Source organism: Peribacillus sp. TH27 (assembly GCF_016650915.1).
Classification (GTDB): Bacteria; Bacillota; Bacilli; order Bacillales; family DSM-1321; genus Peribacillus; species Peribacillus butanolivorans.
Genome location: NZ_JAEKEV010000002.1, coordinates 4,107,917 through 4,223,259, shown reverse-complemented (window position 1 = coordinate 4,223,259; position 115,343 = coordinate 4,107,917). Strand labels below are relative to the sequence as shown.

Here is a 115,343-nt window from a genome sequence, read left to right as displayed (position 1 = left end):
ACAGCTCATCAAACCAATCATGTTACTGACGGAATCCCCACTTCGGATATGCTTGCCTATCATGAAGCTCGCGCTAAAGGGGGTGTCGGATTAATTATCCTTGAAGCAGCATCCGTACATCCATCCGGCATGCTTACGTCCAAAACGATTGCAGGATATGACCAAAAGATTGTCAATGCCTACACAGAGATTTCCGAAACACTCCATAAATATGGAACGAGGGTTTTCTCCCAACTATTTCATGGCGGAAGGGAAGTTGTTTCGAGTGATTATCGAAATGCCGCTTGGGCGCCATCTGCTGTACCTAGCTTGCGTTTCGGCGTTATGCCAAAACCAATGAGTTTAGAAGATATAGAAGGAGTGATTGAAGGGTTCGCCCATTCAGCACAGTTGGCAAAGGATGGCGGACTTGATGGAGTGGAAATTTGCTGTTCACATGGATACCTTCCTGCTCAGTTTTGGTCACTACATACAAATAAGCGTACAGATGAATATGGCGGCACATTTGAAAATCGGATGCGATTCATTGTAGAGATTTTGGAAAGAGTATGGGAAAGAGTTGGGGAAGACTTTACAGTTGGCATTCGCATGAGTTCAGATGAATTGACAATGGATGGGACTACGATGAAGGATTCCGTGCAAATAGTCGAATATCTCGCGGAAAAAGTCCGATTGGATTTCATTAATGTCACAGCCGGAGATTCAAGTACCTTCGAGGGATCAACACATATCGTGCCGCCATCACCCATAAAGCACGCTTACCTATCACCCCATGGATTCAAAATCAGGATGGCAGGAGCCGTACCGGTCTTTGTCGGTAATAGAATCGTTGACCCTGTTGAAGCCGAACAGATCGTTTCAACAGGTAAAGCCGATGTAGTAGGAATGACCAGGGCCTTAATCGTCGACCCTGACATGCCCAACAAAGCAAAGAACGGTGACCTGCAAGCAATCGATGCATGCATCGGCTGTTTACAAGCCTGTATAGGTCACTATCATAAAGGACTGCCAATTGGCTGTGTCCAAAACCCAACAACAGGTAAAGAAGCATGGATTTTACCAGAATTAAAGAAAACGAGAAACAAACAGAATGTCCTAGTGATCGGCGCCGGCCCTGGCGGATTACAGGCGGCCATAACAGCGGACTCACTCGGTCATTCCGTTACACTGATCGATCAAAGCAAATCAATCGGCGGCCTGCTCCGCACCATGCGCAAAGCACCCATGCGACATGAACTGGCAGAATCGATGCTCGATAACTATTCCCGGAAATTAATGAGAAGCAAGGTCAACCTGCAATTAGGCAAAACGGCCACCGTCCAGGAAGTCTCCGAATGGAAACCGGACGCCATTATCTGTGCAACAGGCTCACGACCTTATACACCAGCCATCGAAGGAATGGATGACCCACGGATCATCATGAGTGATGACCTCTTCAGCTCAACTAAAAAGGTTGGGGACAACGTCTTAGTATTCGACTTTGGCGGTGACTGGCCTGGCATGGAAGCAGCCATATACCTAGCCGAAAAAGGCCACAAAGTAACACTCATATCATCCAGACTGCACATTGGTGAAACCGTTCACCAATATCTCAGGAATGAATACCTAAAAAAACTATACAACCTAAACGTCACACTCCTTCCCCATTACGATATCGGGGCAATCAAAGAGAATCACGTCATTATCCGGAATCTATTCACCCAACAAAAAGAAGAACTAACCAATTGGGACTCCATCGTCCTCTCCCTTGGCCGCATTCCCAATACAGAGCTATTCGAAGAAATGAAAGGTCATGCTCCCATCGTGAAGCAGATAGGAGACTGCCTTGGTCCGCGTACCATAGAAGAAGCGACACATGAAGGGATGATGAGTGCTATAAGTTTGTGAAGAGAAGAGACATTCCTTTTGTGGGATGTCTCTTTTTTTGAGAATGGGTTCCTTTACTTAGCCTTCCGCTCAAAGTGATAATGAAGTCGATACTCACAAATATCCTTGGTCATATTAAACAAAGCCGTTACTACCGTATGAGCAACATACTTATGGTGCATTTCTTATCGCTAAATTTCATACCTTCCAATTTAATTTTTAAAATATTCTAAAATCCAGTATATCCATTATTTCTACAATTTCTAAAACTTCAATAAAAATCTTTGATATATAGAAAACATTGAGGTCAAACAATTTTAGACAAGGCGTTTGGTTATCTAAGGCAAAGCCAAGCCTCTAGATTAACTTACGAAAACTTCTTCTTATTATATGCCTCCGATAAAATCTTTTAGTTCATTCAAAGATAAAAATTAAAAACAGCTGTCAAAAATAAAAATAGCTGTGGTAAGATCGAAACATCGAAATGATACATAATTAATTTTAAAGGTGAGTGTTTTTCATGGAAAATAAGCTTCTTTCTGTAGCTGAAGCAGCAAAGCTGTTAACGTTATCCCAAGTATCCGTATTGAAGTTAGCAAAAAAAAAAAAATTTCAATTATAAAAGTCGGTAACACCTCAATGATTGAAAAAAGTGATGTGGTGAGAATAGGAAATTTAGAAGTCACAGCAGATAATATGCCTAAATCAAAAGAATCCAAAGTTATTGATTATTGGATGATTCCACGATCCGTCAGGAAATGGACAGGGCTTTCTCAGATGATTAGATCTGATTTTAAAAATAAAATTATCGGTTCCAAATGGAAAGGTGATCGCTCAAATCACTTAAAACGCGATGAGCACCTGCAAAATGACGGTTTAAGAGGGAAATCAATCGGTGGTTTTGTTGATTCAAGCCCCGGCGGTGCTCGAACAGATGTGGCTTTAATCGCGGCCTTAGGACTTTATTATTTTGATGAAAATGGGTGTATTCAGTTAACGTATCAAGGAGAAAAAATGCTTACGGCTACTGATCCTGCAAGCGTTTTAACTGAGCAGTTATTTCAATTCCGTTATCCGTCACCTTACTCGGCTTCTATTAAAATGGATGAAGAAATTGAAATCTTTCCGTATCGCTTTCTGTTCAACCTATTAATGAGAGAAGAACTGGTCGATGATGGATCTATATTGGAGGATGACGGTGTAATTAGGCTAACTCAGAAAGAACTTGCGGAGTTTGTGATCCCGATGGCCAAAAATGACAGTGATTTGGATAAGGTTGTTCAACTTATAGTCGATCATCGAAAAAGCGGCAATGCTTTGAGTCCAAGCGAATTGTACAACAATATCGCTAATACTTTTATTAACAATATTGAAATCAGCGGTTTTATTGAGCGTTCTAAAGGGTCCTTCTGGTTAAAATCCGACCTAGATGTTATTGAAGAAGTGGAAGAAAGACTTAATAAAAAACCAAGAACTTTTAAATACGAACTGGGAAGTGAGATTGAGTTTCAACAGCGGCTGGGAATGGATCCATCCAAATCGAAATTTACCCATTCTCAATCTTCCAATCGTAAAAGCGGTGAAATTGCTTTGAAAATTAAACTGGCAGAAGAACTTCAAAATAACCCTATGACTGCAGAAATGATCGATAAGAAGTTTATTGCTCTTCTTGCTAAAAGCACCGGAACCACAGAAGAAACAGCAAATAAAGTGGTTAACGAGGTCTTAAAAAAAGAACCCTCCGATTACTTTTCGGAACAGTATCTAATTTATTCAAAGAGCGGCAGAACGTTTGCAAGAGACTTCGAAAAAACGACAACGAAAATCTTTATGGAGCTGCTCGGCCAGGACAAAGCAAGATGGACAGGAAAAGAAGGAAAATCTCCTGATGTGGTGATTGAAATATTAAATTTAAATGGATTAATCGATTGTAAAGCAGAGAGCGGATATAGTATTCCTAATGACCATTTTAACAGGATTTCTGTGGAAGAAAGCGGCTATATTCCATCCTACAAAGCTAAATTCTTCATTTACGTTGCAGAAAGTTTCGGTAAAAGCTTCGAAAAAAATTCACGAAGAATTGAAACTAAAACCGGGGCAAAAGGGTGTGGTATAACTGCTGAAGATTTACTTTACTTGCTGGAATTTCATCGAAAAAATCATTTTAGTCAAGAGTCGCTTTATAACTTGTTTACATCCAGTATGGTAATAACTAAAGCAAATATTAATGAGCTTAATTCCGGCGATTCTTAATTTTCTTTACGCTTAAACAAATAGATAAATTATTGCCAAAAAGAAGACAGTTAAATATTAACTGTCTTCTTTAATATTGTAGTAAGTGCGATAGTAAGAGCCGTTTGGCCCTTCTGTAGAATTTTCAATTTTTCTTCCTGGATGTTTTTTCTTTGTCCAGCTGTGAGCATTTCGTTTAATTCCTTCTCCCAATTTGCAGGTTCTGTATGATTAAGAACATTGGCAAATGATTTAATTTCAATATACCTTCAGATTTTTTAAAAAAACACACAAGATTGGTGCAGGTATTTTGTAATTAAGACTATTTATTCCAGCGGTTTTCCGTTTATTATTTAGAAAATTTATAATCTCCTGGAACAAAGTCAAAAACAAAAGGAGAGATATTTTCCCAGTCAGATCCGTTATAGCTAAGAGTTATTGTTTTCTTTGCCCGCGTTAGTGCAACATACAGTACTCGTTTCTCCCTATCGTAAATCTGCTTCATATCCTCTTCATAATGACTTGTATTATATGAGTCTTTATTATATTTTTTTAATGAAGATAATTCTGTTTGAAGCGGGTAATTATTTTGATCGAAATTAATTATATAAACATGATCAAACTCCAACCCTTTTACTGAATGAGCATCAGTTACATAAACATGTCGCTCTGAGCCTGCTTCATTTTTTTCATCTACTCTTTTAGTTAAAAAGTGCCTTCCTAAAGTTGTGCTTAATTCATTTTCAAGCCTTATATTGTGAAAACGATGAATAACTGCTACAGTTTCTTCCGGGTTATGTTTTTTTACTTTTTGAATATCTTTGATGATAAATTGGATTTGAGAATGATAAGACGGAAAATACAATAACTTTGGGATGGAGCCTTCGCTGTTATACTTTTCATTTTCTAGGATCTCTTCTTCTCCCCTGTTAAATTGCAGAGAGTTTGCCAAGGTCATAATCTGTTGAGTAGAGCGAAAAATCCCTTCAAGTACATAGCTGTTGCTCCGATCAATTTCAATCCCCAGTTTACTGTAAGAATAAGGACTATTTTTATAAATTTTTTGTTTGTCGTCCCCGCAGATAGTCAATGTTCCTTTGGTTAAAAGTGCTAAAGCATAGAGTTGCATTGGTTGAAAATCTTGAGCTTCATCAATAAAAATATGATCATATTTTAAGGAGTCTGGTATACTTCGTATATTTTGAATCAGCTGTAATGCGTAATCCTCTGCATCTAACCTTCCGTGAAAAACAGAAACCTGTTCATCCCTGTATTTTTCGAATAATTTAAAAATTGTCCGTCTTTGTTCACGAGAAATCCCGGGCAAATTACCGCGGCCTACACGCTCAAATTTAATATAATCCGTTTCAGTAAGATAGTTATTTGCTTTCATCCATAAAAATTCATCTCGCAGGAAGTCCACATTTTTCTCTTTTCTGATTTTGTGAATAGCAGGCATATCTGCGAACTCTTCTGTATCAAGAACCTGTAGTACACGGTGAAGCTGACGAATCATCATATCATTACTTCTTTGCAGTTGTTGAGGTGATGTACTGAATTCAGGAATGAAAATATTCACTTCATCAAGTAATTTTTTTACTGCATAGTGAAATGTGTGAAACTGGACATTTCTTTTAGCAATATGACGCTCCTTTATGGCTGCATAATACGGCGATTGTTTAAGCCGGCGATACATATCGTAAATTAGTTTTTCGTTATATGTTACATAAAGGTACCGTCCTGAGTCCTCCTCAAGCATTCTACCCATCATTCTTGAGATAAGGGACAGGCTCTTTCCGCTACCTGCTCCACCTTTAATCATCAGGAACTTACTATCCTTTAATACAATATCTACCTGCTTCTTGGTTAAAGTAATATTGTGCAGGAGCTTTTCTGTCTGATATTCAATAGAAGAATGGTGAATTGATTTAGAAGAAGATACCCATTTCAAAAAAGAATTCCAAGTAAGTTTATTAGAACTAGAATCTTCAGCAACTTCTCTGTTCATGTTCTTTCCTCCCTACCCTTCATATCTTTCATCATCAACCGCGTATCTCGCTGATGGACAAAACTTTTCATGAGGACAGTACTTACAGCTGGAACTTGGGCTTGCTTTAAATAGCTCAATAGAAGATTGAGTTAAATTATACCCTTCATTCTTCCACGCTCTCCTCCAGCCATCTTCCTTATTGCTTAGGTTAATTAAATATTTTATCCCACTTAAGGCTTGATGTTTTTCGTCGGCATACTCAAAAGATTGAATTCTCTCATTACTGTAACTTTCTGCGGTAGCTGCTTTCGCCTTTTGCTTAAATTTAGTCCAATAAGGAAAGACATCTTCTATTAAAGAAGCGGGTTTAGGGTCGAACTTGGAAAGTAACTTGTACAAATTTCCGTATATAAAGCTGTAATGAAAGTCAGAAGTATATACACTAAACGGTTGTGTCAGATAACTGTAAAAAAATCTCCGCTGACAAATATTTAGTTCTGATAAAGCATAATCAGAATAATGACTCAGTTCAGAACTGTAGACTGCAGTCTCATTCTTTAATTCCTCAGAAGGAGTAGTTGGATCCTTAATCTCCTCAATATAACTTTCTGATTTTTGATCTACCTCTTCCAAGATCTTAAGATAGAAAGAAGAACCAAGGGAATTTTTATCGCCGCGCTCTCTTAACCAAGAAAGCGTAAGCTCCTGATCTCCTGATAAAAGAATATAGAAAAGGAAACGAGGAATTATATCCTTATGTTTTTCTCTTATTACCATCACCTTTAGAGAATCAACTTTGTCACACAGGTTTTTCACTGTCTCAATGGTAAGAGGCCAAGGGATAGATGACTCAGAATGAGGAAAAGAAAATTCATCCATGCCGGATACATGAATATTTCGCTTTTCATCAAAAATAATTCCATCTATTTCAGCGAATGATCGAATACGTAGAGCCTTTTTTTCCTGCTTCACTTCCGGGCTGGGCTCCTCTTCAAATTGAGCTGAGAGGAGAAGGTGCACGGCTTCCGCAATATCCTCAATATGATACTGCTTTCCGCTTGGGCTTGATTCATAGTAGTAAGATATTTTTTTTATTCTCTTCAGCATTTCCTTTTCATGCTTTAATAACTTTTCTTCCGGCAACTGCTTTGTAATAATTTGACCGAGAAGACCAAAATATTCCTTGAAGGAGAAAAGATGATCCATGTCATTAAACAGAATATTGATGTGAGAATCCATAATACTAAGAAATTCTAATATTAGCTTCCAATCCTCAGCTGGGATGGAATAAGGCGCTACTTTTTTTATAGGATTTTTTATTTCATCTAAAAATCTATGATGTTCTGGTTTTCCTGGAATATCTCTTATTAAAAAAGGGCTGTTTTCTGTATCCTTAATTAACTTTTTTATACTCACTTTCCATTCCTGCATAGTCATTTTAGGCGGAAAGAAGTTGTCAAGAAACTGCATTTGGTATACATAATCCGATGCAAATCTTTTCTCTCCTGTAACTCTGTCCACAGTGTGAAGCCACGGCGAGACGAAACATTCCTGAAGGGTTATAAGATCTACCTCTTGTTTTTTCTTTTCTTGATCCCAAATTTTATGCAAATGAAGCAAGTATTGACCAACTGGATAAGAAAGGAAATTTCGTTCCGACAGAGAATGCTCTGGAAAAAATTCTTCTATCTTGGTATTGAGCTCTTGATTTACAACCGTTAAATGGTGAGGCCCTTCTTCCAAATTTTCAAAATCTTTTTTGAAGTCTTTCATCCACTGATATAAGTTTTTATAGCAAACTTGAGTAACTCTTTTCTTATCATGTTCTTTTAGATGCATACTGGGACGATCTTCAAAGAAACCAGCAACCTTCGGGGCTAATGTATGTTCCTGGTTTTCATCTTCTTTCTTTACTATCCAATTAGATTTAGGAATCCACCCGTTTTCTTCCCCTAAAACATTTTCAATAAAAGAAAATGTTTCAGGGTATTCAGGATTATAAAGTTGAAGAAAAGTAATATTAACCCCTGCTTTTTTCAAAGTCTGAAAGACGCTTTGCTGAATAGGCGTAAGAAAGTAGAATCCATGTAAAACAACGGAACCTTCTAAATTCAGCTTGTCTTTGCATACTTTAAGTCTATCTCTAATTTCTATATCTTTATTGTACTTCTCTTTCAGCCGTTCATTTATCATCATTTTTAAAGCAAATGGACGTTTTATTGCAAAATTGAATGATCCTAATTTTTTAAAGTGGCCGCTTTCTTCATCTTTTTCAACCATTTTCTCCCACAGTTTTGAGAGTTCTTTTTCATATTCCGTTCTTCCGAACTCATATAAGTCCTGCGGTTTAATCCCAACCTCTGTCAGCATTCTAATTGTTAATAATGCATCTGATTTATGGCGGCGAACAGCCCGTGTGATCGGCTCATCTTTTAAATTTTCCTTTGAACCTTTTCGAACTAGTTCTGATAAACTCATCATTTGCTCTAATTTCGTAGACATGTCCATCCATTCATCAAGGAGGGCATCGATAAACCACTTAGCAGAAATAACATTCTTTCGCTTATTAAATTTCCCTATCATCGCTTCAGTAAGACTTGCAGTTGCACAAATATGAAGTACATCTTCACGGTCACAGATTTCAGATATTATAGAATCTTGTGGACTAGAATATGTAACTATCTTTATATTATTCATAGAAACTTCTCACTTTCTGGTGAATTATAAACAGGAAGATATTTTGCCCAGCATTCTTTAGTTTTAGCTGTATATTTGATAATCCACAACTGTTGTTCTGCCCGAGTCATTGCTACATATAGCAACCTTAATTCTTCAGCCGTAATTGCCTTCCGTTCAATATCATCCAAGTTTCCGTATTCATTGTTATAATAATTTAGTTTTTCTGAGTTTGCTTGTTTGCTTCTATTTACAACAAATTTCCAACCTGCTTTTGTTTTTTTAGTATTAAAAACAACTCCACTTTTAAAAAGGGTCGTATGAAAATATCTGTCTGTAAACGGTATAATAACTGTATGGTATTCCAATCCTTTAGCACGATGGACAGTTAAAATATTCACTGCATTTTTGGTTAATTCCTCATCTTTGGCTTCATCTTCATTTCTATTCGTCTTTAATTGAATGTTTAGCCATGATAAAAGTGATGGAAGGGACATATAATCATTACTGTGCTGCTGGACCATCAAATCAAATAAACGGCCAAGATTTAATTCATATGAGAGCGCTTTTCGTTTCGCATCCTCGGGGCTGAGCCCTTGCTTTTTCTGCCGCTCGAAATATCTGTTAACAACTTCAGTTTCCTCTGTGATTATTCTTAATAAAGATAAAACTGGAATTCTTCGAACTTCTCTTTGGTATTCTTTTAGCTGACCTGTGTAATCATCTAACAACTTTAATAACTCTTCTTTTTTTCCATCTGCAGAAAAAAGAAAAGATGGCTCCAAATAAAATCGACTGTAAGGGGTAGTCAAATAATCCGAAATATAGCGTGTATCATTTGGATATAAAAGAGCGTGAAGAAGACGGTTTAGGTCGCGGGTAGCTTCACTTTCAAATAAAGTGCCGCCGATATCTAAATGATAAGGTATTTGTTCATCCGCACACCATTCTGCCACTAATCGAGCTTCTCTTCTAGTACGAGTCAATACTGCGATCTTAGATTTTTCCTTCCCTTGAGTTTGCTTCGCTGCAGTTTTTAGCCAGTTGATTACCGTTGAACCGCATTCATCCTTTTCTTCATAATTTAGAGGTTTAATGTATAACGGTATTGCTCCTTCTTCTATAACTTTAAAAGATATTAACCGGTCATTTTCTCCATACTTAAATTCGCTTCCCCAATTAGAGAAATAATTTTTGTCCAAGAGTGATAAAAGATCTTTGTTGGAACGATAATTTTGATTTAAAGAAAACTTAGAGAAAACTTTCTCCTCCACAGCAGATCCAGGAGGGTTAATTTTGTTAAAAGCATTGTCGTCGGCACCTCTAAACCGATAGATAGACTGTTTTATATCGCCTACGACAAAAAGACTGACATTCAATTGTTGCTTCATCATTTGAGCCAGTTTAATTTGAAAGTCACTGCTGTCCTGAAACTCATCTATAAATAAGTACTTATGGGGCAAGCTGATGTTTCTGAATAAATTAGAATTACTCTTTAGAAGCTGATCAATAATTCTAGACATATAACTTAAAGTTACTGCATTATCGTCCTCCTGTATTTTGCTGAAAGATTTTTCACACTCATCCAGCACTTGGACAATTAAATCTTGCAATGGTTTGTGTACTTCATCTACTTGGCCGAATAACGAATCAAGTACTTCTTTAGACTGTATTTGCACTCCTTTTTTTTCAAACTCTGACCAAAAGTCATCAATTAATTTAATTAACTCATAGTCACGAATGTTGGAAAGAAGCCGATCAAAATAAGAGCTTTCCCCAACTTTATCTGTATATTCACTTATGAATGCATCGACGGCTTGTTCAATCAGTTCCTTTCGCTCCTGCTTATAATTACGAATTCTCACATTAGGACTCAGCCCATGCCCGCCGCCAAGCTGCCGAAACATCTTATACAGAAATGAATCAATAGTGCTAATTTGGATACCATTTAATTTTTCGATATCTCTTAAATATTCTGCTCTTTGGGTAATTTTAAATCGGAGGAAAAGAGCCTCACTCAGTTTTTCAAACATATTCTTTGCTGCCTCACGTGTAAAGGTAATCATTGCGATCTTCTCGGGAGATACGCTCTCATGTTTCATTAAAAACAAGACTCTTTGAACCATAACCGTCGTCTTTCCTGAACCAGCCCCCGCAGCAACCAAAACAGACTCCTCTTTAGTATTGTGCTCAATCATATATTGCTCGGCGTTAAAAGTTGGAAAATAATTTTTAAGTTCTTCATAAATATTGTCAAAACCCTTGCCATTTTGATAAGACAAATAATTTTGTTCAAATAAAAAATCGACATCACAATGTACTTGGTACATCATACTCTTTTTCAAAAGTTTCTCGTTTTCTTTATCCGGCCAATTAACTTCTTGATTTGTTAAAATAATAATTTTTGTCCCGGACATCACTTTTCTATAAATGTCCTGTATATCAATTAGTCGGCTTTTAGCTATTATTAATTCTGAATAAACCTGCTCCATGTTTTTCCCTCTCCTAAAGCGAAACCAAGGTTTGATTTTTTAGCTTTTCCTGAAATGATTCCCAGCAGCCCGCTTTTTTACAATATTGCGTTACGTTAGCTCCTTCTTGAGGCGGATTCGTAATGTGTTTCCATGAGAATGAAATTATAAACTCTATCTCTTTTCTTAACTCGTCATCAATTTTTTGACGATTCCATATCTTATCAAAGTCTAGATTTTCTTTTTTCAAAAAAGAAATTGCCGCAATTGAGTAGGTTACAAGATTTGCTTTATAGCCTTTATAACCGAGTGACTTTACTAAATTATCTGTCTCTCTAAACAATATGCCTTTAGCAATCAAATGACGGAAATACTTCTCATCTGCTTTTATCTTCTCTTCTCTGACTTTGTTGCAAAATTCAAGAAAGTTAGCTTCTGCCCCTTTACTTACAATATGCGGGAACTGTTCCCAGCTCATCATGTATTTAGCAGCTTCCGTTTTAGTAATAACTTGATTCTTAGGGAACTCCTTTTGATAGTCTCTTTTTTTGGCAGGAGTAACACCATGCCGGTTGAGTTCTACATTGTACTGCCCGCGCGTTCTTTCATAGAACCACTTTGTTGCAGGATCTGCAGTATGTGGAACCGGTGTTTTATAGGACAAGCGTTCCAGATCAGCTTGATAAGCATCATTGGAGCGCAAATCAGAAATAGAAATTTTATTTTGGCTGTTCGCATACTCAGATATTTTTGAGATCAATTCATCTTTCTGGCTCATATCCTTAATCACATTTAATTTTATCTGTACAAAGATTTCTGACAAATCTTCTTTTGATGTGTATGCCCTGTATAATGAAGCCGTAGTTTGACCACCGTTCACTATCTGCCAGCCTATAAGTTCACTGATTTCTACAAAACCGCTTTTTTCTTCTTGGGAAAATCTCACTTCTTCTGCAATTGTTGTTAATCCGTTATTGTAAGCCATAAACATAGAGGGATCATTTTTGGCTGTAGAAATAATTCCGCGGTTTATTTTGCCCCTTGCTTGTAAGTAAGAGCGGACATTTCTTTCCATTAAACGGTTCCCGTAATATTCATAGGCCTTTGCAAGCAAAGATCCTGAAACATAGCCTATGTAGCATTCGTATGTATTATTGACAACCGGTGTCTTTATAAGGCGCAATGATTCGTTAAACTGTTCGTTCAACTTAATGTGCAACTCATCCATTTGTTTGCCTTCAACATTAAAACTATATAGCTTTCTTAAATCCCAAATGTGATAAGTTGTCTGGGTGGTCTCGATATCTTCTTCCGGTAAAATGTCTTCTAATTCACAGATGCGGTTTGTAAGAACATGTATAGAAGCATGCCGAATTGACTGGCTATTCTCACTGATTGTCATGGCTAAATCATAAATTTCCGGGTCTTCATTTGAATTGATTGACATATTATGTAGCTGTCCTGTTATTGCAGTATAAACAAACATTTCAGCTTGATGTATTAAATTCATCGTTTGTTCTTTGCTTATGACTTTGTTATAAGGATCGCTGTCCAAATCTGAAATAAAGACATGTAAAGTATTCATTTCTTCACTAAGTTCATAGCCATCAATAGATATTCCGTCTCTTAGACTTTTAAATGCGCAAATACTCGGTGAAGCAAAGACTTCACCCTCAATCAAGTAATCACTGATAATTTCACAAAAAGCTTGTTTCCTGTCGATACTGTTTATCTCTGCTCTGCTTTGCACTTCGTCTAATATATTTAAATAGTACTGGTCGATTGTATCCAAAGTATTACACCTTTTTCTTTTTGAATTACTAGATTTTACGAAAATGTCCTAATATCAGTATAAATCAATTAATTAAAATGTTTTATAAACTTAGTTCGTTATTTTTAGGAAATGAAAGCAGCATCTTTTTTTAGAAAAGATTGTTTATGAGTTTATAATTTTGCGACAATTAAGACAGATTAATAAGGAAAAGTAACTGCTTTAAGACGGTAAATCAGACGGAAGATAATTTCCCCCAGAAAATAGAATGAAAAATATGAAGGCTGTACGTACAATACAAACTTGAAAAATAAGCAGCAAAGGAATTATACAGACGCGGATTCTGTCGCAAAAAATTGTAAAGAGGTTTTTTTGGCAACCGGATATTGCTATAAAAATATAATATAGCTTGTTAAAGAACAAAAAAGCCCTATCACTAGTACCTGCTCTTTTGTTCTTTAACATCCTGTTGATCAAAGCTTAAGCAGCTGTCTGCTTTCAGCTTTAAAAACAACTATTATTTTTTTAGATAGGGAAAAGAGCAACAAATTCATCCCAGTCAGTTCTCAGCCATTTTATTGGTAAACCGTAATTAATATTTGCATCAAGCTGAATGTTTATTCTCGTATTTCCCCCACGTTCTTCAGTACTGGGTAATGATTTAGCTAAATAGTTCTCTAATCCCCTTCTATTAAAAGGAAACGTTTTTGGAAGCACCCTTTGATTCCATGGCAGGCTGCCTTTAGTCCATTCAAACCAAAACTGGCCCCTGTCCCCAGTTTCATAAAAATCTTCGAAAGCGGCCCATCCTTTTACCTGTGCTTCATACTCTTGATCTATAATGATCTGAGGATTTTCTCTCAAAGCACGGTTGCCGGGGAATGACTCCCCAAAACAAACCATTACAAATGCATCTGATTTTCGTTGTTTCGTCCGAGGATCAATGAATTTATAGTCTTCTACTAAAAGCCACTGAGCAAAATTAGAGGAACCTTTTATATCCACTCTGGTTTCTATCAGCCTGTCTTGTAAAGCGATCATGAAGTCTCCATTATCAGTATTATGCTCACCCTCATAATGTTGAAAATCAAGATTTATATTCATGCCTTTCTGTGCTAAAAATTTCAGTAATACGAGCTCTGCCATTTTTCCCTCAATTTGATCGGCAATAAATTGTTTTTTAGTCCTTAGGGTACCGCCAAAATGTTTTTGACTTTGGTCGCCCCAGGCTTTGTCAGCAAATTCATAGCAAATTTTAATATCATTTTTTCCTAACAAAATTTTAATAATATTCCACTCCATCCAAATTATTAAAATAAACTGAACAAAAATCACACGGCGGCCAAGAATTTTATTTGAAAGTCTGCTCTTTTAACAATAACTCTTGCGGTAAAATATTCCCCGCATTTCGAACAAAAGATCTGCCTTATCTCTAGTTTTAGATTCCTCATGTTTAACTCAGATAATTTCAGTAATCCGCAGTCCCAGGCAGACTTACTTTGACAATCTAGACAGCTGCTAAAATAATAACAGGTAAGATGAACCTGCTGGTTAGGTCGAAGCATATCGGGGCTCCCAGTGCTTTATATTATGTGCACACTCTTATAAATAGATCATAGGTCTATTATACTGCTAAAAATGGCTGAATTTTATAAAAATTTTAAAATGCTGTTCGGTCCTTGTTAAATGTTTTCCCAAATAATTATATTACCCTTCACTTTCTTAAAGACACGCTAAAAAAATACAGTCGGAAAAGCCAGAGCTTTAAAAACTTGATCAGATTCCTTCATTTTTTGCACGTTCAATAAAATCCACTACATTATTAACCACTTCATCCGGGTTTTCTTTTATCTCGTGCTCCCAAACTCTCTTAAACTTCCAGTTATTCTTCCTATAAAAATCCTCTACCTCGATGTCCCGACTTTTATTTCGTGCCAGTTTTTTATCCCAGTACTCTTGATTACTTTTAGGCCTATTCCCATGTAGTTCACAAGCATGCCAAAAACAAGAGTCAAGAAATATAGCAACTTTATATTTCTTGATGGAGATGTCAGGTTTGCCAAATAATGATTTATCATTCTTTCTAAATCGTATCCCTCTTAACCAGAGCTCCCGGGAAACCCAGTTTTCTAATTTTGACTGGGAACGAATGGCCTTCATATTTCTTCTGCGCTCCTCTTTAGATATTGTATCTCCCACAGAAATCCCTCACTTCTTCTCTTTTGACTTATTCCCTTTAATAGGAAATTCACACAAAATTGAAATGCATTTTTTCACTTATATAATATTTCGATATTAAATTAATTATTCTTGAGCTTATAGGGCTGCATTTTTTCACTAAAAGGTGTAGAATGAATAGCATAGCAGTATGCAAGAACATATTTTCTATTTTTACTACCAAGGAGCGATGTTCCATATGATTTTCAAAAAAGGAGAACTTTTTAACGGTCCAGGTGGTCTGAGCTTAGCCGCAAAAAAAGCACGAGTTATTCATCCGGAAACCGGTGAAGAAATGCGGATTGAGCACTTGTGGTCGAATGATTACGATTCGACAGCTTGTGAAACTTATCGACTAAATATTTGTGGAGATATAAAAGATTCATCCGTACATTGCGGTCCTGTAGAAGACTTGCCCATCGGTGACAAATCAGTGCTGGGAGATATCGATTGTTTTGCCTTCGGATTTCCTTGCAACGATTACAGCCAGGTTGGTGAGAAGCACGGATTAGACGGAACTTACGGCCCGTTATATTCTTACGGGGTGAAAGTGTTAAAGGAATATCAGCCAAAGTTCTTTGTCGCAGAAAATGTTGGCGGTCTTCAAAGCGCGAATGAAGGACAAGCCTTTATCCAGATTCTTACTGAACTTGAAGAATGTGGATATAAACTGACTCCACACCTATATAAATTCCAAGAATACGGAGTCCCGCAGTCGCGGCATCGTATTATTATTGTCGGAATCAGAAACGACCTCTCTGAAAAGGGAATAGAGTTTAAAGTGCCTGCTCCAACAACATTAGCTTCTACTGATTATAAAACTTCCTATGAAGCCATTACAAATCCGCCGATTCCTGAAAACGCGCCAAACAACGAGATGCCGAGGCACACTGCGAAAGTGAAAGAAATGCTTAGCTATATTCCCCCTGGTAGCAACGCTTGGTATCCTGGAATTCCAGAACATTTGCAGTTAAAAGTAAAAGGAGCGAGATTAAGCTCGATTTACAAGCGATTGGATCCAACTCGGCCAGCTTATACTGTAACCGGAAGCGGCGGAGGCGGCACCCATATGTATCATTGGGATGAACTGCGTGCTCTAACTAATCGTGAACGAGCACGCCTTCAAACTTTCCCAGATGATTTTGAATTTGTAGGTAATAAAGAAGCAGTACGCAGACAAATAGGAATGGCCGTACCACCACATGGAGCGCAAATCGTATTTGAAGCTATTCTTAAAACATTTGCCGGTATAGATTACGAGCATGTTCAACCAGCACCAAAACTTCAGCTGGAAAACCTTAGAGGTAAACAAAAAATCACTTATGAAGACATATCAGCAACAGAGAAACAAGCTGTCTTTAACTTATAGAATAGTAAAAAAAGAGTTAACGAAGGGCATTGATTCCTTCGTTAACTTAAAAAATTAACCTTTAAACAGTTTCAAACAATACTTGAATATTTTTTCATTATTCAACATTTTTCATTTTCACTTTTAGTTACATTAAAGCTGTGCTTCATCATATCTCGTTCCCCTTGGATCATAATAAATAACTGATATTGCTTAGCTACTTTTTATAACAGTTTTCCCTATGCCATTTAAGATAGTTTTCTGCATTCCGATTGTGAGAGATAGATATATTTTCTTTTGAAAGCATTTTATTTTTAGTTTCTTCCATTAATTTCGGTGAAATAATAATATTTCCATCTATTGAAAATGTTATATATCCAGCATCAAACAGCTTATCATGATTTGGACATAGCAAAAGACCATTATTAATATCCAGACGTTCATTATGAGAACTATCTTTCCACGGCTTAATATGACTCGCTATCAGAAATTGTGTATCTTTTAAACCACACAATTCACACTCTTGGGATCTCAACAGAAGTCTCCTTTTAAAATCTCCATGCCCTTTTCTTAAGACCACTTCACGTACTACATCCGTATCTATATTTTCATTAGCCAGGATTTTTTCTAATAACAGAACCTTATCTTCTTTATCAGATTGAAATTCATATGGTACAACTGTGAAAACTCCGTCTTTTCCTTCTGCAACTATCAAACCCAAACCCAATATTTTATTTTGACTCTTTTTGATCTTATGCATGATTCCTATTGGTATTTTATGTTCCAGATTATATCTTGCTGCTTTAATATCACTGATCTTTCTATTATCCTTCTCACCTCTCGGAGGATGCATATTTATCCTGGTAAAACTTTCACCTTTTTCTTTCCACACAATCTGCTCCCCATAGTTATCCTCTGATTCAGTAGCCTGATAAGATAAAAGGTATGGTTTTCCAGCAGGTTTATAAAAGCCTCTAATAAGATCGTGAAGAATATGAGTGCCAGAAACAAACTCATCGATTGGCAATCTTTCAGCAGAATTTCTCCCCTTTATCTGTTCTTTTCCAATAAAAATCCTTCCTTTATACGCTTGGAATTTTCTTAAAACTCCCTCTTGTATTTCTTCCATTCATGTTTCTCCTTATTAATAAAGTTAGTTTTCAACGTGGAAATAGTAATATATACCCGTTATTATATTAGCATTAAAAAACATAACCTTCCAAACCTCTTAATCTTCAATATTCAAGATCTGAAAATCGTCTAAACCCTGAATTTATTTATAATAAATACTTTTTACAAACAAAAAAAAGCTAGCGGCCCCCGGTGGCTTTTCCCTTATGCATGTGTCATATAATTCGAGATATCTTCTTCGAGTGGGATGTTGGTTGCTATATGAAGAAAGCACTCTTATAATGGCTACAAATAAGGCTATGACAATGATTCCGTAGACACACCTTTAAGAGCATGATTTCTGTGGAAATCATGCTCTTTTTTATTTGTTAATAGGGGATAATCATATACTCTAATTTTTTCTCTTTATCTCCAATTTAATTCCTTTTTTCTTTAAATGTATTATTTTCAATCCATTTTGTATATAATACTATACATAAGAGGTGAAAAATTTGAAAAGAGGAAAAGTAAAAAACAACGTGCGGTATTTTCGAAGATTACATGATTTTACTCAAGAAGAACTTTCAGATCGAATAGGTGTACACAGACAAACAATTGTTGCTTTGGAAAAACAAAAATACGAACCCTCAATAGGAATTGTTTTGATGCTCTCTGCTGTATTAAATGAACCAATCGATAAATTATTCTTTTTAGAAGAAAAAACAGATTAAATTCAGGAGGGATCTTTATGCGTTTGAAAAAGTGGATGCTTTTAGTTGGTTATATGTGCTTATTCTTAGGCTTTGGATATTCATGTTATTCAATTTTTGTAGATGAAACAGGGAGTAATTTCTGGGTTATGTGGGGGATAGCTTCTCTTGTTATGGGCTATCAAGTAATTAATTTCTTAGTCGAGAAAAAAAATGATAAGTGGAACAATAGTTACGTTGTTGCAGATCAACGTGTTTTTCGTAAAATTCTAGTTTCTCTCTCTATATCATATGTTTTTATTCTGATTTTTTTATTGATTGGAACAATTGGATTCTATAATGATTTCATTTCAGGCTATAATATTTTGGTCGGAGCTATTATTTCAAGTTTGTTGGTTTTTATGATTTCTCAAATTGCGCAACGTTTTGTACACTAATCCAAATAAAACTTCATATAGGTTGTAAAAAAGTTAGTAAATCCTCCCTTATAGATTGAAAGGTAAAAAATTATAAGGAGGATTTTAAATGACAATCATTAAATCGTTATCTTTAAATGCGCTAGAAAAACAATCGTTTAAAGAGAAAATCCAGGAAAAAGTAACAGCCCAATTTAATCTTGCAGCTGACTTTGGTAAGTTGCAGGCAAACGAAATTGATTATTCTGTGTTAAATGAAGGCAAAGTTGCAAAAATGGAAAGTACGATTGGTAAGCAATTTACTATTCCTGTGAAAACACACGAAGGATTAGATGGTGAAGTACATTACACCGAAGTAAATGGGGCCTACCTTTATAACGTTGCAACTAAAACGACAGATAGAAAGCTATTAGCAGGTCTACGTAAACTTGCTAATTCAAATGAGGAATTTAACAAACTATCAAAGCACCTTATTAAAGATGGTTATACTCTAAACAATGATGAAGAGTATGTAATTCAGAACACCAAGTATTTAGAAGATAAAGAAGGTAAAGTACTTTCAGAGTCCCTAAATATGTTTTCTCTTCCTTTATACCAAAAGGAAAATTTAGTTGGTATGCTATCTATTGATGAAAGTAATATGAAGCCAGTTATTTTAATTGGTAATGAAAGAACATTTGTTCATGAAAATGGAGAAATCGTTACAATCCAGGCAGATTCTTGTTCTTTATCATGGGCAGCATGTATGAACAAACAATTAGGATGTTCTACTTGGAGTGGTTGTTTAATTATATATGGAAGTTGTCTTGGTGCGTGCTGTACTTGTCTAAATCCACTTTCTTGTATTGTATGTGCAGTATGTGCAGTTGCAGTTGTAGGTGCTGCATGGACCTGTAGAATGTGTGTTCCAGGTGCTGCAAGACCAAAAGAATGTCCAAAATAATTTTCAGAGACTGTCTAGTTTAGGCAGTCTCTTTTTCTATTTTAAAATACTAAACAAATAAATTTAGAAAATCACGAAAATGGTTGTTTTATTTGAGACTTTCGGACTTTAAGAAGAGAAGGGGGAAAATTCTAATATTCCGGTTGTGCTGCAGGAAACAATGGCGATGGTGATAATTATAGTTATCAGTTTTTATATCCGGGTTACTACCCTGATGTTTTTCAAGTCGAGGCTTTTAACAAGACTAATCTTCAATTACTAATGAAACGAAGAAATTGATATATATACAGCAGGAATAGATATTAAACACATCTTTTATAAACAATTCTATTGTTTATATGTCAGGGACCTCTATGAGTACCCCACATATTCCTGGAGCAATTTCTTTGCAACAAGAATTCCGATATAAAAACCAAATGAAATAAATTATTTATTAGTCTATGTAGTAAAACTCAAAAGATAGTAGTTGATAATTTAGTAAGGGCTATGGGCTACTACCCTAGGTTAAAAAAGTAACGTTAACAAACATATGCTCCAATTATATCATTCTATAAAATAGGAACAAATAACTAATTATAGTATTATTTAACTAAATAACAAACAATGTTATAGATGTTAAGGAGGATATAAAATGAATAAAGATTTATATGAATTGGTGAGTGAAGCTAAGTCTAAACCTCATAAGTTAGAGCCGGTTATCTTTTTATTTCAACCTAAGATTCTAAAATCATTATTTCAAACAAAACAACAAGAAAGAGAAGATTTAACTCAAGAATTAGTTATTTTGATTATTAAAATCGTAAATAGATACGACGTTGATAAAACTCCAGGATTTTTTGAGTTTCAAACTAAATATCACAAAAAGAAATAAAATGGAGGGGATCTTATATGGAAACTTACACGACCCTTGTTAATATAATTGGTAATTTCGGATTTCCAATCTTTGTTGCCTTATATCTTTTTATTAGGTTCGAAAAGAAATTGGAAAAGCTTGAAAAAGCTATTGTGGAATTAGGAAATAATATTCGAGGAGAGAGAAAATGAATCCAAATATTTTCAAGTGTTTTTGCGAAGTAAGAAATACACAAACATTTATCACACAATGTTTAGATGACAACTCACTCTCCCCTGAAGACAGAGATTTTCTGATTGATTTAGTTCAACGGACATCAGAAATCTCTAATAAAATTGAAAAGTATTATCCACAAAAAAGAGGTGATGATAATGACGAAATCTGATCGTTGCAGCAATCAACTTTTCGCGTTTGAAGATAACAATAAAAAGTTTATAAATAGTAAGATTATAAAATCCTTTTTAAAAGAAGAAAAGAATTATGCACTGTATAAACAAGCCATATGTACTCCATCAAGCAAAAACAAGAATAAATTAGATGAAGAATTCAAAAAACATTTATTTTATATTCGTTTTGTATCGCTCATATCCAAAACCATACATTTTACAGCAATTAAATATGATATAAGTATTAACGATCAAAATAAAAATTCCCCTATCATTCTAAATGCTGAAAATGATGAGTCTATCCCCTTATTAGACACATTTGAAGTTAAAGAAGAAGGATATGAGAATATTTATAATGGTGATGCCGAGACCATCGAAGATATTACCTCAAATAAGGAAATTGCCAACGCTCTATCCCTCTTAACCAATACTCAAAAGAAAACACTAAAGTTAAAATATGTTGATAATTTGGCATTTAAAGAAATAGCGGTAATAATGAACGTTTCGCAGCAGGCAGTTTCTAAAAACCACAAACTAGCAATTAATAAATTAAGGAACCTCCTTCAAGAAAAATAGTTACTTGTCCCCTCCTTTTGACTGCAACCACACTCCCCTTGGGAACCACAAAAAGAGCTCCCATACTAATGCGAAATCGTACTAACATAATAGGCTATGAATACAAATACAAACGTTCTTATAACATTTTATGCTAAAAAGCACTTGGTTGCCTAAAAGGAACCAAGTGCTTTTATCGTGTTCTTGATAGAATAACTTATAAAGTCATTGTAACCTATTTTATTGTACTATCCCTATAGCAAATACTATTAAATAAAAAGTCTCTTTTCTTTTCTATTCTTTTTCATCGATAAATAATTTATTACTTTAATGATTTGATTTAATGTCACACATTTAACTGGGTAAAAAGAAAGGATAGATGAACAGTGAGGAATACCTGTTTACATCTATCCTTTTGTACGACATATGACCTCATTTACAACAACAACCACTTTTTCGTTAACTGGATATACTTTTATCTCAAAACAAAGAAGAAAGCATGGAGCAGAAAAAAAGCTCCTGCTATATGTTTATCTTTTACTATTCCTTGTTCCATTAAAGCGTCCTTTCGTGGAACATTTTGTGAAACAAGATATTCCAAGGATTCACCATGACGTTATTTCGACGATACCACCAAAAACTGGACAGTTTGATCCGAGAAGTTAAACCAGTAATGGGCTTTTCTAGCATCGAACATGAATGACTGCTGTTCATGGAGTTCTATTCTTTCTCCCTCTATTTCCACTGTTAACTTCCCTTCGATAATGAATAAAAATTCATGTCCGGTATGAGAAAAAGCGCTTCCTTTATTTTCCCCTGGCTTTAAAGTGACTAGAATAGGTGAAAAAACAGCATCACGAATGCCGCTGGATAAATTCTGATAATGAAATTGTTCATGATTCGAATCTGAATTTTCTTGGGAGCGGTCCTCAGAAAAAAAGAAACTTGGATTGACATCTAATGTATCAGCGATTTTTTTTAATGACTCTAATGTGACGCTTGATTTTCCCCGTTCTACTTGTGATAAAAAGCTGATCGAAACGCCTGTTTGTTCAGCCAGACTCTTTAATGTTAGTTTTCGCTCTTTCCTCAATAATTTCAGTTTTTTCCCGATTGAATCAAAAGGCATACAGATGCCCCCTTTTTTACATAGTATCTAGCTACATTATACATGACAAATTTTGATGAATGTTTCGTCATTAATAACTTATCAAAAAAATATTGACAGAAAATTTCTAATTATTTAAAATGAAGGAAATAATAAATTGAAGTGATACTTCAATTTTGAAGGGATGACTCAAGATGGAAAAGAAACAAATGCGGCGAATATTAATCGCGAGTTTAGTCGGAAGTTCGATTGAGTGGTTTGACTATTTTTTATATGGGACTGTTGCAGCTCTCGTGTTTAACCAGCTATTCTTCGTGAATGAGGATCCGACAATAGGGCTGTTGCTTTCATATGCATCCTTTGCGTTAGCATTCTTCATCCGCCCTTTTGGCGGAGTGATCTTTAGCCATATTGGCGATCGTATTGGGAGAAAGAAAACACTTGTTTTAACACTTAGTTTAATGGGGGTCGCAACATTTGGGATGGGGCTTCTTCCTACGTATCAAGCCGTTGGCATTTGGGCGCCGATTTTATTAATCACATTGCGCTTAGTTCAAGGTCTAGGAATTGGCGGTGAATGGGGAGGCGCGCTTTTATTGGCCGTTGAATATGCTCCCGCTGAAAAACGGGGCTTGTTCGGAGCTATTCCTCAGATGGGTGTTACGATAGGAATGCTGCTTGGAACCATTGCCTTATCTATTATGACACTGCTTCCTGAAAGCGCATTCATGACTTGGGGATGGCGTTTACCATTCATTTTTAGTGCTTTGCTTGTATTTTTCGGCCTATGGATTCGTAAAGGAATTGATGAAACACCGTCTTTCAAAAAAGTAAAGGAATCCGGAGAAGTTCCAAAGCTACCGATTGTAGAAACTCTTAAGAATTATTGGCGTGAAGTGCTTATCGCCGTGGGAGCCAAAGTGGTAGAAACAGCGCCATTTTATATTTTTAGCACATTTGTCGTATCATATGCTACCTCAACTCTCGGTTTCTCACGGACAGCTACATTGACTGCAGTCATGATTGCAACAATTATAACGACGATTTTAATACCATTCATGGGGATGTTATCTGATACAATTGGCCGCAAAAAGCTGTTTATAGGCGGAACGATTGGGATGGCACTGTTTGCATTCCCATACTTCTGGTTGCTGCAGCAAAAATCGGTACTCTTATTAATCATTGCAACAGTGATAGGCTTAGGGGTTATTTGGGCTCCCATCACAGCTGTTCTTGGAACGATGTTCTCGGAAATTTTCGATGCAAGGATTCGTTATACCGGCATCACGCTTGGATATCAAATCGGGGCAGCTCTGGCAGGAGGAACGGCGCCGCTAGTTGCAACGGCTTTACTTAATAGGTTTAATAACTCCTATGTTCCTGTCGCCATTTATATTATTTTTGCATCTCTCGTGTCATTAGCAGCGATTTGGGCAGTTAAGGATCGTAGCAATCAGAAATTAGACGAAACACATAATAGTAGAGCCATGTAATCTATGGTTCTTTTACTTCAAGGAGGAGAATTGAATGTTGGTTATAAGTGAAAAGGAAATTCAACAATCATATGGAATGAAGGACGCAATTTCGGATGTAAAGGCCGTATTACGTGCACATGGTGCTAGAAGAATAGACAACCCCCATCGCACAGTTCTTGCTTTCCCTCAACACGAGGCATCGGCACTTTACATGCCAAGCGCTGATTTATCCGAAGAAGTTTCGGCGGTCAAAGTTGTTACCATTTTTCCAAAGAATCCTTCAAGGGGGATGGCAACAACACAAGGAGTCATCTTGCTGTCAGATGCAGAAAATGGCGAACATTTAGCATTGTTGAATGCCTCATATTTAACACGTCTCAGAACGGGGGCATTGAGCGGCATTGCCACAGACTTTCTTGCTCGTAAAGACGCCCGGGTTCTCACGATTATTGGAACAGGAGCTATGGGATTTGAACAAGCAATTGGTGTGTTAGCCGTAAGGGACATTGAGCGTATTTTATTAGTGAATCGCACACCAGAGAAAGCGGAGAAATTCGGTGAAAGACTGCGGGCATTCGGAGTAACCGTTCCTTTTGAAGTTTTCGAAGATGTTTCAGCAGCTGTTCGTCAAGCAGATATTATTTGCTGTGCAACCCGCTCGAACGAGCCTGTATTTAACGGGCTGGATTTAAAGCCGGGCACACACATTAACGGGGTCGGGTCTTATCTCCCGCATATGAAAGAAGTGGATAATACCACGGTATCACGCGCTGCTAAAATTATCGTCGACGATTTGGCGGGCGTGAAGGATGAAGCAGGAGAGCTCATTCATGCAGCCAATCAGGGAAATTGGTCGTTTAATGATATTCATGGGGAGCTTTATGAACTTGTAATGCTGACCAAAACAGGCAGGGAAAATGAAGAGGAAATTACCTTCTTTAAATCAGTCGGTGCTGCTTACTTTGACCTCGCTGTGGCAAAAGGCGTTTACTGCCAATCGAAAGAACGGAACATCGGGATGGAGATTGAGGTATAACAGAAGCCAATACATTCTGCTATCGCTGAATGAAATAACAACCCGATTTTTTAAAAAACAGGAGACGTTCAACATGAGACCTAACGCGTTTTTTGTTTGGGGATAATCATTTGCCTTAAATTGCAGTAACATTTCATCTTAAAAAAAGAGACCCTTCTTTCGGAAGGGCCTTTTGAATAATCCTTAATTTTCACAAGCGATCAAGTCTTTATCACGGTCGCTTTTTTTATTGGCATCATATAGTGCCTTTGAAACATGGGGCTTGTATTTCAGTCTGAATCCATCTTGAAAAAAGATGGATCATTTTTATCTGTGGTACTGTGTCGATTGAGGGGGATTGACTTAATTAAATCATTACCTACCCGTTTCTGCTTCAGCTACATTTTTGACACGTTCTAAAAATTCAACTACCACTTTATCGGTAGCAAACAATAAAAATAATTTCACAAACCACTTTAAAGGGCGATTGGTGACTGTATATGTAAAGGAAGTCTTATTATCATTGATTTTATTTAATTCATATAAGGCTGTAATTTCAAACATTTTAGCAAGTGTAAAGCCTACTTTTAGCTTTTTCTCATTCGATGCATTCGAATATTCTAATGTTTCTATATCATACTCTTCTGTTCGTTTTCCTTCTCTATATTTTTGGCGATATACACTTCCAACCACTTCTTCAGTTATTTTAATGGGCTTGTTTTCAACTACTTGAGGCATGATTTGTTGCATATTTTCTACAGAACCATCAAGAAACTTCCAAACCTGTTCAATTGGAGCGTTTATTTCTATTTCTTTTGTCCATTTTTTCAATGAGAATCACCTCTACTTACATTATATTAACTTTACTATGTAAAACCAAATTAACACTGAACTTATATATTCTTGGGTCCATTTGAATAATCTAGGATTACCTGAGCTTCTAAAAAAAGTCCGCCATTATCGGCGGACTTTTTATCAATTGAGTGCTGTTAAGTCATTAAAATTCATTTATTCTGTTCAAGGCATTGATAAACCGCCATCATATCTCGTTTGTTCAATTCACGAATCCGTGCGAAAATCGGAATATCGGCAACGGCCTCGGTACGTTCACTTTCAGCCACGGCATCTTTTACTTTTCCTGTCAGCCAGGTCTGCACGTCGATGTCCTCGACGATTGCTTTACGACCCTCATCATCGATGCCACTGGCATGACAACTCACACAGGGTATCGTTAATTTATACACACCGTCATGGATGTTATCTTCTGAAATGACTTTCTTCCCATTACAGAATGGACATTTATGACTTGCTTTAATTTTATTGATTTGGGTAACGATTTTTTTGTAGCCAAATGCTTCATAGACATAGGTTAGTTTTTTGTATTTGCCATTGGTGAAGTATTTATCAATAATGGTTTCTCTTGTTTCGTTAATATTGGCAAAGTCACAGATGGTGATCTGGTTTTTGCTGCTGATTGCTTCGATATTACCTTTAATGCTGCCCCAGAATGGCAGGGTATTTTGTAAAACCACTTCATACCCGACGAAGCTTGCCAGTTCCAGTTCGAGCATTTTCAACGCCGCTTTTATTTCCCGAGGAAGGAATGAGACATCATCTGTAAGTGCGATATCGCCGCCCACAATCGCTTTTAGTTTTTCCAGTTCTGGGAGCTTCCCTACAATTTTGATGACTTGATCAATCGGCTGTTGGATGATCTCGCGAATGTCTGTATCACCAAATGTTAGTTTTTTATGATGGTTCAGGACCGTTCCTTGACAGACAGGACAGGCGATCATCTCTTTTGATGCTTTCATCTGCTCTTTAATGATCGATTTCGATATGAACATATAACGTCCAATGATGAAATTGAATCCTTCCCATGTCCTTGATGCCTTGCCTGCTTTATCGTAAAAGGACTTTTCCCAATACCCATATAAGAAGGTCTGCTTTTCGGCATCTGTCATCTCATTATAGCTTTTACTAATGTCGTGACCGAGTTCATTCTTGATCTCATCAAACAGGAATTGCAGTTTTGAATGTTGATAAAACTTTAGTACTTCCATCACGTCTGGATGCAATAAGCCATCCCAGAATGGCACGTTTTTGTCTTGAATGACGACATCAAAGTCAAATTTTTCAATGACCCTGCGGCCGGAACAGCTTGGACAATGATTTTCTGCAGAATAGAAATCGAAGCTTCTTGTATCTTTATTAGTCGGATGTGCTGCCACTAGATGGTTGATCATTCCGCCCAATTCATAAAGAAACGTATATTGACTGTACAAGTGCCGTTCAAGATCGATGGCGATCACAGGTGCGATCGTGTCTGACTCGTATTCACCATAAATCACACGAGCAATTGGTGATAAGCTTTTTAAAATGCCGCCCTTATAGACGTTCTCTGCCTTTTTGAAATAGTCCAGATGATTTTCCTGTAAATAATTGATGCCATTTTTTGACCGAAGTGTGGAAGAGATTTGCAATGGTTCCACTCGATCTTCACTGTTTTTGTGACGATAATGATCATCATGACTGACAACTTCAAGATGCTGGACAGGTGCAAGCTGTCTTTTACCAAAATCAACGATATAATCCGAGCTTTCCAGCATATAACCATTATGTTCAATCATGATGATGGAGACTGATTCATCCTCCAGGATGACCCTGACACTATCAATGAATTGGTTTAAAATGTTTTGCGATAACCCTTTTGAAGGCTCGTCAAAAATAAACAGCGTATGTGGGTTTCTTGTCTTCGCGAACAGCTCAGAAACTAAGTGGACACATTGAAATTCACCCGTAGATAGTGTTTGTGTTTTTCTTTCTAACGTCAAATAACCAAGCCCAAGTTTGATCAATAAACTCAAGCGTTTATGAGCGATGTCTTCATTTGGCAATTCTTCGATAATATCTTCAATCGAACGCTGAAAGATATCATCAATTTCATCACTGTATTTGGTGAGTTTCTTTTTAATATCAAGAAACGTCGCAACGGTTGATCGACTGGTAATCGATTTGTTTCGGTCCTGCCCGACCATGACCAGTTTATCCTTTGGATACCGCTTCTGAAAATCTTTAGAGATACATTCATTGACAAGTGTAGATTTACCGCAGCCTGACTCACCCGTAAAGGTAACGAGCCTATTCTTAGGAATCCGGATTTCTTCCATTTGAATATTACGGCAGTAAAGATCCTGAAATTGATAGTATTCCGTTGGCGTTGCTTCATTTCGTTCCCAGCTGATTGGTTTGGGACGTGGTGATTCCTCAACAATTTTCCCGCCATATTTCCCGCTGCCAGGTCCAAAGAACAATTGTTCATCTGTGCTATCTAACACCGTGTCTGAATGATCAATGAGCCAAATTTGATTTTTATAACCTAATTGCTTAATCTGTTCCAAAATTTTCAAAAGTGTTTGATGATCAAGACCGACGGAGATTTCATCAATGATAATCACGGTATTTTCACTTGTTGCCATGAATTCGGCCAAATAAAGCCGTGTTAACTCTCCCCCTGACACTGTCCCCATAATACGGTTTAAGCCTAAATAACCAATATTCATATTGATTATATTTTGGAGAATATGCTGTTTAGCTTCACTAATATGTAATGTCTCTGCAAGTGAAAGGATCGTTTCAATGCTTAAGTTGTTGATATCGGAAATAGTATGCGGGCGATCTAATAATTCAATGGTATATTGCTCGACCTCTTGATTGTAACGCTTCCCCTCACACTTTGGACATTCGACATTTTTCGTCGTCCCGCGTCCTTTACAAGTGGGGCACCAGCCTAAGGCATTATTAAATGAAAAAACTTCCGGAGAAAGATTGAATTTTTCTGCAAGACAAACACGAATTTCTTTAAACACACCAGTATGTGTGCCAATGGTTGAACGGGGATTGGCTGAAATGGATGATTTGCCGAGAAAAAGGACCAGCGGCATTTCTTCCATCTTGATGGCGCTGAAGTTGGTTTCCATAATATTAGGAAATAAATACTGATATTCAGATTTGGGCAATAAGGAAACGAGACGTTTCTTGGATTCTTCCCCAATGGTTTGACAAAAAGTCGTTTTCCCGGAACCGGATAACCCAGCAATTCCTAATGATTGGTCGTCTACAAGTGCTGCATCTAAATGGTTTATATTGTTCGCTATTAATCGATTTATTTTCATTTGTAACTCCTCTCCATTTTTTAAGCTCAGTCTTTCATATTAGCACAGCGACAAATGTATTTGGTATTTTTTTAACCGTAGCTCCATCCTTCTATTCTTTCACATTCCACTGCTCCAAAAACGTATGATTCATCGACAAAAATTGAGGACTTGGAATTAGATTTTTTCCCATAATCAATAAGAGGATTAGAGCCTTCTTAGATTATAAAAGCCCCTCTCGTTTAAGAGAAGGGCATTCTTTACGAAGTATGACCATATTTTTGCCCAATACACTTATTTTGTATTGGACTTTTTTGCCTTGTTTTCAAGTTCGCTTTTGGGCTCAGTGGCGAATTCAACATCTTTTCCATGTCCCTGCGGGTTAGCACTTGGTGCGATTTGGCCTCTTCCTGCTGTCTTTTTACTCATTTCCTTCACCTCCAAGTATATTATGTCCGAACTGTTGTAAATTAAAATGGAGGTCGTTTCTTTCTGTGAACGTCTCTCTAAAATCAGGAACTTATAAAGATTACCCCCAAAAAAAAACCTGCATAGAACTAAAGTCTACACAGGTTTCAAAAAGCTGTTTTTCATATTTGGGGCCCTCTTTGTTAATCCAATGTCAGAAGTAAACTATCCGTTGAAACGTTGAGCAAGAAAGGACTGGGTTCGCCAACAGTATACATCTGTAAGTTATGCATAGCCCTGGTACATGCGGTGTAGAACAATCTTCGTAAGCTCTCATCACCGTATGCTTGCACAGATGCATCATAAATGATGACAGCATCAAATTCGATGCCTTTAGCCAAATAAGCCGGAATGACAACAACACCCTGTTCATATTCATTTGTGCCTTTCTGTACGAGTTTAATTTCACCGATAGTACTAATGGCATCGTATGCAGCGGCACTTTCCGCAGCAGATTTACATATTATTGCGATTGTATTATACTCACGACCTTGAAAGTCTTTGACTTTAGACACGATTTTGTCGTGCAATTCATCACGGTTCGACACTTGAGTCAGTACAGGTTTTTCGCCTTCACGGTCGAACGCCTTAATTCGATGGCCTTCAGGAACTAGTTCACGTGTGAATTCTATAATCTGCTTTGTGGATCTGTAGCTTTGAGCCAAGGTTATACTCTCGGTTTCACTTATTCCGTATAAACTGGTAAGAGTCTGGAAATCCACCCGTTCGCTGGCATGAGCGAATATTGCCTGGTTAAAGTCACCAAGCACGGTCATCCTTGCAGAAGGAAACAACCTTTTCAAAAACTCGAATTGAAATAGAGAATAATCTTGTGCTTCGTCTACAAGCACGTATTTTATAGAAGTATTTGTCTGAAATCCTAGAATTAGCTCCTTCAGTAGCAAAAATGGAGTCGCGTCTTCGTAATGCAGTTTACCTTCGTCCAGCATTTTTTGCGTTGATAAGCAAATTTCCCTTTCGACAGGTGTTTTACCCTCGTTCCACAGTTCAATCCGTATTTGATCGTCAAAAAGTTGCTTGTATATTCCCTTAATGTCGATAAAATGAAGTGCTTTTATCCGTTTGCGTAACGTCTTCAATTTCTTTCGAACAATCATGCGCGCGAGCATTTTATTCTCTTTCTCATAATCGTCAAAGGAATCTTCAGTATGGCCGCGTTTTTTCTCTAAGTAGGTGTATACCTTCTGATAGTCTTCTTTGCTAAGATACTCGATTTCCTCCTGGACCCAAGGTTGTTTCAACTCAAACTTTTCCTTTTCATCAAGTAAGTCACCTAACCACTCTTTCAACTTTTCAATCCTATTGTGAAAACGTAGGGTGGTGTCTGTGTTATAAAATCTTTCTGAGATTTGTTTGGCGGAGACGAGCATTTCCCCTCGAAACCTTAACCCTTTAAAGATCATTCCAGATAATTCTAGTGATTGACTGTATGTTTTGATTATCTCAAAGAAGCGAATTGAAGCCTTAAATCGGATACTCGCTGTCCTAGTGCTATAGGAAGGATCATCCGCTGCAGTTAACAAAAATTCTAATTGCTCATAAGGGTCCTCAACTTGAAATGAGCCAGTCAGACGATGGTCCAAATATTCCTGGAATGTTACCTGCTGCATATTCTCTTCGCCAAGTTCGGGTAGTACATTGGATACGTAGTTATTAAACATTGAGTTAGGAGAGAATAGAATGATTTGATTGGCTTTTAGTCTATCTCGATACTTGTAAAGCAAGTAAGCGATCCGTTGGAGGGCAGCTGATGTCTTACCACTGCCAGCGGCTCCTTGAACAATGAGCAGACGTCCGCGATCGTTCCGGATGATCCTATTTTGCTCCCGTTGAATGGTGGACACAATACTGTGCATATGCTTATCCGTCCCCTTACCAAGCACCTGCTGCAGTATCTCATCTCCAATGGTGAGACTCGTATCGAACATTGATTCGATAACTCCTCCCTTGATGATATATTGCCACTTTTTCTCCAACATCCCCCGGATTATGCCTCCGGGTGTTGAATATTCTACAGGGCCGGGAGGATAGTCATAATAGACACTCGAAATCGGAGCCCTCCAATCGTAGACAATGAAGTTTTCTCCTGTTGTATCAGCAAGAGTGGAGGTCCCAATATAAATATGTTCCGTAAGGGAAGACCCTTCTTCAGTTAAATCAATCCGGCCGAAATAAGGTACTCCCTGCATGCGGCGCAGTGTTGACAACCTCTTGAAAGCATATCTATGTGCCCCTTCGCTTTGTGACAAGTCTTGAGCCTGCTGCCTTAAGCCAATGATCGTCTCGAGGTAATCATCGAAAGTATCCATATTAACCTTGAGGTCATCCCAAAAGTGTTTACGGATATTAACAACTTCTTTTCTACGCTGGGAAGTTTCACCCTCTATTTTGCTGATTTGTTTCGTAATTGTTTCTATCACCTCATCCAAACGTTCTTGCTCCTGCCGAATTTCATTGTTCATATCAGACACTCCTTTAAAAAATGAGAAATTAGGGGTTGACTAGAGGTGAGTTTTACCTTATACTTATAGTAAGGGGTAAACTGTTTTTATATATTGATAAATGTGTTTCTATACTAATTTATCACAATTTCTGAATTATATCAATATATATTGCACATCAGTTGCCATAATAAATCGTCGTTTTAAACTCTAATTTAACATATACATCCAGTAACCAGTTGAGCATGTAGCTTGGCTGGTTATTTTTTTTGACTATTTACATATTTGAAAGCCTCATTGCTTTGCTGGTCACTGATTTCATGGCAGCTACGACACTCTCATCAACGGCGATTCGTAGTATCCCATGACATAACGGCAGATCCTATTCCACCCATACCGATAATTCCTAATACTTTATAAAGCGATGGAATTAGTCAAACTATTAGAAAATGAATTAACTGTTTTCATTCAAAGGTGATTGAAACGGAAGGTGCGAGACTCCTGCAGGAATAGTACGTCAAGGGAGACCCCGCAGGCAGCGCCGAGGAGGCTCCCCGACCACCCGCGGAAAGCGAGTGCATGGAGTGGAAATCAATTATCGAGGTTGTCTACAGTATGAAGCCCTCCTTTATAGAGAGGGCTTCTAATTTTTATAACAAATGTGATTGAAACGGAAGGTGCGAGACTCCTGCGGGAATAGTGCGTCCAAGGGAGACCCCCGCAGGCAGCGCCGATAAGGCTCCCGGACCACCCGCGGAAAGCGAGTGCCTGGAGTGAAGATCAATTATCAAGGTTGTCTACAATCTGAAGCCCTCCTTTAAAGAGAGGGCTTCTAATTTTTAAAACAAATGTGATTTGAACGGAAGGTGCGAGACTCCTGCGGGAATAGTGCGTCCAAGGGAGACCCCGCAGGCAGCGCCGAGGAGGCTCCCGGACCACCCGCGGAAAGCGAGTACCTGGAGTGGAAATCAATTATCGAGTTTGTCTACAGTCTGAAGCCTTCCTTTATAGAGAGGGCTTGTTTGTTTTGCAGGATGAGTAAAATACTGAATAATCCAGGATTAAAAAATGGATAGCCCCTAAAAGACTATCCAGCGTCATTCATTCCACTATTCTCTCATTTATATGCTGTTAAAAAATCACTTTACCCTTACCCCTGATTTGATCAAAGTAGGTGGAATCCCCCCACTTTTTCTTACCATCACTTATGATCCGGTTCTCCGTAGCCATTCTAACTGCAAATTCCAAAAAAAAGAACCTTCAATCCATAGATAGATCGAAGGTTCTATGTTTTATTTTTCATTCATTGCCTTTTCAATCGCTTCATCAAGGAAACATTGTCCTTTGATAAAAAATGTTGCTTAAGCTTTTTGAAGTGACTTTGCTTCTGCATCTAAAGAATTAACTTGGTTCGGCAAGTCTTCGTTTAGACCAAGCGCCTGCGCTGTTGAAGCAAGAAGTTCGTGGAAAAGCTCTGGGTTTTCCACTAGTGACACGCCATAAGAAGGTATCATTTCTTTTAATTTCGGTTCCCACTCTTTTAGATGTTGCGGGAAGCATTTTCTCATTACTTCAAGCATAACGTGAACAGCGGTAGAAGCACCAGGAGAAGCGCCTAGTAATGCAGCTATCGTGCCATCAGCGTCACTAACCACTTCCGTACCAAATTGAAGTGTTCCTTTGCCGCCTTCAACAGTATCCTTGATAACTTGCACACGTTGGCCTGCTACCACTAAATCCCAATCTTCACTTTTGGCGTTCGGAACAAACTCACGTAATTCTTCCATGCGCTGTTCTTTCGATAACATAAGTTGCTGGATCAGGTATTTTGTCAATGACATCTCTTTTGCGCCTGCTGCCAACATAGTTACGAGATTATCCGGTTTTACTGAAGTTACCAAATCGAGCATTGAGCCATTTTTTAAAAACTTTGGTGAGAAGCCAGCAAACGGTCCAAATAGCAACGATTTTTGGTTGTTGATATATCTTGTGTCAAGATGCGGAACAGACATTGGCGGAGCACCAACCGAAGCTTTTCCGTATACTTTTCCATGATGCTGCTCTGCAATTTCCGGATTGTTACACACCATGAATATTCCACTTACCGGGAATCCCCCAATATGTTTTCCTTCAGGAATACCAGTTTTTTGCAGTAAATGCAAGCTTCCTCCCCCGGCGCCGATAAAGACGAATTTTGCAGTATGGCGTTCGACAGTACCGCTATCGAGGTTTTTCACTTTCAATTCCCACAATCCGTCGCTAGTACGTTTAATATTATTAACACTATGCTTATAGTTTATATCGACATTCTTAGTCTTTAAGTGGTCAAATAATAAACGCGTTAAGGCGCCAAAGTTGACATCTGTTCCAGAATCGATTTTTGTTGCTGCTATAGGTTCATTTAAAGTTCGGTCTTTCAACATAACTGGAATCCATTCCATCAGTTTTTCAGGATCATCGGAAAATTCCATTCCTTCAAACAGTGGATTGTTTGACATTGCTTCAAAACGTTTTTTCAAAAACTTTACATTTTCTTCCCCATGTACGTAACTCAAATGAGGCAATGGCATGATAAAGTCCTGCGGATTACCTATCAGATTGCTATTTACAAGATAAGACCAGAACTGTCTTGAAAGCTGAAACTGTTCATTAATTTTTATAGCTTTGCTAATATCTACGGATCCATCCGGTTTTTCGACAGTATAGTTAAGCTCGCAAAGTGCAGAATGCCCGGTTCCCGCATTATTCCACTCGTTAGAGCTTTCCTCACCTGCGTCTGCGAGTTTCTCAAACACTGTAATTTTCCAGTCCGGTACTAATTCTTTTAGCAATGTCCCCAAAGTCGCACTCATGACTCCGGCACCAATTAAGATAACGTCTGTTTCAGTTTGTCTGTTACTCATTTTTACCATATCCTTATAAAGATTTGCAGAAAGGATGTAGACGCTCCTGCTTAAGCGTCACGGTAAGCCAAGACGCAACCAAGGAACACACCTTTTCTGTATGCATTTTTAACCCTATATAGTATATCACTATTATTTATAGATTTAAATATCAACTATTATATAACACCAAGATCTTTATCCAGCTTCTTGCAAAGGTTAAGGCTTTGGTTTGCCGTTATCAGTGAACCTCCACGTTTCTTAGTTGCACTGTACTGGATTATTTTAGAAATGAAAAATGTTCCCCCTTCTTTTGCAGATATTTCAAAATAACGTCAGATTTTCGAACTCTGGGAATATCCCCCGTTTTAGTTATTTTATTTAATCAAAAATATGCACTTCAAACATTATATAACAGTTTATGACGTAGTTGGATACTTTGTCGTTATATTAGATGAACTTTTTTAACTAACCTTTTTTTAGTAAAAAAAGATTCATTCTCGGAGTTTGCGATTAGTGATGATGCTCTCCTCATTTTAAAAGGAAATGCCCGCTACATTTTCCACAGAAAAGGACAAACATTAAAAAAAGGCAGTCGCTTTCAATATGTTGATGAGGATCGTAAAAAAATTAGCGGCTGTTTAGCCACGCGCGGTGAAAGAGGGTATTTGTTTAGAGATTCCCATACAAGTAAAATAACCAAAAAGCATGATTTCCGCGGAAATCATGCTCCTTTATATTTATAGGGGATAAATCGGAATAATTAAATCCCGCCTGCAACGCCGATTTCTTCGCCTGTGATGGCTCCTGCACCGTCTGAGGCTAAGAATACAGCTGTAGCACCAATTTCTGAAGGCTCTAGTAAACGTTTGATCCATTGTTTACCTAGGATGTGGTGGTTTAGAGCCTCTTCTACAGTTGTTCCATCTTGTTCTGCAAGTTTTGGTAGTTGTTTTTCGATTAATTCTGTACGTACTGGGCCTGGCTCAATCGTATTACATGTGATACCTTTCAATGCGTTTTCTAATGCTGTAACTTTCGTAAAGCCAACTTGGCCAAATTTAGCAGCACAATAAGCAGATTTATAAGCATCCGGAATTCTTCCGTGAGCTGAGGAAATATTGATAATACGTCCTTTTTTCTGTTTTTGCATAGCTGGTAGTGCATGTTTAGTCAATAAGAATGTTCCTTTTAAAATAACGTCATTTACAAGATCCCATTTTTCTACAGGGAAGTCTTCGATTGGAGAAATGAATTGAAGTCCTGCATTATTGACTAATACGTCAACTGTACCACGTTCAGCAATGACTTGTTCGACAGCAGCTTTTACGTTTGGTTCGTCTGCTACGTTTACTTTGTAGCCTTTTGCATTGCCTAGTTTTTCAGCTGAACTTATAGCTGCTTCTTCATTTAAATCAAAGATTGCTACAAAATCTCCATTATTGATGAAAGATTCTGCAATAGCGTATCCAATCCCTTGTGCTGCCCCTGTTACGATTACTGTGCGTTCGTTTGTCATAATCCCTATCTCCCTTTGTTCGTATTTTCGATTTAACTTTAATGTTTAGTTACTCGTTTCCAAATAAGTTTGTCTTCTGGATGAAGACCATTGAAAATAACCACTTGGTCTCCCTCAATTTTCGCGATACGAGGCTGAGCCTGATTAAGCCAAGTTGGATTCAAACTGACATCCATATGATGTATTAACTGATGGTTTTCTTCATCTACTTCAAACTGTCCTGAATAGGCCAAATACCCATGCGCAGCTGTAGCCATTTCTTCTAGAGTCCCTGAGTGCAAGTCTCCAGATTGATAAGCAGGACGCCCAGATGCCATGAGTTGAGCTGACATATAGCCATCTGGATTATACATAATGAAACCTTTTGCATCTTTACCCAAAGGATAAATCACATGTCCATCAGCGTCTTGCGTTTCGTATGAAACCAATGACCATGTACCAACTACTTGATCACGCATTGATTTCTCCATTCTTAATCACCTCCTTGAAATGTGGTAGCCTTCTTACATGTAAGCTTGTCCTGTACTCGTTTTTCGATTTCTTAGTAGTAGATAGACTTTTTATCACTAGATTTTTGTGATTAATAGAACATAATACCAATCACCAATGCGACGATTAGTCCGATTATGTTTGGTAATGTCATGCTATAGAAAGAATATTTAAAGGCATTTTTATGATTCAAGCCTGTTAATGCGAACAATGAAAGAATAGCACCAGCATGAGGTAAGCCTGTAAATACAGATGAAGCAATCGCTGAAATACGGTGCATCGCATCTGGATTCACGCCCATAGCTAGATAAGACTGCGCGAATGCCTCCATCGCAATTCCTAGTCCTCCTGATGAAGAACCTGTAATGGCACCAAGTGCGGCTGAAGCGACTGTTAAGCTAATTAATGGGTTACCTGGAATTCCTAAAATGAAATCTGAAATCACTTTAAACCCTGGTGCCATGGTAATCACTACACCAAACGCAACAGTTGTTGCTGTGAAGAAAATAGGCGTGATTGAACCATTCGCACCTAAGCTAAGTGCTGCCTTGTGTGACGGAATGTATTTGTGGAAAAATACAGCCGCTACTATAATTGCTGCCGCCAAGCCAATTAATACGATATTGGCAACCTTCATTGCACTCCCTGCAAAAATAATAATAATTAATATAAGAATCGGTAAAATACTTATAAAGAATGAAGGGATTTTTTCTTTTAAAATGGCTTTACCCTTATCTTCTTGTGCATAAGTAGCAAAAGTATCACCATTTGCCAAGCTTTTATTCAATGCATACCTTAAATAAAAGATCCCTACTACAATGGCAACAATTGTTGCGGCAATCCCCATTAAAGGAGCTGCAGTTAAAGTAGTGCCTAAGTAAGTCGTTGGGACAACGTTTTGAATCGATGGTGTCCCAGGAAGCATCGTCATCGTAAATGTCCCAATCCCCATAAATACGGGAATAACGACTAAATTCCATCCGATATTTAATTGCTTAAATAAAGGTTTCGCTAATGGAACCACCACAAATAAAACGACAAATAAACTAATGCCACCGAAAGTTAAAATTGCGCTGATCGCATAAATGGCAATTAATACGGAAAAGGGTTTTTCTGTACCTGTGATGGATAGTACCTTCTCTGCGATTGCCTGTGCTGCGCCACTTTTCTCTATATACTGTGCTAAAATTGCACCTAATAAAAATACGCCAAAGAAATTTATTAAAAAGCCCGTTAGCCCTGTCATAAATGATGTTTCATTTCCAATTAAAGAAGGAAAGAAATTCATGCCATTCGTCACAATGACAACAATTGAGGCAAGCGGGGCAATAAATACGATGCTAAAACCCTTCATTGCTAGAATGACGATTAGAGCAATCGCAATTAAAATACCGATTGTACCCATAATGTGTTTTCTCCTGTCTCTATCTTTATTTTGTAAGATAAATTCGCATGTAGTTTATATTGCTATAGCTTAACCGTTTCAACTCAGTAAGAAGTATCATTCATAAAAAAACACCAATGAAAATTTTCATTTGGTTTTCTTTGGATCACTACTTCATTATTTTGTTAAACAGACGAAGATTAAAATTTCCCCTTAACAAGTGCGTGCAGCACCACCGTTTTAAGTTGTTTCATGAACTATACCCCTTTCATTTCCCCCTGGACATAAGTATTTGTTACGTTCCTGTTTCCCCATCCCCCTAAATTAAATGAGTTACGAATTGTTTTAAGCAACAACTACTATTCAAATATAATATTTTAAAAAATATAAGTGAAATATATAATAATGATATATTCTATAAATTTTAGTAATAAATAAGGGCGTGATTGTATGGATTTTAAACAAATACAGTATTTTACCGAAGTCGTTAACCAAGGAAGCTTCTCTAAAGCTGCTGAACACTTATTTTTATCACAACCAAACATCAGTAAATCCATTAAAGATTTAGAAAAAGAACTGGATGCTAAGTTGTTAACTAGAACCACAAGGAAGATTGAACTGACCGATACAGGAAAATTACTCTATCATTACGGGCAACGCATTTCCCAATCCATCGAGCATTTTTATGACGAATTAGATGATATTAAGAATAGTAAAAAGGGAAATATAAAAATGGGCATTTTTTCAACACTTGGAACGGACATTTTCTCTGAACTCATGGCTCTATTCCACATAGAATATCCTCTTATCACTGTCCGCTTCGTTGAGGATGGTGCCCTTCATTTAAAAAATACATTACTTAATGGCGAACTAGATTTAGTAGTAATGCCCTTACCCATTGATGATGAGTTTGATAGCATTCCGTTTATGAAAGGTGATTTACGTCTTGTTGTTCATCAGAACCATCGATTTGCCAATCAAGAGACGGTATCATTGGAGGATTTAAGGGAAGAAAGCTTCATCATCTTTCGGGAAGGCTACCAAGTTCATGAATTAATCATGCAAGCATGTAAGCTAAACGGCTTTGAACCAAACGTTATTTGCGAAACATCACAGTGGAAATTCATTATGGAAATGGTCTCCTTTAATCAAGGAATAACAATCCTCCCTCAAAGTGACCTAAAAGAAATTGATGTAAGCGAAGGAAAGATCAAAGTCATTCCACTTATCCCCCATATAAATTGGCAAATCGGTATCGCTTGGAAAAAAGACAGCTATATCTCCTACGCTACTAGAACTTGGATCGATTTTATTAAAACCAAGCTAGAAGCCAGCAGAGAAAAACCAAGTGATGTTTGGAAAACTTAATACCCATTATTTCCAACAGACAATAGTAATTTATCGCTTTACACAAGGAAGAGACCACCAAATTGGTGGTCTCTTCCTTAGCGATTTCTTGGTTAATCATTCTTCTTTTTCATTCTCCTTCACCTTGTAATTTATCTCTCCAGGTTCTTTACAGAATGTTATTCCACTTCCCGGTTCGTAATAAAAGGTCTTTTTCAACGTAGAGCGTTCATAGAAGGTTGTGTGCAGATAGGCTGCTTGGTCTCTTTTGAATTCGAGTTGATTTGTACTCATCGAAACAGGTAAGCTGTGACCAAAGTTGGTATGAACTATAGTTTCTTTGTCGCTGATTTTTTCAAAGTGATTAATATGAATATAAGAAAGCCAGATCCCGCCGCCTTTTCGAAAGGAGCTACATGAGAACCAAGCCATTCCAAGCTGGGCGTTAATACAGATGGGCAGTTTGTATTTACCACCGAGCACAGATTTTGCTCCGATAAGGGCACCATTAAGATCAGATCCAAAATAGTTCAGTGTGTCATTCAAAATTTCAAGTGGAGTTTTGATTACGAAAAACGTGTTCTTTCCTTCTATCACCCTTGTCATCTCCACTCCCTTTGAATCGTACTCAACCAGCATTCCAACCGTTTCCCTATTCATTAGATAACTATTTCGTATCATCATGTAAGTCGCCTCCTATTTAATATTTCATTAATAAGGGTATACTGAACATAGAGTCAGGTATACTCCTGCTCATGAGCCCTTAGGTGACTGTCTTCCCGGACTTTCTCCACCAAAGGGTTTTTCTATTTTTAATTCACATTTTCCTCACCTCCTAAAAGAAGTGTAAAGACATCTTAGGTTAAATGAAATAATAGTGGACGCCCTTTGTAGGGCCGTAGATGTTTGATAAAAAGGAATCATCTTGTTTCCAAGAACAGGTCCTTTCTAATAGAAAAAGTTGGTTCGTTGATTGCTTTACAGAGGGGATTTCATGATGTTTGTGGAGTTGATAATCGTATGAGCAAAGGAGATTCTAATGTTGAGATTTGGACTTGCGAGATTAATATTTTCTTCCCAAATAGGATAAAAGTCTTCCCCGAAGTTGTAACTTTCATTTCTTGATATGCATTTCACATCACCTACGCGACCATTATCCTATTTTTCGCAATTTTTGTAAAACTGCTCTCGTTTGAATCTCTTTCAATTTTCATTATCTTTCTGACTAAATTTCAAGTTTAATTGGGTTACTCTTTATAAAATCCTATTAGAAAGTTATAATGATTGATTTCCTCATGGAAACTGTTAGTCAGTTTCAACATATAGTGGTTAATTTGTGTCTATTTATAGAAATAATAAGCAAAAGCAAAGCGAAAAGTGAGTAGAGATGCAATTTCGGTGAACATTCGGTGAACATATGAAGGAACGCAAAAAAGCCTATTTTTGATAGACTTTATTGGTTTCTATTATCTTTTTGCCACTCTTAGAATCTCATTCAATCTTTTTGATATATGTTTTACTTCAAAGAAATATGGCTTAGTTGGCGTCAAAAATAAACCAGATAACCCGCTTCACTAGGATAGGGATCGTCTGGTTTATTAATAAATAATATGAATTGGCTACCACTTAATATGCTGTTTCGTAGGGTGTGGATCATTTTCAAGCAGGTATTGCTGTAAGGCTGGAAGGTCATCTGTGTTTACAAGGTCTACCCCTGCTTTTAGCATCTCATCCCATACAGCTTCACGGCTTGGTAACGCTGCGTCTGGAGTTGCCCAGAAACGAACCATTTGACCGTTAGCATGCGCCGTTTTGACAATGTGATCTAGCTTTTCTCGTTCAGCTTGAGGCATCTTACCAACACCCTGCCATGTAAAATACTTTGTCCAGTTGTCACTGATTACAGGTACGAATTCATTAGGTGCATCAGATCCCAGGTCACTCATTCGGCCATCGAATGTGGCATAACGTACCTTCTGGTTTTCCATTAGCTCACGCGGTCGGTTTCCAGAAATAATGACGGTAACGGCACCTTGGTTTACCTTTGATTTTGAAAATTTTGTAACCATTTTCTTGTATTCTTCCAGTTGTTTATCAATTTCTTCATATGTAGCTATGTCCTCGGATTTAATATCGATCCACAGTAAGAAATCCTGGTCACGATTTTTGTAAACAGAGCCTCTGTTTTGCTTCACTTTTTCTTTTAATGGATCTAAATAAAGGGACTTAAGTGTCCGTTCTGGTTTAACATTGATTTCATCATGGGCTACTAGTAATTCACCGTCTTTTAGCCAGACGTCCGCTTCTACACTTGTGAACCCATGATCCAGTGCATCATAGAGAGGACGTGCATGCTCATAATCATTGTGTGCGTGCGCTTTTGCAAGCGGCACTATAACTTTAGGTTCCTTCTTAACCTGTTCAGCGGAAGCATTTGTTGCTGAAAAAGGCATAGCAACAGCAACAGCTAAAGACATCGTTAGCCACCATTTATTCATATTCATTTTCCTCCTCTTTATCATTTCACTTCTATCGTAGCTTTTTATTCTAAGAAAACAATGGTATTTACAGAACCTTAACGGAATTTGAAAAAAGTGTTTACATGAAATAGTTCTTTTACACAAAAACAAGCGTAACTGAAATGCTCTTACGCTTGTTTTAAGAGGGTAATCTAGGTAAACCTTTCCTCAATCCACCTGCGATCCTTCATTCCACTACGTCCGGCCCTCAATTCCCTTTTTCGGCGTTCTTGTATTTATTATTATTACTTTTCGACAAGAAGGTTGGCGACCTGAAAGGGCGCAATCTGTTAGTTCTTTATACTGATTAAGATGAACCAGAATTACGAATAAACTCTGTATACCTTGGCGCTGTAAGGCCCGGTCCACTTTCGTAATGCACCCGAAAAGACACCTATTTTTTCGAGTCTTCCTCACCCGTATAAAACTCTCGATAAAGTTCATTGACTAGTCTGTCTAACCTCAATAGGTCGGGATTACCTGCAGCACGTTGCTCCTTGAGCCATTGATCTCGCTCTTCTTCAGTCATGAACAACAACTTCGAATAGACAATGGATGAAAATATGACCGCCGGGCTCTTACCCACACAAAAAAGCCCCCTTAAAACGGGAGTCTAAAAGAAATTTGAAATTCGGTCATTTGTAAAAAGCTTCATTCTTTTCTTTAAATCGTTTAATAAAAAAGCTAAATAAAATGCTCGTAAATAAATAATATAACCCTAAAATCGATAAAGAATCTGTTAAAACCAACCATAGATCATTACCTTGAATAACAAATCTCCATAAAAAAATGCTAATCATAAAAATTATTGGGATTAATAGATAATACCCCAAAAAGTATAAGATTTCCTTTGCCATTGTAATCACCCTTTTCAGACCTATAATACCTTATGTTCAAACTATACTATAAAATTCTTTATTTAAAATAGAATCATTCATTTCAACCGTATTAATAGCCCAAGGGCCTACACCCTCTAGACATCTAGTTCCATACCAAGTAAGAGTAGCAGCTAAACCAATTGCATTTCCACCTATACCAATTTTAATTAATAGTTTGGCTGCTTCTTTATACGCCTTTTTCTGTAAATAAGCCCATAAGCCTCCAGTCATAGCTACTTCAATAAGTGCTACTCCAAAATGGTCTTTTAAAGAAGCTACCATACAACTTTTCCAACTCTTCTTAGCAGCTAATGGCTGTATAGGATTAATCACTGTAGTTTCTGCAAGCTCACAACTTGAAGACTCAATCTCTTGTTGGAGAATTTTAAGTTCGTCTATTTCACCAAATTCAGCTTCTAATTTATCAAAATGAAAGCCTACTACATTATTTTCCGAATCATAGATAGCAGCTTCCTCCATTAGAAATTTAAGATCTTTCTCCAACTTAGCTACTTCTTCACTTTCTTTCGTAGACATTGATTCTGCACTCACTGAGGGCCCTACAGATAAAAAAACTAACATCAAAGCTATTAAAGATAACAATCCAGTTTTAAACTTTTTTTTCATTTACTTTTTCCCTTTCCAATTAAATGTAAAACACAACACAGCATAGATTAGGAAATTATCAGCCTAATATGCTCAAAGTTATAATTTTACTATTCAGGTAATTGTTTTAAAAAAAGTTCTCTTTAACAATCACAATGGCAGCCAACCTACGAGAAAACGCCACCCGGATTGAGTGACGTATCTATATCATATATTTGCGCTGGATCCTACCGCGCTATCGCTTGCTTGCCTTACTCAGGCCGAGACTGTGTTTCCCCACCCTTAACAAGTAAGCTTTATGTAGTTATCGTCTATTTTTTTACTAAATAATCGCTATTTTGCTTGACCGCCCTTACGCTCTTTGACTTACTGAGCCGAAGGATTGGAAACGGCTGAGAGCAGACTTTGCCCCTTACACACGTCAAACGGATAGTCTGAGGCATATAAGAAGCAAAGTCGCATTCCTTACGTCCCCTCGTTTGGTATCCGTATGATATGCCCTTCTGAACTTCCGATCTTTCGACCGACTGCAGCTCGTACAATATCGCCCCTGTACGGATTAAAACCTGCCGCAGCACCCTAGAACCGTAGTTCCAACGATAACCGCCCGGACCTTTAATGGATGTCCTCTCCTGCCGCCACCAGCACAGAAGGATTGCTGTTAAATTATTAACTCCAAAATTTGATTATAGTTATTCTTTGTTGTTATTCTGCCATTTTTATTTCAATGGCTAAATTACGTAAATAATCTAATAAGGGCCGTACTTCCTCTGGAGCTGTTGTGTCAGTAAATGAGAAGGACTGTTTCTTTTTTTCATTTACTATATCCAGCTGATATGAAAACGCGTCCGCTCCTTGAGATTTAGCTCCGACCATTTTACTTAGATGAGGATTAGAAAGATCAGCTGTCTTCATTAAATTCTTTAATTCTTCATTTTTCTCCTGCGGCAATTCATTTGTATCTATCTGAAAATTCAAGTCGAGGTTGGCAAATCCCCCTATGCAGCTAAATTGGATATGCATGCTGAATGAAGCCTCCTATTCATAGAATATAACTACTCAGGCAGTCCAACCGCTTTGAAAGCATCTTCAATTGTTTTTATAGCTGTCTCAGTAACTTCTCCACTATCAACAAGTTTTTGTGCTGCCTTGATAACAATTTGTACGAATTGATTGAAATTCGCCGTTGCAAATAAATTCTGCATGGCATTGAACCAAATCAAAGCTGCTTTGTCCGTTCCAATCTCCATAGATACAAGATAAAAAGCCTTGTTTGGTATCCCACTATTGATATGGACACCATGATTATCTCGCTCTCCTCGATAGAAGTTCTTCATATGATCAGGCTGCATATCTTTCCCCATTAATTTATTGTCAAATGCAGTACCTGGAGCTTTCATGGAACGGAGAGCTTGTCCTTTTAGTGTTGGTCCCATTATATCAGCACCGATTAACCAATCCGCATCTTGTGCTGATTGCTTTAAATGAAATTGTTTGATAGTCACTCCAAACACATCTGAGAGATGTTCATTCAAAGCCCCTGACTGGCCTTCATACTCCAATCCACTGGTGAACTGCGTAACACCATGTGTAAGTTCGTGTCCAATTACATCAAGTGAATTTGCAAAATTGCTAAAAATAACCCCATCGCCGTCACCAAATACCATTTCATCTCCGTCCCAATAGGCATTTGTAAATTTATCCCCATAATGAACGTTCAGAATTAGATCAAGGCCTTCGTTATCTATTGAATTACGGTGTAAAACATCCTTGAAATAGTCACGCACAACTCCACTATAATCATATGCATGGTTAACTACAGAATCCCCACTTGATCGATCTCCTTCTTTCCTAGCCTCATTCTGTCGGAGTTTGGTCCCTCCTTTACAATCATAAACATGGCGAGCAGATTCACCTTTACGTTCTGATCCTGCATCAGTTAAAGCAATAACACCGTTAATATCATATTCTTTCATGATTCTACGTCTGCGCACTTGACGGCTTTTCGCTAAACTGATCCGTGCTGCTTCTACTTCATTTTGTGCCAAATTCTCAAGAATGTAGCTAGGTACAATGAAACACTGGCACAGCGATTTCGAACAATCTTTTTTGGGCATATTTGACACTCCTTCATAATTTTTTTTACAAACAGCGCGCCTAGTCTTCACCGTAATTCATGGTAATTAGTAGAGTATTGATCCCTCAACATTTGATAATGCTGCTCTCCTATTTCTTCCACACATTTCTATAGATTACTTTCGCCACACTTACCTCATTTCCCTCCATTCCATCCTACTCTACTACTTGCAAATTTCTTCTCTGCACGTTCTCTCCTTAGTTCCAGTTGTATAAGGCTATTAAATAACAGGTAAGTTTAGTTGAAGTGGGAAATTTATTTAAATAATGATAATGCGCGGTAGAATAACTTTAATTTCCTTTTTTTAATAAAACTTCATATTTTTCTCACAATTCTTTTTTATCATCAATATAAGTGAATTTACTAGTACTATTCAAAGAAATAGGAGGTCCTATATAAATGGAAACTGTTAAAACAAAAACTACTATACAAAATCAAAAACAAACAAACACCTCTCTGTATAGAACAGTATGGAGATGGCATTTTTATGCTGGAATTGTTTTTGCACCCTTACTTATTATTCTTGCAGTTACTGGATCAATCTATTTATTTAAGCCACAGATTGAACAAGTACTTTATCAAGACTACCACGAGGTTACCCCTCAAGGAGATAAAATACCAGCATCCCAGCAGATTGAGAAAGTGAAGAAACTTTACCCTGATGCAGTGGTGACAAAATATCATCCCGGAGAAAGTGCCTCTCGTTCGAGCGAAGTAAGCATTACTTCTAATAAGGAGTCACTTACAATTTTTATAGATCCCTATACAGGTAAATCTATTGGAGAGTTAAATGATGAAGACAGAATTATGGATAAAATCGAAGAAATTCATGGTGAACTAATGGCTGGCACCTTAGGAGATAGAATTGTAGAGTTAGCTGCGTGTTGGGCAGTTGTGTTAATTGTCTCTGGTCTTTATTTATGGTATCCCAAAAATAAGCTAAGTCTTTCTGGTGTTCTTTTTCCAAGAATAAATAAAGGAAAAAATATTTTCAGAAGAGATTTACATGCAGTACCTGCCTTTTGGATATCAGCAGGAATGTTATTTTTAATTATGACTGGTTTACCTTGGTCAGGTTTTTGGGGAAGTAATTTTCAATCTTTAGCTACCAATTCTGGATCTGGGTATCCTCCTTCTATATGGTCAGGAAGTGCTCCAACATCCTCAATTAAAACAAAAGATATTGCAGATGTACCTTGGGCAGCAGAAAATTTAGATGTACCTATCTCAAATATTCAAGGTTTTATCCCACTGTCCATTGATGATGTAGTTACGATTGCGAATCGTGAGGGTATGCATCCAAGTTATAGCATAAATATTCCAAATGAAACAGATGGCGTCTATACATTGTCAGCTTTTCCACCGAAAGCACAAGATGAAGCAACTATTCATGTTGACCAATATTCTGGGGCAGTTTTAGCTGATTATCGTTATGATCATTACGGTTTTATTGGAAAAATAGTTGCATGGGGAATTACCTTGCACAAAGGGACTCAATTTGGTTTGATTAATCAAATATTCAGCCTTCTTATTTGTTTAGGAATTATTCTTGTTGCCGTTAGTGGTTTTTATTTATGGTTGAAGCGAAAGCCGAAAAAAGGATTAGGTGCACCTAAATCTCCTCATATAAAGAACATGAAATCCTTTCTAATTCTGTTAATAGGTCTAGGAATTTTGTTTCCTTTGGTTGGTTTGTCGCTTATTGTTGTGTGGCTAATTGACTGGTTAATTATTAAAAGAATATCTGTAGTTAAGAAGTTTATGAATGCATAATTCGAAATGTAAAGGGTGGCTTTTGCCGTGAAAAAAAATATATGTATTTTTTTAATCTTTATTTTCATCCTATTGCTAAGTGCGTGTTCACTTGAAAAGAATGTCACTACTCTATACAAAGAAGAAACACCTCTTGAATCGGAAATAATCATACCAGAATCCTTTTCAGCTAATACACAGGAGACTATAAAGGCTGTTCTTACTCAAGGTGGTAAAAGGGTTGTAGGCGCAGATTTTGTTCATTTTGAAATATGGAAACAAGATGGCTCTCTCAAATATAGTATGGAACAAGCTGAGGAAGAGGGAAACGGCACATATAGTTTAAGGAAAAACTTTGATAGTGATGGTCTATACTATATAAAAGTACATGCTAGTAACGATGGTTCAATAATTATGCCTCAAAAACAGTTTATCGTAGGAAAACTTTCTGAAAGTGATTTAAAAATCTTGCAAAAAGGTATGCATAAACAAGAAGAAAGTCATGAACATCATCATTAAATTTATTTAAAAATCCGGTTTTCTTTGAAGACCGGATTTTTTATGGATATTTGCTTACCGCTGTAAATTCGTTTTTTGTTGTTACTACTAATAAAAGGGGTAATAATTTTGGCTATTATTTTTCTTTACTTTAATAAGTGATTAACTGCAGCATCAGAATTTTGCGGGGATATCGGTTGAAGCAGTATGTTCCCTCCTGTAGAGTACGGTTGGGTTAACAAGAATTTTCAGTGTTCTTTTTTTTTGAAAAATACGTATTATATTTAGGGTGATTCGTCAATTCCTGTTTAGAAAGGGTGTTTAATTTTGAAACAAGTGAAAGGTTTTATCCGAAGCTTCACCATTTTAACACTTGCTTTTCTCATGTTTAGCGGAGGCGCAGCTTTTGCTTCTGCTGCTTCAGAATCATCGAAGTCTACGCCAGATCTCTTGATACGAAAAATCATGGGTTTAGCTTATGAATCCCAACAATCGATTAACAGTAAACCTTTTTCTGTTGGTGATTCGTTGAAAAAAGTAGAAAAAGCCTGGGGTCCACCGGAGGATCTAAGTACCGTTGCAGCCAATTATTGGAGCCGCAATGTTCGATTCCTTTATGACGATTCAACAGGTAGAAAAACGATTACCGCCATTGATGATTTTGATCCCCAGCTGCAAACCATTCATTTATCTGAGTTGAAGGGATTGATTGGTAAACCTGTAAGTGAAGAGGAGCAAGAGGGAATGTACTATGTCACCTATACTGATAACAAAAATTATAAAGTTGTTTTCGTGTTTGAAAGCGCCTGGATTAACCCCGATCCAAAATTGTATATGTATACGCTTGAATTGGCAGAAAAATCATGTAAATAATAAGTAACAAGCCACATAAGGAATCGTCTCTGTAATTCATAGGGGACGATTCTTTTACTTAGAACAAAAAAATCATGATGTTTAAGACAAGATCGGCACTTATTCTTACGCATCAAGCTGGGCAGGTTAGCACAATACGAAAAGTTGAAAGTGAATCCAATTAATGGTATTTTTACATTAAAGCTGTACAGTGCTACGACCAAAGTTGCAAGGGAATCATCCCAATTACTGAAGGTTCCTAACGTATTCATTTGATAAAATTTTTAGTAGTTGCCAAGTAAATAGATTTAATTATGGAACGATCTACAGGGAGGAATGGGACAATGGAAAATAAATGGCCAAAAGAAATGAAAGTAGCGCAAATCCGAGTTGCACGTCCTACTGATCAACTAAAAAAGGTTGTAAACTTCTATTGTGAGGGATTAGGCTTGAAAAAAATCGGTTCTTTTGAAGGACACGAGGGATATGACGGTATAATGATTGGGCTTCCCAATTCAAACTATCATTTAGAGTTTACTCAACATAAAGATGGAAGTCCTTGTCCTGCTCCAACAAATGATAATCTGCTTGTCTTCTATATTCCTGAAAGTAAAACCATTGAAGAAATCACAAATAGATTGAAAGGTATGGGTTATGATTCAGTATCTCCAGAAAATCCATATTGGGAAAAATCAGGTGTTACAATTGAAGATCCAGATGGTTGGAGAATTGTATTAATGAATTCGCCCGGCATAGGAAATTAAAATAAAAAAAACTGCAATTGAAAAGTAAGGTTATCTGAGCATGTTACTAAAAGGATTACACCTTTTCCTCATTCAACCAACGGGCGCGATTCATTAATAGGAATCGCTTTTCTTATAGAAACAGGTGCTAGTTCTATAGAAGACCACAATAAGTAGTCTCTTATATTTGTTCAAAAATCAACAGCCTTACTGTCTAACAAAGCCTAAAATAAAAATAGCCTCAACTCCTTAAAGGAATTGAGGCTTGTACTAATATTTATCATTTGAGCAGGAAAGTACGCTTTCTTCCTGTTCAATTAAAGTATGTTAAATAATACGAGTTGTAACGATGCCTGTGATTTGTTTGATTTTTTCCTCTAAACCAGGAATGATATCGCCGTTTACTTCACCGTCAATGTCAATCATCGTATACGCGTATCCACCACGGCTTCTGTTAACCATGTCAGCGATGTTCAAATTATAGTCTGATATAGCCAGTGTGATCTGCCCAACCATGTTTGGAACGTTTTCGTGGAAAGTTGCCACACGACGCTTTCCTGTATAAGGAAGGGAAGTGTTTGGAAAATTCACTGAGTTTTTGATGTTCCCTGTTTCTAAGAACAACTTCACTTGACGAGCTGCCATAATAGCACAGTTTTCCTCTGATTCTTGCGTAGAGGCACCAAGATGTGGGATTGGAACTACATTTTTCATTTTCAATACATTTTCATTCGGGAAGTCTGTAATAAACCTGCCAACTTTCCCGCTTTCAAGTGCAGCTTCCATATCCGTTTCATTCACAAGCTCACCACGTGAGAAATTCAAAATATGTACGCCCGGTTTCATGATGCTAAATGTTTCTTGGTTAAACATTCCTCTTGTATCATCAGTTAATGGCACGTGTACAGTAATATAATCAGATTCAGCAAACAACTGTTCAATCGTCATAGCGCGCTGTACATTGCGGGACAAGTTCCAAGCTGTATCGACAGAGATGAACGGGTCAAATCCAATCACATCCATGTCTAAACCTAGTGCATCATTAGCTACAAGCGCACCGATCGCTCCTAAACCGATTACACCAAGAGTTTTCCCCTTGATTTCTTTTCCAACAAATTGTTTCTTTCCTGCTTCTACAAGCTTTGGAACTTGTTCTCCTTCACCTTCTAACGTCTTTGTCCAGGCCACACCGGCAAAAAGGTTACGAGATGAAGCCATTAAAGAGGTTAGTACCATTTCTTTTACAGCGTTAGCGTTAGCACCAGGGGTATTAAAAACAACAATTCCTAGCTCTGTGCATTTGTCGACGGGAATATTATTGACACCCGCTCCGGCCCTTGCGATTGCTTTTAAATTATCGCCTAATTCTAATGCATGCATGTTAAAGCTACGAAGAACAACAGCATCAGGGTTTTCACTGTCATTGTCGATAGTAAAGTTATCCTTATTGAATACATTTAACCCGCTTTCAGCAATATTATTTAAGGTTTTGATTGTTTTCAGTTTTTCTAAAATTAATGTGCTCATATTATTTCTCCTCTTTTAATTTATGATAGTTTTTAAATTCCTAAATTAATTAACAAGATGTTAAGCAAGCTACTAATCAAATTTCATAAAAATCTGTGTATTCTCTAATAATGGATTTTAGTCTTCACTATCCTCTCCTAATAAACAGAAAGAGGCAAGGGATAATTTCCCTTACCTCTGCCCAGGCGAACGGCTACGACACTATATGCTCCCTCACGGTTATCCGCGTTTCGCCAGTCACACATAGTCTTTTTAATTAATTATATTTTATCAAATTCTCCATCAACCTTCAACTACAATTTTAAAAGGTTATCCTATTTCAGTTCCTTTGGCAGAATTATTTAGTAGAATTCCCCATTGCTCAGTCCCCTTAGCAAGAAGAATATTCTTCCAATAGATGTTCTATCTTTAGTTCTTGTATTGGAAGGGTTAAACCCTTAAGCAGGTTTAATAGCTTTTTCCATATCTTGCTGACGCCAGTACTCTTCAATTTCTTCTAAAGTTTTCCCTTTGGTTTCTGGTGTTTTATAGTGAATAAATACGCAAGCAACTATTGATAATACCGCGTATATTAAGAAGACATTATTTCCAATGACACTTAACAATGGCGGGAAAGTATACGAAAAAAGAAAATTCAATGTGTACTGTAAAAATGTAATGACTCCCATTCCGATCGCTCTTGCCTGCAAAGGTAACACTTCAGGGATGAATAGCCAGAATACAGGACCTAGACCGATTCCAAACGCGAATACATATAAGAACACACAAACCATACTAAATATCGTAAAATCTGAAAATAGTGCTAAACCGATTAGTGGTAGGACCTGCCCGCCAATACTATAGATTAATAATGTTTTTCTTCCCAGTTTATCAACAATGAATAGCGATATAGCCGTGGAAATAACTAAGGCGGTACCTATCCCGAAGTTGGCTATATTCGATCCGCTCCACCCGTTAATTTCCACTCCTTCAAAGATGATTGGAGCAAAGTATACTACTGCATTAATCCCAGTGAAGACCTGAAAAAACGTTAATATGAAGTTCATATTTAGAATCTTTTTATACTGGCCAACTAAATGCTTGAATCCGACAGTTTGCTGTTTTAGTGAATAATTAATATCGCTTATTTCATCTTCCACTTCTTTCTTCGATCCTCTTAGTTTCATTAATACTTTTCTTGCACGTTCTTCTTTTCCTGCAGTCATTAGCCAACGTGGACTTTCGGGTGAGATTAGCATCCCAATCGTAAAGATTGCAGCAGGAATAATACCTATTCCTAGCATGATTCTCCATGAACCACTAGCAGAGAAGGAAGCTCCTACAATGTAAGCACTTAAAATTCCGACATTTACACTTAATTGATATAATGCACCAATTAATCCTCTGATTTTAGGTGGAGCTAATTCAACCAGATATATCAACGAACACATATTGGCTATTCCGCATCCGATTCCAAGGATAAATCGCGATCCTATTAAAACGCTTACATTAGTAGCGAAGGCACAGCCAATAGACCCAACAATAAACGTGATGCCTGCTCCTATTAAGAGCGATTTCCTTCCTAATACTTTAGATAAGGAGGTTGAAAGAACAATAGCAGGCAATGCTCCTAAAAGAAGGAAACTTACAATCAATCCTTGGCCGGCCGGGCTTAATCCAAATTCCTCGGTAATAAAGGGAATCGCTGGAGAAATGGCACCAGAATCAAAACCATATAAAAGTCCAGCCAAGCCACCAAAAATCGCATAAACATACATAATATTCGGAATTTTTTGCAAATAGCTCACTCCTTTTAGATTCACTAATTAAAGTACACCTTTTTTCAATATAAGATTCGCATATTGTGCACGTTCACTTGTAGCGATAATGGCATATGCCGCCTTACTTCTTTCGTAAAAATCCGTTCTTTCGATTTTTTCTATTTGGACAGGAAAGTCGCTCGTTTTTTTTATTATATCTTCATAGGTCTGCCAGATTACAGGGTTTTTTTCATCGCCTTGAACAGGATTCATCAGCATGACTGGAAACGTAACATACGTATCTAGTGGGAAAAATTCTAATATGGCCCGTAAAAAATCAGCAACGCCATGTCCATGACCATTGATTATCCGGTTGGAATGACTTGCAGCCGGATAGTTTCCGTCTGCAAGTACAATCTCATCACCGTGCCCCATCTCCATCATAACTTTCATCAATTCTGGAGAAATAATAGGCGGGATTCCTTTAAGCATTAGTCAAAACCTTTTCACTTTCTTGAACAAATTTGTTCGTTAGTGTTCCAAGCTTTTCGATTTCAACAGTGACCACATCTCCTGGCTGAATATAAACGCGCTGATCAGCCGGTAAGCCTAATACGACTCCTTCAGGTGTACCTGTTAAAATAAGATCTCCCGGCTCTAACGTCATGTGCTGGGAAATATAACTTACGATTTCTGCGCAAGAAAAGATCATATCGGAAGTATTAGAGTTTTGTCTTATTTCATTATTTACGTACGTTTTCAAATTAAGGTTGTTTGGATCTCCTACTTCGTCCGCTGTCACTAAGAAAGGTCCTACTGGACTAAAATCATCACAGGTTTTTCCAAGCAGCCACTGCTGTGTTCTCATTTGCAGATCTCTTGCAGACAAATCATTGACTGTACAATAACCAAAAACATGAGAAAGAGCAGCTTCTTGTGTTACGTTCTTTGTCTTTTTTCCAATTACAATTCCCAGTTCAACCTCATAGTCCAGTTCATTCGTTACATTTGGTATAACAATTTCACTTTGATGACCTGTTAACGTATTATCAAATTTGTTAAACAAGATAGGCACTTCAGGATACGGTGCATTGGTTTCATCTGCATGTCTTCTGTAATTCAATCCGACACAAATGATTTTATGAGGTTTTGTAACACTAGGACCGTATATAAGCCCTTCCTCCTCAATAGCGACTGCACTTCCATTTGTGACAGCTTCATTAACCTTTATTTCAAAATCTTTTAGTTCGGATTGGTTGAATTCAATTACTTGCATCACATCTGTTACTATATTGTTCCATTCATTCTTCTTAGCAGTTTCTTCGATATCTATTAAGTTATTCTCAATCTGAACAGCCAGTTTCTGATTTTCACCTTTTATAAAAGTAGCTAGTTTCATAGTTTCATTCTCCTTTTATGCATTTTTCCCAAAAACAACTCCGCCATCAATATATAAAGGCGATCCCATCATGAACGTAGACTCATCTGAAGCTAGAAATAGTGCAGCCTTTGCCACATCACTAGGTCTTCCTAATTCTCCGCTTAACTGTCTTTTCTTGATCGATCCGATTGCGATTTCAGAATCATCATATGAATTTTTCAAATAATCTTCAACAAATGGAGTTAAGATGGTGCCCGGCAATAAAGCATTTACTCGAATATTATAAGGGGCATAGTCCACTTGCATGGCTTTTGTCAGAGCAAGTACAGCGCCTTTCGTTGCTGAGTATGCGGCACGTTTAACTAGACCCATTTCCGCAGCGCAAGACGACATATTGATGACTACTCCACTTTTTTGTTCCATCATATAAGGAAGCGTGTATTTAGAGGGTAAATAAACCCCCTTCACATTTACACTCATAATTCGGTCCCAGACATCTGGCTCTACTTCGTCCACTCTACCCACATTGCTGATTCCTGCATTGTTGAATAGAATATCTATTTTTTTATACGTCTCAATAATCTGTTGTATTGCAGATTGAACCGCTTCAGGATTCGTCACATCTACTTCGTAAAATGCTGCTTTTCCGCCATTTTCTTCTATTTCAGAAACTGTTCCTTGCCCATTTTCAGCATGAATGTCTGTGATGATAACAAATGCGCCTTCTTTTGCGAATAAACGGGCTGATTCCTTGCCGATGCCGCTTCCTCCGCCAGTGATAACTGCTATCTTGTTGAGTAGTCTCATAATGTTACCTCCTGTTCATGATTCATATGATCTTCAGGCTGTGCCGCTTTAACCGTTAATCCGCCATCTACCATTAACAGATGCCCATTGATTTGCACGGCTTCATCAGAGGCTAAAAAGACAACAGAATCACCAATTTGTTTTTCTGTACCAAGTCTCTTCATTGGATTCGCTTCAATCTCTTTTGCTAGAATTTGAGGATCTGCCAAATATTCATCACACATATCCGTTGCAACGGTGCTCGGTCCGACTGCATTTACATTAATATTGTATTTGCCTAACTCAATCGCCAAGGCCTTTGTTAAATGCGAAGCTGCTGCTTTTGATGAGATATAATGCGGGATTACTGGACTTGTCACAAGAACACTCGCAGTTGATGTAATATTAATGACTTTTCCATATTTATTTTCGATCATTTTTTTCGCCACTCTTTGGGTTGTCAAAAAGATCGATTTCACGTTCGTCTGATAGGTATCATCCCATGTTTTTTCTGAAAGACTCAAAAAAGGTTCAAATGGAGCAATACCAGCATTATTCACTAGGATCTCTACCGATCCTAACTCTTTTTCCACTTGGTCTATCATATGGTCAACTTCTTCTTTCACCCCAACATTTGCTTTCACAACAATCGCTTGAATATGAAACTCTTTTTCTACTTTTTCTTTTAAAGCGTTTGCTTTTTCAAATGAACCTGGTGATGTATAATTAATAGCCACATTGGCGCCTTCTTCAGCTAATCTCATGACAATTGCTGCTCCAATCCCCCGGCTACCGCCTGTGACAAGAGCTGTTCGATTTTTTAATTTACTCATATATAGATCCTCCTTCTCCTATTTGTTTCTACAGGCTGATGCTGATTCGGCTGATACTAAATTCTTGATGGCCTAAAATTTCAGCTTTTGTCAGCTCACCTTGTGCTGTTTTAAGAACCGTTTCGAAAATACGATTTCCTGCTTCTTCTGTTGTTTCTTTCCCTTTCATTACAGGACTTGTATCTATATCAATGTTATCGATCATTTTGATGGCAGTATGTTCATTTCCCGTTATTTTGATGACCGGAATAATTGGGTTTCCAGTCGGCGTCCCTCTTCCTGTCGTAAAGCAGACCATATGAACACCAGCAGCAGCCATACCCGATACACACTCGATATCATTCCCTGGTGAATCCATGAAGTAATAGCCGTTCCCTGGAATTTCTTCTGCAAAAGATAATACATCGTTCAAGGGAGCAGTACCTGCTTTACTTATACAGCCAAGAGATTTTTCTTCGATAGTAGACAGGCCTCCCTCTATATTGCCTGGGCTTGGATTTCCGCCACGCATATCTGCCCCAATGCGTTCTACTTCTTTTTCAAATTTATTCACATAGGCATATAGCTTATTTGCCACTTCTTCGCTCACAGCTTTTTGAGCGACAATATGTTCAGCCCCGATAATTTCAGTTGTTTCACCCATTACAATGGTTCCGCCCTGATTTAAGAGCTGATCAGCTGTTTTTCCTAAAGCGGGATTGCTGCACAGACCAGATGTAGCATCGGAACCGCCGCATTTCACACCTAGTATTAATTCTGAAATAGGAACATCTACTTGTGGCACTTTTTCAATTTCCTTGAATAAGCTTTTTGCCAATTCAGACCCTTTTTGAATAGCTTTTACCGTTCCGCCTGCATCTTGGATATCAAGCCACTCAACAGGTTTTCCTGTTTCTTCTTCAATTTCTTGTTTCAAAACTTTGGCATCAATAACCTCACAGCCTAAGCTAATTAAAAGAACTGCACCAACATTTGGGTTTTTCCCCATTCCTCCAAGAAGTCTGTGTGTACGTTCCTTGTCATCACCAATCTGGCTGCAGCCATGCTGATGCGGAATAGCTACAGAGTCTGGTACAGCTTGCTGGATTCTATTGGCTACGTGATTTGCACAAATGACAGTCGGGATAATTAACAGATGATTACGTATTCCAAATTTCCCGTTTGAACGACGGTACCCTTTTATCATGCTCATCGTTGTTTCTCCCCTTCCGCCTTATCTCCTCTTCCTCTGATTCCTTCAATATTATGTACATGGACATGTTCACCAGGCTCGATATCAATTGTCGCTGCACCGATTACTTCTCCATATTTGATAACCGTTGCTAATTTTTCAATCGGTTTAATTGCGATTTTATGTCCAAATGGAATCGATTGCTTGGCTGTCAATACCGCTTTTTGGCCATTGATGACGTATAGTAATGTTTCTTCTTCTTCTACATCTTTCAAAAGAGTCGCTACATTATCTTGATCAGACATAACGATGCTCGTTACGTCCTGTTCATAGCCTACCTTACTCATGGCTATCTCCCCTTTCTTTTAATTTGTAAAAGGCTTTCGCATTATTAGAAAATATTTTATCCATTTCCTTATCGGATAAATTTTCCGGTAAATTTCTTTTAATAATCTGCAGTGCGTCATCATAGCTTCCAGCTGATAAACATACAGGCCAATCGCTGCCGAAAAGCAAACGGGATGGACCAAATGTTTGCACAATATGATGAATATATGGCTCAAAATCTTCAGTTTTCCAAATAGCTGGATTCGCTTGCGTCATTAAACCCGACATTTTGCACCAAACATTCGGAAACAGTGATAAAGAGTACATATCCTCTTTCCACTCGCTTAAATCCCCTTTAGTAATATTCGGTTTAGCCATATGATCTATTACTGTCATTAAGTTCGGAAGCGTTTTCAATAAAGTTAAAATCGATGAAATGTGCTTATTATTAATTAATAAATCTAATGGAAGATTATATCTAATAAGCCATTTTAAATTTTCTATCACTTGCTCTTGTAATATCCAATCACTATTTTCTAAATCCTGGAGCATTGGACGCAAACCAACAATTCCCGGTCGTTTCATTAACGAATCTAGTTGCTTCGGAAAAGCTGGAGAAGATAAGTCTATCCAGCCAACTACACCATAAATCCAGTCATACCGTTCATACAATGATAAAAGAAATAAAGTCTCTTCATATGTAGGAGCAGCTTGGATAAGAACAGTTCCAGCAATACCCTGTTTTTCTAATAAGGGATCTAAATCTTCTGGAAGATAATCTTGATAGAGGACTCCCATATCTTTTGAAAGCCAAGAATAGTCAGCTCGGTCAATCTTCCAAAAATGCTGATGAGCATCAATAATCATTTTGACCTCCTCTTGTTACTAGAATGTTACCGGTAACATTAAAATAACAACAATATTTTAAATTGTCAATAAATTAATTGCAACAATATCAAAATAAGGATTTGTTAAACAACACTGTTAATATTTAGAGATAAGAAAAAGGACCTATAGCGAGGATAGTTCAGTGGAACAATCTAAAAAAACCTGTATACATTTATACAGGTTTTTAATCAAGCTTTTTATTAAATGGTCTTGTAAAGTGACAACAAAGAAATTCATTTTTAATACCTCAAACAATGTAATCTTATCCCTCATACGCTTGCTTTAATGTTTTGATGTCAATTTTTTTCATTTGGAGCATTGCATTCATAACTCTTGCTGATTTTTCTGGATCGTGGTCGCTTAGCATCTCAGTTAGGGCCGTAGGAATAATTTGCCACGAAACACCATACTTATCTTTCAGCCAACCGCACACTTGTGCCTTCTCGTCTCCGCCTTCGGAGAGTTTGTCCCAAAAATAGTCCAATTCTGCTTGTGACTCGCAATTGACTATAAATGATATTGCCTCTGTAAATTTGAATTGCGGACCGCCATTTAATGCTACGAATTCCTGGCCCTCCAGTTGGAATTCCACGGTCATTACTGTTCCTTCTAATATCCCGTGGATTTCATGCCCCTCTTTTCCATAGTGAGTGATTCTTCCAATCTTGGAATTTTTAAAGATAGAAGCGTAAAATTTAGCCGCCTCTTCTGCTTGTGTATCAAACCACAAGTTTGTTGTGATTTTTCTTATACCCATTTTAAAGCACCTCCATATATTCTCTAAGTCTTAACAAAAAAGGATGTTTTTATTTCCGCTAAGTCTAAAGCTGAAGTTGCAGTTATCTTAGAGTTATCCGTTATTCAAGAATATGGTCCCATTCAAAAAGGGCACCTTCTTTTTTTCATAAAGGCGCCCTTTAATGGAATAACTACACCACTTGAAATAGCTGGTAATGCGGAATAATGTGCTAATGTTCATAAACAAGCCACCGCTTAGTGGGTTTGATAATTAACTGGAGCCAATCAGTTAGTTAAAGATGGATAAAAAGTTCCCACTCTTTAACATCTTAATCATTCCGTAATTTGCTTAGCAATTGGAAAATCTGCCCCCTATGATGTGATTCATGTTCAATCAAATGGTACACAACCCACTCAGGTGTGACGTCATATTGTTCAAGAACCCTCGGTTTACGCCAATCTGTTAGATCCATTGAACGAAAGTGGGAAAGAAACACTTCACGTACCTTATTAAGTCGGTTAACATGTTCTTCTACAGTTTGTCCCTCAATATGGGTTAAAGAGCCCTCCTCAGAACGGCATTCTAACGGAAACAACGAGCGTATTTCAGAATCCCATTCAGTAACAAGAACCTCTTCATATAACCAATCTGCCTCGACCAATGCAATGTGATATAACAGCGAGCCAATCGTTTGTCTTTCATCCATTTTTGTATCAAGGATCCCTTGGCTGATTCCAGTTAATTCTGTTAAAAGAGTACGGCGAACATCTTCTAAACACCATAGCCATCCGCCAATTTCTTCTTCATATTCTGGAAATCGAGATACCAGTAAAGCTCTTCTCTCCAAACTGATCATCCTCCTCTTAATCAAAGTCTTACATTCTATTAAAAATGGATGGTTCCTTCTTTAATACAAAAAATCATATTAAATATAATAGTTTTATTTCCCATTAAATATCTTTATTGTCATTCAACAGGTCTCCCAATCGAATTAACAATTTGTTTTTAAAGAATAATAATTACATTTCTACAATTTACGACAACATTAGCACTATCTAGATAGTAATATATAACTATAATAAAATGAGAAAACGGCAAACTAATCGAAAGGTTAGGACGCAAAGCTAACAGGTCTAAGGTCAGATTGACTATGATAGCTGGGCTACCTCTTCAACGGAGGAATAGGTAATGTTACTTCAGACAAATGACAGAGTAAAAGAATTAGATACAGAATGGATTGAACTCATTCAAATGGCTATCAATGTAGAAATACCGTTAGAGGAAATTAGGGGATTTTTATTAGAAGGTAGACAATAGGCCTATGCTTGCTGCCTGACACATTTTTTACACATTAACGCCTTTTTTCTATTTCTTTACTTTATCAAAATAGAAAAGCTAATAATTCACCTTTAGCTGTAATAACTAGGATGGTTTGCTACGGTAATTATTTTCATTGCTACCCTATAGGCAGATTGCCCTTCAAAAATGGCTTTATAGTAATGAAGTTGATTTTTCTTATTTGGCCAAGAGAAGGATTCCTCAACAAGACAGTCGAATATTCTTCACTAAGGGGTAAATTGGAATCCCTATAAATTACCTATCGGATAGGAGGGCAAATATGCAAACTCATGAGTTAGAACTAGTAATAAAGAATGCAGACCGAGCAATAAATAACGAGGATTTCGATCAATTAATGGATTTCTATTCAGAGGATGCTACATTAGTTGTAAAACCTGGAACGTTAGCTAAAGGCAAAGAAGAAATACGTCGGGCATTCGTTGCTATCGCTGATTATTTTAATCATAGTTTAATTGTTAATCAAGAACAGATGGCAATAATTGAAACAGGTGATACGGCATTAGTTGTAGCAAAAGCCCTACTGAGTGCCAATCAAAAGACTGATTCGGCATTCTCAATGGAAAGAATGGCTACCTATGTTTTTAAAAAGGATTCTACAGGTACCTGGCGTTGCATAATTGATAATTCTTACGGTGCTGAATTACTTGAATAATTCATGTTCAGATATTTGAATGAATAGAAAAGGCTCACCTTCTATTAGGTTATTAGGTGGTTTTTTCATATGTGCTAATCTCCGCAGCAGAGAAAAACTCCTATTATTTTATAGGAGTTCCAGATGATTTTCTGATTACCAATTCAGGCTTTAAATTTATTGTGCGATAATCAGCTGGACCGACTTCATCTACTCTTTCAATCACTAATTGTGTTCCTAAATATCCGAAGTCATAAGCAGGCTGCGAAGATACAGTCAAAAAAGGATCAAAGTCTGAAAATAATTCTAAATCGTCAAAGCAAACGACGGCAATGTCTTCTGGAACTTTAATCTTTTTTTCTCGTAAACTTTTAATAATTTTAATGGCAATGAAGTTATTCGCTGCAAAAATCGCTGTTGGACGATCAGCAGGAGAAACATTAACCAAATGAGCGATTCCATTCCATCGCTTTTCTTGTTTATAATGAGTCTCTACTAGGAAAGCGGGATCTATCTTTAAATCATTAATTTTTAACGTTTCAATATACGCCTGATACCGCTCTTTCGAAGTGGAAATCGTAAGTGGGCCATGAACCATTGCTATTCTTTGATGACCATAATCAATTAAATGCTGAAGAAGCAATTTTGTCCCTTCATAGTTATCTCCAAGCACTCTATCACACGAAACATCTTCAATTTGCCTATCTATTAATGTAAATGGGATTCTGTTTTTAATAAGTTTCTTTAAGTTTTTGGTCGATTGATCACCTGTAGGAGCAATAATTACGCCATCTACCCTTTTAGAAATTAATGCATTGATATACTCACTTTCTTTTTCGTAGTTTTCATCTGTATTACATAAAATAAGCTGATATCCCATTTGATTAGCCTTATCCGCAGCGCCTCTTGCAACCTTTGTAAAAAAGGGGTTAGTGATGTCAGTTATGATTAATGAAAGTAACTTGGTTTTTTTAATATTCAAACTTTGAGCAGCTGAATTTGGTATATAGTTTAACTCTTTTATAACAGCTTCTACTTTTTCTCTAGTCTTTTCACTGATATTTCCTTTATTATTAATAACTCTCGATACAGTCATCGGTGAAACATTTGCTTTTTTTGCAATATCGTAAATTGTCGTCACTTTTTGTACCCGCCTTTACATTTTCCCTTATATTGTATCATAAGTATAAATTGTTATTTTATACTTTAACAAGCAGGCAATCATGTTGACTCAGGTACGACACTGAACTTCAAAAAAAGACACAGTCCTTAGTGAAGGATTGTGTCTTGAAATAGATTTAATTTTGATTAAATCCGCTTTCATCCATGTAAAATATCTCCCAAAGATGTCCATCTATATCCTGAAAACTCCAACCGTACATGAACCCATGATCAATGGCTTCATTAAAAGGCTTTCCACCAGCATCCAGGGCTTTATTCACGATCTCATCCACTTCTTCCTTACTTTTAACCGATAATGCCACAATAGCTTCCGTACTTTTTGCTGAATCCGGGATTTCTCTCTTGGTAAACGTTTTAAAGTAATCTTCAACCAATAACATGACATATATAGATTCACTGATAACCACACACGTTGCATTTTCATTGGTCATTTGCTCGTTAAACTCAAAGCCAACTTTTGTGAAAAATTCTATTGAGGCATTCAAATCTTTAACAGGCAAGTTAACAAAGATCTTTTCCGCTTGAACTCCCATCAAATTCACCCTCACTCGTTTATTTTATGTTCATTACCCTACTATTCGTTGCTTTTTTCGATAATCCTGCTCGCAACAAAAAAAGGAGATACCGCAGTACCTCTCATCCTAATGTAATATGTACAACAAAGGTTTTTCAAGAACCGTTGGCGAACGCTAATCCTTTCTCAGAAAGAGCACGACGAATTTGCTCCGATGCCTTAGCTCCCATACCATGTAGCTGCAAGACCTCTGCTTCACTTAGCTTAGTAAACTGCTCAAGTTACAAGTACCCACCTCCAGCGAGTGCTCGTTGTGCAGGTTTAGCTAATCCTGTCGGGAGATCGCTTTCGTTATTCTTCATAATCCTTTCTCCTTCTTGTGTTAGTAATAAATAGTATTTCAAGACTTCCCTTTCTTCTTATTAGCCATGAAAAAAGGACCTTCAATCAAAGATCCTTTTTATTCACAAATTTAATTTACTTATTTTTCTCCTAAAATAGCGAGTGGACTAAATACTTCATAATGAATATGGTCTTTCGATACACTCCATTTACTTAGGGCCTCATTGATTGCTTCCATAAAAGGAATAGGTCCGCAGAAATAAAATTTAGCTTCTTTTGATGGAACGATAGATTGCAGGAAGTCTAAACCCACGTATCCTTCTTTATCAAAATGGCCAGAGGTCCGATCGGCTTCTGTTGGTGCACCATAGACGACAATTGATTTTATATGTTGATGATCATTCACAATTTGTTGCAGATGCTCTTTAAAAGCATGTGTTTGGCTGTTGCTTGTTGCATGGATAAACGTAACCTGACGTTGTGGTTGCTTTTCTATAATGGTATTTAACATGCTAAGCAATGGTGTAATTCCAATACCGCCACTAATTAGAACGACAGGTAAATCTGTGTTATCAAGTTCGAAGTCACCTGCAGGAGCAGAAAATTGCAGCGTATCTCCAACTTGCAGCTGTCTATGTAAATAGTTTGATACAATTCCAGATGGAGCATCCCCATGGGCATCTTCACGTTTAACACTGATTCGGTAGTAATCCTTACCAGGTGAATCCGAAAGACTGTAATGGCGTATATGCGTATATTTCTCCCCAGGAATTTCCGCCATTAGTGTTAGGTATTGGCCAGCATGATAGGAAGCAATGGGTTTTCCGTCTGTAGGCTTTAGGTAAAAGGAGGTTACCGCATCACTTTCTTTTATCTTTTTATCGATATTGAAACTTCGGTATCCTTCCCATCCACCAGGCTGATGTTCTGTTTCCTCATAGAGGTTTTTTTCAATATCAATAAAGGCATCTGCAATATAGCCATATGCCTTTCCCCATGCCTCTATGATTTCATCTGTGGCTATGTCACCCAACACATCTTTAACTGCTTGAAGCAACGTTTCACCTACAACCGGATACTGTTCAGGCTTTACCCCTATGGCACGATGTTTCTCAGTAACTCTTTTAATTACAGGTTTTATCGCTTCAAGGTTCGTAATATGTTCACCTGCAGCATAGACAGCATACCCCAAGGCCTCCTGTTGAATTCCTCTTTTTTGGTTGGTTTGGTTAAAAAGGTTATACAAATCAGGCGCTTTTGAAAATAGTAATTCATAAAATCTCTTTCCTATTGGTTTACTATGTTCCTTGAGAACAGGTGCTGTTGACTGAACGATTTCTATGGTCTTAGCATCAAGCATGTTAAAATGTCCTCCTCAAATTCCAGGGATACTACTGTAAATAGCATTCCCACTAAATATAAGAGTAAACATGATATTTTGGCCACATTCAACTTATCACTAACCAACCCAAACTTCTTACTAAAGGCGTTCTTCCGCCCATTTGGAGATTTTGAAATTCCCTTAAGATAATTCAAAGACACCATACCTAATAGTACGATGTCTTTGTTTAGTATCCTTGTTAAATTAAACGGGCTCCATTAGCTCAATAAGAAAATAAACTGCTGATCAGTAGCTCTTGATTTTTAAGTAAAGCATCGGTTAGTTGAAGAAAAAAAGCGTTATAGAGTCCAATTGATGAGCAATCCTGCTTGTGCTAATCCACCACCGAAACCATATAATAAAATCTTCTCACCATTACTGAGCTTTCCTTCACTTACTCCTTTATCTAAAGCTAATGGTATTGATGCTGAGGAAGTATTTCCATACTCCACTAAGCTATATAATGTACGCTCAATTGGAAAACCACTTCTATCACATATTGACTCAATCATTCTTAAATTTGCACTATGCGGAACAAACCAATCAACATCATTCAAATGAAATTCAGTATTTTTCATCACAGTTTGCATTCCTTTTGGAACAGTAGTAACAGCCCATTTATAAACCTCGCGTCCATTTTGTACAAGGTTACCACTATTATTTAAGTCTTCACCATTTATACGTGTCGATAGGTTTGTACTATATAAATGTTTTCCGCCTGCTCCTTCCGAATATAAATGTGAAGAAATAAAACTTGGTTGTTGTTCATCATATTCTACAAGAACTGCCCCTCCACCATCTCCAAATAAAATACAAGTGGCTCGATCTTCATAGTCCATAAGTTTAGATAAAGTATCAGCTCCAATAACAAGAACTTTCTTGTTTAAACCAGATGTTACTAATCCATTAGCTACATGCAACCCATAAGTAAATCCTGCACAAGCAGCGTTTAAATCAATAGCTCCAGTATTCTTAATACCTAGCTTTGCTTGGACTAAAGAAGCTACACTTGGTGTGTTGAAATCAGGTGAAAAGGTACAGACAATAATCATATCAACATCTTCGACTGATTTATCATACCGTTCCATTAAATCCTTTACAGCTTTATAACTTATATCACTAGTAAACTCTTCTTCATGTGAAATTCTTCGTTCTTTAATACCAGTACGTTTAACAATCCATTCATCATTGGTTTCAATCATTTTTTCTAAGTCCTTATTTGTTAACCTTTTCTCTGGAACATAAGAACCTATCGCAGTAATACGTGCTTTGGATTTGAACATAAAATAGCCACCTCGTGTTATGAATTGCATCAATTTTATAACTGATATTAATACCTGGTACTAATTATAAAGTAAAAAAAATCTTATGCAACTACCCTTAACCTTTAGCCCCATAAGAAAAAGAGTTGCCCATGCAACCCCCTTATTGAAGTAGAGCACTCGTTAGTGAAAGAACTTTTCCAATTAAAAAGGATTTTGTGCTTGAGCTACTCTGTTCTAATTGGAATATAGGTAAAGTCCAAAATCTTGCATAACAGAGGTGTGCCCCATTTGACGCAACATGGTAGCTATATTGCCACGGTGATATGATCCGTGAGTAACAACGTGTAGTACCGATTCAGAAATAGAAGTTTCAAGCAACCCAGCATATGGATTATCTACCACAATCAATTTTTCAAAATCTTTTTGACTGTTCAGAAGTGCTTTGTTTCGCTCAGATAAGTCTAGAAATATTTTTTTCATTTCCTCAATACTTTTCGTTTCCACCTCTTTTCTTAATTGATCCGTAGACCCCATTGCTTCATTCATACTTTTACCTGAGATTATGTCAAACCATGCGTAATCTGTGAGATAAATGTGAGACAACACCTTTGATACTGAAGAAAAACCACTTTGAATTTCCTGATGATAAATTTCCTGTGGAAGTTCTTTTAAACGATCAATTATAACTCCATTTGCCCACACGTGGTAGTTGTACATTTTTAATACGGGTTGTGTCATATTAATTCCCCTCCATTTTCATAAGTTATTTCGTGTTAAACAATTGATGCCTAAATGATAAATAATTTTCCGGTAAATCCTTTAAGGGAATTATCCCCAACTACTCCTCTTATAGCGAATCATCGAATAATACTCATAAGTTTGTACAAAATACTTATGTTCAAAGGAGGTGTTTATATGCCTAATCTAAATGATAATAAATTCAAAAAAATTCAATCTGAAAGTCAAAAGCAAGGAAAATCACAAGAAGAATATGCTGCAGAACTTGAAATGAACAAATTGAAAAGTCAAAAAAGGAAGTAACCACACCAAATAATGATCATTGGCAGGAAGTTGTTTCCTGCCTTTAATTTACGCTTTTATTGGAATTTTTCTTCCAGCGTTTAAAACTCCAGTATTTATTAAACTCCCTCAGTTTAATACGATAATGCTCACGAATACTCGTTAATTCACAGGTTTCAAACCATTTGGAATAGGATTTATAAACGAACCCTGCTCTGTTATTCAAGTAGAGCACCAACTAATCAACAAGGGTTTCAACTGATTATTTTCCTTCTAATAACTTTTTACCACACCACGGGCAAAACAAAATTTCGACAGATGATGAACCACCATCGTGAATTATCAACCCGTACTCATTATCTTTTTCATAATAGATTACAAGTTTATCTGGACATTCAAATGGGTTTTCGTGTATTTCACATTTGAAATTCGCGTGATATGCCATATCATCACAGCAATGTTTTTTCATTCGATTTCTCCTTAGGTAATCCTCACTTAGTTTGTTTTTTATATTATATTATCAAACTTTATTCAACAAACCGCCCTGTTTGTTACATAAGTAAAAGTGCATTTCATCATATCTCTTTAAAGAATGATTACACCCGTTAGTTGAAGTAAGTCGTATGTTTATTTTATATATCCCACTTTACTTATCCCATTCCTTTAAAAGCTCTTGGTCGATTTCTTCAATGATTTCTTCAGCACCATCTTTTTTTACTACCTTTACTTCTATATCTTTGACATCACTGATGGCATACCAAAACCTTTTATCACCTTCGACCTTGATGATTTTCGCTGGTTCATCACCTGCATATATTTCAGAAATAGAATTATCACTAATTGCTCCTGAATAAATGTATGAAACTTGGTTCATTGAAGACCATTTAACAGGTGTATTCCATTCTGCTCCTCTTGTTTGTTTCCATTCCCATTTATCATTTTCTTTTTCAAAGTAAGCAATAAATATTTGTTCCCCTTGTGCATTATTTTCTTTAAATACTGCAATGGCATCATCTTCATGCAACACATTCATTTGCTTATGAACGAGCGAATAAGAATAATCCTTTTCCCCTAAGTGCATTTCATCTATCGATTTGTGAAAGAAATCTTCAAATGTTTGTTCTTTTGAACAACCAATTAAAAATGCTATACAAATTAAAAACGAAAAAAATATCTTTATTTTCAATCTTATCCCCCTTTGAAATCGTTCTCTTTATTCTATTTTAACATCAGTTCCTAATACATTCTCTCGCTCAAACTTTCGATATCCATCTAGAAAATCAAGCAAATTACCTCCTATTTTAAATGTTTTATTACTATTGGAAAAAAATTATGCCGCTCTCGGTTATAAAATACTGCCAACTAATTCCTAAATGGAATCAACGTAGACTATCTAGTCAATAGGGTATATAATAAAAATTAAATTTTATATTGAAATATTAAAATTATCTGGTTATAATACGATACGTTCTTATTAATTTTGTTCGTGTTTAATTTTTAGAAAATTTAATATTTTTTAAAAATAGTAAAATTTAGTTATCATGGAGGTTTTAATTTGTCTAATAAAGTACCATCTTCATTTATAGTAGTGATTGGTTTCATGTTATTCGCGCTATTCTTTGGGGCAGGAAATTTAATTTTCCCGCCGATGCTTGGTCAATCAGCAGGAATGAATATCTGGACTGCTAATGCTGGTTTTTTAGTAACAGGGGTTGGATTACCGTTACTAGGTGTGTTGGCACTTGGTTTTTCTGGAAAAGATGATTTACAATCATTAGCAAGCCGCGTACATCCTGTGTTTGGGATTGTATTCACAACCGTTCTTTACTTAGCAATCGGTCCATTATTCGCAATGCCTAGAACAGGAAACGTTTCTTTTGAGATAGGTGTAAAACCATTCTTACCCGAAAATGCTGGGCCGCTTCCTTTACTTATTTTCACCATCATCTTTTTTACGATTTCGTGCCTTCTTTCGCTCAATCCTGCGAAATTTGTCGAAATTGTGGGGAAAATTTTAACCCCCATCAAGTTAACGTTCATCGGAATCCTAGTAGTAGTAGCTTTCGTTAATCCAATTGGGGATTTTCAAGCACCTGCCAAAAACTATACGGTTCAACCATTTTTCAATGGGTTTAGAGAAGGCTATTTAACAATGGACACTCTTGCATCTTTTGTTTTTGGTATCATCATCATTAATGCCATTAAAGAAAAAGGTGCTAAAACAAAAAAACAAATAATGATCGTTTGTGGAAAAGCGACTGCAATTGCTGCCGTTATCCTTGCTACCTTTTATACAGCCCTCTCTTACATGGGTGCTTCAAGTGTTGAGAAATTTGGACACTTGGATAATGGAGGCATTGTCTTAGCAAAAGTCTCGGATTACTACTTTGGAGCATATGGTGGGCTGTTATTGGGATTAATGATCACAGTAGCTTGTATAACGACGAGCGTAGGACTCATTACATCTTGCTCGACGTACTTCCATAAACTGTTTCCAAAGGTACCTTACAAAACAATTGCTATTAGTTTATCGATTTTTAGTGCAATAGTTGCCAATATTGGACTAACACAGTTAATTGCAATTTCTGTACCTGTAATGACAGCTATTTATCCATTAGCTATTGTATTGATTTTCCTAACATTCCTTCATTCTTTATTTAAAGGGAAGGCTGAAGTTTATCAAGGTAGCTTACTTTTAACTTTTATTGTTAGTTTATTTGATGGATTAAATGGAGCCGGTATACACATTTCATCCATTAATAATTTCTTTAATGCAATTCTTCCTTTGTACGAGGTAGGACTAGGGTGGATTATTCCAGCTATTGTTGGAGGATTCATAGGGTATGCCGCTAGCATATTGAAATTCCGTCTTAATCATCAAGTAGATTAATTAAATAAATAATGTATTTTAAAAAGCAGTCTAGGATTAATGCCTAGACTGCTTTTTTATGAATATGGATATAACCATTGATCTCAAATTGGTCGACCACTTTGCCTTGTTTACATCTTTTATCTTTACTCTTATAGAACTAACCTACGCATTTCATTTCAAAAAAAAGGGCTGCCGTAGCAACCCTGGTTTTGAAGTAAATCAATAATTTAAAATCCAAAGTGAATTAGAGGTTAGCCACTTTATCATCTGTCTGAGCAGCCTCTACTGGTATACGTTTGTCTATTCCAAAAGCGTAATAACTAATTACAACGATACCTAGAAAACCAATTCCTACAATAAGCGATATACGTGTTTCATCATTAAACCACATTCCGATTAATACCATAATTAAGAAAGCTATGGTCAAGTAGTTTGTAACAGGTGCAAAAGGCATTTTGAATGGATGATTGACCATTTCAGCACTTTTTACTTTTCTAAATTGAATTTGACTAATCAGAATGACAAACCACGGAATCATACCAGGAAGTACACTGGCACTGTATACATGCACAAATAAATTTTCTGGTGCAACATAACTTAAAACAACACCAATTGCTAACCCAACAATCACACCGAACGTACCGAATAAAGGGACACCACTATTAGATACTTTCGCAAAGAATTTTGGCGCTTGTCCATTTATTCCCAAAGTATAAAGCATACGTCCTGCACTGTAGATACCACTATTGCAGCCTGACATTGCAGCTGTGATTACGACAAAATTAATAATTCCAGCTGCTGCTGTAATACCAACTTTCGCAAAGGTTGCAACAAATGGGCTACCAATTGAACTTAGCTGATCCCACGGGTAAACGGTTACAATAATAAAAATCGCACCGATATAGAAAATTAAAATACGCCAAATGGTACTTTGAATCGCTTTAGTTATCGTGTTTTGCGGATCTTTCGCTTCCCCAGCTGTAATCCCGATTAGTTCTACACCTTGATACGCTGCAACAACTAGTGAAAGAGCAAAGAAGAACCCTTTCCAACCGCCTGTAAATAAACCACCATGTTCCCATAGATTTGATAACCCTATCGCTTCTCCTCCGTTACCAATTCCAAAGAAAATAAGTCCAAATCCTGCAACAATCATTAATATAATTGTTACGATTTTAATCAGTGCAAACCAAAATTCAATTTCACCAAAGGATTTAACAGAAATTAAGTTCGCTGCTCCAAGAATCACCATTGCGATTAACCCTGGAATCCAAGCAGGAAGATCCGGGTACCAATACTGCATGTACGTCCCAACTGCAATAATTTCAGCCATCCCAACAATAACCCACTGGAACCAGTTACTCCATGCAGTCATATACCCTGCTAATGGATGAATATACTTATAACCAAATGTTGCAAATGAACCCGTACTTGGCTCTAAATACAACATTTCCCCCATGGCACGCATAATCAAAAATATAAAAATCCCTGAGATTGCATAAGCTAACATTACGGACGGACCTGTCCATTTGATTGCGCTGGCTGAACCCATAAATAAACCAACACCAATTGTACCGCCCAAAGCAATCATCTGAATATGACGACCTTTCAACTCCCTGTTCAAATCTTTGTTGGCCATTCCAATTCCCCCTACACTACTAATAGTCGAAATTTGATGCACGGCATATCGACCGATTGTTTAATTTTATACGCCAATAGAAAGCGCTTACTTTTTAATGGCTGTAAAAAGTGCATCACATAACGTTTAAAAAAAATTCAAAACATCTGAATATAGTAACTCGAATAAAAGAGTTTTACAACTCTTTTATTCGGCTAGTAGCTTATTTATGCGGTAACTAAAAGTGACTTTAATCTCAGCTTTATCAGCATATCCCTCGTCATTTTCTCCAAATCATATTCCGCCTTAAATCCCCACTCTTCCTTTGCACAAGTTGAATCTATTGTATTAGGCCAACTGTCGGCAATAGATTGTCTTGCAGGATCGACCTCATAATTCATGACAAATTCCGGAATATGCCTTTTAATCTCGGCTGCAATTTGCTCCGGATCAAAGCTCATAGCAGACACATTGAAAGAATTCCGATGTTTTAATTTTGAGGCATCTGCCTCCATTAATGTAATGATGGCAGCTAAAGCGTCAGGCATATACATCATATCCATATACGTTCCCTCAGCAATGTAAGAAGTATATCTCTTATTTTTAATCGCTTCATAGAAAATTTCAACTGCATAGTCGGTTGTGCCACCGCCAGGAGGTGTAACATACGAAATCAGTCCCGGGAATCGAAGACCTCTCGTATCAACCCCAAATTTATGATGATAATAATCACATAATAACTCTCCGGATACTTTATTCACTCCGTACATCGTATTCGGTCGTTGAATGATGTCTTGTGGAGTCAAATCTTTAGGCGTGGTTGGACCAAACGCGCCAATAGAACTAGGTGTAAATAATTGGCAATCAAGTTCTCGTGCCGCTTCCAAAGCATTAACCAATCCGCCCATGTTTAAATGCCAAGCTAAAAGAGGCTTCTTTTCAGCTGTTGCTGACAATAATGCAGCTAAATGAATAATCGTATCCACTTCATGTTTTTTTGCCATATTAAACATCGCTTTTTCATCTGTAACATCTAAAATCTCAAATGGACCTGATTGGGCAACATCGCTCTCCGTTTTTCGAATATCTGTTGCAATGACATTGTCAAATCCATAAATCTCTCTCATTTTCAGCGTTAGTTCTGAACCAATTTGACCTAAAGCCCCTGTTACTAAGATCTTTTTCATCAAAAATCCCTCCCCTTTTCACTCTGCAGCAAGCAATTCCTTATTAAATAATCGACATCTCTTTTCCTACTTTTTCATAAATGGCTAATGCACGATCCAGCATCTCTTTTGTATGAGCAGCTGTCGGCATATTCCGCACTCTTCCTGTTCCCTTTGCAACGGTAGGAAACACGATAGATTTAGCATACACACCTTCTTCATTCAGCCTCTTACTGAATTGCTGTGTTTTTGCTTCATCTCCTATTATGCAAGGTGTAATCGGTGTTTCGCTCTCTCCAATATCAAACCCTAATTCTTTTAGGCCCTTTTTCAAGTAATTGCTGTTTTCCCACAGCTTATTTTGAAGATCTGAGCTATTCATCAAAATATCAATGGCTTCTATACAAGCTGCAACTGCTCCTGGTGTGACAGCCGTTGAAAATAAAAACGGACGGCTTCTCACTTTTAACCAATCAATTAAATCTTTCTTTCCTGCTACATAGCCTCCTACAACACCAATGGCTTTGGATAATGTTCCAATCTGGAAATCCACCTTATCCGATAACCCAAAATGTTTTACTGTTCCTGCACCATTACCTAATACACCCGAACCATGCGCATCATCAACATACGTAATTAAATCAAACTCTTCGGCAATCTCCACAATTTCAGGAAGCTTGGCAATATCCCCATCCATCGAGAAAACTCCATCGGTAATGATCATGACTTTGTTATACAATCCGGACTCCTTTGCTTGACGTGCTTTTGTCCGTAAATCGTCCATGTCGGAATGTTTAAAGGGAATGATCTTTGCTTTAGATAATCGACATCCATCAATGATAGAAGCATGATTCAGTTCATCTGAAAGAATGGCATCATGTTTATCCATCACTCCTGAAATCGCTGCCATATTACAATTAAATCCAGACTGGTAAGCAATGGCTGCTTCTGTATGTTTAAATTCGGCAAGCTTTTCTTCTAATTTGACATGAATATCTAACGTTCCGTTGATCGTACGAACCGCACCGGATCCGACCCCATATTTTTTCGTTGCTTCAATGCATGCCTCTATTAATCTCTGATCTGTTGCTAAACCTAAATAGTTATTGGATGATAAATTAATTAACTCTCTGCCTGCAATGGTAATTACCGGACCATTTGGACCTTCTACCGGATCAATAACGTTGTAAAGTCCCTTTTCTTTTAAATCTTCCAAATTTTCATTCAAAAATTGATTTAATATTTCACTAGACATTTCATATACCCCCTTATTGATGGTTGGAATAAATGCAGGATTTTTTTATGATTTACCTCTATTCTCAAACATTGCATTTAAGAATATTGAATTTTACTCATTTTCATGAAAATACATGTGTCCTCTCCAAAAATACATGAAGAAGTAACCGAAATCCTTTTGTACTAATAGTTATAAGAATCATAATAATAGAAAAAATTATAGTTGTCCATATTGTGTGGACAAAAAATTTTGGAATTTTTGTAGCTTTGTAATAAATCCCGCTCAAAAATACGTTTAAATTGTAGAAAATACGAAGAGAATTCCATCATTAATTTCGAAGTTAAACATAGTGATAGATGTGAAAAATGAATACTAAAGGCAGTTTTCTTGTTTATTAAAGTGAACTTCGAAAGAGCCCTTATCAGTACGTGTGTCATCGCCTATGAAATATGTTTTTAAAAAAAGAGTTGACATGAAATTTGTACCCTTCTTAAACAAAAAAAGCTTCCAGAAGGAAACTTTTACCAAAATTTAATAACTTTTAATCACCAAATGCAAATATTATTTCTGTTTCGCAAACTAATTCCCCATCAACTGTAGCTATACCTTTGCCTTTCCCAATAGGACCTTTTAATCGCGTGATTTCAACTTCAAGAAAGAGTTGGTCCCCTGGTTTTACTTGCTGTTTAAAACGACATTTATCTATACCTGCTAAAAGCCCTAATCGTCCTTGGTTTCCTTCTTTAGTTAACATCACAACTGCACTTACTTGAGCTAATGCCTCTACAATTAATACACCTGGCATAACTGGATAATTGGGGAAGTGCCCGTTAAAAAAATCCTCATTTGCTGTAACATTTTTTATACCAACTGCTCTTTTTCCTTCTTCTAATTCCAAAATCCTATCCACTAAAAGAAATGGATAACGATGTCTAATTACTTCCTTAATTTTTTGAATATCTAACATCATTAAGGCCCCCATAACAATAATAATATTTTATTACTAACTATTCATTTAATTCTATCATCTGGTATTAATAGTTGGTACTAAAAATGATCCTTCTTCAACCTATACTTCCCTTTAATCCATAAGAAAAGGAGCTGCTGATCAGCTCCTAATAATGAAGTAAAGCACTGGTTTGTTGAATAACTTATTTTATCTGAATTTCTTCAAACTACTCATTGCATCGCTTTTACCATGGTTTCAAGCTTTTTGATCGTTTTCCAATTACGTGCTGTGGCTGGAAGACCTAACTTTTGAAGCTGTGAAGAGAGCTTGGATTTTCGAACACCTTGACGTAAATATAGATAAACTTCTTTACCCTTTATATAACATTCTTCCATTTCACTTTTAAGGTCGAGTAAATGATTTATACCTTCCTTTGAAGGCTCTTTTGCCAAGAGAGAAAGGTGCACACTCTCTCCTTCCAATAACAAGTTAACTGGGTATGGACAATTGTTAATAATCTGTTCCAACTCTGTAACCGTTCTCAAGATAACGGTTACTCAAAAACCAAAATAATTTCTAATCTCTTGCTCAATTTGATGTTGTAATTGTTCTGCATTTTCCTCAGACTGAAATACAATATTTCCACTTTGAATATAAGTATTAACTTTATCTAACCCCATATTTGTTAATAAGTTCCTTAATTCTTGCATCTTTATCTTATTGTGTCCACCTACGTTAATCCCTCGCAGAAAGGCGATATAGAAAGTCATTTTTGCCCCTCCTTTTTTTCATTTCACATTTGACCTATTTCTAGCATTAACTCCTACCTCAACTAATCTGCCCTTCTAGCTATATTAATTTAAGTGAGATGTACTATTAGTAAATCGGATAAGTTGCACGTTCCTAATATATTCAAGGAGATGAATTCCTGTATTATCAGAATTAAACCATACATTATTATTAACTGTTGGTAATTGCAGAAAACTTTCAATAATTTTAGTTATCATTCCACCGTGTGAAATGATAGCAATTCTATTGAACTCTTTACTGTTTTCTTTAATAAAAGAAAAAATTTGTTCACCACGAACCCTAAATTCTAGTTTACTCTCAGTTTCTTGCTTTTCTATAAGGTCATCTAAGTATTCCACTGGGCAACCGATAGTATTGGATAGAATCTCAGCTGCTTTACTAGCTCTTTTCAAAGTACTACTCCAAATAAAATCTGGTGGAAACTCGTTTAATACACGATTAGACATTTTCTTAACTTGAATGAGACCTTTACTTGTTAATGGTAAATCAGTAGAACCTGTGTAATCCTTCTCTAAAAAGTCATCTTCTGATTCACCGTGACGAATCAATAAAATTTGCATTTAATCACCTCTACTTTATTTATATTCCTATATAAATTCTTCAAGGTACTATATGATTCCTCTTACTGGTTCAACTGCTTAACTTTATCAGGTTACTTAATTATGATTCTATACGCTATTCGCATTAGAATAGCGTTCAGATAGTTTCTTTTTATGGGCATTAAATACTTCTTCTAAAGGGATGTTGTACTTGTTCGCAATCACAATTAAATTACCTAACACATCTCCTAATTCTTCGGTTAACTCCTGTTTATTCTCCTCAAACGAACCACTTACTTCATCTGGTCTATCCCTGCCAATCTCAAGTGAGCGAATAGCCCGTGCGACCTCGCCAGTTTCTTCAATTCAGACCAGCCCCTTGCTTCATAATAATCTCTTACCCATTGTTGAAATTCAGTTACGTTCATATTAATCCACCTTCCATTTTAATCATTTAAGTTTAACAAAATTCCCATATTTCTGTATGATAAGTAAGGAAGACTACTTAATAGGATGTGATATTAATTGAAGACTCTAGCTGTATTTTGTGGATCAAGTAAAGGAGCATCTAATGTCTATTTAGAAGCTGCAAAAAAGCTGGGTAAAGAACTGGCTAAACGTAATATTACACTGGTATATGGGGGAGCATGTGTAGGAATTATGGGGGCAGTTGCAGATTCCGTTTTGGAAGCTGGTGGAAAAGTAATTGGAGTAATGCCTAGTTTTCTAGAAAAAAGAGAAATCTCCCATAAGAACCTAACCGAACTAATTGTAGTGGACTCCATGCATGAAAGAAAAGCAAAAATGGCAGAACTTGCCGATGGTTTTATAGCTTTGCCAGGTGGGCCAGGAACATTAGAAGAGTTCTTTGAGATTTTTACCTGGGCTCAGTTAGGACTTCATCATAAACCTTGTGGATTGTTAAATATTAATCATTATTATGATCCTCTTGTTGCTTTATTTAATCATATGTCTGATGAACAGTTCCTGCATGAAAAATACCGTTCTATGGCGCTGGTAGATGTAGAACCAAATGGCCTACTTGATCAATTTAATACATATGAACCACCAACCGTAAAATCTTTTATTACTGAAAAACAAACCTGATTATTCAAAAACAACAGGCCCGTACTCTTCTGCCCCTTTAGTTGAAGATGTAAAAATCCCGGTACATATCCAACAGGATTTTTATCAAACTTTATTCAAAATCCACAAAAAGTTCCTATCAACATAGATAGGGACTTTTATTATTTTGATTTAGCAAACTACGATTCTTTTGGTTTTTTGAAGAGCTGCCTAAATATCCAAAAATGATAATGGGCACTTGGTTAACTTTCCTGTTTGTCAATTCACTTCATATTATAAGAACAATTATAAGAAATCATTTTAGTAATTACAAACTCATTTCACCTTAGTAAATATAACCTATTATATGGCTCAATCACGTAAGCCTAACGAAGAAGGGGGCATGGTATCAATGAATTTCATAGAAATTATAAGCTTTACTGCTGAATTAGTAGGATTATTGTCAGATATAAATGAGTTTCTAATATCGGATTCTAATGCTAACTTAGGTATAGTATTTGTTGGATTTTTTCATAATAAAAAAGAAAAGGACTCTAATTTAGGAATTTAAGGTACAGTAAACAACTTTTCTTTTTAGGGTAACCACCTATGCGTTAATGCACCCGTTTAACAAGAAACCTGTTTTATTCTACAAGAATCGAAATTGCACTATACACTAATAACAAAGCCATAATTAGATTAAACTGACTTCTATACTTTTTTAGGAACCTTTGAAACAGCGAACCAAACACACTCCAGCTCATAGTACTAAGAAAACCAACAAAAGCTAGAAAAAATGAAAAAAATAATAAGCTGAAATTTGAAGTATGATATGGAATGATAAAGGTTGATACTGCTGTTATGCCATATAAAATACCTTTCGGATTTACGAATTGTAAAAGCATAGCTGAAAAAAAGCGGTTATTTTTATCCCCATCATCGTCTTTATCATTATTTTTACTACTTATTATTTTTATAGCCAGATACAACATATAGATTGCAGCTAGGAACGTCATAAAAAATTCAATTTTCGGAATGAAATTTTTAAGCAAAAGATTAAAATAACTGGACAATATCATGATTACAAAGAAACCTGCACCTACTCCTAAACAAAATCCAAGTGTCTTTTTAAACCCGTATTTGTTAGCGAATAACATTGCCATAATATTATTAGGACCTGGTGTAAAACTAGTAACAAAAACATATAGCAAAAACGACAATAAAGGCATATTGGGCCCTCCTTCTGTGATGTATGTTATAATGTCTAAAATGAACAATATAACGGTTTACTTTTTATTGTACAATACGGACGTTATATTGTATATAAAGGAGTGTATTTATGGAGGAAATAAATCTTATCCTTGCAAAAAACTTAAAAGCCTTTAGAGAAAGTAAAAAATTAAGTCTTGAAAGGGTCGCAGAGCTGACTGGAGTAAGTAAAACAATGATTGGTCAAATTGAAAGAGGAGGATCGAGTCCCACTATTACAACGATCTGGAAAATTGCAAATGGCTTAAAGATCTCTTTTACTTCTCTAATAAATAATCCGCAACCAGATACAAAAGTTGTTCTAAGAAGTGAAATTCAAACATTATCTGAAGACAACGGAAAATATCGAGTCTATCCCTACTTTCCCTTCGAAGATGATAAACGCTTTGAAGTTTATTCAATCGAGATAGAAAAAGGTGGATTCCTAAGTGCTGATTCGCACAGAGAGGGAACTGAAGAGCTCTTAACTGTTTTTGAAGGGGAACTAACTGTACGTGTAAATAACAATGAATACACAGTAAGAAATGGTGATTCTATCAGATTCAAGGCTGACAAACCCCATGACTATCTTAATTCAGGGGAAACATTAACTCGATTAAGTATGATCTTATATTATCCAACTTAAAAAACCCCGTCTTACAAGAACGGGGTTTCAGACTGTAGACAAACTCGATGAAAATCGATTTTGTCTACAGTTTTTTTGAGGGGTTGTAAAAATTCGAACGTTGATTGGAACGTAGGGCACTCGCTTTCCGCGGGCGGTCAGGGAGCCTCCTCGGCGCCTTTGCGCCTGTGGGGTCTCCCTTGGACACGCATTTCCCGCAGGAGTCTCGCACCTTCCGTTCCAATCAACTTTGTTTTAACAATTAGATATAACCACTTTTGCCTACAGTCCTTTTTGTTTTAATATAGAAGTATTAAAACTTGAGGTGATGACGATGCTTTCGAAACATAATTCTATTCAGCGAGATCAACTTGAAATGATTACTTTGGATCAACTGGTGCCAGCGAACCATTTGGTTCGTAAAATTGAGGGGCCATTGACTTCACTTTCATTTATGACTTGGTGAAAGAGATGTATTCAGAGATAGGGCGCCCAAGTATTGATCCAGTTATATTAGTTAAATTGACATTCATTCAATATACCTTCGGTATTCGTTCGATGCGTAAAACGATTGAAGAAGTTGAAACGAATATGGCTTACCGTTGGTTTTTAGGTTACGGTTTCCATGATAAAGTACCTCACTTCTCAACGTTCGGGAAAAATTATGAGCGTCGCTTTAAAGATACAGACCTGTTTGAACGGATTTTTTATCGTATCTTAATGACAGCTTCAGAAAGAAAGTTAATAAGTGCAGAGCACGTATTCGTTGATTCAACACATGTGAAAGCCAGTGCGAATAAGCGAAAATTCGAAAAGAAAATCGTTCGTAAGGAAACACGAGCATATCAAGGACGCCTTCAAGAAGAAATAAATCAAGATCGTGAAAACAATGGAAAGAAGCCTTTTCCACCGGATAAATTTGATAAAGAAGAAACCAAAGAAATTAAAGAAAGTACAACTGACCCTGAGAGTGGCTACTATGTAAAAGATGAACGAACAAAACAGTTTGCCTATTCATTTCATGCGAGTCGCGGACCGCAACGGTTTTGTGCTGGGGACGATTGTAACACCGGGAAATACGCATGATAGTCATATCTTAGAGCCTCTTGTTGAACAAGTGATTGAGAAAGTTGGAAAACCTGAAGCTGTTGCCGCAGATGCGACTTACAAAACACCAGCCATTACAAGCTACCTTTTTGGGAAAGAAATCACACCAGCTTTACCCTATACACGTCCACGAACAAAAGAAGGGTTCTTTCGCAAGCATGACTATGTTTACGATGAACATTTTGATTGTTATCTCTGCCCATCGGGCGAGATTTTAAAGTACTCAACAACAAATAAAGAGGGCTATCGCGAGTACAAATCACCCAAACACACTTGTGCGACATGCTCATTTTTATCACAGTGTACAGTAAGCAAAGACCATCAAAAAGTGGTGACACGCCATATCTGGCAAAATTATATGGAAGAAGCAGATCATCTGCGTCATCACAAGGATGTAAAACCTATATATGCGAAACGTAAAGAAACAATAGAGCGTGTATTCGCAGATGCAAAAGAAAAGCATGGTATGCGTTGGACTACTTTAAGGGGACTTAAAAAATTGTCGATGCAGGCGATGCTTACTTTCGCTGCCATGAATTTAAAGAAGATAGCCAATTGGACATGGCAAGGTCCAAGAATGGCTTAATAAAGTGGGCTCGTAGAGGCCCAATCTCTTAATCTTGAGCAAAATTCAAAGGGAATTTCAAAAGGGGTCCGGAATTAAAACATTCCGAACCCCTTTTGTCTACAAACTGAAACCCCGTCTTACAAGAACGGGGTTTTTCTTCTGTTTTTATTTGTGCCTTTGTAACAATGAAGCTATTACTAAACCTGCCAATTGAGGCCGCCAAAAAGGCGGCCTTCTTATGGCGCTAACGCACCCGTTAGTTGAATAACCCATCAATTCATTTTTGCTCTTTTTCTAAGAAATAACTGTACTCTTTAAACTTTGGCTATGTTTAAGAACAATGTTGATATTATAGGATATTTAGTGGGAATCCTATTAAGGTTCCCATACTTCACTTTAACTATATTGTTACTCAACAGTTTCTTAATCCACTTTTTGACTTCGAATGTTCTTTTCCTTTTCACTATAAAAACACCCCTTTAGATAACCATATCTAAAGGGGTACAACATCGTGACTTTATTTCAAATCCACAATTAAAACATAAAAGAAAAAAATGGAGGTACCTAACCTATTATAAAAATGAATGCTTCAAATTATTATCATTATTGTAAAAAAATGTTATGATTAATTTGTATATTTTCCGGAAATTATTATTAAGATATCAGGAGGTTTTAAATTGAAATTTCTATTTAATCGGTGTTTGATTATGAGCGTTTTTTTAACTTTTTCTATACTGCTTATAGGATGTTCTAATTCCAGTAGTAAAGTAACGATTACTAAAGAAATGGATCAAATAGTTTCAGATACCATAATGGAACAGAACAAAGATACTTTATCCGTAACAGATAAGAAATTTGAAGCACATAAAATATATGGTGCAGATGAAAAGGATGGCGTGATTAGCATCTATTTATACGCCTTATATGAAGGGTATAACAAATCAACTGGGACAGAAGTTCAAGCTGGAGGTTCATACCCTGCACGTATTAAGTTAGCAAAAGATGAAAATGGATATGTATTAAAAGAATATAAAAAACCAGAAGAAGGTGGAGAATTCATAGACTCACTAGAAGATTTGTTTCCTAGTAAATATTCAAAACAGGTATTTAAAGATCAGGGAAATAGTGCTGATTTAGGTGAACACATACAGAAACAGGTTAAAAAATGGTTAAGTAAAACGAACAAATAAATATAGCTGATGCCAGAGCATATGCGAAAAAATATTATAAGAACTATAATCCTTCCTATCCAGAATATAGTCAAGATTGTACAAACTTTGTATCTCAAATTTTAAATGCTGGTGGAAAAAGTAAGGTTGTTTCTAATAGCAACGCTAAATTAGTTTCGGATAATAAATACTGGTATATAAAGAGTTTACCTAAAGGCGGAAAAGGAAGAAGTGCCTCTTGGACAGTTGTACCGGATTTGTATTCTCACCTAACAAGAAAGCAAAAAGGATACAGTAGTACAAGTAAAAGTTCAATTATTAGTAATGCTAAAGCCGGAGACGTGATTCAATTTAAAAGATCTGATTCAAAACGTTATACACATTCCATGTGGGTTTATTCAAAATCTAGTGATAACCTTAAACTTTCTGGTCATACAGATAATCATTTAGAAAGAAGTTTTAATGCTATTAAGGGTTATAAAACTTATAGAATAGTAAAGATGTAATATTCAAAAAAAGCCCTGTAATTCTTTTATTAAAAGGCAAGATATTTTATTAATGACTTGATAAAAAGGAAGAATTATATAATGTTGCACATTATATAAGACAAAAAAAGAAGGATAGATAAAATTTGCTTTATCTATCCTTCTTTGTACTACATATGACCTCATTTACTACAACAACATTAAGATTTACTACAATAAAATAAAAAATTCGTTGTTCAATTAAAGCGCCTTTTAGTGGAACAACATAAAGGGCGTTTTTAAGTATGATTTTGTTTTAAAGTTTGATCATTTTCCATACTTCTTATAGAACTAAAGCACCCGTTTGTTTAAGTACATCCATTCACAAACTTTGTTATCTATGTATTGAAATAGAACAAATATCTCTTTTCATTTAGTACATAAAAGTTGCCGTTTGGTAAAGAAAGTTATAAAGTGCTTTTATCAGTTACACCATACTAACAAATAAATTATGAAAGGAATGTAATATTACAACCGACCAAAATGAACCTGTTTTTTTGTATACCACACCAAAGATAAATCCAATTAGGAAAACATAGATATGGCTCCACCAATCGAAGAATACACCTTCATAAATCCAAATAGCGTAATGTACTATTAAGAATAATAAAGAAGTGATTATATTTGCTTTCCAAAAAGCTAGTCTCTTATTAAGTTCTTGTAAAATTAAACCTCGAAACACAATTTCTTCGGTAATTCCAACCAAAAGAATACCGTTGAGATAGTTGCCTAGTGATAAGTTAAAATTAAATGATTGGTCATTTAAAATATATACTTCGAAGGCGAAATATAAACCTAGAAGTAGTGAAAGAAATAATCCCAAGAATAAGCCTTTCTTTATGTTAATATTCATTTTCAAATACTTGATTGGGTTAGTGTGTAAATAGAACTTTATGTACAACCAAACTGGAACTATCCATACAGAAATCTTAATCAATGCATTTAAAAAGGCAGATATAACATCACCCAATGGATTAATATACTGCACTAACCATAATTCTTTAAGAACCCAAATTAAATTGAAGATTACTAGATACAATATAAGTATCATTGTATCATTTTTTTGACTATACTTTCCAGATGTGTTTTTGATTCCATACTCGCCCCCAAAAAACTATATATTTCACTTAAAGTAATTACACAATACTATATTATACCAAACGAATTCTATTGAGCTAACCTGCCCCTTTAGTTGCATAAGAAAAGGAGCTGCTGATCAGCTCCTGATAATGAAGTAAAGCACCCTTTAGTTCAAGACAAATTCATCTTAAATTCACTAAAACGTCTTTTTGCTTCTTTCCTTAAACTCTTTAAACAAATAACCAAAACCAATAAATATAAATACGAAGGAAACAAATCCAACGATTTTAGAAGGATAAAAGTTTTCAAAGAAATTAAGAAAGTAAAATAGAAAACCAAATGATATATAAATTGATGCAATAAGATGCCTCATATTCCCCAACCCTTAATTCAATAAATTTACATTTACCATTTTACGCTAATTCTGTAAAAAAACATACCCTTATTGAACTATCCTGCCCCGATAGTTGCATAACAAAAAGAGCTGCCAAAGCAACTCTCTTATTGAAGTAAAGCACCCGTTAGTTGAGGATGCTAAATTCAATACTTATCTTTTTTCCAACGTTTATATTCTACAAATTCTAAAACTATTTCAAACAAGTAACCTATTATACATATTACAAATGCAGTTTCAATAATTAATTCTATGATGGAAGAACGGAAATGAAAATAACGTATGACTGAATCCGATAGTAAAGTAAAAAAGAAGAACAAATGTAAGACTTTTTGCCTTTTAGTTAGTTGTGAGATAGGTTCAAACATAGAGTATTCTCCAATATATTTTAGTTTTTATATAAGGATTTTACCATTCATAAAATAAAAAAGTAACCCAATTAATGGAACTATTATGCAACTAACCTGCCCCTTTAGTTCCATAAGAAAAGAGCTGCCTTAAAGACAGCTCCAATCTTCAGCTAACGCACCCGTTAGCCAACCATGCAGCGCACAACCAGCGCTGCACCACAGAGAATGAAAATGGTGGAAAACCGTCCATACTGATTCTATGGCTGGGTGAGGAAGGTCGATGAACTATGGTGCCATTAGAGCCCATCCGTTAGTCTGACTCCAACGACCTCGGTGCATCACAGACTGTCGCTCCCTTACGGGAAGCACTCATGGTAGATTAATCCTATTCTGGTTTTTGCACCAGCCTCTAATTTTTTGCCATAGAAAGGATGGTTTCAATGGAAGTTATCATTGAACGAGTATGCGGAATGGATGTACATAAAGATAACATTACCGCCTGCATTATGACCCCCGAAGGAAAGGAGATTCAAACATTTTCTACAAAAACGGTGTTTTTAATTCAACTGATGGATTGGATTAAATCACATGGTTGCACTCATGTCGCTATGGAGAGCACAGGTGTGTTTTGGAAGCCTATCGTGAACTTAATTGAGGCTGAAGAAATGGAGTTTTTAGTTGTTAACGCACAACATATGAAAGCAGTCCCTGGTCGAAAAACAGATGTCAAGGATGCTGAGTGGATCGCTCAACTTCTTCGTCATGGTTTATTGAAGGCAAGCTTTATCCCTGATCGAAATCAACGAGAATTGCGTGAGCTTGTTCGGTATCGTAGAAGTATTATTGAAGAACGAGCCAGACAGCATAATCGAATTCAAAAGGTGCTTGAAGGTGCAAATATCAAATTAGGCTCTGTCGTATCGGATATTATGGGTGTTTCATCAAAGGACATGCTTCATGCGATCGCATTTGGTGAGGATGATCCTGAGAAACTAGCAAACCTTGCGCGACGTTCGATGAAGAAGAAAAAAGATGATTTAATCCTTGCCCTGAATGGGTATGTGAATCCTCATCAACGCATGATGCTTAAAACGATTCTAACTCATATTGATTTTCTGACTGAACAGATTGAAAACCTCGATCAAGAGGTTGCCCAAAGAGTTAGTGTGTATCAAGAAAACATAGAACGACTGGATTCAATACCTGGGATTGCCACTCGAATGGCAGAACAAATTCTAGCTGAAATCGGAACGGACGTTGAAAAACAGTTCGAAAGTGCAGCCAGATTATGTTCATGGGCCGCCCTCGTACCAGGACACAATGAAAGTGCAGGAAAAAGGAAATCAACCAGAGGCAAAAAGGGAAATAAATATTTAAAATCTGCTTTAACTGAGGCTGCTCATTCAGTTGGAGCCTCCAAAAACTATCTTGGCGCTCTATACAGACGGACAGCTGCGCGAAAAGGAAGAAAACGAGCTGGAATTGTCGTTGCCCACGCCATGTTAAGAATTTCTTATTATCTTTTAACAAGGAAAGAAATGTATGTAGACTTAGGCGAAGATTATTTTGATAAGCAAAAGCAAGCTTCCATTGTACGAAATTCGGTCCGAAGGTTAGAAAACTTAGGATATACCGTAAATATATCAGAGGCATCCTAACCACCGATTTATTAGGAGATCTAATAAGGCGTCGCTCTTTTTCAAAAAAATTGAAGCTTGCGTTTTATTTAATATGGTCTTTTTTCTTATTATTAGTGTTTAATTTTCATGGTAGTTGAAGAAGAATTTTTAATAAGACCAATAGAGTTTGTCCTCTGTTGTATTCGTTTTATGAAATCCAATTTTTTTCAAAACTCTTTTAGAAGCAAAATTATCTGTATCGCAAGTAGCTATAACCTTTTTAACATTTAGTCGAGATAATCCCCAACCTACCATTGCTTTATCCATTTCAGTTGCATAACCTTTACCTTGATAACTTGGTACAATACTATACCCAATATCGATAATATCTTCTTTGTTTGGTCCGCCTTTAAAACCCATATCACCCATAATCATATTATCTTCCTTATGGATGATAATTCCCACTCGATAGTTGCTGGTGGCTTGCTCGTTACGTCACTTGGTATGAATTTGCAGATGATAAGTGGGTTAAGAACAAAATGTATTATGTTCCTCACATGGAAAGAACAAATCAATAATACGGTAAGCCTGTGTTGTCGTCCGTCACCTTTGCGACTAGGGAACAAATAGACAGCTTCTTTTGGAAGTTTTTCAATGTAGTCAGCAATATCAGCCATCAAGCTTATTAAATAAACGGTTCTTTACTTTACGAATTTTAAAATTAGATTTTTCTTTGACTTATAATAGTCCAAATATGTTATTTTTCCATAGATATGAAAACTGTTGATATATTGCCATTTAAAGGATGGTAAATTACAGACGTTACAGAAATCATTATCCTGTAAAACTAATTCTGCTTTTTGATACTTATCAAAGACTGATTAAACTTGACTGACTCTTCCCACTGGGGAAAATGACTTGAATTTTCGAACCAAATGAGTTTTTTTGTCGTTTTTATTGTGTGATAGTAATCCTCTACTAATGAAGAAGAAACATGCCTATCATGACGCCCCTCAAAAAACGTAATAGGGACATCAAAACTCTTGTATTCACTAAAATCAATTTCCATGAGCTCTTGCCACAAATATTGTATAGATTGTAGACTCCCTTTTTCACGATTGATTAAATCTTTAAATGTGTACTTTGATGAAAAAATGAAATCCCATACCAGTTGGTAGTAATTGCTTTTTCCATATAAAGAATGTCTGTATCGAACCACTAATTTAGTAACGAATAATAAATCGTTTAACCAATCTTTTTGAGTCAATGAAAGGTCAATATTTTTCAATCGCTGAACAATCTTTTTTTGATTTTGTTCTTGACTTTCTTTCAGAACGAATTCATATTGACACTTCAACCCTTTTTTCATGTTAACTACTTGACCACATCCAAAATAACTATGTACTAGCTGTGGATATTTTTTAATGAAAATTAAGCCTAGGACACTTCCCCACGAGTGCCCTAAAAGGTAAACTTTTTCTTGTTTAAACGTTTCTAACAAATAATGAATTAAACTGTATAGGTCTTCTATATAAGTTTCAATAGATATTTGTTCCTCTTTCGAAAAAGTATAGTAAGATTTCCCAGCCCCTCTTTGTTCCCAGACTACAACATTAAACGTTTTTCCAAGTTCTGAGTTATATTTATAAATCAGTGGTAAAGCGGCATCACCTGGACCACCATGCAAATACACTAAAAGAGGAAGATTGTTATTTTCACCAAAAATGGTAATAAATTGTTTTGAAGAGCTTATTTTTATATAGTTTGACACTTGAGTTTTCATTTTCTTCTCCTACCTTACTATCGTTTTTGAGATTCAAGATAACATCTTTATTCTGTATAAATTCTTATATTATCCATATCTTGAGCATCCATTTCTAAAAACTTTATAGTAGAATCCTCGAACTTTGTTTTTGCCTTTCGAAGCATGTCAGGTGAATAATCAATTGCAGTAATAGCTAAGTCCGAGTAATTTACTATCTCTAAATCAGCACCCGTCCCTACACCAACAAACAAGATTTTTTGTTTGTTATCAAATATTATTGATTGAAATATTTGTTTTCGAGCATTTAAAAAGATACCCGAATTAAAAAACTTATCATAAATTGGAGAACCAATTTTATATATAAATTTATTCCAAGAATTATTCAAACTGCTTCACTCCCAATTCAAGCTTAATTCTAATCAATTTCAAGTACTATTTATCTCCAAATTATATCTTTCCTTCTTCAATTAAACTGCCCCTTTAGCTCTATAAGAAAAGGAGCTGTTTCCAGCCCCATAGAAGTAAACATCCTTTTCGTTTAATTAAGTGCTGTTAGTAATATCAGAAAGTTAACTAGTTATTTCCTTTTAAGACTGTTTATTAAGAAATGAATAATGCCAACTATCAGAAAAATATAACCAAATCCAACTAACAATTCAGGATTATTCATTTGCGTAGTAAGCTCTTCTAATAGACCTTGAGCAAAACTTGAATAACCAATTGCTAAAAATATTCCTCCTCCTACTAGATAAAGAATTGCTATACTGTATTTTTTCAATCTAAATTCTCCTCAAAAAATATTGTTCGCCTGGTGCTAATTGTCTCCCTAACTTCCGTAGTTTAAAAAATCCTTTATAAAATATTTTGACTCTTCTTATTATAGTCCTTAATGAACTAAACTGCCCCTTTAGTTGCATAACAAAAAGGTTGCTTCAGCAACCTTCCTTATTGAAGTAAAGCACCCGTTAGCTCAATAAGAGGTACCTCCGACACTTTATCCTATGAGCAGAGATGGAGACTATTGTGTCATTTTCCTAATTAGAGCATAAGGTGATATAACCCACAATAAGTTCCTCCTTAATACAAAAAGGAGATGTTTCTGTATGTCAGATGGCGGTTTTGGATTTGGTGGAGGTGGAGGTTTCGCCTTTATAGTCGTTTTGTTTATACTCTTAATCATTGTTGGAGCCAGCTTTGTTGGTGGAGGCTGCTGCTAAAAATAGTATGAAAAATAGCCGACCTTTATTGGTCGGTTTCTTCAACTAATCTGCCCCGTTAGTGCCATAAGAAAAAGGCTGCCTCAGCAACCTGCCTTATTGAAGTAAAGCACCCGTTAGTTCTATAAGCATGAAGTGGTTTACCCTTATTTTAGATTAATCCACTCGCTTTTCTCCCAATCATTTTTTAACAGGCTAAATGTAATTATGTCTTCATAATGGTCATATAACCATTGTCCATCCCGTTTAATTCCTTCTTGAACAAATCCCAATCTTCGTGGAATAGTTATACTTTTTAGGTTATTAACTGCAACCTGAATCTCAATTCTATTTAAATCCAACTCTTTAAATAGGTAGTTTACTAATGAACTTACACTCTTAGTTATTATTCCATTCCCTTGTGCTTCTTCTGACAAAAAATAGCCGATACTTGTAGCTTTGTTCTTCCAATCAATATAATGCAGACCAATCATTCCAACCAGCTTCCCATTATATCTAATACCTGCATCTAATCCATTATTATTAGCGTAATTGTTTATCCAAATCGATATGATAGGCTCAAAATCCTGTGCAGATTTTCTTTTATCAACCCAAAGTAGCCATTTTCGTAAATGTTCTCTGTTATTATCTACTAATTTGAATAATTCCTCTTTGTGCTGCTGTTGAAGTAACTCAATTCCTATTTGATTATCTACTTTGAATGAGAACATCTTCCAGCCACCTAATTTTTCCCTATTTTAACGCATGTTTTTATTTTATAAAATGTTATTCAACTAACCTGCCCCGTTAGCTGCATGAGAGTTACTGTTGCTCCTTTTTGGGTGATCATGGTCATATGCGGCAGTTAGAGAAGGGTTTTTGGCATACAAGGTTGCCGAAGGAATTCAAGTTACAAATGATCTCCCTAATAGTTACCCCAAAAAAAGTAGAAGATTTGACGTCCTGCTTTGTTGGGGTTTTTTTCCTCTGCATAAAATTTTTCAATTGACTTATTGAAAAAAATAAAATAAAATTCAAAGTACTTATTTTAAACTACTCTAACTTGAGTACTTTGAATAAAGTAACATGTTAAAATTAACTCAAAAGGATGGATTCAACAGATGAAATTTACTAAATTCTTAAAAACAAGAGGGGCAACTGCGGCAATCTTTATGGGGATTTTCTATGCTGTTGCCATGCTAGGCATCTTCTTGCCTGGGTATACAGCCATTCCAGGAAATGTCGATAAATTACCTATCGCTATCATCAATGATGATGTCGGTAAGAATGGTGCGATGATTGCCGAAAAGTTACAAGAAAATTTACCCTTTAAAGAAATCGAGACGGATATAACCAATAAACAAGCCTTAAAAGATTTAGAGAAAAATGATTTGGCATTAGTCGTACACATCCCAAAAACCTTCTCTGCGAATATGCAAAAAGGTGAAGCGTCATCAAGCATTGACTTTACAATCAATGAGGCAGGGGCAACAGTCGTTTCTTCTACCATGAATGCTATCGTAACTGAAATTAACAATCAGTTAAGCACACAATTCTCACAACAAACAGCCCAGGGCGTATTGATGAACTTTAATGTACCAGAAAAGCAAGCCGCAGAATTAGCGGAAAAGATTGAGAGATCCTATGTCGGAAATGTAGTTACAATCAACGAAATACCAGATGGTATGAATAATAATATGCTGCCAATGTTCTTAACAATGGCCGGTTATGTTGGGGCGATGATTGGAGCGATGCAATTAGTAGGTGCATTTAAAGCCAGTCGAGGAAAAGCAAGTAAAACACGTTTATTCATTTATGTTCAATTAGCTGCGTTATTGATTGCAGTTATTTCATCACTCGTTGCTGTAGGTGTAGCGTATTTAATTGACAAGCCAAGCGGTGACCTATTCTTCAGTATAGTAGGTCAACAAATTTTAAACTATATGGTATGTTTTAATTTCACAGCGATTTTAATCTTCTTATTAGGTGAAGGCGGCATGATTTTAAACTTACCGATTTTATTAATTCAAACAATAGCAAATGGTGCCACTATTACACGTGATATGATGCATTTACCATATGAATGGATGAGCCACATTTCACCAATGTATTACTCGGTGCAAGCGTACTTTGCAAACCTATATGGCAGCATTAGTCCAAGTCCGTATATTTGGTCAATGGTTGCGGTTGGTGCTGTTTCGATGTTAATTAATATGGCTATTGTCGCGTTTATTCAAAAACCAATGCCAGGACAGGTTTCTGAAACAGAAGCTGAAAAGAATGCGGCTGAAATCACAGCTTAGGTTTTGCTACAATAAGGAGATAATACTTCTTAAAGGAGCGTAGGAAATGTCTATTCAAATTTTTATATTGAGCAAGCTTATGGAAGATAAAAATTATCCTTATAAATTAAAAAAGCAGCTTTCAGAACCCATTCCGTTGGATCGCCTAGGCGGGTTAACTGAAAGTAAACTGTACTACCATTTTGAATCATTAGTAAAACAAGGTTTAGTCGAGCCAGTTGAAGTGATAAAAGAAGAACATCGGCCTGATAAACAGGTATTTGCGATTACTGCTAAGGGTCGCGAAGAACTACCAAATAAAATCTATAAATTATTTGAAAGTGCGAATGAAATTAAGGATATGATTGTTGGTTTAGCCAACATCAAGTATGTAGACCGGGATAAAGTAGTAGATATATTAGAAAAAAAAGTAAAGTCCATTAAGGCTATTTGGGAGCAGCTTGAGAATTTCGAGCCAGACCCTAAAGGCAACGAGAATATTCGTGAATTTTTGGATGGTTATTTTTCGACCAGAACAGATCACACAATATATTGGTTTGAAGAGTTAATTAGAAGGATTAAGACTAATGAATTATAAGTTTACTCAAGAGTAGGATTTTTGGCAGGAGTTCACAAAATGAATAATGTATATGTCATTACTGGTGGTTCAGGCGGAATGGGCAAAGCGATTGCTGAATTAGTTGGTAAAAAAGGAACACTATTATTAGCTGATATAAATAAAGAACGACTAGAATAAGCAAAACAAGAATTAGCAGTCGCAGGGGTTACTGAATTGTAGATGAATTAAACACCTTTGTTAACCCATTGAAAATTAAAAATTTTAAAGAGCCTTACTAACATTCTTTGTAGTAAGGCTCTTAGTTTTCTATTCATAATTAAATTGTTTCCCTATATGATTACAAAAGATTAAATTAAGTTTTCCCATCATGAAGCTTAATAAAATGGAGTGCCTAGGCGCTTTTCCCTTTAGCTCCATAAGAAAAAAAGAGTTTACGTGTACTCACTCACAAACTTTAAATTTTCATTCTAAATCTTAAGGCTGAATTACTTAAAATACCATTTTAACGCATTCGTGTACAATATTTTATCGGATGCTTTTTCATCAAATAGACGCTGAATCAATTCAATGTCTGCATACTCAAAAGGTCTTTTCGCCCTTGTAGATGGCAAATCTGTTCCGAACATAAGAGCGTCTGGATTAATATCATAAATAGAGTGTAAGGCATTCTCAATATTCAATTCTACACGACCAAAACCAGTTGCTTTAACTCGAATGCCTTTATCCACCAGCCTTAATAAATGAGGTAATCCTTCTTCAGATAATCCTAAATGGTCAATTGATATGGCAGTTAATTTTTCAATAGTAGATGCAATTTCGGGTAACTCTTTTGCATCAATATAAAGTTCGCTATGCCACCCTACTAAATCATAAACTCTCCTTGCAAAGTAATCGAGCTTCGATAAATCTTCTGAACCACCTCGTTTTATATTAAAACGTAATGCTTTTACCCCATTTTTATTTAAACTTATAATCTCTTCGTCCGTCACAGTAAAAGGTAATTGCGTAACGCCACAAAATGTTGAACCCATTTGTTTAAGTGCCTTCAATAAATATTCTTGATCAAACCCTTGGAATGACCCAGATACAATCACTCCACCTAATACATTCAAATCAGCAGTTTCATTTTGATAATCTTCTACAACATAGCTGGGTGGCAAATATCCTTGGTTTTCGATGATTGGAAAATCAAAATCAATAATATGAAAATGTGCATCAAAAATTCTCATTTCAAATCCCCTTTCTTTTCTTTAACATATCAATTATGGTACATAAATAAAATTGTGGGTTATTAATACAGATTCATAAGTTTATCTTATTGCACTATCCTGCCCCGTTAGTGCCATAAGAAAAAAGCTGCCTTTTAAGACGCTTCGATCTTAAGCTAACGCACGTTGAATGGCTATCCAAGTAATAACTCGGACTTAAATACGATTACAGCATTTCCCGCAATCCTTACTTCCTCTGGTTCCTGATTACAAATTTTCACTTGAACATCAATGACACCCGCCCGGTTTATAGCTTCGCCCTGCACTGCTTTAAAACTAAATAAAGTATTATCATGTTTGACAAGTCCATGGTGTATTAAGTATGCGCCTAAAGGGCCGTTCGCATTGCCTGTAACAGGGTCTTCGTTAATACCAATTGCTGGAGCAAACATTCTTCCATGAATTAAGATTTCGGAGTCGGGAGCATTCATCGTAAACACATAGAAACCATTGCAATTAATTAATCCACTGACTTTTGTTAGTAAATCCATATTAGGGTTTAATCGGTGAAGAAGTTCCGAATTTTTAATTCCAATCATCACCTTGGAATGCCCAGTAGAAACGATTTGTACTGGACAATCTTCTAATAAATCATTTTCACTAATATTGAAAGCTGTAAATATGTTTTCTAAAGCTAGACCATCAATCACCGCATCAAAACTTATACTACCCTGGGTCATTATAATTTTGTAATCATTATCTTCTTTAATCACATCGACTGGTAAAATGCCAGCACCAGTTTTATGATAAACTTTACCTGTATTTAAACTATTTTCAACTGCACGAGCATAGTGGGCAGCAATCGTCGCATGTCCACAGATGGGAACCTCATGAGTAGGCGTAAAAAAACGAATATGTACATCAGATTCGCTATTGTCTGATTTAAATATAAATGCCGTTTCCGAATTGTTAAGCTCTCTAGCAATCCTCTGCATCTCACCCGAAGATAAACCATCTGCATTTGTAATTACACCAGCAGGATTACCTGATAATTTTTCTTTCGTAAATGAATCAATTTGATATAATCGGTACTTTCTTGCCATGTCATTTCCCACCTTTAATATAGTGAATTTCCGGTCCTTTATACTATCTATAATTCTTATTATATTAAAAATTACCCCGTTAGCTCCACAAGAAAAAGGAACCGCAGCAACCACAGTTATTGAAGTAAAACACCTGTTAGTTCAACAAGGTTTACATTATCCCTGACGTAATATTTTTTGAAACATTTTTGGTTGATGTTTTTCCAAAACCTTTATCAATTCTTTTCCAAAAATAGTTATGGTTCTTTCCCAAGGGTGCCCTAATAATCCCCATTCAAAATTCTTATGAATAAAAAAGTAATAATCACCGTTTGGAAAAATAGGTACTGTCCATTCATCAAATTCACTTTTCGGAAACTCCAAACGGGGGTTTATCCAATAACCTGGATGTTGCCAATCTAACGCATACATATATTCATTTTTCTGTGTGAGTTCTTGAAAGACAAGCAATGATTTTTCCTCTAGGTCATTATAAATCTCATCATAAGTATCTAAATCTACGGACACGTTTAAATACTTGGATACATCATAAGTGATAAATGGATTTGGCACTTCAAAAGATGGAAAGTCTGACATACCCGGTTCAAATTTAAATGCATCATATATCCTATCCCATACCGCTTTATATTCTAATGTAGATAATTCAATCCAATTTTCCATTTGAATAGCCACCTTTACGATGCTTTTAATGAGGGTTATTATATCATTTCTTGTAGAACTAACCTGCCCAGTTAGTCCCATAAGAAAAAGGTCGCCACAGCAACCCCTGTTTTTGAAGTAAAGCACCCGTTAGTTCAATAACAAAGTCTAGGAATCTCCTCATTCCAAGAACAAAATAGATAAAATTGAATAAAATGCATCCCATTATAAAGGGTTACATTAATAAATCTTAGCATATATAATTCTAAGTTTGTGTTGTATGAGAAAGGTAGAGGATCTAGCCAGGGTGGATTTTATTCATATAATTTCAGATGCAATCATAATGAGATCTACTTCCTATTCCAAGATAAAAATGGCAATAGAAAATCTAAGCTCTGAATGATGGTTCGGGAGCTATATGAGGGATCTTTTCTGTTTTAAAGAGGGCTTAAATAAAAAATTATTTAGGTTTTATCAATAAAAAAAGCAGATTTTCCTACGTGGAATGAACCCGTTTTTTTGGATTTCATCTCATTAAACAAACACGTGTAGCCAGTCACTGTTATCCGTTAGTTGTGCTGTAAAACCTCGAAGGTTGACTTGTTTGTTGAAGTTAAAAAGACTGGGCAAGACGGAATCCAAGGTCGTCTATACAAAATGACGGATGGCTACGTCGACGACACGAAGCCCCACAACCCCTGGCCTCTTCAGCCCAGCTACCCCCTCGGAAAATTCGGTAGGAGCCGTACACTTGTTCATCATATAAATCCCAACACCACTCCCAAACATTCCCTAACATATCATACAGACCCCATATATTCGGTTCCTTTCTTCCTACTTCATGGATCTTGCCTCCTGAATTTTCGTTATACCAGGCAATCTTATCAAGCTCTCCGTATCTATAACCAGTAGTCCCTGCTTTACATGCATATTGCCACTCTGCTTCTGAAGGAAGTCGATAACCGTTTGATTCCCAATCACAAATAATGTTTTCACCATCATTACTTATAGAATAACACTCTTTCAGTCCAGCTTTCTGTGACAGTAGATTACAAAAAGAAATTGCATCATTCCAAGAAATATTCACAACCGGTTTTAGATCTCCGTCAAAAGAATTAGGTGATTTATTTGTAATAGCATAGTATAGACCCATAGTTACAGGATACCGGGCAAGAAGAAACGGTCTTATTTCAGCTTTCCATTTGCTTTTTATTCTATCGTCTCTTAATTCTATTTCTCCCCCTGGAATTTTTACCATAGGATAGTCAATATAACTCTTTATTTTATTAGACACTCTACCTTCCTCCTAATGATCTTGATTTTATAACCTTATTTCATCTTTTCTTAATCCTAATCTCATTATTTCAACTCCTTTAAATATTAAATTCACTCTTTCACTAAGAAATTCCTTCTTAAACTAACCTCCTAGTTCATTAAGGAAAACCAAAATCAAATCGGTACATCTTTTTTATAAACAGTACGACTTAATTTTAAAACTACACTTAAACACATGACAAAACCCCACCTGTTTCCATTTAGCAACTGGTGGGGTTTCTATTTGGCTTCTACATCTACATCAACCGGGAGGTCCATCTTGTGCAATCACGCCCTTTCATTTAAATGGCTAATTTACTGTATTCATCCAACTGATCTTTGGTTAAATTTTTGATGAAGTGGTCGAAGTTGATCGACTCCATTTCATACCTTTCACAAATCTTTAAATAACTTTCATAGGCTTTATCATAAATGTTCATCATCTGATTCCTCCTTCTGTTATATAACAATAAATTTAACTTATAAATAATATATAACAACGTCATTTTATTGTCAATATTATTTTCTGAAAATTCTAAATTGAACCGTTTCCTTTAGTATTTCCCCCATTGTTCTTCGCTAACCGTCTACTTTAAAAAAAACCTGACACTGCTCTTTAATTGGATAATTTGCCTTCAATGGGTAAAGTAGTATTATGAATGCCCCCCTTTGTGTAGCTTTAAAATAAAGTTTGCTTAAATTAACGCTTTTAACCTGGATATAAAAACAAATATGAAGAGCATGTTTTGAAAATAGATTAATCAAAACATGCCCTTATTAATTGGATTTATTCTTTTATAAAAAAGATTGATCATTATTGTGTTCCTTCATGAATGAACTAACGCACCAGTTAGTTCAACAAGGATTTACTCTGTGTAAATAATTACTACTAACTTCGACTTAAAAATGTACAATAAACTAAAAAAGGTTCGTGGTATCTAATGATAAAAGGAAATAGTTATATTCTTGTTTTCACTGTGCTTGTCTCTTTAATAATAATACTTGTTTCAACTACACCAATAATAATTTAAATTTCTTTTATCAATCCCATATCCAAAAAAGAACTACCCCAGCTATAAAAAGAATAGGGAATATAATGATTAATACTCCTATCGTTGCAAATCCACTACCCTCACTTATTCCATAGAGAGTAACGACTATCTTGAAAATAAAGGGGCTATTACGAACATTGTAGTTATCCCCCAAATGCTGTACTTCAATCTACAAACAATAAGACTTAATTTTGAACTACCCACCACTTATCGACCTTACGGTCTGATTGAAGTGGGGGATTCCTAAGAACATTAGCCTATCGGCCAATTTTTAATTAGGCTCCTCCCGTAGTTCCTACGGTTAGAAGCCTTATGGCTTCATTCATTAGATTGAGTCCTGCGTTAATATCTCGATCGTGGTGAGTAGTACAAAAAGGACAATCCCATTCACGAAGATTCAGATGTTTAACGTCTTTATTTTGGTAACCGCAGCTAGAACACAATTGGCTAGAAGCAAACGTTTTAGATACGGTCACGATTTGTTTACCATACCATTTTGCTTTGTATTCCAACATTTTTTTGAATTGGTACCAAGATACTTCACTAATAGCTTTAGCTAGTTTGTGATTTTTCATCATATTCGACACTTGCAAGTCTTCCATTCCAATCACATCGTGGTTTTTGATGATTTCGGTAGAAACTTTATGTAAGTAATCCATTCGGGCATTTGAAATTTTTTCGTGTAGGATAGCCACTTTTCGTTTTTGTTTTTGATAGTTTTTGGCTTCAGCCAATGGTTTATTTTGATTCAAGGCTATTTCTTGTCGCCTTGAAAGAATCCGTTGTGCTCTCGCCCTTCACACGCTTGAAGAGGGAGTCTTCTGGCGGGAAATGATAAATTATCAAAATCCACAATAAACGAAATAGAGTTGATTCTACTGTATTGTAGAATCAACTCTATTTTTAATTTCTGACTAATCAACATTAAAATTTGACATAGACTTTATAAAAAGTTTGATCATTTTTTCTATGCACTTACAAATCTATTTATTTATATGACTCATAGCTTGTCCATTAAAGACCTAGCAATATTAAAACACTTAAACAAGTTTTTTCAAACATAAAATACTGCTTTTAAACTGAATCAGCAAGCTTCTAATAAAAGGAATCAACTATTTGGAATGGCTGCATAAAAACCAAATTCTATAAGAAACATAGACTACTTTCAATAAATGCAATTTTAACACGAGAACCGGATATTACCTTTCACATCTTTCTTTTTGTTTTAAATTTCAATAAAAGAGAGAAGTATTGGCATATAGCGATGAGGCGCCGCCAGAGTGTACAAATAGTATATTATCATCCGGCTTAAAGGTGCCTTTTTGTATTAAATCAATGAGTCCCGCTACCGCTTTACCCGTATATACGGGATCTAATAAAATCCCTTCTGTTCTTGCCATGAGTTTGACAGCTTCCACCATTTCTGGCGTAGGTAAAGCATAGCCAGGTCCGACATACTCATCAAAACACATAACAGCCTCACGAGGGATTGAATTTGGAATGCCGATGTGTGTTGAAGTTTCTTTAACAAGCTGAAAAACTTTCTCTTCTTGTTCAGCTTTTCCTCTGCTTACGTTTATTCCAATTACCGATATTCCACTTTGATTTCCATGAAATCCGGTCACCAAACCAGCATGCATTCCCCCACTGCCGCTTACACAAACGACTGACTTCATATCGATTCCTTGATTAAATGACTGTGCCAAAATTTCCTGAGCGCAAGCAGCATATCCCGTTGCACCAATCACATTGGATCCCCCGACTGGTATTATGTAAGGTCGATTCCCTTTCTCCGTTACCTCATTAGCTACTTTCTGCATTTCTTGCATTAAGTCCGCTCCATTAGGCACAATTTTGATTTCTTCAGCGCCCAATAAATGATATAAAAAATAGTTACCGTTAAAATCTGGCTCAGGACTTTCTGAAAGGCCTTCTTCCAACACAAGGATGCACTTCATTTTCTCTTTAACTGCAGCGGCTAGTGTTAAGCGGCAATGATTTGATTGAATGCCTCCACATGTAATTAACGTATCCGCACCTTTTTCCATTGCATCGGCAACAAGGAACTCTAGTTTTCTTGTTTTATTTCCCCCAGCCGTCAGACCCAGTAAATCATCTCGTTTAAGATAAATGGATGGGCCCCCAAGAACTTCAGAAAAATGATGTAATTTCTCAATAGGTGTATCGGTTGGTGTATATCGTCGTCTAGGGAATTGTGCTAAATTCATATTAAATCTCCTCCATATTTCTCTGTTTAAGACTAACCATATGTAAAATAAAGAAAAGAGAATTTCATTCTAACATTCTCTTTTCAATTATTATTATTAAATCATAGCAATGGCTTCGATTTCAATCATAGCATCTTTAGGCAAACGAGCAACTTCAATCGCACTTCTAGCTGGATAATTATCTGTAAAAAATTCTCCATATACATGATTCATCGTGGCAAAGTGACTCATATCACTTAAAAAAACCGTTGTTTTTATTACCTGCTGTAAGCTTGCTCCCGCCGCTTCCACAACCTTCTTAAGATTCTCCAATGACACCCTTGTTTGCTCCTCAATATTATCAGGCATTTCTCCAGTTTCAGGATAAATTGGAAGCTGCCCTGAAGTATACACTACATTTCCTACTTTAATGGCTTGTGAATAAGGACCGATAGCCTTGGGGGCTTCTTTGGTTATGATTGTTTCTTTTAACATATAAAACACCTCTTTTTTTTGTAATCCTATTTATACGGAATTGAATTTAATTTCCCTTTGAATAAAACGCTTACATTTAATTACAGCCTTACCTCTTATTCTTTGCGCTCAAAATCACACTCCATAAGCGGAACTATTTTTGTTTTCTTAATGATTTTATAACCAAGCCAGAGAAGCAAGAAAATAGGAAGACCAATGTACGTCGCTATAATTTCTGCCCAGCTAATTTGATGTCCAGAAAAAAGTGTCTGCCCAAAAATGAAAACCACAAAAAATAACAGCGTGATAACCGGGCCCAACGGGTACCATTTGGCTTTAAACGGCAATTCATTTAGATCTCTGCCTTGAGCTACATATGCCTTACGGAAGCGGTAATGACTAACGGCAATCCCGAACCATTTGATAAATCCGGTAAGGGCTGAAGCATTTACCAACCAAATAAACACTGAACCATTTCCAAAAAGGGAAGCTAAAAAAGAGGCAAGTCCTATAATAGCAGTTGTACAAAGGGCCAACATGGGAATTCCCTTCCTGTTAAGCCGTGCAAAGATTCGTGGTGCCTTTCCTTCTTTCGCCAGTGCCCATAGCATACGTGAAGAAGCATACATTGCTGAATTTGCTGCTGATAAAACAGATGTAAGCAGCACGGCATTCATGACGGAAGCGGCAAATGCCAACCCAGCTCTCTGAAGAACAAGCGTGAAGGGGCTGATAGATACATTTTGAACGCCGGATTTAAGCAGGTTTGGATCCGTATAAGGGATAATCAAACCGATAACAAAAATCGTCAACACGTAGAAAATAAGGATTCGCCAGAAGATTGACCGAATCGCTTTCGGTACATTTTTCGATGGATTTTCGGTTTCACCGGCTGCCGTCGCAATAACCTCAGTTCCCTGGAACGCAAAGCCCGCGATGAGCACTACACTAAAGATAGATACAAGCCCGCCATTGAAAGGAGCATCTCCATGGGTAAAGTTACTGAACCCGACCGAATGTCCTCCCATAATTCCAAAAATCATAGCAACCCCAATAACGAGAAATACGATGATCGAGATGACCTTAATACCGGCAAACCAGTATTCACTTTCCCCATATGCCTTGACTGATAAGACATTTAACATTAGCAACAAACCCAAAAATAGTGCGCTCCACAAGATAGAAGGTGAGTCCGGAAACCAATACTTCATAATAAGAGTAGAGGCCACCAAATCTGCAGGAACCGTTATCGCGGTTGTATACCAATAGTTCCAACCTAACGCAAAGCCTAACGCAGGATCAATATACTTTGAGGCATAGATATCAAAGGCCCCCGGGACCGGTAAGAAGGCCGATAGCTCTCCTAAACTATTCATGACAAAATAGACCATGATTCCTACCAGAATGTATGCTGCTAGCGCTCCTCCCGGCCCCGCAGTGCTAATCGTCGATCCGCTGGATACAAACAATCCTGTTCCAATAGCGCCACCAATAGCCATCATCGTTAAATGTCTGGGTTTCAGCTTCCTTTGTAAGGATGCTTTTGAATTTCGCTCTTCTAGGGTGTTGCTTATCTCTGCTTCTAATTTCCCCATAGTGTATCCCCCTTCAATTTGTATGCAAGGCTCATCTGGCTGTTCTTTTAAAAAATCTCTTTATTGATTATTTTTAGAACTTTCAGTCATTTAACAAAATACCTCTACCTTCTGCTTTTGTCCTCATCCCTCTCAAATCCAGGCGAGAAAATGATATATATGCACTCTCCCGCTTTAATTTTAAGTAACTATTAATTGAGAAAAATAGATATTTTTTATGAAGTTAACATAATTTATATTTTTCCAACTTGCGATAAAGAGTAGAAAGGCTAATCTGTAGTTCCCGGGCAATTTGTTCTTTATCATGACGATATTTTTCAGCTAAGAAATAGCTCTGGATTACGTCTTTTTCATATTCTGAAATCATTTGTTCTAAACTTAATCCGCTACTCTCCACAGTGAGATGATCCTGTTGAAACAGATAGTCAGGTAAATCATGGAAGGAGACGGTATCTGATTCAGCCATATTTGCCATATATTCTACGGCGTTTTCCAACTGCCGTATATTCCCCGGCCAATCATAGCGTATAAGCCATCGCTCCAGCATTGGGTCCAGTCTCAAGGGGTGCCTTTGCATGATCTTACAATGTTTATGCATGAAATGTTCAAGATACAAAGCGATATCATCACGCCGCTCTCGCAAGGGTTTGGTATGTAGAGGGATGACATTGAGACGATAATATAAATCCTCGCGAAAAGTTCCGTTTCGCACCATTTCCTCCAGGTTTTGGTGAGTGGCTGCAATCACCCGTACATTAATCTCGATTGCTTTTTTTCCACCGATTCTTTCAATCTCTCTTTCTTGTAAAACCCGTAATAACTTTGGCTGCAAGAAAAGCGGCATATCTCCAATTTCATCAAGAAAAATGGTTCCGTTGTGCGCTAATTCAAATTTCCCCATTTTCCCATTCCGACTTGAGCCGGTAAATGATCCGCCCTCATAACCAAACAACTCACTTTCCAACAAGCTTTCAGGTATGGCAGCGCAATTAACTGCTACAAATGAATGCATCCGGCGTTTGCTTTCAAAATGAATCGCTTTGGCTAATAATTCCTTCCCCGTACCGCTATCTCCCCTAATCAGGACAGTGGATGGGCTGTTTATAATCCGTCTTGCTTTTTTAATAACATCTTGAAGCCCGGAATCTTTACCAAGAATGTTTTCAAAAGTAATAGATTTCGGGGGGATCGGGATATCTTCTTGTATTTTGCAACCCGGTTCTTTATCAGGGTCCAGCATTGCTAATTTATTGACTAACAATGTACTAACATTGCGTAAAAACTGGATCAGATTCTCTGATTCTATAATCATTTTCTCCTTTTGTTCATGGGAAAAACCAATCATGCCGATGACGCCAACTGGTTTGTCTTGCTTTACAATAGGAAACCCGATGGTAGCGAGTTCTTTGCATTGATTTACGAATTTACAACTCCTACACTGCGACTCATCTTTTTTCACATCATAAACCACTCCAGGCTCCCCTGTTTCCAATATCATTCTGAAAAAGGAGCCTTCCGGAGCCGTTTTGCCAATGAGATCTTTATAGTAACCAGTTCCGCTAATACGAACGCCCTTTTCATCAAGCACGGTTATATCCAGACCAAGGATTCCTGCTGTGTTCTCAGCGTAATCTTGAATAAACTGCTGCATGCCGATAAATCCTGCCATATTATCCTCCTCTGCTATAGCGGTATATGAAATAATAAAATAAATTTATTATAAAATAAATTTCTACGCATTGCACAAAGAGGAGAAAGCTTTTTCTATGCCACCCAAAGCATTTTTCAACATCGAACGCGGGCAAGCGATATTAAGTCGCATAAACCCTTCACCTTCCATACCAAAAATGTGCCCTTCATTCATTGCAACCCTTGCTTCTTGCAACATAAATTGATCCATTTCTTTAATTGAAAACCCTAATTCCCGGCAATCCAGCCAGACAAGGTATGTGCCTTCCGGCTGGATGACTTTGATTTGAGGGATGTTTTTGCTGAAGTAACTCAGAGTGAACTCCAAATTCTCCTGCAAATATTCAAGGAGCTGATCGAGCCATTCTTCTCCGTATCGGTAAGCAGCCTCTAACGCAACAACACCAAATATGTTCGGCGAACCAATGGATAATGTATTAAGTTCTCGATCATACCTATCGCGCAGTTGCTGATTTGGAATAATGATACTTGACGTCTGTACACCCATCAGGTTAAAAGTTTTGCTTGGCGCAATGCAGGTAAGAGAATGATTCGCAAACTCTTCTGATATAGAGGCAAAAGGAATGTGAGTATGTGTCTTATAAACAAAGTCAAAATGAATTTCATCTGCCACAACGAGAATGTTATGCTTCATACAAATCTGTCCCAATCTGGTCAATTCTTCTTTGCTCCATACCCTTCCGATTGGGTTATGAGGACTACACAAAATCAACATTTTTACCGTTGAATCTATCTTTGCCTCTAAATCTTCGAAATCTATGGAATAATGCCCATTTTCAAGCTTAAGCGGGTTGTTTACAATTTCACGGCCGTTCGCTTGGATCACCCGGGCAAAATGATGGTATACAGGAGGTTGGATAATTATTTTGTCACCTGCCTGCGTGAAGGACTGAATCGCCAACGATAGGGCTGGAATCACTCCTGGGCTGTGGGTAATCCATTCTTTCTCAATGGACCATCGATGTCTTCTTTTTAGCCAACCAACAATGGATTCCATATACGAGTCCGGTCTAAGCGTGTAGCCATATACACCGTGCTCCACACGTTGTTTTAATGCTTCGATGATAGGTTGTGGAGACTGAAAATCCATATCGGCCACCCACATCGGTATAACATCCTTTATGCCAAAATGATTTTCTAGATCATCCCACTTTTCGCAGGCTGTACCCAGTCGACAGATTTCTTGGTCAAAATTATATTTCATCGAGTATCTCTCCTTCTTATGTTTGTTTGCACTATGCCTCATTACTAATTTTTATATAAGCAATTGTCATGCCAACTCATTTCACTTATAAAATCTCCTTATTTTTATAGAGGTTCTTGGTTGAATCCCCTAATGCCATAATGCCGCGGTCATTATTTAAAGACCCTTTCATCCTAAGCATTACCACATTTGCAATTATGGTAAGTATTTTCGCATGGATGATAAAATTCAAAGATTTCATTTAGCATCTCTGGTGGGTCGTAACTTCTTCTGTTTATTCCATTCCTCATAACCACCTACAAGGCTTTGTACTTCTTTAAAACCATGAACTTGTAGAAGGCTTGCAGCGATGGCTGATCTTCCGCCGGTTTTGCAATAAACCAAAATTGGTTTATCATGCGGAATTTTGTGTGCCTGTTCCTGTAAATGACCAAGCATCACATGCTTCGCCTGCGGAATATGGCCTTCCTCCCATTCGCCCATGCTTCGGACATCAAGCACATATATGCGTTCTGTTTGAATAGTGCCATCTATCTGGTCCATTGTCACTTCTTCATACTTCATAACACGTGAATCAGATTCTCCTTCCTGCTCAATGATATATGGTTCCATTGTTGCAACGACACGATCCAATCCAATGGACTGGAGATCATTTATCATATCTGCCACATCAGCATTGCATGCCAGAAGATATATTGGTCGGTCATAATCCAACAGCCATCCCGCCCAAGTTACAAATGATTTGTTATAAGGGATATTAATTACCCCTCGTATATGCTTGGTGGCAAATTCACTGGCCGGACGTGTATCAATGACAATTCCCTGTTCCGTCCATTCCTGCACAATATCTATTGAAACCTCCATACAAAGTGGTGCTGCTATACTTCGAATTTGCTGCGCTCCCTCTTTATTCAACCGCTTCATCATTGAAAAATATGGGGGTGCCTCCGGCTGTCCAGCCAACAGCGCTTCTATAAAGCGATCCTCATTATCATATTGCAGTGCCCAATTTGTCCGTTTTTCATATCCAATGGTCGACGACGGGATTGCACCTAGCGCTTTTCCACAGGCACTGCCCGCTCCATGCCCCGGCCATACTTGCAGATAGTCAGGAAGGTTTTTAAACTGCTGTAAAGACCGATACATCATGCGTGCCATTTTTTCCGAGGACCCGTGCACCCCTGCGGCTTTTTCTAATAAGTCGGGACGTCCCACATCACCGACAAATACAAAATCTCCGGTAAATATGCCAAGTGGATCCTTGGTAGATGCACCCCCATCTGTTACGAGCAGCGATATATGTTCAGGTGTGTGTCCTGGTGTATGTACCACCTCAAAATTGATATTTCCAATGGAAAATACATCTCCATTTCTTAGAAAGCAGTGTTGATATTCAGTTGCGTACTCATATTTCCAGTCCGCCCCTCCTTCATCAGACAAATACAATGTGGCCCCAAGCCTTGAAGCTAGCTCCTTTGAACCAGACAAAAAATCCGCATGGATGTGTGTTTCCGTTACACCCACGATCCGCACACCATGTGCTCTTGCCGTTTTTAAGTAAGCTTCTATATTACTACGTGACGGATCAACAATGATCGCTTCGCCAGTAGCCTGACATCCCACAAGGTATGAAGCTTGAGCCAGTTTCTCATCATAAAAATACTTGAGTAGCATAAATCATCCTCCTTTTAAGAGCCTTGCTTACTTTTGTTTTGTTATGCCTATCAGAAATGTTTTTACATCATACCTTTAAGCATCCCGTTCCAATACATAACGGGAAGCAAGTTTTTCTTCAATACATACATACTGAACCTCTCACGGGATTGATCGATAGGAAAGGTTTCTTGAGGCTGTAAATCATAATTGAATTCAGCCAGTATAAGCCGCCCGTATCCAGTAACAAGTGGACATGATGTATAGCCGTCATATTTATGAACCATTTGTTTGGCACGCATCCGATGAAGTAAATTTTTCACAAGCACGGGCGCTTGTTTGCGAATTGCAGCCCCTGTTTTTGAAGTAGGCAAGTTTGTGCAATCCCCTATGCCAAATATATTGTCAAAGTGTTCATGCTGCAGCGTATATTTATCTACATTCAGCCAACCATTACTAGCTGCGAGGGAACTATTCTTGATAAAATCAGGGGCGCTCATCGGCGGTACCACATGAATCATGTCATATTGCATATCCACACACTCTTTTGTGTTCAGATTTTCAAATGTCGCTCGTTTCTTGTCACCATCAATTTCAATGAGATGATGCATAAAACATGTCTCGATTTCTTTCCGTTCAATTATTTTATTTAGTGCCTGTTCATATTTTTTTACATTGAAAATGGATGGGCTACCTGAAACAAAAATAACCGAAGATTGCGAGCGAACTCCTGATTTTCTGAAATAATCTTCTGCCAAATACATAATTTTTTGAGGAGCTCCACCGCATTTTACCGGCGTGTTCGGATTGGTAAAAATGGAAGTCCCCCCCCTGAAGTTTCTGATCGCCTCCCAAGTGCTATCAACATAATCATAAGAGTAATTACTACATACCCCATTCTTTCCAATACTCTCTTTTAACCCCTTGATTTCATGCCAGTTAATTTGAATCCCGGCAGCGACAACTAGATATTCGTAGTGCAGTTTCTTTCCGGATGCTGTTACAACAGCATTTTCATCTGGCTGAAATGTGGTTATCGCATCCTGTACCCACACGGCTCCGCTCGGAATAACGGATGCTTCCTCCCTTTGTGTCACAGTTTTGTCAGCTTCGCCAGCTCCCACAAGTGTCCATAATGGCTGATAATAATGTTTCGTCGCAGGGTCAATGATGGCAATGTTTCCGCTCAGAGTGCGAGATTCACGCAGGAGACGGGCTGCAACCGTAATTCCGGCACTGCCCCCTCCTACAATCAAAACTTTGTAATGTGTTTCATTCTTCATATTTGCCATTCTAATCTCCTCATCTCAATTTTATTAAGTAGCTCACCAATCTAACGCTTCAGCATTAATGATTAGCATGTAAATGGCGACCAACATTACAACACCGGAAAATACATAATGGAGCGTACGCTGCTGTTTGCTTAAGCGCACTGCCAGCCAAGCCCCAACTGTTCCGCCGACAACTCCCCCTCCAACAAATGCGAACACAATCCACCAGTTTACAAGGCCAGATAAGGTATAGCTTATAGCTGTCATAAGCCCAAATGTGCCCACAGATACCAGAGAAGATCCAATTGCTGCAATCATTGGCATCCTTGTTACAAAAATTAAACCGGGAACAATCAAAAATCCGCCACCAATCCCGAAAAAACCGGATAACAGCCCCACTAGAATGGCCATGGTGATCAACAGTGGAAGCTTCACTTGATTTTGAAAATCATCTTCCTGACTCTTCGTTTTCTTTGGCATAACCATTTTTACAGCTATGACGATCATCAAAATGGCAAAAAGAAATAACAACTGTTTACCAGGTACCAACTTTCCGATAATCGATCCCGTATAAGCACCTATTGCACCAGGTAGGGCAAAAGTAATCGCCGATTTCCATTGCACATGGCCGGCTCGTGCGTATGGAATAAGGTTTGCATAGGCATTTATAGCCACGGCTGACGCTGACGTGCCAATTACCACATGCGGATCTTTCATACCAACAACGTAAAGCAAAAGTGGAACAGCAAGTATTGATCCACCTCCGCCGAGCAAACCAAGTACGAATCCGACAATAGTTCCTGAAAAAATGGAGAGGAGCACTTGAATAGTTGTCATTCTTTCCTGAGACTCTTACCAACAAAGCTGAGTAGTTGGTGATTCATCTCTCCCTCCTTTCTCTATTTACTCACTATTTATATAAGCAAAAACCATGCCAACTATTTTCTCCTGTAAAACCGCTTGTTTTGCACACTGAACTCTTTGGAAATTCCCAATTTTGCTATCAATATATAAAAAAAGCCTTTATCATCAAGTTTAAATTCTTCCTAGGACTAGGAACTATTTTTGCATCTGTGATAAACTCTTCAAGCTATTTCTATAAAGTGTTTTAACTAACATATCTGATACCAAAAATTTTTTTAGATTTCGTATAACTGAAATAGCGTACAGGAACTTGTTAATGTGTTAGAAATGAGATAATTCACCTTTTGACATACAGATTAGAGCTATCATTCTACGTGTCATAAAGTATGCTTTTTGACAGTAGCTACAACATTGAAAAAAACCTTACATTTGTTTAAAAACGTTAATCATGCTATTCCATTAAAGGGCCATTTAATGGAATAAGACTCTCAAACAAAACTGGATATTTATGTGACATTGTTAAGAAATGCACTTAAACTAACGGGCAGATTATCGACATAAGTTCCCTGTAACTTTCAAGCCAGGTCTGCTTGACATGACACCAATTAATGTCCTACTATAAATCGGACACCAATCGGAGTCTCTTTATAATCCGAAAGTAAGGGGAGGGTGATTTTGACCCATACAAAAAAAATGAGGGATGTGTATGTTGCCCTTGCCGACCCGACCCGACTCGACGTGAACTGATTAGGTATTGGCAGACGTAGAAGAATTACCTCTTCACGTCCGCCTTAACCGATTCAAGCAAGCTTGCCAAGTGGGTCATATGATTCAAGGTTGATGAATATTCAAGTAAAGCCAAAAAGTGACAGAAAGAATTGGAGAAATTGAGAATGATCATTCTTGACGGTCAGCTGATTGAAAAATTGAAGAGGAGTGTTCCTAGATGACAAATAGTAGAATGAATCCTAAGGTTGATGAATTTTTAAGTAAAGCTAACAATTGGAAGGAAGAATATGAGAAGTTGAGAAATATCGTTCTTGACTGTGAGCTGACCGAAGAATTTAAGTGGATGCATCCTTGTTACACGTTTGAGAAAAAAAACATTGTTTTAATACATGGATTTAAAGAATATTGTGCGCTTCTGTTTCACAAAGGTGCCTTGTTACAGGATACCCATGGGATTCTAATCCAACAAACGGAGAATGTACAGGCGGCGCGCCAGATTCGGTTCACCAATGTTCAAGAAATAGTTGAAATGGAAACCATCTTGAAAGCCTATATTTATGAAGCCATTGAAGTTGAAAAAGCCGGTTTGGAAGTGAATTTTAAGAAGACGACAGAATTCATAATTCCTGAAGAATTTCAAAATAAATTCGATGAAATCCCTGCCTTGAAAACTGCTTTTGAAGCATTGACGCCGGGACGGCAAAGAGCATACATTCGTTATTTTTCTGAACCCAAACAATCCAAAACTCGAGTGTCAAGGGTTGAAAAATGTATGCAGCAAATTCTCAATGGAAAGGGATTAAATGATTAGGGCACTTATATACTTGATGATAGGAGAATAAAACTAATGCTATTATGGAAAATAAAGAAAATGACAGGACACCAATTAGTGTCATATAATAAAGGCACCAATTTGTGTCTAATTTAAAGGGGGGGTGATTTTGAACGATAAAAATCAAGAGCGTGATGTTTATGGAGCCATCGCTGACCCAACAAGACGTAAATTACTTCGTTTGTTGGCAGATGCAGAAGAGTTACCTCTTCACGAATTAACCGCTCAATTTCAAATGGGTCGTACTGCTGTTTCTAAACATTTGGCTATCCTTAAAGAAGCTGGTCTAGTTGCCGACCGTAAAGTTGGTAGAGAAACAAGGTATCGGCTGAATGCTGCCCCGTTAAGAGAAATTGAGGATTGGGTATCGTTTTACAGGAAATTCTGGAATGAAAGAATATTGCTTTTAAACCAAATATTACAGGAGGAACAAAAAATGAATTTAACAGTATCACAAGATTTTAATTTTAAGAGCCCGATCAATAAGGTGTGGAACGCATTAACAGATTCGGATACTCTTGCAAAATGGATAATGGAAAATAACTTTAAACCAATCGTAGGACATAAAAGTCAATTCCGAAATGAGCAGTGGAATTTAATTGTAGATTGTGAAGTATTAGTAGTGGAAGAGCCTTATAAGTTATCTTACACATGGGTAGGTGGTCCGATAAACACTATAGTCACATGGACATTGAAACAAGAGGATGGAACAACCTACTTACATCTTGAACAAACAGGATTCGAAAAAGAAGATCAAGCGTTCAATGGTGCGAAACATGGTTGGGCGAAAATGGGCGAAGAACTAAAAAAAGTGTTAGAGGAAATGTAAGACCAAACCTCTGAACCTGTTTTTTTATTAAGCTAAAAACGTAGAGGAAAAAGCAAACGGCTCAGTATAGGACTGATGCGTTTGCTTTTTTAGTAAAAATATTGATACAAAACACATTACAAATTCAGATGCAATTTTGATTACAATTTCGGATTTTGCAATAGGATATGGAACCCGTCCTCTTTTATGAAAATGGATTTCAAGAAAAGACAATATAATAGGGGAACCGTCAGGCAAATGCGGATTTACAACGCTAAGCCGATTGTCCTGACGAATGTGAAGAGTTGTAAGGAACTACCCAGTAATGGTATTTCATTTTTAAATCAATGATTAAAGGAAGGGATCAAAGGATGAAAACAAAAGGAAAAATGATTGCTTATTGGACGGTCACATTACTACTCGCAGCAGCTATTATGTTAAGTGGTATCGGGCAACTGATGCAATATGGGGGAAACGTCGAGTTAGTGACGAATCTTGGTTACCCATTATGCATCTTGACCATTCTCGGGATTTGGAAAGTGCTTGGAGTCATCGCTCTCGTTGTGCCAGGTTTTCCTCGGCTTAAAGAATGGGCTCACGCTGGTATCTTCTTTTTAATGACTGGTGCGGCTTTATCTCATGCGTTTGCTAACGATTATGGTGATTACGGGTTTCATATTATCCTTCCGCTTTCATATGCTGCACTCAATATCGCTTCATGGGCGTTGAGACCACAAAGCCGCATCTTCTACACCAATAAACGAGGCATTGGGCCAAATTGTTAATCAAATCCCCCAAACAAGAAATTAAAGTTTTATATAAAAGAACTAGGAGGCTTTATTTTCAAAAGAATGCGAAATAATGTATGTGAACTAATTACTGGTGTAAGAGAAGATAATAAGCTTATTTGCATCTGTGTTTTTCTTTTTGGTATTCCATTAAAGGGCGCAATTGTTGAATAATTAAATCCCAATTTCTCATTTATATCACTGAGAGATTGGGATTTTTAATGTTGGAATATCCTTAATGTTGTAAATCCGCGTTTTGCTGGCGGTACCTCCATTGCCATCAAGTTAAAGTTTTGTAGTACCCCAGAACGAAATTTTTACCACTCTACAGTTATTTATGAGAATTAAATTCATTTTTTTCATTACTGGGGAACAAACATTTTTTTAACGTGATGAAGATAGGGTAAAATACCAAATGGAATATCGCGTCCGGTAATCATACCTGCTAACCAGCCGATAATACCTCCAATAATGACCATAAAAAGGACATTTTTCTTCCTCCTTTGAATTTTTAAAAGCATAATCGTTTAAGTCTTCAAGCATTTTTTAATATATTGCTTTTATGAAGCTTATTTATTTTGCCGTTATATTTCCCTCCGTATTAAAAATTATTATCCGACCTAGAAAGACGAATAAAAGATGGAAATAAAAGAATTATTTTTAGAATAACAAGGTACTTTTTTGTTAGTAGCCAACACGAGCTAACCCCCACATATTGATTACAAATAGTTATTATAGTGATTAAAATACAGCGTTTTTTTCGATATTTGCCTAGCTTGATGGGCATGTGGTAGGACCTGTAAGATCAGAAACAGCAATTATTGAAATAAAATTAATTTCGTGTATTCCCCGTGAAAACTAGGGCAGTATCCTTAGCGATGATATAAAGTTCTTTTTTTATGAATATTTCCGGAAATCCAGCAGATAGTACTAGGGTATAAACTTTTAAAGGAGTGACTAACATGAAATACACATTTTTAACAAGCGCCTTGATTGCTCTATTTCTAACGGGCTGCGGGGTAAGTGATAATAATGATAATGGAAAAAATGTAGGAATGAATACTCGAAGCGATAAAAATAATGCCACGGACAATACCTTGAATGTAAATGACAGAAACAGGGACAACGATTACAATACCAGGCAATTAAGCAATGATGACAATGATAATAAAATGCGCGTGGCTGATGAAGTAGCAAATCGGCTAGAGGACATGGAGGGTGTAGACGGTGCCTCTGTCATTATTACAGATAATAACGCATATGTCGCCGTGAATCTGACAAATGACAAGAACCTGACAAATGACTTAGAAAAGAGAATTGTTGATCATGTAAAAAAACATGATGAAAGTGTAGACAACGTTTATGTCTCTGCGAATCCTGACTTTGTTAAAAGTATGAATGATTATGCCAACGATATTCAAAATGGAAAGCCGATTGGCGGACTATTTAATGAGTTTGGTGATATGGTACAAAGAATGTTCCCGGATGCCAAATAAAAGAGCTTAAAACCTCTGTTTATAATCGACTTGAGCTCATATTGCTTAGGTTCACTATCGGATCAAGATATTGAAAAAACGAGGAAGCATTTTGGTGTATTTCGTTTAGACCTGCGGTAGGCTTTATGGCCAAAAAGAGGTGCTACCTATTGTTACAGGTAGCACCTTCTCATACTTCTTCAATCCCTAAAAGGGGTACCTTTAGCAAAACGCGGATTTACAACGTTAAGGAATTTCCACTATTAAAAATCCCAATCTTTCAGTGACATAAATGAGAAATTGGGATTTAATTATTCAACAATCGTGCCCTTTAACAGAAGACTCGATTTCAAGATAATCTTAACAGACATTAATATCGATCTTCAGTTACTGCCCTCGTATATGTCCTAGTGACAGGGTTCTTACCATAGACCGCAAAGCACCATGATATCAATGATTTTCCTAATTCGAATGCTCTTCTTTTATGATTTAAATGTAATGAATTATAGTATTTCTATATAACCTTCTGTTCCATTTACTCGAATACGTTGCCCATCTTTTATCAGCTTGGTGGCATTTTCAACACCGACAACGGCAGGTAAGCCATATTCACGTGCGATGACTGCTCCATGGGTCATCAGTCCGCCAACTTCGGTGACAAGTCCTTTTATGGATACAAACAATGGTGTCCAGCTAGGATCGGTGAAGGTTGTAACCAGTATATCTCCATCTTCTAGATCTGCATCTTCCATTTTTAAGATGACGCGTGCTCTGCCCTCTATAACTCCGGAAGAAACCGGTAGACCTACAATAGCTTCGGCTGTGAGATTTTCTCGTTTGTACTCCCCTACAATGATTTCACCATCAGACGTGATAACACGTGGTGGAGTTAGTTTTTCATATAATTTGTACTCGTCTTTTCGTTTGCTGATGATCTGGTAATCTAGTTTATTTGTGCGTACGACTTCGTGAAGTTCTTCAAAAGTGAGATAGTATATATCTTCTTTTTCATGAATAACGCCCGCTTGTACGAGTTGTTCGGCTTCTTTCAGTAAAGCCTGCTTATAAACGAAGTAGCGATTAACCATGCCGTATTTTGGATATTCCCGATAACCGATGAAATTCCGGATTAGGTCGATCATTCGTTTTGTTTCTTTGGCTTTTTGCTCACCATCCGGTAATTGCTTCAATCGATCTAATAACTCTTGTTCTTTTTTCAAAGCTTCCTGTCGCCCTCGCTCAAATTTCCGATTGCTAGCATTAGGCTCAAAGTTTTTGATATTACTAAGAATCACGGGGACAAGTGTAGTTGGTTTTTCGCTCCAACGAGTTTTAGTAATATCGATTTCTCCGGTACATCGCATTCCGTATTTGCTGAGATAATCATAGATAACGTCTTGGGTTTCCTGTCCACCATCAAACTTAGCCAGTTCATCCAAAAAGTTATCATCTTTTACATGTTGTAAATAATCAATTACTTCTGGATAAGGACGAATCACATCTGCGACATCCAATAGCGCCAGACCCATTTCCGAAGTAATATTGTTTGGTACAGATTGAGAAAGGGTGTCGGCTGCGTTTTTTTCACCTAACCACTCGTTCATATTTTCATTGATCCATGATGAAGCATCTATAGCAGCCATAAACACAGCTGAACTTTGTGGGTCAAATAAAATCTTCTTTAATATCTGGATATCTTCCAGAATAAAATCAAATAAATCCGATCCTAATTTCGTTTCGATGTTTTGTTTTAACTCTTCTATCGATGTTTGACTACTCTTAATCAAATCAGAAACGATTGTCGGGTCGTTTTCGATTTGTGCCTTAGAATCCGCAGACGACACACTTTTATTGCTTTTACCGGAACTCTGTTCTTGCTTATCATTTGGTAAAGATTTTATGAGATCTCCTCGCTCTATTATGGTCATAAGTGCGTCTTTCATGAGCGGATCGTGTTGTCCCATGGCATCTAATAACATTTTTCTGCTGTCAGGTGAAGCCAGCATATGTGTGACATCAACAAACAACCTTCCACCAGCTTTACGCATGGGTGCATTAGTCGTTAACAGGAAAAAAGACAATCCCAGTGGTTTCATGGGATCGGTCATCATTTGTTGATGACCGACAGATACATAAACATGATTTTCTTGATCATTCGCTTCAGGGATCGGGTATAAAGTAGTGATTGGCCGACTCTGGACAATATAAAATGTATCATCAACCAAACACCATTCGATATCTTGTGGGTAACCAAAATAAGCTTCGATCTGTCTTCCTGTGCGTGCTAGTTGTAAAATTTGTTGTTCAGTAAGTGTTTGAGTCTTTTGCTGATCAGGATCAATCTGTTGTGTCTCTGTTCCGCCTTCTTTAAGTCCATAGATAGCCAATTTTTTGGTTGCTATCATCTTATCGACGATTTCCTCTTCCTGTACTTTATAACAATCGGCAGATACCAAGCCGGAGACAAGGGCCTCTCCTAGTCCAAAGCTAGCATCGATCGATAGTAGATTTCGATTGGAAGTAATTGGATCAGCAGTAAATAAAATCCCTGAAGCCTGTGGGAAAATCATCCGTTGAATGATAACTGATAGGTAAACTTGGCTGTGATCAAATCCGTTTTGGATTCGGTAAATTACTGCGCGATCAGTAAATAAGGAAGCCCAACATTTACTGATATGCTGTAAGATTGCTTCTTTTCCGATGATATTTAAATAGGTATCTTGTTGACCGGCAAAAG

102 protein-coding genes, 6 pseudogenes and 2 riboswitches (2 of these 110 running past the window's edge) are annotated in these 115,343 nt (G+C 36.9%); of the genes and pseudogenes, 37 read left to right on the top strand and 71 right to left on the bottom strand.

Going from position 1 to position 115,343, the window contains the following annotated elements:
* On the top strand, positions 1–1,887 hold the 3' portion of the coding sequence (locus JFU24_RS21700) for an oxidoreductase (RefSeq protein WP_201250468.1). 72 nt of this gene lie to the left of the window's left edge; 1,887 of the gene's 1,959 nt are visible here — the last part of the coding sequence; its start codon lies beyond the left edge, outside the window; it ends in the stop codon at positions 1,885–1,887.
* 618 nt (positions 1,888–2,505) lie between these two features.
* Entirely contained in the window at positions 2,506–4,119 is a 1,614-nt protein-coding gene (locus JFU24_RS21695) for a restriction endonuclease FokI C-terminal domain-containing protein (protein ID WP_201250467.1), read from the top strand.
* A 328-nt stretch (positions 4,120–4,447) separates the two neighbouring features.
* Here the strand turns inward: JFU24_RS21695 and JFU24_RS21690 are convergent, their stop codons facing one another.
* From JFU24_RS21690 to JFU24_RS21665, 6 genes are all read right to left on the bottom strand, one after another.
* The gene (locus tag JFU24_RS21690) at positions 4,448–6,106 is read right to left on the bottom strand and encodes a 3'-5' exonuclease (RefSeq protein ID WP_201250466.1); all 1,659 of its coding nucleotides are present in this window, start codon (positions 6,104–6,106) and stop codon (positions 4,448–4,450) included.
* A 12-nt stretch (positions 6,107–6,118) separates the two neighbouring features.
* Positions 6,119–8,785, bottom strand: coding sequence for a hypothetical protein (locus JFU24_RS21685; protein WP_201250465.1), 2,667 nt, complete (start codon positions 8,783–8,785; stop codon positions 6,119–6,121).
* Complete coding sequence (locus tag JFU24_RS21680; protein WP_201250464.1) at positions 8,782–11,256, bottom strand: UvrD-helicase domain-containing protein; 2,475 nt, start codon at positions 11,254–11,256, stop codon at positions 8,782–8,784. Before JFU24_RS21680 ends, JFU24_RS21685 begins: the two co-directional genes overlap by 4 nt.
* Before the next feature lie 13 nt (positions 11,257–11,269).
* Positions 11,270–13,027 (bottom strand): AIPR family protein, encoded by a 1,758-nt coding sequence (locus JFU24_RS21675; protein WP_201250463.1) that lies wholly within the window; start codon positions 13,025–13,027, stop codon positions 11,270–11,272.
* A 504-nt stretch (positions 13,028–13,531) separates the two neighbouring features.
* The gene (locus tag JFU24_RS21670; protein ID WP_201250462.1) at positions 13,532–14,284 is read right to left on the bottom strand and encodes a hypothetical protein; all 753 of its coding nucleotides are present in this window, start codon (positions 14,282–14,284) and stop codon (positions 13,532–13,534) included.
* A 498-nt stretch (positions 14,285–14,782) separates the two neighbouring features.
* Positions 14,783–15,205, bottom strand: a complete 423-nt coding sequence (locus JFU24_RS21665; protein WP_201250461.1) for a DNA mismatch endonuclease Vsr — start codon at positions 15,203–15,205, stop codon at positions 14,783–14,785.
* Positions 15,206–15,422: 217 nt separating this feature from the next.
* Here JFU24_RS21665 and JFU24_RS21660 point away from each other — a divergent pair, with 217 nt between their 5' ends.
* Positions 15,423–16,592, top strand: a complete 1,170-nt coding sequence (locus tag JFU24_RS21660; protein ID WP_201250460.1) for a DNA cytosine methyltransferase — start codon at positions 15,423–15,425, stop codon at positions 16,590–16,592.
* 196 nt (positions 16,593–16,788) lie between these two features.
* Here the strand turns inward: JFU24_RS21660 and JFU24_RS21655 are convergent, their stop codons facing one another.
* On the bottom strand, positions 16,789–17,700 hold the full coding sequence (locus JFU24_RS21655) for an HNH endonuclease (protein WP_242485380.1): 912 nt from the start codon (positions 17,698–17,700) through the stop codon (positions 16,789–16,791).
* A gap of 493 nt (positions 17,701–18,193) precedes the next feature.
* On the opposite strand from JFU24_RS21655, the gene JFU24_RS21650 reads away from it, so the two are divergent.
* The 8 genes from JFU24_RS21650 (at position 18,194) to JFU24_RS21620 (ending at position 21,565) form a co-directional block, all read left to right on the top strand.
* Positions 18,194–18,412 (top strand): helix-turn-helix transcriptional regulator, encoded by a 219-nt coding sequence (locus JFU24_RS21650; RefSeq protein WP_034309806.1) that lies wholly within the window; start codon positions 18,194–18,196, stop codon positions 18,410–18,412.
* 17 nt (positions 18,413–18,429) lie between these two features.
* Entirely contained in the window at positions 18,430–18,828 is a 399-nt protein-coding gene (locus JFU24_RS21645) for a hypothetical protein (protein ID WP_201250459.1), read from the top strand.
* Between the two features lie 88 nt (positions 18,829–18,916).
* A complete protein-coding gene (locus tag JFU24_RS21640; RefSeq protein ID WP_201250458.1) occupies positions 18,917–19,750 on the top strand; it encodes a hypothetical protein in 834 nt (277 codons plus the stop codon).
* Positions 19,751–20,049: 299 nt separating this feature from the next.
* Complete coding sequence (locus JFU24_RS31405; protein WP_446728305.1) at positions 20,050–20,175, top strand: S8 family serine peptidase; 126 nt, start codon at positions 20,050–20,052, stop codon at positions 20,173–20,175.
* Between the two features lie 206 nt (positions 20,176–20,381).
* Positions 20,382–20,621 carry a hypothetical protein gene (locus tag JFU24_RS21635; RefSeq protein WP_057219819.1) on the top strand — a complete coding sequence of 80 codons (240 nt, stop codon included), beginning with the start codon at positions 20,382–20,384 and terminating at the stop codon, positions 20,619–20,621.
* A 17-nt stretch (positions 20,622–20,638) separates the two neighbouring features.
* A complete protein-coding gene (locus JFU24_RS21630; RefSeq protein WP_072273495.1) occupies positions 20,639–20,794 on the top strand; it encodes a YvrJ family protein in 156 nt (51 codons plus the stop codon).
* The gene (locus JFU24_RS21625) at positions 20,791–20,988 is read left to right on the top strand and encodes a hypothetical protein (protein ID WP_201250457.1); all 198 of its coding nucleotides are present in this window, start codon (positions 20,791–20,793) and stop codon (positions 20,986–20,988) included. Before JFU24_RS21630 ends, JFU24_RS21625 begins: the two co-directional genes overlap by 4 nt.
* Positions 20,975–21,565 carry a sigma-70 family RNA polymerase sigma factor gene (locus JFU24_RS21620; RefSeq protein ID WP_201250456.1) on the top strand — a complete coding sequence of 197 codons (591 nt, stop codon included), beginning with the start codon at positions 20,975–20,977 and terminating at the stop codon, positions 21,563–21,565. Before JFU24_RS21625 ends, JFU24_RS21620 begins: the two co-directional genes overlap by 14 nt.
* A gap of 595 nt (positions 21,566–22,160) precedes the next feature.
* Here JFU24_RS21620 and JFU24_RS21615 read toward each other — a convergent pair.
* On the bottom strand, positions 22,161–22,673 hold the full coding sequence (locus JFU24_RS21615) for a helix-turn-helix domain-containing protein (RefSeq protein ID WP_201250455.1): 513 nt from the start codon (positions 22,671–22,673) through the stop codon (positions 22,161–22,163).
* Positions 22,674–22,846: 173 nt separating this feature from the next.
* On the opposite strand from JFU24_RS21615, the gene JFU24_RS21610 reads away from it, so the two are divergent.
* Together JFU24_RS21610 and JFU24_RS21605 are read left to right on the top strand one after the other, a co-directional pair.
* Positions 22,847–24,145 carry an MFS transporter gene (locus JFU24_RS21610; RefSeq protein WP_201250454.1) on the top strand — a complete coding sequence of 433 codons (1,299 nt, stop codon included), beginning with the start codon at positions 22,847–22,849 and terminating at the stop codon, positions 24,143–24,145.
* 34 nt (positions 24,146–24,179) lie between these two features.
* On the top strand, positions 24,180–25,163 hold the full coding sequence (locus JFU24_RS21605; protein WP_201250453.1) for an ornithine cyclodeaminase family protein: 984 nt from the start codon (positions 24,180–24,182) through the stop codon (positions 25,161–25,163).
* 183 nt (positions 25,164–25,346) lie between these two features.
* On the opposite strand, the pseudogene JFU24_RS21600 reads toward JFU24_RS21605, so the two are convergent.
* The 9 genes and pseudogenes from JFU24_RS21600 to JFU24_RS21560 form a co-directional block, all read right to left on the bottom strand.
* Positions 25,347–25,445: pseudogene (locus tag JFU24_RS21600) on the bottom strand (excalibur calcium-binding domain-containing protein); the annotation flags it as partial.
* A gap of 72 nt (positions 25,446–25,517) precedes the next feature.
* The gene (locus tag JFU24_RS21595) at positions 25,518–25,973 is read right to left on the bottom strand and encodes an SRPBCC family protein (protein ID WP_201250452.1); all 456 of its coding nucleotides are present in this window, start codon (positions 25,971–25,973) and stop codon (positions 25,518–25,520) included.
* Between the two features lie 173 nt (positions 25,974–26,146).
* Complete coding sequence (locus tag JFU24_RS21590) at positions 26,147–29,317, bottom strand: ATP-binding cassette domain-containing protein (protein WP_201250451.1); 3,171 nt, start codon at positions 29,315–29,317, stop codon at positions 26,147–26,149.
* A gap of 273 nt (positions 29,318–29,590) precedes the next feature.
* Positions 29,591–29,725 carry a small, acid-soluble spore protein L gene (gene sspL, locus JFU24_RS21585; RefSeq protein ID WP_053347589.1) on the bottom strand — a complete coding sequence of 45 codons (135 nt, stop codon included), beginning with the start codon at positions 29,723–29,725 and terminating at the stop codon, positions 29,591–29,593.
* Between the two features lie 182 nt (positions 29,726–29,907).
* Positions 29,908–32,247 (bottom strand): RNA polymerase recycling motor HelD, encoded by a 2,340-nt coding sequence (gene helD / locus JFU24_RS21580; RefSeq protein ID WP_201250450.1) that lies wholly within the window; start codon positions 32,245–32,247, stop codon positions 29,908–29,910.
* A gap of 1,340 nt (positions 32,248–33,587) precedes the next feature.
* Positions 33,588–35,165, bottom strand: coding sequence for a malate:quinone oxidoreductase (locus tag JFU24_RS21575; protein ID WP_342214754.1), 1,578 nt, complete (start codon positions 35,163–35,165; stop codon positions 33,588–33,590).
* 706 nt (positions 35,166–35,871) lie between these two features.
* Complete coding sequence (locus JFU24_RS21570; protein ID WP_201250448.1) at positions 35,872–36,627, bottom strand: 3-hydroxybutyrate dehydrogenase; 756 nt, start codon at positions 36,625–36,627, stop codon at positions 35,872–35,874.
* Between the two features lie 38 nt (positions 36,628–36,665).
* On the bottom strand, positions 36,666–37,097 hold the full coding sequence (locus JFU24_RS21565; protein WP_053347593.1) for a lipocalin-like domain-containing protein: 432 nt from the start codon (positions 37,095–37,097) through the stop codon (positions 36,666–36,668).
* A 110-nt stretch (positions 37,098–37,207) separates the two neighbouring features.
* Entirely contained in the window at positions 37,208–38,521 is a 1,314-nt protein-coding gene (locus JFU24_RS21560) for a GntP family permease (RefSeq protein ID WP_201223157.1), read from the bottom strand.
* A 429-nt stretch (positions 38,522–38,950) separates the two neighbouring features.
* Between JFU24_RS21560 and JFU24_RS21555 the strand changes: the two genes are divergently transcribed.
* Complete coding sequence (locus JFU24_RS21555; RefSeq protein WP_201250447.1) at positions 38,951–39,868, top strand: LysR family transcriptional regulator; 918 nt, start codon at positions 38,951–38,953, stop codon at positions 39,866–39,868.
* 96 nt (positions 39,869–39,964) lie between these two features.
* Here the strand turns inward: JFU24_RS21555 and JFU24_RS21550 are convergent, their stop codons facing one another.
* The 6 genes from JFU24_RS21550 to JFU24_RS21525 form a co-directional block, all read right to left on the bottom strand.
* Positions 39,965–40,531 (bottom strand): competence protein ComK, encoded by a 567-nt coding sequence (locus JFU24_RS21550; RefSeq protein WP_201250446.1) that lies wholly within the window; start codon positions 40,529–40,531, stop codon positions 39,965–39,967.
* A 935-nt stretch (positions 40,532–41,466) separates the two neighbouring features.
* Positions 41,467–42,345: a phosphatidylinositol-specific phospholipase C/glycerophosphodiester phosphodiesterase family protein gene (locus tag JFU24_RS21545; RefSeq protein WP_201250445.1), complete on the bottom strand. Its 879-nt coding sequence runs from the start codon at positions 42,343–42,345 to the stop codon at positions 41,467–41,469.
* A 415-nt stretch (positions 42,346–42,760) separates the two neighbouring features.
* Entirely contained in the window at positions 42,761–42,952 is a 192-nt protein-coding gene (locus JFU24_RS21540; RefSeq protein ID WP_056530132.1) for a hypothetical protein, read from the bottom strand.
* Positions 42,953–43,259: 307 nt separating this feature from the next.
* A complete protein-coding gene (locus JFU24_RS21535) occupies positions 43,260–43,871 on the bottom strand; it encodes a hypothetical protein (RefSeq protein ID WP_057219801.1) in 612 nt (203 codons plus the stop codon).
* A gap of 684 nt (positions 43,872–44,555) precedes the next feature.
* Positions 44,556–44,873, bottom strand: a complete 318-nt coding sequence (locus JFU24_RS21530; RefSeq protein WP_201186581.1) for a protealysin inhibitor emfourin — start codon at positions 44,871–44,873, stop codon at positions 44,556–44,558.
* A 32-nt stretch (positions 44,874–44,905) separates the two neighbouring features.
* Positions 44,906–45,967, bottom strand: coding sequence for a M4 family metallopeptidase (locus JFU24_RS21525; protein WP_201250444.1), 1,062 nt, complete (start codon positions 45,965–45,967; stop codon positions 44,906–44,908).
* A gap of 419 nt (positions 45,968–46,386) precedes the next feature.
* Here JFU24_RS21525 and JFU24_RS21520 point away from each other — a divergent pair, with 419 nt between their 5' ends.
* The 4 genes from JFU24_RS21520 to JFU24_RS21505 all read left to right on the top strand — a co-directional run bounded on the left by JFU24_RS21520 (position 46,387) and on the right by JFU24_RS21505 (position 49,853).
* A complete protein-coding gene (locus tag JFU24_RS21520; RefSeq protein ID WP_201250443.1) occupies positions 46,387–47,760 on the top strand; it encodes a PepSY-associated TM helix domain-containing protein in 1,374 nt (457 codons plus the stop codon).
* 27 nt (positions 47,761–47,787) lie between these two features.
* Positions 47,788–48,258: a FixH family protein gene (locus tag JFU24_RS21515; RefSeq protein WP_201250442.1), complete on the top strand. Its 471-nt coding sequence runs from the start codon at positions 47,788–47,790 to the stop codon at positions 48,256–48,258.
* 315 nt (positions 48,259–48,573) lie between these two features.
* A complete protein-coding gene (locus JFU24_RS21510) occupies positions 48,574–49,110 on the top strand; it encodes a DUF4309 domain-containing protein (RefSeq protein ID WP_313889287.1) in 537 nt (178 codons plus the stop codon).
* A 323-nt stretch (positions 49,111–49,433) separates the two neighbouring features.
* The gene (locus tag JFU24_RS21505; protein WP_201223139.1) at positions 49,434–49,853 is read left to right on the top strand and encodes a VOC family protein; all 420 of its coding nucleotides are present in this window, start codon (positions 49,434–49,436) and stop codon (positions 49,851–49,853) included.
* A gap of 306 nt (positions 49,854–50,159) precedes the next feature.
* Here the strand turns inward: JFU24_RS21505 and JFU24_RS21500 are convergent, their stop codons facing one another.
* The 11 genes from JFU24_RS21500 to JFU24_RS21450 all read right to left on the bottom strand — a co-directional run bounded on the left by JFU24_RS21500 (position 50,160) and on the right by JFU24_RS21450 (position 60,070).
* Positions 50,160–51,359, bottom strand: coding sequence for a phosphoglycerate dehydrogenase (locus JFU24_RS21500; protein WP_201250440.1), 1,200 nt, complete (start codon positions 51,357–51,359; stop codon positions 50,160–50,162).
* Positions 51,360–51,531: 172 nt separating this feature from the next.
* Positions 51,532–51,610: riboswitch (ZMP/ZTP riboswitch) on the bottom strand.
* 186 nt (positions 51,611–51,796) lie between these two features.
* Complete coding sequence (locus JFU24_RS21495) at positions 51,797–53,137, bottom strand: sugar porter family MFS transporter (protein WP_200964801.1); 1,341 nt, start codon at positions 53,135–53,137, stop codon at positions 51,797–51,799.
* Between the two features lie 27 nt (positions 53,138–53,164).
* Positions 53,165–53,590, bottom strand: coding sequence for an RbsD/FucU family protein (locus JFU24_RS21490; RefSeq protein WP_057219797.1), 426 nt, complete (start codon positions 53,588–53,590; stop codon positions 53,165–53,167).
* Complete coding sequence (locus JFU24_RS21485) at positions 53,583–54,497, bottom strand: fumarylacetoacetate hydrolase family protein (RefSeq protein WP_057219796.1); 915 nt, start codon at positions 54,495–54,497, stop codon at positions 53,583–53,585. Before JFU24_RS21485 ends, JFU24_RS21490 begins: the two co-directional genes overlap by 8 nt.
* 15 nt (positions 54,498–54,512) lie before the next feature.
* Positions 54,513–55,286, bottom strand: a complete 774-nt coding sequence (locus JFU24_RS21480) for an SDR family NAD(P)-dependent oxidoreductase (protein WP_201250439.1) — start codon at positions 55,284–55,286, stop codon at positions 54,513–54,515.
* On the bottom strand, positions 55,283–56,098 hold the full coding sequence (locus tag JFU24_RS21475) for an SDR family NAD(P)-dependent oxidoreductase (protein ID WP_201250438.1): 816 nt from the start codon (positions 56,096–56,098) through the stop codon (positions 55,283–55,285). Before JFU24_RS21475 ends, JFU24_RS21480 begins: the two co-directional genes overlap by 4 nt.
* A gap of 28 nt (positions 56,099–56,126) precedes the next feature.
* Complete coding sequence (locus JFU24_RS21470; protein WP_201250437.1) at positions 56,127–57,290, bottom strand: UxaA family hydrolase; 1,164 nt, start codon at positions 57,288–57,290, stop codon at positions 56,127–56,129.
* Positions 57,287–57,616: a UxaA family hydrolase gene (locus tag JFU24_RS21465; protein WP_053347607.1), complete on the bottom strand. Its 330-nt coding sequence runs from the start codon at positions 57,614–57,616 to the stop codon at positions 57,287–57,289. Before JFU24_RS21465 ends, JFU24_RS21470 begins: the two co-directional genes overlap by 4 nt.
* Positions 57,609–58,463 carry an amidohydrolase family protein gene (locus tag JFU24_RS21460; protein WP_201250436.1) on the bottom strand — a complete coding sequence of 285 codons (855 nt, stop codon included), beginning with the start codon at positions 58,461–58,463 and terminating at the stop codon, positions 57,609–57,611. Before JFU24_RS21460 ends, JFU24_RS21465 begins: the two co-directional genes overlap by 8 nt.
* 283 nt (positions 58,464–58,746) lie before the next feature.
* Entirely contained in the window at positions 58,747–59,241 is a 495-nt protein-coding gene (locus JFU24_RS21455; protein WP_201186597.1) for a VOC family protein, read from the bottom strand.
* A gap of 310 nt (positions 59,242–59,551) precedes the next feature.
* Complete coding sequence (locus JFU24_RS21450) at positions 59,552–60,070, bottom strand: DinB family protein (protein WP_201186599.1); 519 nt, start codon at positions 60,068–60,070, stop codon at positions 59,552–59,554.
* Positions 60,071–60,306: 236 nt separating this feature from the next.
* A riboswitch (cyclic di-GMP riboswitch) is annotated at positions 60,307–60,393 on the top strand.
* Between the two features lie 18 nt (positions 60,394–60,411).
* Here JFU24_RS21450 and JFU24_RS30425 point away from each other — a divergent pair.
* Both JFU24_RS30425 and JFU24_RS21445 read left to right on the top strand, forming a co-directional pair.
* A complete protein-coding gene (locus JFU24_RS30425) occupies positions 60,412–60,540 on the top strand; it encodes an anti-repressor SinI family protein (RefSeq protein ID WP_242485378.1) in 129 nt (42 codons plus the stop codon).
* Between the two features lie 301 nt (positions 60,541–60,841).
* Complete coding sequence (locus JFU24_RS21445; RefSeq protein WP_201250435.1) at positions 60,842–61,234, top strand: YybH family protein; 393 nt, start codon at positions 60,842–60,844, stop codon at positions 61,232–61,234.
* Positions 61,235–61,337: 103 nt separating this feature from the next.
* Here the strand turns inward: JFU24_RS21445 and JFU24_RS21440 are convergent, their stop codons facing one another.
* The 5 genes from JFU24_RS21440 to JFU24_RS21415 form a co-directional block, all read right to left on the bottom strand.
* Positions 61,338–62,354 (bottom strand): LacI family DNA-binding transcriptional regulator, encoded by a 1,017-nt coding sequence (locus JFU24_RS21440; protein ID WP_201186601.1) that lies wholly within the window; start codon positions 62,352–62,354, stop codon positions 61,338–61,340.
* Between the two features lie 157 nt (positions 62,355–62,511).
* Positions 62,512–62,928, bottom strand: coding sequence for a VOC family protein (locus JFU24_RS21435; protein ID WP_201186602.1), 417 nt, complete (start codon positions 62,926–62,928; stop codon positions 62,512–62,514).
* Positions 62,929–63,390: 462 nt separating this feature from the next.
* The gene (hmpA, locus tag JFU24_RS21425; protein WP_201250434.1) at positions 63,391–64,611 is read right to left on the bottom strand and encodes an NO-inducible flavohemoprotein; all 1,221 of its coding nucleotides are present in this window, start codon (positions 64,609–64,611) and stop codon (positions 63,391–63,393) included.
* Positions 64,612–64,931: 320 nt separating this feature from the next.
* Positions 64,932–65,915, bottom strand: a complete 984-nt coding sequence (locus tag JFU24_RS21420) for a ketoacyl-ACP synthase III (RefSeq protein ID WP_201250433.1) — start codon at positions 65,913–65,915, stop codon at positions 64,932–64,934.
* Between the two features lie 216 nt (positions 65,916–66,131).
* Positions 66,132–66,635, bottom strand: coding sequence for a DinB family protein (locus JFU24_RS21415; protein ID WP_201250432.1), 504 nt, complete (start codon positions 66,633–66,635; stop codon positions 66,132–66,134).
* Between the two features lie 177 nt (positions 66,636–66,812).
* Here JFU24_RS21415 and JFU24_RS30840 point away from each other — a divergent pair, with 177 nt between their 5' ends.
* Positions 66,813–66,938, top strand: coding sequence for a hypothetical protein (locus JFU24_RS30840; protein WP_255263999.1), 126 nt, complete (start codon positions 66,813–66,815; stop codon positions 66,936–66,938).
* A 241-nt stretch (positions 66,939–67,179) separates the two neighbouring features.
* On the opposite strand, the gene JFU24_RS21410 is transcribed toward JFU24_RS30840, so the two are convergent.
* Together JFU24_RS21410 and JFU24_RS21405 are read right to left on the bottom strand one after the other, a co-directional pair.
* On the bottom strand, positions 67,180–67,386 hold the full coding sequence (locus tag JFU24_RS21410; protein WP_201223129.1) for a DUF6980 family protein: 207 nt from the start codon (positions 67,384–67,386) through the stop codon (positions 67,180–67,182).
* 177 nt (positions 67,387–67,563) lie between these two features.
* Positions 67,564–68,103 carry a hypothetical protein gene (locus tag JFU24_RS21405; RefSeq protein WP_201223127.1) on the bottom strand — a complete coding sequence of 180 codons (540 nt, stop codon included), beginning with the start codon at positions 68,101–68,103 and terminating at the stop codon, positions 67,564–67,566.
* Positions 68,104–68,472: 369 nt separating this feature from the next.
* On the opposite strand from JFU24_RS21405, the gene brnQ reads away from it, so the two are divergent.
* Positions 68,473–69,807: a branched-chain amino acid transport system II carrier protein gene (brnQ, locus tag JFU24_RS21400; protein WP_201223126.1), complete on the top strand. Its 1,335-nt coding sequence runs from the start codon at positions 68,473–68,475 to the stop codon at positions 69,805–69,807.
* A gap of 226 nt (positions 69,808–70,033) precedes the next feature.
* Here brnQ and JFU24_RS21395 read toward each other — a convergent pair whose 3' ends face one another.
* From JFU24_RS21395 to JFU24_RS21365, 7 genes and pseudogenes are all read right to left on the bottom strand, one after another.
* Positions 70,034–71,428, bottom strand: coding sequence for an amino acid permease (locus JFU24_RS21395; RefSeq protein ID WP_201223125.1), 1,395 nt, complete (start codon positions 71,426–71,428; stop codon positions 70,034–70,036).
* Between the two features lie 206 nt (positions 71,429–71,634).
* Positions 71,635–72,594: an L-threonine 3-dehydrogenase gene (locus tag JFU24_RS21390; protein ID WP_201250431.1), complete on the bottom strand. Its 960-nt coding sequence runs from the start codon at positions 72,592–72,594 to the stop codon at positions 71,635–71,637.
* A gap of 43 nt (positions 72,595–72,637) precedes the next feature.
* A complete protein-coding gene (locus JFU24_RS21385) occupies positions 72,638–73,828 on the bottom strand; it encodes a glycine C-acetyltransferase (RefSeq protein ID WP_098177981.1) in 1,191 nt (396 codons plus the stop codon).
* Positions 73,829–74,351: 523 nt separating this feature from the next.
* Positions 74,352–74,777 carry a 3-hydroxyacyl-ACP dehydratase FabZ gene (fabZ, locus tag JFU24_RS21380; RefSeq protein WP_201250430.1) on the bottom strand — a complete coding sequence of 142 codons (426 nt, stop codon included), beginning with the start codon at positions 74,775–74,777 and terminating at the stop codon, positions 74,352–74,354.
* Between the two features lie 212 nt (positions 74,778–74,989).
* Positions 74,990–75,529: pseudogene (locus tag JFU24_RS21375) on the bottom strand (DUF1697 domain-containing protein).
* 84 nt (positions 75,530–75,613) lie between these two features.
* A complete protein-coding gene (locus JFU24_RS21370) occupies positions 75,614–76,129 on the bottom strand; it encodes a histidine phosphatase family protein (protein WP_057219775.1) in 516 nt (171 codons plus the stop codon).
* Positions 76,130–76,237: 108 nt separating this feature from the next.
* A pseudogene (locus JFU24_RS21365) lies at positions 76,238–76,536 on the bottom strand (MazG nucleotide pyrophosphohydrolase domain-containing protein).
* Between the two features lie 97 nt (positions 76,537–76,633).
* Here JFU24_RS21365 and JFU24_RS21360 point away from each other — a divergent pair.
* Together JFU24_RS21360 and JFU24_RS21355 are read left to right on the top strand one after the other, a co-directional pair.
* Positions 76,634–77,215: an LOG family protein gene (locus tag JFU24_RS21360; protein ID WP_056530032.1), complete on the top strand. Its 582-nt coding sequence runs from the start codon at positions 76,634–76,636 to the stop codon at positions 77,213–77,215.
* A 370-nt stretch (positions 77,216–77,585) separates the two neighbouring features.
* A complete protein-coding gene (locus tag JFU24_RS21355; RefSeq protein ID WP_201250429.1) occupies positions 77,586–77,744 on the top strand; it encodes a hypothetical protein in 159 nt (52 codons plus the stop codon).
* 73 nt (positions 77,745–77,817) lie between these two features.
* On the opposite strand, the gene JFU24_RS21350 is transcribed toward JFU24_RS21355, so the two are convergent.
* Entirely contained in the window at positions 77,818–78,402 is a 585-nt protein-coding gene (locus JFU24_RS21350; RefSeq protein WP_201223113.1) for a LysE family transporter, read from the bottom strand.
* A 110-nt stretch (positions 78,403–78,512) separates the two neighbouring features.
* On the opposite strand from JFU24_RS21350, the gene JFU24_RS21345 reads away from it, so the two are divergent.
* The 4 genes and pseudogenes from JFU24_RS21345 (at position 78,513) to JFU24_RS31400 (ending at position 82,396) form a co-directional block, all read left to right on the top strand.
* Entirely contained in the window at positions 78,513–79,067 is a 555-nt protein-coding gene (locus JFU24_RS21345; RefSeq protein WP_201250428.1) for a helix-turn-helix domain-containing protein, read from the top strand.
* Positions 79,068–79,380: 313 nt separating this feature from the next.
* A pseudogene (locus JFU24_RS21340) lies at positions 79,381–80,739 on the top strand (IS1182 family transposase).
* Between the two features lie 659 nt (positions 80,740–81,398).
* On the top strand, positions 81,399–81,911 hold the full coding sequence (locus tag JFU24_RS21335; RefSeq protein WP_201250427.1) for a hypothetical protein: 513 nt from the start codon (positions 81,399–81,401) through the stop codon (positions 81,909–81,911).
* A complete protein-coding gene (locus tag JFU24_RS31400; protein ID WP_201250953.1) occupies positions 81,908–82,396 on the top strand; it encodes an amidase domain-containing protein in 489 nt (162 codons plus the stop codon). Before JFU24_RS21335 ends, JFU24_RS31400 begins: the two co-directional genes overlap by 4 nt.
* 445 nt (positions 82,397–82,841) lie before the next feature.
* On the opposite strand, the gene JFU24_RS21325 is transcribed toward JFU24_RS31400, so the two are convergent.
* Positions 82,842–83,267, bottom strand: coding sequence for a CPBP family intramembrane glutamic endopeptidase (locus JFU24_RS21325; protein ID WP_242485488.1), 426 nt, complete (start codon positions 83,265–83,267; stop codon positions 82,842–82,844).
* A 1,411-nt stretch (positions 83,268–84,678) separates the two neighbouring features.
* Between JFU24_RS21325 and JFU24_RS21320 the strand changes: the two genes are divergently transcribed.
* Entirely contained in the window at positions 84,679–85,896 is a 1,218-nt protein-coding gene (locus JFU24_RS21320) for an IS110 family transposase (RefSeq protein ID WP_201250425.1), read from the top strand.
* A gap of 129 nt (positions 85,897–86,025) precedes the next feature.
* Here JFU24_RS21320 and JFU24_RS21315 read toward each other — a convergent pair whose 3' ends face one another.
* From JFU24_RS21315 to JFU24_RS21300, 4 genes are all read right to left on the bottom strand, one after another.
* Positions 86,026–86,322, bottom strand: coding sequence for a GNAT family N-acetyltransferase (locus JFU24_RS21315; RefSeq protein ID WP_342214697.1), 297 nt, complete (start codon positions 86,320–86,322; stop codon positions 86,026–86,028).
* Between the two features lie 382 nt (positions 86,323–86,704).
* Positions 86,705–87,640, bottom strand: a complete 936-nt coding sequence (locus tag JFU24_RS21310; RefSeq protein WP_201250423.1) for an alpha/beta fold hydrolase — start codon at positions 87,638–87,640, stop codon at positions 86,705–86,707.
* Between the two features lie 47 nt (positions 87,641–87,687).
* Positions 87,688–88,008 carry a class I SAM-dependent methyltransferase gene (locus JFU24_RS21305; RefSeq protein ID WP_201250422.1) on the bottom strand — a complete coding sequence of 107 codons (321 nt, stop codon included), beginning with the start codon at positions 88,006–88,008 and terminating at the stop codon, positions 87,688–87,690.
* Between the two features lie 191 nt (positions 88,009–88,199).
* Entirely contained in the window at positions 88,200–88,400 is a 201-nt protein-coding gene (locus tag JFU24_RS21300; protein WP_201250421.1) for a hypothetical protein, read from the bottom strand.
* A 325-nt stretch (positions 88,401–88,725) separates the two neighbouring features.
* Here JFU24_RS21300 and JFU24_RS21295 point away from each other — a divergent pair, with 325 nt between their 5' ends.
* A complete protein-coding gene (locus JFU24_RS21295; protein WP_082527405.1) occupies positions 88,726–88,839 on the top strand; it encodes a YjcZ family sporulation protein in 114 nt (37 codons plus the stop codon).
* Positions 88,840–88,985: 146 nt separating this feature from the next.
* Here the strand turns inward: JFU24_RS21295 and JFU24_RS21290 are convergent, their stop codons facing one another.
* Positions 88,986–89,549, bottom strand: coding sequence for a GNAT family N-acetyltransferase (locus tag JFU24_RS21290; RefSeq protein ID WP_201250420.1), 564 nt, complete (start codon positions 89,547–89,549; stop codon positions 88,986–88,988).
* Between the two features lie 390 nt (positions 89,550–89,939).
* Between JFU24_RS21290 and JFU24_RS21285 the strand changes: the two genes are divergently transcribed.
* On the top strand, positions 89,940–91,121 hold the full coding sequence (locus JFU24_RS21285) for a YhgE/Pip domain-containing protein (protein WP_201250419.1): 1,182 nt from the start codon (positions 89,940–89,942) through the stop codon (positions 91,119–91,121).
* Between the two features lie 46 nt (positions 91,122–91,167).
* Positions 91,168–91,698 (top strand): PadR family transcriptional regulator, encoded by a 531-nt coding sequence (locus JFU24_RS21280; RefSeq protein ID WP_201250418.1) that lies wholly within the window; start codon positions 91,168–91,170, stop codon positions 91,696–91,698.
* A gap of 467 nt (positions 91,699–92,165) precedes the next feature.
* Here JFU24_RS21280 and JFU24_RS21275 read toward each other — a convergent pair whose 3' ends face one another.
* From JFU24_RS21275 to JFU24_RS21210, 14 genes and pseudogenes are all read right to left on the bottom strand, one after another.
* A complete protein-coding gene (locus JFU24_RS21275) occupies positions 92,166–92,909 on the bottom strand; it encodes an amidohydrolase family protein (RefSeq protein WP_201250417.1) in 744 nt (247 codons plus the stop codon).
* Positions 92,910–93,082: 173 nt separating this feature from the next.
* A complete protein-coding gene (locus tag JFU24_RS21270; RefSeq protein ID WP_201250416.1) occupies positions 93,083–93,991 on the bottom strand; it encodes a PhzF family isomerase in 909 nt (302 codons plus the stop codon).
* A 156-nt stretch (positions 93,992–94,147) separates the two neighbouring features.
* Positions 94,148–94,651, bottom strand: a complete 504-nt coding sequence (locus JFU24_RS21265; RefSeq protein ID WP_201250415.1) for a DUF2716 domain-containing protein — start codon at positions 94,649–94,651, stop codon at positions 94,148–94,150.
* 592 nt (positions 94,652–95,243) lie between these two features.
* Positions 95,244–95,888: a formylglycine-generating enzyme family protein gene (locus tag JFU24_RS21260; protein ID WP_201225091.1), complete on the bottom strand. Its 645-nt coding sequence runs from the start codon at positions 95,886–95,888 to the stop codon at positions 95,244–95,246.
* A 358-nt stretch (positions 95,889–96,246) separates the two neighbouring features.
* Entirely contained in the window at positions 96,247–96,387 is a 141-nt protein-coding gene (locus JFU24_RS21255; RefSeq protein WP_201188185.1) for a hypothetical protein, read from the bottom strand.
* A gap of 884 nt (positions 96,388–97,271) precedes the next feature.
* Positions 97,272–97,790: pseudogene (locus JFU24_RS21250) on the bottom strand (RNA-guided endonuclease TnpB family protein); the annotation flags it as partial.
* A gap of 438 nt (positions 97,791–98,228) precedes the next feature.
* Positions 98,229–99,224: a D-cysteine desulfhydrase gene (locus tag JFU24_RS21245; RefSeq protein ID WP_201186622.1), complete on the bottom strand. Its 996-nt coding sequence runs from the start codon at positions 99,222–99,224 to the stop codon at positions 98,229–98,231.
* A gap of 96 nt (positions 99,225–99,320) precedes the next feature.
* Positions 99,321–99,698, bottom strand: coding sequence for a RidA family protein (locus tag JFU24_RS21240; protein WP_201223089.1), 378 nt, complete (start codon positions 99,696–99,698; stop codon positions 99,321–99,323).
* A gap of 95 nt (positions 99,699–99,793) precedes the next feature.
* Positions 99,794–101,272: an amino acid permease gene (locus JFU24_RS21235; protein ID WP_201223087.1), complete on the bottom strand. Its 1,479-nt coding sequence runs from the start codon at positions 101,270–101,272 to the stop codon at positions 99,794–99,796.
* Positions 101,273–101,495: 223 nt separating this feature from the next.
* Complete coding sequence (locus JFU24_RS21230; protein WP_201186625.1) at positions 101,496–102,941, bottom strand: sigma-54 interaction domain-containing protein; 1,446 nt, start codon at positions 102,939–102,941, stop codon at positions 101,496–101,498.
* 63 nt (positions 102,942–103,004) lie between these two features.
* Positions 103,005–104,186, bottom strand: coding sequence for a MalY/PatB family protein (locus JFU24_RS21225; RefSeq protein ID WP_201188041.1), 1,182 nt, complete (start codon positions 104,184–104,186; stop codon positions 103,005–103,007).
* A gap of 237 nt (positions 104,187–104,423) precedes the next feature.
* Positions 104,424–105,860 (bottom strand): MBL fold metallo-hydrolase, encoded by a 1,437-nt coding sequence (locus JFU24_RS21220; RefSeq protein WP_201250414.1) that lies wholly within the window; start codon positions 105,858–105,860, stop codon positions 104,424–104,426.
* Positions 105,861–105,922: 62 nt separating this feature from the next.
* Positions 105,923–107,122 (bottom strand): FAD/NAD(P)-binding oxidoreductase, encoded by a 1,200-nt coding sequence (locus JFU24_RS21215; protein ID WP_201250952.1) that lies wholly within the window; start codon positions 107,120–107,122, stop codon positions 105,923–105,925.
* Positions 107,123–107,164: 42 nt separating this feature from the next.
* Positions 107,165–107,947 (bottom strand): sulfite exporter TauE/SafE family protein, encoded by a 783-nt coding sequence (locus JFU24_RS21210; RefSeq protein ID WP_201186628.1) that lies wholly within the window; start codon positions 107,945–107,947, stop codon positions 107,165–107,167.
* A gap of 973 nt (positions 107,948–108,920) precedes the next feature.
* Here JFU24_RS21210 and JFU24_RS21205 point away from each other — a divergent pair.
* The 4 genes and pseudogenes from JFU24_RS21205 (at position 108,921) to JFU24_RS21195 (ending at position 111,128) form a co-directional block, all read left to right on the top strand.
* The gene (locus tag JFU24_RS21205) at positions 108,921–109,514 is read left to right on the top strand and encodes a YdeI/OmpD-associated family protein (RefSeq protein WP_201250413.1); all 594 of its coding nucleotides are present in this window, start codon (positions 108,921–108,923) and stop codon (positions 109,512–109,514) included.
* A gap of 130 nt (positions 109,515–109,644) precedes the next feature.
* Positions 109,645–109,971: pseudogene (locus JFU24_RS30835) on the top strand (ArsR/SmtB family transcription factor); the annotation flags it as partial.
* Positions 109,972–110,364 (top strand): SRPBCC family protein, encoded by a 393-nt coding sequence (locus JFU24_RS30410; RefSeq protein ID WP_242485487.1) that lies wholly within the window; start codon positions 109,972–109,974, stop codon positions 110,362–110,364.
* A 326-nt stretch (positions 110,365–110,690) separates the two neighbouring features.
* Complete coding sequence (locus JFU24_RS21195; protein ID WP_201250412.1) at positions 110,691–111,128, top strand: DoxX family protein; 438 nt, start codon at positions 110,691–110,693, stop codon at positions 111,126–111,128.
* Between the two features lie 365 nt (positions 111,129–111,493).
* On the opposite strand, the gene JFU24_RS21190 is transcribed toward JFU24_RS21195, so the two are convergent.
* Entirely contained in the window at positions 111,494–111,652 is a 159-nt protein-coding gene (locus JFU24_RS21190; RefSeq protein WP_201250993.1) for a GlsB/YeaQ/YmgE family stress response membrane protein, read from the bottom strand.
* A gap of 441 nt (positions 111,653–112,093) precedes the next feature.
* Here JFU24_RS21190 and JFU24_RS21185 point away from each other — a divergent pair, with 441 nt between their 5' ends.
* Positions 112,094–112,627 (top strand): YhcN/YlaJ family sporulation lipoprotein, encoded by a 534-nt coding sequence (locus tag JFU24_RS21185; RefSeq protein ID WP_207203217.1) that lies wholly within the window; start codon positions 112,094–112,096, stop codon positions 112,625–112,627.
* A 482-nt stretch (positions 112,628–113,109) separates the two neighbouring features.
* Here JFU24_RS21185 and ppsA read toward each other — a convergent pair whose 3' ends face one another.
* On the bottom strand, positions 113,110–115,343 hold the 3' portion of the coding sequence (gene ppsA / locus JFU24_RS21180; RefSeq protein WP_201250410.1) for a phosphoenolpyruvate synthase. Its footprint extends 382 nt past the window's final position; 2,234 of the gene's 2,616 nt are visible here — the last part of the coding sequence; the start codon falls outside the window, past its right edge; it ends in the stop codon at positions 113,110–113,112.

Excerpts from the sequence above, each read along its gene's own strand:
- JFU24_RS21265 (WP_201250415.1), bottom strand. The coding sequence starts at position 94,651 with ATGGAAAATTGGATTGAATTATCTACATTAGAATATAAAGCGGTATGG.
- JFU24_RS21285 (WP_201250419.1), top strand. The coding sequence starts at position 89,940 with ATGAAATTTACTAAATTCTTAAAAACAAGAGGGGCAACTGCGGCAATC.
- fabZ (WP_201250430.1), bottom strand. The coding sequence starts at position 74,777 with ATGTTAGATATTCAAAAAATTAAGGAAGTAATTAGACATCGTTATCCA.
- JFU24_RS21630 (WP_072273495.1), top strand. The coding sequence starts at position 20,639 with ATGGAAACTTACACGACCCTTGTTAATATAATTGGTAATTTCGGATTT.
- JFU24_RS21420 (WP_201250433.1), bottom strand. The coding sequence starts at position 65,915 with ATGTTCAAATCCAAAGCACGTATTACTGCGATAGGTTCTTATGTTCCA.
- JFU24_RS30425 (WP_242485378.1), top strand. The coding sequence starts at position 60,412 with ATGTTACTTCAGACAAATGACAGAGTAAAAGAATTAGATACAGAATGG.
- JFU24_RS21185 (WP_207203217.1), top strand. The coding sequence starts at position 112,094 with ATGAAATACACATTTTTAACAAGCGCCTTGATTGCTCTATTTCTAACG.
- JFU24_RS21485 (WP_057219796.1), bottom strand. The coding sequence starts at position 54,497 with ATGAAACTAGCTACTTTTATAAAAGGTGAAAATCAGAAACTGGCTGTT.
- JFU24_RS30840 (WP_255263999.1), top strand. The coding sequence starts at position 66,813 with ATGCCTAATCTAAATGATAATAAATTCAAAAAAATTCAATCTGAAAGT.
- JFU24_RS21320 (WP_201250425.1), top strand. The coding sequence starts at position 84,679 with ATGGAAGTTATCATTGAACGAGTATGCGGAATGGATGTACATAAAGAT.
- JFU24_RS21195 (WP_201250412.1), top strand. The coding sequence starts at position 110,691 with ATGATTAAAGGAAGGGATCAAAGGATGAAAACAAAAGGAAAAATGATT.
- JFU24_RS21290 (WP_201250420.1), bottom strand. The coding sequence starts at position 89,549 with ATGTTCTCATTCAAAGTAGATAATCAAATAGGAATTGAGTTACTTCAA.
- JFU24_RS21190 (WP_201250993.1), bottom strand. The coding sequence starts at position 111,652 with ATGCTTTTAAAAATTCAAAGGAGGAAGAAAAATGTCCTTTTTATGGTC.
- JFU24_RS21555 (WP_201250447.1), top strand. The coding sequence starts at position 38,951 with ATGGATTTTAAACAAATACAGTATTTTACCGAAGTCGTTAACCAAGGA.
- JFU24_RS21390 (WP_201250431.1), bottom strand. The coding sequence starts at position 72,594 with ATGAAAAAGATCTTAGTAACAGGGGCTTTAGGTCAAATTGGTTCAGAA.
- JFU24_RS21565 (WP_053347593.1), bottom strand. The coding sequence starts at position 37,097 with ATGGAGAAATCAATGCGTGATCAAGTAGTTGGTACATGGTCATTGGTT.
- helD (WP_201250450.1), bottom strand. The coding sequence starts at position 32,247 with ATGAACAATGAAATTCGGCAGGAGCAAGAACGTTTGGATGAGGTGATA.
- JFU24_RS21545 (WP_201250445.1), bottom strand. The coding sequence starts at position 42,345 with ATGAATAAATGGTGGCTAACGATGTCTTTAGCTGTTGCTGTTGCTATG.
- JFU24_RS21610 (WP_201250454.1), top strand. The coding sequence starts at position 22,847 with ATGGAAAAGAAACAAATGCGGCGAATATTAATCGCGAGTTTAGTCGGA.
- JFU24_RS21605 (WP_201250453.1), top strand. The coding sequence starts at position 24,180 with ATGTTGGTTATAAGTGAAAAGGAAATTCAACAATCATATGGAATGAAG.
- JFU24_RS30410 (WP_242485487.1), top strand. The coding sequence starts at position 109,972 with ATGAATTTAACAGTATCACAAGATTTTAATTTTAAGAGCCCGATCAAT.
- JFU24_RS21240 (WP_201223089.1), bottom strand. The coding sequence starts at position 99,698 with ATGTTAAAAGAAACAATCATAACCAAAGAAGCCCCCAAGGCTATCGGT.
- JFU24_RS21690 (WP_201250466.1), bottom strand. The coding sequence starts at position 6,106 with ATGAACAGAGAAGTTGCTGAAGATTCTAGTTCTAATAAACTTACTTGG.
- JFU24_RS21205 (WP_201250413.1), top strand. The coding sequence starts at position 108,921 with ATGACAAATAGTAGAATGAATCCTAAGGTTGATGAATTTTTAAGTAAA.
- JFU24_RS21435 (WP_201186602.1), bottom strand. The coding sequence starts at position 62,928 with ATGGGAGTTCAAGCGGAAAAGATCTTTGTTAACTTGCCTGTTAAAGAT.
- JFU24_RS21470 (WP_201250437.1), bottom strand. The coding sequence starts at position 57,290 with ATGAGCATGATAAAAGGGTACCGTCGTTCAAACGGGAAATTTGGAATA.
- JFU24_RS21220 (WP_201250414.1), bottom strand. The coding sequence starts at position 105,860 with ATGCTACTCAAGTATTTTTATGATGAGAAACTGGCTCAAGCTTCATAC.
- JFU24_RS21270 (WP_201250416.1), bottom strand. The coding sequence starts at position 93,991 with ATGGCAAGAAAGTACCGATTATATCAAATTGATTCATTTACGAAAGAA.
- JFU24_RS21355 (WP_201250429.1), top strand. The coding sequence starts at position 77,586 with ATGAATTTCATAGAAATTATAAGCTTTACTGCTGAATTAGTAGGATTA.
- JFU24_RS21280 (WP_201250418.1), top strand. The coding sequence starts at position 91,168 with ATGTCTATTCAAATTTTTATATTGAGCAAGCTTATGGAAGATAAAAAT.
- JFU24_RS21345 (WP_201250428.1), top strand. The coding sequence starts at position 78,513 with ATGGAGGAAATAAATCTTATCCTTGCAAAAAACTTAAAAGCCTTTAGA.
- JFU24_RS21590 (WP_201250451.1), bottom strand. The coding sequence starts at position 29,317 with ATGAAAATAAATCGATTAATAGCGAACAATATAAACCATTTAGATGCA.
- JFU24_RS21325 (WP_242485488.1), bottom strand. The coding sequence starts at position 83,267 with ATGAATATTAACATAAAGAAAGGCTTATTCTTGGGATTATTTCTTTCA.
- JFU24_RS21645 (WP_201250459.1), top strand. The coding sequence starts at position 18,430 with ATGCGTTTGAAAAAGTGGATGCTTTTAGTTGGTTATATGTGCTTATTC.
- JFU24_RS21465 (WP_053347607.1), bottom strand. The coding sequence starts at position 57,616 with ATGAGTAAGGTAGGCTATGAACAGGACGTAACGAGCATCGTTATGTCT.
- JFU24_RS21635 (WP_057219819.1), top strand. The coding sequence starts at position 20,382 with ATGAATAAAGATTTATATGAATTGGTGAGTGAAGCTAAGTCTAAACCT.
- JFU24_RS21275 (WP_201250417.1), bottom strand. The coding sequence starts at position 92,909 with ATGAGAATTTTTGATGCACATTTTCATATTATTGATTTTGATTTTCCA.
- JFU24_RS21210 (WP_201186628.1), bottom strand. The coding sequence starts at position 107,947 with ATGACAACTATTCAAGTGCTCCTCTCCATTTTTTCAGGAACTATTGTC.
- JFU24_RS21260 (WP_201225091.1), bottom strand. The coding sequence starts at position 95,888 with ATGGTAAAAATTCCAGGGGGAGAAATAGAATTAAGAGACGATAGAATA.
- JFU24_RS21620 (WP_201250456.1), top strand. The coding sequence starts at position 20,975 with ATGACGAAATCTGATCGTTGCAGCAATCAACTTTTCGCGTTTGAAGAT.
- JFU24_RS21560 (WP_201223157.1), bottom strand. The coding sequence starts at position 38,521 with ATGGGTACAATCGGTATTTTAATTGCGATTGCTCTAATCGTCATTCTA.
- JFU24_RS21385 (WP_098177981.1), bottom strand. The coding sequence starts at position 73,828 with ATGTCTAGTGAAATATTAAATCAATTTTTGAATGAAAATTTGGAAGAT.
- JFU24_RS21615 (WP_201250455.1), bottom strand. The coding sequence starts at position 22,673 with ATGCCTTTTGATTCAATCGGGAAAAAACTGAAATTATTGAGGAAAGAG.
- JFU24_RS21475 (WP_201250438.1), bottom strand. The coding sequence starts at position 56,098 with ATGAGTAAATTAAAAAATCGAACAGCTCTTGTCACAGGCGGTAGCCGG.
- JFU24_RS21625 (WP_201250457.1), top strand. The coding sequence starts at position 20,791 with ATGAATCCAAATATTTTCAAGTGTTTTTGCGAAGTAAGAAATACACAA.
- JFU24_RS21680 (WP_201250464.1), bottom strand. The coding sequence starts at position 11,256 with ATGGAGCAGGTTTATTCAGAATTAATAATAGCTAAAAGCCGACTAATT.
- JFU24_RS21445 (WP_201250435.1), top strand. The coding sequence starts at position 60,842 with ATGCAAACTCATGAGTTAGAACTAGTAATAAAGAATGCAGACCGAGCA.
- JFU24_RS21550 (WP_201250446.1), bottom strand. The coding sequence starts at position 40,531 with ATGATGATACGAAATAGTTATCTAATGAATAGGGAAACGGTTGGAATG.
- JFU24_RS21525 (WP_201250444.1), bottom strand. The coding sequence starts at position 45,967 with ATGCCCAAAAAAGATTGTTCGAAATCGCTGTGCCAGTGTTTCATTGTA.
- JFU24_RS21660 (WP_201250460.1), top strand. The coding sequence starts at position 15,423 with ATGATTTTCAAAAAAGGAGAACTTTTTAACGGTCCAGGTGGTCTGAGC.
- JFU24_RS21520 (WP_201250443.1), top strand. The coding sequence starts at position 46,387 with ATGGAAACTGTTAAAACAAAAACTACTATACAAAATCAAAAACAAACA.
- JFU24_RS21455 (WP_201186597.1), bottom strand. The coding sequence starts at position 59,241 with ATGGGTATAAGAAAAATCACAACAAACTTGTGGTTTGATACACAAGCA.
- JFU24_RS21480 (WP_201250439.1), bottom strand. The coding sequence starts at position 55,286 with ATGAGACTACTCAACAAGATAGCAGTTATCACTGGCGGAGGAAGCGGC.
- JFU24_RS21410 (WP_201223129.1), bottom strand. The coding sequence starts at position 67,386 with ATGAAAAAACATTGCTGTGATGATATGGCATATCACGCGAATTTCAAA.
- JFU24_RS21255 (WP_201188185.1), bottom strand. The coding sequence starts at position 96,387 with ATGATGAACATTTATGATAAAGCCTATGAAAGTTATTTAAAGATTTGT.
- JFU24_RS21245 (WP_201186622.1), bottom strand. The coding sequence starts at position 99,224 with ATGAATTTAGCACAATTCCCTAGACGACGATATACACCAACCGATACA.
- JFU24_RS21460 (WP_201250436.1), bottom strand. The coding sequence starts at position 58,463 with ATGATTATTGATGCTCATCAGCATTTTTGGAAGATTGACCGAGCTGAC.
- JFU24_RS21230 (WP_201186625.1), bottom strand. The coding sequence starts at position 102,941 with ATGGCAGGATTTATCGGCATGCAGCAGTTTATTCAAGATTACGCTGAG.
- JFU24_RS21225 (WP_201188041.1), bottom strand. The coding sequence starts at position 104,186 with ATGAAATATAATTTTGACCAAGAAATCTGTCGACTGGGTACAGCCTGC.
- sspL (WP_053347589.1), bottom strand. The coding sequence starts at position 29,725 with ATGAGTAAAAAGACAGCAGGAAGAGGCCAAATCGCACCAAGTGCTAAC.
- JFU24_RS21295 (WP_082527405.1), top strand. The coding sequence starts at position 88,726 with ATGTCAGATGGCGGTTTTGGATTTGGTGGAGGTGGAGGTTTCGCCTTT.
- JFU24_RS21370 (WP_057219775.1), bottom strand. The coding sequence starts at position 76,129 with ATGCAAATTTTATTGATTCGTCACGGTGAATCAGAAGATGACTTTTTA.
- JFU24_RS21530 (WP_201186581.1), bottom strand. The coding sequence starts at position 44,873 with ATGCATATCCAATTTAGCTGCATAGGGGGATTTGCCAACCTCGACTTG.
- JFU24_RS21415 (WP_201250432.1), bottom strand. The coding sequence starts at position 66,635 with ATGACACAACCCGTATTAAAAATGTACAACTACCACGTGTGGGCAAAT.
- JFU24_RS21655 (WP_242485380.1), bottom strand. The coding sequence starts at position 17,700 with ATGGAAGAAATACAAGAGGGAGTTTTAAGAAAATTCCAAGCGTATAAA.
- JFU24_RS21490 (WP_057219797.1), bottom strand. The coding sequence starts at position 53,590 with ATGCTTAAAGGAATCCCGCCTATTATTTCTCCAGAATTGATGAAAGTT.
- JFU24_RS21215 (WP_201250952.1), bottom strand. The coding sequence starts at position 107,122 with ATGAAGAATGAAACACATTACAAAGTTTTGATTGTAGGAGGGGGCAGT.
- JFU24_RS21310 (WP_201250423.1), bottom strand. The coding sequence starts at position 87,640 with ATGAAAACTCAAGTGTCAAACTATATAAAAATAAGCTCTTCAAAACAA.
- JFU24_RS21500 (WP_201250440.1), bottom strand. The coding sequence starts at position 51,359 with ATGAGCACATTAATTTTAGAAAAACTGAAAACAATCAAAACCTTAAAT.
- JFU24_RS21570 (WP_201250448.1), bottom strand. The coding sequence starts at position 36,627 with ATGACAAACGAACGCACAGTAATCGTAACAGGGGCAGCACAAGGGATT.
- JFU24_RS21695 (WP_201250467.1), top strand. The coding sequence starts at position 2,506 with ATGATTGAAAAAAGTGATGTGGTGAGAATAGGAAATTTAGAAGTCACA.
- JFU24_RS21685 (WP_201250465.1), bottom strand. The coding sequence starts at position 8,785 with ATGAATAATATAAAGATAGTTACATATTCTAGTCCACAAGATTCTATA.
- JFU24_RS21350 (WP_201223113.1), bottom strand. The coding sequence starts at position 78,402 with ATGCCTTTATTGTCGTTTTTGCTATATGTTTTTGTTACTAGTTTTACA.
- JFU24_RS21505 (WP_201223139.1), top strand. The coding sequence starts at position 49,434 with ATGGAAAATAAATGGCCAAAAGAAATGAAAGTAGCGCAAATCCGAGTT.
- JFU24_RS21235 (WP_201223087.1), bottom strand. The coding sequence starts at position 101,272 with ATGGGGAAATTAGAAGCAGAGATAAGCAACACCCTAGAAGAGCGAAAT.
- JFU24_RS21640 (WP_201250458.1), top strand. The coding sequence starts at position 18,917 with ATGACAATCATTAAATCGTTATCTTTAAATGCGCTAGAAAAACAATCG.
- JFU24_RS21395 (WP_201223125.1), bottom strand. The coding sequence starts at position 71,428 with ATGGCCAACAAAGATTTGAACAGGGAGTTGAAAGGTCGTCATATTCAG.
- JFU24_RS21535 (WP_057219801.1), bottom strand. The coding sequence starts at position 43,871 with ATGAAAAAAAAGTTTAAAACTGGATTGTTATCTTTAATAGCTTTGATG.
- hmpA (WP_201250434.1), bottom strand. The coding sequence starts at position 64,611 with ATGCTTGATGCTAAGACCATAGAAATCGTTCAGTCAACAGCACCTGTT.